The sequence below is a fragment of the Pseudomonas sp. EL_65y_Pfl2_R95 genome (genome assembly GCF_963971045.1).
In the GTDB taxonomy this organism is placed as follows: domain Bacteria; phylum Pseudomonadota; class Gammaproteobacteria; order Pseudomonadales; family Pseudomonadaceae; genus Aquipseudomonas.
Genome location: NZ_CAXAOV010000002.1, coordinates 508,429 through 618,139, shown reverse-complemented (window position 1 = coordinate 618,139; position 109,711 = coordinate 508,429). Strand labels below are relative to the sequence as shown.

Below are 109,711 nucleotides of genomic sequence, written 5' to 3'. Positions count from 1 at the left end.
CACCAGGCCAAAGAACTCCTGAGCCGCATACTCGCCTACTTCGTTTTGGGTAATTGCCGACACTGCTGCTTTGGAAACGAGATCGCCTTGATAATTACCCCAGCGCGCTGATGTGAAGCGCGCCATTCCTTCAACGCTTGAGCATGCACTCACGCTACGGGCGATTAGCGAACGGATGAATGTCCGGCCTTTGGGTACGGTTGTAGCGACTGTTGACATGTGATTCTCCAATGTGGGTTTGCTGAAGAATATTTTCCGCGCCGCCCGCACCTACTTCGAGGTAGGTGCGGGGAGGATCGGGAACTAGAAGGAAGTGATGTGGATTGCGACGTCCATCACGGCGTAATAGGGGCGCTTGTTCAGGTACCGGGAGGGTTGCAGGCCGTCCGACCCTTTCCAGTTGGCAACAGTCTTTTCTTTCACGCCAAGGAATGCAGCTAGGTCAGCGCGGCGAAGACAGTCTCCCAAGATAATCGCAACACCGTTTTCCCGGCACCATGCGCGGATGGCCTCAGCTTGAAGCTCAACCGGATCACTTGGCAGCGATTGCCCACAGGCTGGACAGCAGTTCATGGTTGCCCCCAGCGCGGATTGGTGCGGATGAGAGCCGCTACTTTCCCCGGCTCAGAGTGCAGTTGCTCATCGAGGTCATGCATGTCGATAAATCCATCGCGTAGCAATCTGCTAGGCAAGCAACCAAGTAGATTCGCTACGGCTGAAAGCCAGCCGATTTGGATACCTGTCAATTGGTCGTAACAGTCGTTGGCCGATATCTCGGCCAGCAAAATAGGACGATTGGATTTAATGTATTGGCGGATGTTATCGGTGAGTCGACTGGCGGGTGATACCACCAGTCGACCACCGGAAACTCGCGCCGAAAACCCATTGTTCGTTAGGTAATCGATTGCGGCCATTACACTTCCTCCGAGTCTGACGGGTCGAAGACCGCCACATTTTCACGAAGACCGCCAGCAAAAACAGTGGCGGTCTTCGTGGTTTCTTGGCGGTCTTCAGTACCAAACTGCCAAACCCACCCCTCCTTCATTCCGACCTTCACGGCCTCGACGCCTAGTGATTTTTTGGCGCGCTCAATAGTTCGCCAGGCATAGCCAGCACCGTTCGCGTCCGCCTTGATTTGCTTTACCGGCACTTGTCCGGCTGAAAGGATTCCAAGCAGAAAATGCTCTGCGTCCTCCTGCTCAGATGTTTCTTCCGTCCCAAATTTCTCGACGTCTGCCAAAATTTCCCGCGCACTGCCGTCGACACGCTCACCCCACAGCACGCGGGTCGTGATCAGCCCATCCGCTATGGTGTGAGCCTCAACTACATAGCCGACCCCTCCTTGGTCATCACTGATGTTGGATTTGGCCCTAGCCAGGACTCGGACGTCTGAATCTTCCTGTTTGGCAGCAACTAGGACGGTACGAGCAAGAGCGCCGAAAGCTTGGCTCCCAATTACCCGATCAGCAGGGGATGACCCTCCGCTACCTTTGCTGAAGTGGCTAATCCCAAGCACCGCGCAGCTATGGGCCTCAGCAAAGTCAACAACGGCCTGAAGTGCGCGGCGTACATCATTCGCACGATGCATATCCCCTTTGACGACGTTGACGACTGGATCAAGCAGAAGCAGTGATGCTCCCCCGATAACTTCCACGGCATCCCGCAAAAGGTCGAAATCAGTTGCTGGGTCGAATGGCTCGCGATCACCCAGCGCATTGATACGACCTTGAATGATATGAACCCGCTCCAAATTGGCACCAGCAGCCATCAAGCGAGGTATTAATGTGTCTGCTGGATCGTCTTCGGATGACCAAATCAGAGCATTAGAGGCTGTTGAGCAGTGCTCACCATCAGGCCAACGCCCTCCACTGGTTAGCGTGCCAATAAGGCTCATTGCCAAAGTGGTTTTCCCGCTCCCACCAGCGCCAGCCAAAACAGTTAATTTGCCCCGAGCAATCCAGCCCGGCCATAGCCAGTGAATTGGTACCGGCACAATCGAAGATGCTGTAGTTAGCTCAGCTCTCCAAGCTGGCTTTAAACCCTCAACCTTGGGCAAAGAGGGCGCGCTAGTCCACTCATCAGCGAATCTATCCTGGGTGCTCATTGGCTTACCCCCAATCGCTGCTTGGCAAGATCTAGGCGGGCCGTGTCTTGCTTGCTGAGTTCTAAGCCCTGTTGCTGCATTGAAATGCCAATTTGATAAACCGTGCGCTCATGCTGAATGGCTGCTTTGCTAGGCCCTGATATCGATCGATTTACACCAGGAAACAGATCGCGCAACTCTAGTCCCATAGCTGCGACTACCTGGGAGGCAGTACAGCCAGCCCAACAATGCAGAAGAACCGTTCCGTCTTCAGACTCTTTGATCGACAGACTAGGGTCTTTGTCGTCATGAGCGGGACAGCAGGCTTTGTACTTGCTATTGCCTGCCGGTTTTACCTTATCCAGAGCGGAGAGCACTTTCTCTAGGCAAGCCGATCCCGCCGGCGCATGGGCACCGTTTTTGATTTGCATGGGTTACTCCTTGCCGGTCTGGGCGGCTTGTGGCCAGTAGCCAATGCCCTGCAAGAAAGCCTTGCCGGGATTCTCAGCTTTGCGAGCCTCAATGACCCGCCGCTTGATGCGCTCGGTTACTGCATCAGTCTCAACACGGTCTGTGCTGAACAGCGCAATTGGTTCAACAGATATGTAACTTCGAGGCATCGCCTTGCGTAGCATTTCGGCGAGATCGAGCGCCAAACTAGTTGACGTTACCGCAGGGAAGCGAACCGGGAAATCGATCTTGTCGTGGTAAATGCACACGTATTGGCCGATAAAGCCGATGTCATAGCCTGGGTTTTCAAGTGACATACTCATGCGTGACCCCTCCCAAGTACTGCAAGCTTACGGAGTGCTTTAGTAAACTCAGTATTCAGTGCTGAATCGGTCACCGACCCCTCATCCAGGCTACGTTTGCGACTGACAATGGTTGCGCTAGGGAACCAAGCGGACAGCTTTTCAACAGCATCGCGCACTTCGCGCGGACTTGGGAAAGGTCCAATCTTCCCAAATGGCTCAACCGGCTTACATTCGTTATCAAGAGTGTAGTAATGCACGCGACCGCACGAATGTGCCCAGGCCCCACAAGTAGATGCGCTCATTGGACACCGCCTTGTGCTTCCAGAGCACGGGCGCGGCGCATGGCTTCGTTGTAGCGGGCCAAGCGTACAGACAGACTTGAGTTAGCGCGCAGAGCTGATAAGGCGCGGGCTTTCCATGCTTGGGCGTGTGATGCTGACGGATTGGGGGCTTGTTTCATGGGTATAGCTCCTTTTGCTGAGGAACCGCCAACATCACTTGCACATGATGGGTGGCGGCTACGTGCGGGTGTGCAAGACCGGGGCAAAAGGAACCCGGCAGGACCGAAGCCCTCCCGCACGCAGCCACCATAAAGCGAAACTGCAGGCACAAAAAAAGCGCCTACTGTCGAACGGTGGCGCTTGTGCGCCTTTTGCTTGCTCGGGCTTGCACACCCGGCCGCTGAATTTGCAGCGACATTAGAAAGATACATCCGGGTTGGTGATCGCGCAAGTTTCATGCATCACCCCGAGCGGCCAATTTAGCCTTTTGGTGTGCTGCGATTTCAGATGCTACGAAATAGCTACGCGCTGAACGGGCATCTCCCTCTTTGATTGGCTTTGGGAATGATGCATCGGCGACCATCAGTTTATACAGGCCTGAGCGCGACTTGCGGTAAAGGCTACACACCTCGCTAAAAGTGAGGTATTGCACCGGAAATGGTGTTGGGGATTTAGGGTCCTGCGGTAAAATTGTTTGCATCACCATGTACCTGTTTGCTTGCTGGTGACGCCTATTCAATACATCGATCTGTCCTAGAAATAGGAAAAATACTTGGCCAACTATTTTTCCAAGACAAAACTTTTGGTGCCGAACGTCTGTGAGAGAAACACGGCTCGCTCTAGGGCTTTCTTTACTCGTTTCCTACCTGAAAAATCGGGGTATGCATTTTCGCTCCCTGGGTAAAGAGCTGCAGCCAGCTCGTCGTAACTAGCCCCGTCTGCGAAGCCATCTAAAACCCTCAGGTAAAAAGTCCACTCGCCGCGCCGATCATTGCCCAGTGGAGGGCGATTGTTTTCCTGTTTGTTTTTTTGGGCAACAGACTCCCTGATAGCGTCAAGTTGAGGCTCTAAAGGCAAAGCCCTATTGATAACCGCAAGCGTGTCGCCTTGAAGTTGCAGTTCGGTGAGAGCCCTAAGCAGCATGTGCATCCCTCGCTCGGTGGTGTAGCCAGGGACTAGCTTCCATTTTTCTACCCAAGCGAAGTTTGGCAGCTCAAGAATGTGTGAGGGAGCGAGAAATCCCTGATAAGCATCGTCAAAACGAGGGTCATATAAGTTGCGAACACCAAAACTAGATACTTCTGAAGGTGGAGTTACACAATCTTTATGAGCTTCATAAAGTCTCTGATACTCCGGGTTGCGTCTCAGAAACTCCCAGCGCCAAGCATTGATCCCTTCCCTTGCCGGATATTGGAGCGGGTTCCGATAGTCTTTTATTGAGTACGCGCTCATGCCTTCTTGAACTCCACAACATTCCCGCGGGCCAGCGCGTCCAGGTGATCGGCATACCATTGCATCATGGTTGTGCGCTGCTCGATGTATTGGGCCTTGTTGTAGATCCCGCGAACGCCTGGTGCCTTGTGGCTAAGTTGGGCCTCAATATGGTCAGGGTGGAAGCCGCGCTCATTAAGGATCGTGCTAGCGATGTGGCGGAAACCATGGCCAGTTTGTCTCCCTTCATAACCTAAGCGGCGTAGGGCCATCAGGAACACTGTGTCGCTGCGTGGCTTGGTGCGGTCACTTCTACCGGGGAACAATAAGGCATAGGATCCAGTGAGGGGGTGCAGTTGTTCGAGTAACGCAATGGCTTGCTGGCAGAGTGGTACCAGATGCTCGCGGCCCTTCTTGCGGCCCTTTCGTTCAACCGGGATTGTCCAGAGCTTCTTGGCAAAGTCGAACTCTGACCATTGGGCTTCACGCAGTTCACTAGGGCGCACCGCTAGCAGGGTAAGCAGGCGCAGGCCCAGTTGAATGTCCGTGGCGTGTGGGTATGACTGAATTGCTCGGAGTAGGGCGGGTAACTCATCAGCGGATACGTGTGCGTAGTTCTGTGCCTTACCGGTTGATAGGAACTTGTGAACGCCCTCCAGTGGGTTGTTTACGGCGCGGCCAGTCACTCTTGCCAGGTCATAAACATCCTTGCAGTAGGCGCGCACTCGGCTCATCTGCTCGAGAATGCCTTGTTGCTCCATGCCGCGTAGCAACTCCATCCACTCCATGGACAATATGCCGGTGTACTGACGCTTACCGAAAGCGGGGAACACGTGGCGTTCAAGCGCCCCAATTACGCGCTTGGCTGTGCCGGCATCCCAATTATTAATTCGGGAGTCGTACCATTCGCGGGCAAGGTGCTCAAAGGTACTGTCTGCAGCATCAAGCTCTGCTGCTTTGCGCGCCTGTTTAGTGGCTATAGGGTTCTTGCCCTCAGCTGCATCGTTGCGCAACTCGGCGGCCTTCTGTCGGGCCAGTGCACCGCTAACATCAGGATATCCGCCAAGACCAAGCCATGACCACTTTCCGTCGGGCTTCTTGTAGCGGAATTGCCACGATTTTTGACCGTCTGGCTTAACTCGAAAGTATAGGCCCGAGCCGTCTAGCTCGCGGTATTCCTTAGGGTCTGGCTCTAAGCCAGCAAGGGCGGTATCAGAGAGGGGGCGGCGCTTGATTTCTGAACGCTTCATTTGTGTATCCCCTAGGTTCAATTATTTCCAGAGGATACACAGAGGGATACACGGTGCGCAATTGTATATGGCTGCAAGTGTAGGCATGCAGATGCAAGAAAGCCCGCACTAGGCGGGCTTCTTGGTGTGCTTCCGAGGCATGTAGGAACATGTGGAAACAGGTGTTTGGTGGCTACGCAGGGACTTGAACCCCGGACCCCAGCATTATGAATCCTGCTAGCGGCCTCTCATTGCTTCATAGCAGCCCATAAAGCATGGCTTTCGGCCCCCTTCCATGCTGGCTATCACAGACTTTTACAGAGGGAAAAGCTACATGTAGTCGCCGGAGCAGTCTTGATGTATGTTTTGAAATTTCTAGTTGGAAAAATGATGATGTGTCCAATACATCTCACTATCATATGAAGCCCTGAACGGCGTTAAGGTGTCACTACATTGCAGATGAGACGAACTTTTGTTGAATATATTTACTGTGACTTTGCGTTGTGGCGGGTTTGATGTTTAGTGAGATTGAGATTAAAGCGATGGTATTAAATCGCCTTCTAAAAGAGAATAAAATAGATTCATCTTCTTTGGTGTTTAATGAAATGAGTCTTGCTCGCAAAACTAGAAGGGTTGATCTTGGTTATATGACCGGTCGCGAAATAGTGGCCATTGAGATTAAAAGTGAAAAAGATACTTTGGCTAGGCTCCCAGGGCAGCTAGATGTTTACTCTAAGTATTTTGATAGAGTAATATTGGTTGTTGCTTCAAAGTTTGTATTCGATGTTTTAGCCGCTGTTAGGCCGGAAGTAGAAGTATGGGAGGTGTCCAGAAATAGCATATCGACTGTCCGTAGGGGACGAAAGATTTCGACTTTAAAAAAAGAGGATTACCTTGATTTAATGACTAAAAGAGAAGTGTCACTCCTTGCTCGAATGCTGGGTATCCCTATCGAAGGTGTGCCTATGTTCGATCTAAGGCAGTCTGTTTTTCAGGCGCTTCCAAAGATTTCAAAAGAAAAAGTAAAAGATGTTGTTGCAGATGGTTTTAACAAGAGGTTTGGCATGCCCTCTAGAAGGTTTTTATCGAAAGTGTTTCCTGAGAAAATTGTCTCTGATAGAGATGTTCCCCTTCTAAGCCCCTACGCAATGTTGAGAGGGTGCTAGTCCACCCACTCTTCATCTGTGTTTATATATTCATATTTTGAGTTGTAATACAGCTGTGTAAACAAATGGATGTTAATCCTTGCAGCTGTAGATTTTTGTGCTGAATAGATAGCAAACTCATTCCCTTCAGCTGTCAACTCAATTTGCTGTGTTCCCCAAAGCCTGAGTTCAGGAATCCAGTATCCTGAATCTATAATTTCCTTGGCTATTTCAATATATGCTGCTTTTCTCAGGCTTTTAGAGTTAGGTATGTTGTCACTTACCTCTCGCCTAACAAATTTCCAGTCTTTCTTTAGGGGATAGTCAATTCTTGGAGGAGGGGTGCCGCCCCCCCCATCTTGTTTACGTGCCCTTGCACTTCCTCTGTCAGAATAGATTAGAGGGTTGTAAATTTGGCTTGCTTCGAGACTGTTGAATAATAACCGCTCGTATATTGTGTGTTCTCCCACTTTTTGACCTGAAAAGCTTGATGGAAAAGATGATGCGCTTATTGATAAGGCTGCTTCAGGAAGCTCCTGTTTTGCGTGTGCTAGATACTTCTCTAGTAGGGGTCTTCTTTCATTGAAGTTTACATCAATTGCTTCAAGGTCGTAAATTATAAGAATGTTTTTTTCTTTATGTTCAAGGAGTTCTTGTATTATTATTGCGTGCTTTAAGAAATTTGATTCGTTTGGATTTATTCTAAGAACTAGCCCTCGGCCTAAGGCGGATAAGTTTTTGATTTGAAGTCTTAGTTCAATTCCATTTTCATGTCTAATACACGGGATTGACGTCTTGTTTTGTTCTATGAAACTACACCAGTTTGCATAGCCGTTTTCAGGGTTTAACAAAGATTCAATTTCTTTGTAAACTGGGATGTTTGGATATGAGCCTGTAAACATAAATGTTTTGTTAGAAGAAAGAAAAGTCTCGTCAATGTCCGCGATCCATTGTCGATCTCCAATGCAGCTTTTGATTTTCTCTATGGCACTTGACAGCTTATGCGCTGTAGTCCAGCCCCTGATTGGAAATAATGGAAGAATGTTGTCTTTCTCTTTGTCTGGAAGCTGGTCAAGTGCTGTTATCTCTCCCGCTTTAATAGCAAGAATTGGTATGTAGCTCCAGGTTAGAAAAAAATTTTGCATTTTATTTATATCCCTGTCCTGATCTTGATTGCCGCTAAAGAAACTTCTGCCATCTCTGCTGCCTTCTTTTGGCGCTCGTCAGGTTTCAGGCTGATATACTCTTGTAGTACTGCTCTAATAAGCGCAGTAGGCATAATGATATCTGCAGCTAGTCTGTTTGCTTCCCTTTCTAACTCATCTGATAGTCTAGACCGGTATAGGACGTCATCTTCAATACCTCCTTCTAGCCTATCATTGTGTAATAAGAAATGAGCTATCTCGTGAGCTATCGTAAAGCGTTGCCTTTCTCTTATATCGTGTCGATTGACTTTTATTGTTGTTATTCCGTTGGATGATCTGATTTCTCCAGAGATAGAACCTGGCATTGTTGATTTCTTAACAATTATTCCAAAGTCTTTAGCTATTGCTCCTACGGCAATTGGCAATGTGTTTTGGTGCTTTGTAATTACTGCTTTTTGGGCGTTAGTTAGCGAGTTCCACTCGTGTGAAGTTCTCAAGCTTTACCCTCTTCATCTATAAACTCGTCATCGATATTGATTCCTCTGTATGCAATAGAAGATATCGAGCTTTGTATTATTTCGTCAAAACGACCGTTCTCTATTAGGACGATTATGCTTTTCTCAGTTGCGTCCTGTAAGCCTTGCTCTGCTATTTTGTTAATTGTGTCCTGGGCGGTTTCTTGAGAGGCTTTGGTAGCTTCTTTTTTAATGTTTGTATAACCAAATATAGATAGTGTTGCTATCAATACACCAAGGACGGTAATGATTACTGTTACTGAGGCGAGAACTAATGTTGCAGTGAATCCTTGGTCAGGTGGCGGCCCTTTACTCAGTTTACTTTCTAAAGATGTTATACGCTCTTCTTGCTCTTTTATTTGTTGTTCTAGGGCTTTCGAGGTTTTGTTGTTTTCTGATAGTTTGTCGTTAAGTATTTCTTGTATCAGATGGTATGTTTCTAAGCTTGAATTTTCAGTTTTTTGAGCAGTTTCTGATTTTGGTTGTTCTGCTTTTTTAACAGACTGATTCTCTTGGCTGTTTGCGGCTAAAGTGGTGCAGATTAGTAACAGGGTTAAGGCGATTTTGTTCTTAATTTGAGTCGGCATCTATTATTCTGCTCTATATGAATTTTGACTTAAGCAATTTTTTGGTTTATCTGACCGGTGTTTTAACAGAGTAACCATGCCTAAAACTCAAGCTTTTGGTAGGTATGGTTTTTATTTTTATAAATACCTTTTACGTCTAATCTCAATCCTTACGGGCGTACCAGCGACTAACCACTTCTTTTGTAATCGCTATCCCGCGCTCGGATTGGTCAAGTTTCTGTTTGCCTCGTCATATTCAGGGCTAGTCTGCCCGCATTCGGGGGCTATCTCACCGCTTGCTAACCACAAGGCATATTGCGGGAATAGGGCTACCACTGCGTCTAGCTCTGCATCTGATAGCCGAGCTTTGCCGCTTCTGATATTTCCCCAGCGATAGCGGTCAATCCCGGTTTCTTTTTCAAACCAGACACTTGTTCGCCTACTGTCGAAAAGACTTATAAGCCGTTCTTTTATCATTCCAAAATAATCTACTTAGTAGCTTGTACTTAGTAACCAGTGATGCATAATTGCCATCAGATTAGTAAATATTACTTAGTTAAAGTTCGAATTAATTATAGGGCAAAAACATGGAACAGTCTGGAATAGTGGGGTTCAGCGTAGAGGGAAACGCCGAACGCGTCACCGATTTTCGTGATGCACCTTTCTGCTCTCAGCTTGTATTTGCTGAAATGCTCGGTATTGAAGACATCACCGCCGATGTAGTGCGTGGCTGGGTTGAGTCTCAAGCCATTCCTACGGTCAAGATCGGTCGCCGTCGCGTTATCAATCTGCACCGCATTCGCCGTGAACTTGATCGTGGCAAGTCGATCTTCTGCGCGGGTGACTATTCAGATGACTAACTATGAACAGTTACCAAAAGCAGCCTCACGCCCAGGACTGCGGCTGCTCTGTATGTTGGACACTGGCCGAAATGGCAAAGCCCGCTCTTTACCAGTCCACACCCTGCAGCGATTGCAAACCCCGTGGGTTGCCGTATCTCGTAAATGGCCGCTGGTACTGCCAGACGGCTTACAAATGCGCGAAACACACGCCCAGCAACCGACCGCCCAAGTATTGGAGCGTTATCTACGACCCGGGCAAGCCGGTGCCGTTTGTTCCTCTGTGGGGGCTAACTGATGTTCTTTTCTGAGATCGGCTTAACGATGGTTGATTTTGCAATCATCTGTACCGTCCTGTTGATCCAGTTACTGGCCTTTTGGGCGGTCACACGATGAGCCTTTATAGCCTGCTCCAACTCGTCACGACTCTATTCGCCTACACGGTGATTGGTTTTTACTTCTATCTATTGGCGCTGGGTGTATTCCGGTTCGTCCTACGCGATTACCTCGGATTGTTCCACGGTCGTGACCATTCCCTTCACTGTTCAACCCGCTTCACGCTTTCCAGGCTTAAGGCGGTCTTCAGTCGCCTCGATGGTGGGTCATGTAATTCCATCGCCAAGGTTAAAGCTTGGTTTCACCGGCTCCGACGATGTTGATTCCAAACGCAGTAACTCAACGAATTTAACGACTTAACGTAAACAGCCGCTTCGATCTGAATACCACACTCCGGAAAAACTAGAAGTTATCCGGTGCGGGAAAACTCAGCCCGAAGAAAGGCAAAACCGCGCAATCAAGCGCAATTCATAGAGGTAATACACATGGCTCGTTCAACTATGGAAGTAGCATTTCTCGGCACTCAACGTTTCGACGGTGAGAACGGCCAGAAGTACATCAAGGTTTTCTACGGTGATGAACCAGACGGCAAAACCGAGCACGGCTTGTCAATCATCGGCATGGCTGCTGATGACGATGTCGCTGATGAAATCTTTCACGCTGGCTCCAAGTTCGAACCCCTGCAGCTTGTGCGCATCACTTTCGATGTCGCTCGCGGTGGCCAGAACAAGGGCAAAAATCTAGCTCTGCACATCGAAGAAGTAGAGCGCCCAGCAAATCGCACCACACCAACCCCGTCCAACACTGGCACGGCCAAACCATCCGACCCGGCGAAAGCCAACTAATCGGAGGGCATGACCGTGCTGAAAGTCGACCGCATTTTCTGTGACCTGTGCGGCGGGGATATGGGCCAGCTCCATAACCAACCCGCTGACCAAGTCGATTGGTTGCCCAATCTGAGCGTGCCGCCTCACTTCACGGTTTGCCCTGTGTGTTTCGAATACTCGGTTCCTGTCGATCCACCAGTACAGGAGCCGCTCTGAACATGGCTAGCGAATTCATTCAAGTGTGCCGCACCTGGACAACTAACCCGGACAACTCCGTGTCCTGCTCATCGTTTGAATGGATTCAAGGCTATGTGCTGCCACCTGAGGCGGCTGATCAGCTTGATCTGCTTCTACAGGGTGGCTTCTCACCAGAACTATTCCGCATCGGCTTCCTGGGCACGCTTTCGCTGTTCGTGGCCGGTTTTGGGGTAGGGCTGGTTATTTCACAACTCCGAAAATTAAAAAGGTAAGTCCAATGAATCAACTGAAAACCAACCTGCAAAAAACCGCTTCGGCCTTCGGTCGTTCCCTCAACCCTCGCAACGCCTGCATTGGTCTGGTCGGTGCTGTTGCCGCCAATAGCGCCTTTGCAATCGATACCGCTGCCGTCGAAACCGCGATCAAGGCGGCTGAGACTGATGGGCTGACTGTTGGTCAGTCCGTCATCGCTGCCGTGGCTGCTTTGGTAGTCGTGGGTATCGTCATCGCTGTCGTTAAAAAGATCTAACGATGATCTGGTCTTTGCTACTCGGCGTCCTTGTTGCGGGCGCCTTTGTCCAAGGCATTCGCAGTGCCGAGTACCTGTGAGGACGGGGGTCGAAAGACCCCTTTTTCTATTATGAAGAATCTCTTTCTACTGCTTTCATTTTTGATCGCTGCGCTGTGCTTACATACGGCCTCTGCAGAGGAGTACTACTGGGCAACTAACGCCAATTCGGGCACCCGCTATTCAAGCGCTGCCGAAGCCTGTGACGTCAAATGGGAAACCTCCAGCGCTATTTACCCCTCGAACACCAAAGGCTCTATTGAATTTTATAATAACGGCGGTTCTGTTTACTGCCACATGTGTTCAAAGAGCGGCAGTTGTACTGGTCACTATGGGGCATTTGGGCGCTACGGTGATCGTTGCTCTGGTACATATAATCACCAGACTGGTGCCTGTGATGTTCCCAAGGAATGCCCCGAGGTCGGTACTAGCGTTGCGGCCAATGTGCAGTGCACTTACGACAAAGGAACTGGCACCTACGTAAACACTGACCGTATATCGCTCGATGGTTGCGAATACATTTCACAGCCTGGTGGTTACTTCAAGGCTTACCCGGACTACAGTGACCCAGCCAATACATTCTGTGTGGCTACCTTTGCGGCCAGTGGTGATGAGGCTGGCATAGGCTCTGAGGAAATCCCCGAAGACCAGGCTATTCCGACGCCTACTGATGATCCCGACCTGACTTGCACCAAGTACGGCCCGCACACGATCTGTCAAAGCACCAAAAATCCTTCATGCGGCACCTACGATGGCGGGGTTTACTGCAACAACGAATCGGACACTTGTGGTGTGTTCGGTGCCGGTGAGGGCACCTATCAATGCATCCCCAAGTCAGGCTCGCGCACGTGCTCATACGTCCAGGGCACTTATACCTGTGTCGATAAAACCAGTAACGAAGTCATCCCCCAGAATTCTGCCGACCACCCGAACAATGGTGGCAATGCAGACGGCAACCCGAACAACGATGAACAAGCTCCCGGCGCTGTAGTTGTTGGCGGTGGAAAGCAAGGTACTGGAGCGGGTGCAACCAATAAAAGTATTGGCGATCTAGGTGACAAGCTAGGCGACAAGCTTGATGCGATTGGTGAAGCACTTACAGGCGAAACCGAAAACACCCCCGGTGCTCCTGTTGCCCCCAATGAGCGCGGCACCTTTGATCTTGAAGAATGGGATCAAAAGATAGACGACACCAAAGCCGAACTATCAGACCTCACCAATGATTTTGGTGAGCTGTTCAAAGGTGCTACCAGCCTCAACCTCTCCGGCTCCGGTGGCCAACTCTATTGCGAATCCTATGTCGTAATGGGCAAGTCCTATGAACTGTGCCTGAGCAAGTACGCCAATGAGCTATCAGGCATCGGCCTGGTGATTCTCTTCCTCGCTGCGTTGCTCGCGGCCTACATCATCTTTGTTCGGGATTGAGGGCTAATCATGGACTTCTCATTTATCACCGATTTTTTCGCGCACATTTACGAGTTCATCCAGTACCTGTGGGACTGGATGACAACAGGCATTTACCTGTTCATCAAAGAGGTGATGGTATTTCTGACCAAGGTGATGATCTACGCCTATTTCAAAAGCATGATCTTTGCGGCTGAGATTGGCTATGAGGTCGTACAGGATATTTTCGATGATCTAGGCGTCACCCAAGAGGTGCAAAACGCTTACTCAACGATCCCAGAAAGCATGCGCAATACGCTTTCTTTCTTCCGCATACCCGAAGCGCTAACCATCATCTTTTCGGCCATACCGACCCGGTGGGCGATGAAGTTCATCCCCTTCATAGGCCGCTGATATGTCGATCAAGATTCATCACGGCCCGAACGGTAGTTACAAGACTTCTGGTGCCCTGCAGGACGATGCCATACCGGCAATCAAAGAGGGCAGAACCATCATCACTAACATCCGCGGCTTCACGCTGGATCGGGTGTATGAGGTGTTCCCTGATTGCCCGAAAACGACTGAGGTTATCAACCTCTCGATGGAATCAACCGAAGACCTTGAAAAGCTTCGCCGTTGGTTCATGTGGGCACCTAAAGGTGCGTTCCTGATCTTCGATGAAACTCAGATTTTGTTTCCGAAGTCATGGCGCGAAAGGGATTTAGAGCAATTCGATTTTCCCGGAGGTATTGAAAAAGCCAAGGAAGCCGACCGGCCTACCACTTGGCTCGATGGTTGGACGCGCCACCGGCACTGGAACTGGGACGTCATTCTAACTACGCCCAACATTCGTTACATCCGTGAAGACATACGCCTTACATGCGAAAAAGCCTATTTGCACGCCAACCTCGGGCTGATCGGTATCAAGGGCCGTTACAAGGAGGCAATGCACGATGCACAAGAAAACAAACCCCAGACTGATGGATCGTCCATTGTCGAAATCAAAAAGATTACGGCCTCTACTTTCGGGCTTTATGACTCGACTTCAACCGGTACTGTCCGTGATACCTCAGCCGGTAAAAACCTTCTTCTCTCGCCTAAGATACTGGGCCTTTTGGGTTTTATCGCCATCATTATCTATTCTATTTTCGCTGGTGGGGCCGGCGATTTGTTCTCTGGCGGCCTCGCTCACAAGGCTACTCAAACGCTTCCTGCTGCCACCCCTGAAACTGCTGGGCCGATTACTCCTGCGCCTGCTCCTGTGGGTGGCAATGATGTTCCTCCTGGTCAAGATGATCAGCCTCGTTATGTAGCCAAAGATAAACCCGGCTCGCATCCCTTCTGGAACAAAACCATCGTTGTTAAGGCGGCTATGAGCGGCTACCACAACGAAAAAGGCAAAGAGCTGGTGTTGTTCCACATGCTCGATGAAGAAGGCTTTTACTTCCCTCAAAGCTCGGTTGATCTGCGGGTGCTCGGGTATCAAATCCGGGTGATCACGCCGTGCTATGTCGAGCTTAGGCGGGAGGAATGGAGCGGTGTTGCGATGTGCCAAGGCACTGATCCACAACAACGCCTAGCGGCTCAAGAGAAGCGCGAAAACAAGAACCAACCCGAACCCAGGCTAACGGCTCAACAGCGCTTTGAGCTTAATCAGCCGCGCGTAACGATCATCGAAGACACGTCACGTGATGAAAAGCCGTACAGCAGATAGACGGAAACCGGCGCGAAGCGGAGCGGCTAGGTTCAGAGCGACGCGGCCGCGCCGGTGACGTCCCTGTAACACGTCATATAAACAGAACTGAATAACCACACTAAACCAGATAGTTGGGTAGAAAATGGCTAAGGCAAAAGACTTCAATCGGATTGATCCAGAAACAGGCTTGGAAAGCACAACAAGCCGTTTATTTGTTGATCCCGGCCAGATGGGTTTCATCGATCTGTCAGACGTTCGTCTGCTTCGATGTGGTGTCGACACTGTTCGCCAGCTTTACCAGGGCATGGTCAGACCTGAAATCATGGCGTTGTTTGAAGTACCAGGAACAATTGTCGACTTTGCTGGGCAACGCTGGCACTCGGGACGGGTAGGGCGTGACTCTGGTTATCAGTACAAGCTGCAAAACGCTGACCTTGGCCTGATTCTGTTGGTTAAGAACTTCAACAAGAAGCTGGACGTGATCGGCCCACACTTGAAAATCGAAGTCTCTCCCCATGCAATCGACAACCTGTCGCCGGAACGCCTGCAGGCACGCATGGACTACTACGCACACCAGTTGCTGAGTCATGTCGAGGTCAACCAATGCGCGGTTCACCTCGCATTAGACCTGCAGGGCTGGACGCCTCCACTTGATCTGGTCGCGCAAATGCACTGCAAGGCGCGTATGCACCGTGACATTAGCGGGATCAATGAAATTAAGTGGGCGACTAAGTCGAGCGTGTACGGTCGTGGTGAAACCTCTATGTTCGGCTCAGCGAACGGTGTGCAGCTCTGTATTTACAACAAGACCGAGCAAGCCCGAGCCACTGACAAACTCGACTATTGGGAAAGCGTGTGGAAGCGTCGTGACAGCTTTGACGATGTAGACCCAGACAACTACAACCCAGACCAGGACGTATGGCGCATCGAGCTGCGTTACCACCATTCAATCATTCAGCAATTCGCCAGCGGTTCGGTAGACCTGCAGACCGCTGCATTCATTGAAACGCGCACTTTTGCTGACTTCTCCGCGCACTTGGATGGTCTGTGGCGCTATGGGTTGGGTCAATTCAAGTTGTTAGCGCGCCCTGGTTACTTTCAGCCGATCTGGACGTTAATCCGCGAAGACGTGCGGGTTGATCTGCCAGTTGATTCCCTGCTCGATGAAACCGAGTACAAGCGCTATTACAAGACCTCGCGGGGCTTCTCCGGCAAGAACGTCGAGCTATTCCTGGGAAACTTCGTAAGCCTGCTGGCAAGGGAGCGAGTGGGCGCAGCAAAAGCATTTGATCGGTTGAAAGATTGGGAGTGCTGGCCGGTTATCCGTGACCACTATGCGGCTAAGGAAATGAGCGAGCGTGACATTTACAAGCACATCAAAGCCTTGCTTGAAGAGCGTAGCGTTAGATGGGGTAGGGCTGTATGACTGCTCGCAAAGATGGCAAAACATGGACGGCTGATTTCTATGAGAATGGCCGCTCTGGACGCCGTATACGCAAGAAGGGCTTTGCAACTAAGTCTGCAGCTCAGCGCTATGAGTCTGACTTTTTTGCGACCTACAACGAAACGGGTAGACCGCTTGATGATCGGTTATCCGACTTGGTAAACATTTGGCATTCCCTGCATGGCTGCTCGCTGAAAGATCAGAAAGCTAGGCTGTCTCGTACGCTTGCCGTTGTTGAGCGTTTGGGCAATCCGCGTGTTTCTGACTTCGATGCCTTGCGCTGGGCCAGATACCGGCAATCGCGCCTTCAAGACGTGTCGCCGCATACGGTCAACCATGAACAACGCTACCTATCGGCAGTCTTTGCTGAGCTGATCCGTTTAGGCGCTTGGACGGGCATCAATCCGTTAGCCAACATTCGTCAGATCAAAACCGATCAAACCGAGCTTTCATTCCTGACGCTCGAACAGGTTTCACAGCTGCTCAATGAGTGCACCAGGTCGAAGAACAACCATGCATATCCGGTGGCTCTGATCTGCTTGGCTACTGGTGCTCGATGGGATGAAGCTGAAAGCCTGACCCGTGCGGCGATCTTCGGAGGAAAGGCGCATTTTCATCGCACCAAAAACCGCCAGTCGCGCTCTGTACCGATACCTAAAGAGGTCGAAGCCGAAGCACTCAAGGTGGCCATGCCGGGTAACGGTCGTCTGTTTATGTCCTGCAGGGCTGCTTTTAGAAGTGCGTATGAGCGTTGCGGCTTTCAGACTCCGGGTCAGCTAACTCACATCTTGCGCCACACCTTCGCCAGCCATTACATGATGGGGGGAGGGGATATTCTCAGTTTGCAGCGCATTCTGGGGCACTCATCGATCACCATGACCATGCGTTATGCACATTTGTCGCCTGATCATTTGGAGTCTGCATTGAGGCTTTCGCCACTTAGTCAGATCGGCCATATGTCCATAAAGTCTGAAAGTGGGAGGGGCAATTAATTGTCTACGCCAAATAAATCTTGCGATACTCCGAAGACCATATGGACTTCATTAAGGCGTTTCATGGAAAGCAGAATCCCTCTTCCTACCGATAATATCTTTAAGTTTTGCGCGCTTTTCTCGATGCTGGTTTTCTTCTCTTCGTTCGCGGGCATGCTCTATAAGACCGATAAAACGAATGATCTTATATTTTCAACTCACATTGCCTTGGCTGATATCAGTGAAGATGCAACGCCCAGTGCTTCCGTCAAAGCACAAAAAGAAGTTCTAGAGAGAAGGTTGGAAATCGCAATATCCGACAAAGATTTCTTTCGATGGCTTTTCTCTGGTCTTGCCGCAGCATCTTTTTGGCTTGGGTTTTATGGGTTTACACGATGGCATAGGCATGTTCAGCCAAGGCTTGATGAGGCACAGAGTATTCAGATTGAGCTCGCCAAGCTCAGTTTGGAGAAGCTTAAATTTGAGGTTGAAAAGCTTAGGCGTGATTCTGTGGACTAGGTGTAGTCACTTTGTAGTCACTCGCGCGCACAAAAAAGGGCTTACCTTTCGGTAAACCCTTGTTTTGTTTGGTGGCTACGCAGGGACTTGAACCCCGGACCCCAGCATTATGAATGCTATGCTCTAACCAGCTGAGCTACGTAGCCGAGTGGCGCGCATTATTCTAGTCTGGGGCGTTTGTGTCAAGCATGTTTTGATAAAATTATTGCGTTTGATCAAGCGCTTACGCGCAATGCGGTGGGCGAGGGCTGCTAGGGGCGGGTTTGGCAGTTGGAGCGTAAAGTTTCTTTTTTGAATCCTGTCTAATGCGTCAACATTTGTTGGCGGGCATGACACAATGCTTCCATCGTGAATTGTCCTCTCTGGTGTTTCGGCTTGGCTGCAGTCGGGTAGCGCTTTGCTATTGCGGATTGATGCATAGCCTCTGAACCAGAATGCAGGGCGTTTTGATTGTGGAGTGTGTCTGTGCCGGTGGTTCAAGGGTTGTGCGCTCAAGCCTGCAATGCGGGAGCGTTTTAGATGCTCACGGCGGAGCGAGTAAAGATTGTGGGTTGGCTGGTGCTGATTGCCCTTGGCCTTAATTTGCGGCCGATTCTCACGTCGATCAGCCCGTTGCTCGATGATATTCGTCTAAGCACTGCCATGAGCTTTCAAGAGGCGGCGCTGCTGACGACACTGCCGGTGATCTGCATCGGCTTGGTGGCGCTCTGTGGCGCATGGGTTGAGGCGCGGTTGGGCGAGGGCAGGGGCATTGCGCTGGGCTTGTTGTGTATTTTGCTGGCCTGCCTCGCACGCGGCTTCGTTAATGACGGTACGTTGCTTTTGGCGACGGCGTTACTGGGCGGCATTGGTGTCGCGCTGATCCAGGTGCTGGTGCCGGGCATGATTAAGCGTCAGTTCGTCGGCTGGGTAGCGCTGGCGATGGGCGTGTATTCGGCATCGCTGATGGGTGGGGGCGGTTTGGCTGCATTGCTTAGCCCGCATTTGGCCCATGCGTTCGGGCATTGGCAGGGCGGGCTTTGGGTGTGGCTGTTACCGGCGCTTTTAGCCGGGTCGTTGTGGCTTAAAATGCCGTGGCATACAGCGCATCCACTGGCGCAAAAGCTCTCGTTCAAGACCTTTATGAACAATCGCCGGGCATGGCTTTTGGCGGTGTATTTCGGCTTTTGCAACTGGGGTTTTATGACCGTGGTGGCGTGGCTGCCTGCTTATTATCAGCAGTTGGGGTGGAGCCAGCAGACCAGTGGCGCCTTGTTGGCGTGGATGACGATCTTTCAAGTGACGGCGGCCTTGACCATGCCGGTGCTAGCCCACCGGATGAAGGATCGGCGGCCGTTGCTGGTTATCAGTCTATGCGCGCAAGCGGTGGGCTTTGCCGGGCTGCTGTGGGCGCCGTTGGGGGCGTCGGCGGTATGGGTCGGATTGATTGGTTATGGCTTGGGCTCCTGCTTTGTACTGTGCTTGTTGCTTAGTCTCGATCACCTGCACGAGCCTAGAGCCGCAGGGCAATTGGTGGCGTTTGTGCAGGGCTTTGGTTTCTTGATTAACGCGATTGCGCCATCATTGGGTGGTTTGCTGCGCGAGCTAAGCGGCAGTTTTCACAGCACATGGCTGGTGATGTTCATCAGTTTGCTGGTGATGCTGCTGCTGACATGGCGCTTTAGTCCCGCCAGTTATGCGCGGATTCACCGCAATGCTTCGCCAGCCTAGGTTCAGCTGGCACGGTGTCTTGGATTTTGCCCGCCAACAAAAAGCCCCCGTCTCAATAGGTGAGTGCGGGGGCTTTTTGGTTAGCGCGGGCTAAGCGCTAAAGGTGTTACACGTTAAAACGGAAGTGCATGACGTCGCCGTCTTTAACGATGTATTCCTTGCCTTCCAAACGCCATTTTCCGGCTTCTTTCGCGCCTGCTTCACCCTTGTATTGGATGAAGTCGTTGTAGGCGATGACTTCGGCGCGGATAAAGCCTTTTTCGAAGTCGGTGTGGATGGCCGCGGCCGATTGTGGGGCCGTAGCGCCGACGCGAACAGTCCAGGCGCGTACTTCCTTTACGCCAGCGGTGAAGTAGGTTTGCAGGTTAAGCAGCTCATAACCCGCGCGGATTACGCGGTTCAGGCCTGGCTCATCAAAGCCCAGTGACTCAAGGAACATGTCCTTTTCTTCGCCGTCGTCGAGTTCGGCAATTTCGGCTTCGATCTTGTTGCACACCGGCACCACGATGGCGCCTTCAGCGTCGGCGATGCCTTGCACGATGTCGAGCAGCGGGTTGTTCTCGAAACCGTCTTCAGCGACGTTTGCGATATACATAACCGGCTTGCTGGTCAGCAGGTGGAAGCCGCGAACCAATTGCTTCTCGTCATCACCCAGCTCTTTGAGCAAGGTGCGCGCTGGCTTCCCTTCGGTGAAGTGCGGAATCAGTTTTTCCAGCAGGGCTTTCTGCGCGACCGCGTCTTTGTCACCGCCTTTGGCGTTACGCGTGGTCTTCTGCAGTTGCTTCTCGCAGCTGTCGAGGTCGGCGAAGATCAACTCCAGGTCGATAATCTCGATGTCGCGCTTAGGATCGACGCTGTTCGATACGTGGATAACGTTGTCATCTTCGAAGCAACGAACCACGTGCGCAATGGCGTGAGTTTCACGGATGTTAGCCAGAAACTTGTTGCCCAGGCCTTCACCTTTGGATGCGCCCGCAACCAGGCCGGCGATATCGACGAATTCCATGGTGGTTGGAATCACACGCTCAGGCTTGACGATCTCGGCCAAGGCATCCAGGCGTGGGTCCGGCATGGGCACTATGCCCGTGTTCGGCTCGATGGTGCAGAAGGGGAAGTTCTCCGCAGCGATACCGGATTTGGTCAGGGCGTTGAACAAGGTTGACTTGCCGACGTTCGGCAGGCCGACAATGCCGCAATTAAATCCCATGGTGTTTTCCTCGCGGAGATGATTTCGAAAGTTAGGTTAGGCTTTTTGGCTGTGAAGCTTTTGCATCGCTTTGTTCCACTCGCCTGCCAGTATTTCTGGAAGCACGCCGAGCGAGAAATCGATGCTGGTATCAAGCAGTTCTTGTTCGCTGCGTGGGGCGCGTCCGAGAACATAGTTCGACACCATGCTGCTGTGACCGGGGTGGCCAATGCCAAGCCGTAAACGGTAAAAATTATTCTGATTGCCCAGCTGCGCGATTATATCGCGTAAGCCGTTATGCCCGCCGTGCCCGCCACCCTGTTTGAGTTTGGCGACGCCGGGAGGCATATCCAGTTCGTCGTGAGCCACCAGAATCGCTTCAGCAGGGATGCGAAAGAAGTTCGCCAGCGCTGCCACGGATTGACCGCTGCGATTCATAAACGTGGTGGGAATCAATAAACGAACGTCGCGACCTTGATGGCTAAATTTGCCAGTCAGGCCAAAATACTTGCGATCAACGCTGAGGTTGACGCGTTGGCTGTCTGCCAGCCGTTCAACGAAAAGGGCCCCAGCATTATGCCGAGTCTGGTCGTATTCAGGGCCTGGGTTACCAAGGCCAACGATCAGTTGTACGGCAGTCATACTGGGACCCTTTGTCGAAACAGCTCAGGCGCTAATGCACCTGAGCTGTTGATCTGCGTAGCTGGGTTTACTCAGCTTCTGGAGCGTCAGCAGCTGGAGCTTCTGGAGCTTCAGGTGCGTCAACTTCAAGATCTTCAGCTTTAGTAACACGTGGCATGTGGGCGTTTGCCACGGCCAGGTCGCTATCGTGAGCCAGAGCAACCAGTTCAACGCCTTTTGGCAGAACCAGGTCAGACAAGTGCAGAGTCTGGCCAACTTCGATCTTAGCCATGTCGACTTCGATGAACTCAGGCAGGTTACGTGGCAGAACGCTGATTTCAACTTCAGTAGCGGTGTGCGAGATCTCGCCGCCTTGCTTCTTGACAGCAACTGCTTTGTCTTCGTTGATGAAGTGCAGTGGAACCGACGTAGTCAGTTTCTGGCCGGCAACAACGCGGATGAAGTCAGCGTGCAGAACGAAACCCTTGGATGGGTGACGTTGCAGTGCTTTGATCAGTACGTTTTCTTTGGCGCCGTCTACAGACACCGACAGAATGTGGCTGAACGAAGCTTCGTTTTCCAGCAGCTTGGCGAAATCTTTAGCAACCAGGCTGATAGATACTGGAGCCTTATCGCCACCGTAGATTACGGCTGGAACTAGGCTGGCGTTACGACGCAGGCGGCGGCTCGCACCTTTCCCCAGGTCGGTACGCGCTTGTGCGTCAACGTTAAATTCACTCATTTTGTCTCTCCAAAATAACCCTTCTACCCGTTACGCTTGCGACCAGCGACGGGGCAGTTAGGTAAAAAAGCCCCGCAAAGGGCGGGGCGCATTTCGCTCAGGGCAATGGGTTCCGAATTAACGGAACATCGCGCTGATCGATTCTTCGTTGCTGATGCGGCGAACCGCTTCGGCGACAATCGGGCCAATATCGAGCTGGCGAATACGCGAGCACGATTGTGCGGCAGCAGACAGTGGGATGGTGTTAGTCACCACCAACTCGTCCAGTACCGAATTCTCAAGGTTCTCGATGGCGCGACCCGACAGTACAGCGTGGGTGGCGTAAGCGAAAACTTTGGCAGCACCGTGTTCTTTCAGGGCTTTGGCACCGTGGCACAAGGTGCCAGCGGTATCGACCATGTCGTCAACCAGAATGCACGTGCGGCCTTCCACGTCACCAATGATATGCATCACTTCGGAGTGGTTGGCTTTTTCGCGGCGCTTGTCGATGATCGCCAGATCAACACCCAGCGACTTGGCTACAGCACGCGCACGCACTACACCGCCAATGTCAGGGGAGACGATCATCAGATTTTCGAAGCGTTGATCTTCAATGTCATCCACCAATACTGGGGAGCCGTAGATGTTATCTACTGGAATATCGAAGAAGCCTTGAATCTGGTCAGCGTGCAGGTCGACAGTGAGAACACGGTCAATGCCTACAACGGTGAGCATGTCAGCCACGACCTTGGCGCTGATTGCAACGCGAGCGGAACGCGGACGGCGATCCTGGCGTGCATAGCCAAAGTAAGGGATAACAGCAGTGATTCGGGTGGCTGATGAGCGGCGGAAGGCGTCAGCCATCACAACCAGTTCCATCAGGTTATCGTTTGTTGGCGCGCACGTCGGCTGGATCAGGAATACGTCTTTACCACGAACGTTTTCGTTGATCTCAATGCTGATTTCGCCGTCGGAGAATTTACCGACAGAGGCATCGCCGAGGGGGATGTGCAGCTGGCGTACAATACGCCGCGCCAGATCGGGGTTAGCATTCCCCGTAAAGACCATCATCTTGGACACGCGCAGTACCTACCGGCTGAGGGTATACCTGGATGAGTATAGAAATTGGCAGGGGCGGCTGGATTCGAACCAACGCATGGCAGGATCAAAACCTGCTGCCTTACCGCTTGGCGACGCCCCTGTATCGTATTTCATTGCTGATGCTCATAGTTTAATCCAGACATTAAAGCCCAAGAAGGCGTTAATGGCAGGGGCGGCTGGATTCGAACCAACGCATGGCAGGATCAAAACCTGCTGCCTTACCGCTTGGCGACGCCCCTATCTGGTGTAGCTCACTACTTTGCATCTACTTCCTGTCCAATTCCTGAAGCGCCCGGTGCAACATCGAAATGTTACGACCCTGTGCAACAAAACTTGGCAAAGTGGCTGGAAGTTGGCGGGCGACTTTACCAGCATCGACCTCATTTGGGAAGCTCCCAAATATACAAGCTCCAGTACCGGTTAATCTTGCGGGAACAAATTTGTTCAACAAGATCAGAGCGTTACGTACTTCTGGATAACGCTTTTCTACAACCGGCTGGCAGTCATTTCGACCGCCCCCCTCAAGAAGGCTGCGAACTTTAATGGGCGGCGTATCGCGTGTCAACTCGGCGTCGGAGAAAATTTCTACTGTGGGTACAAGTACTTGCGGTATTGCCACGAGAAACCAAGGCTCGGGAAGCTCGACTGGGGTCAGTTTTTCACCCACTCCTTCTGCAAAGGCGGCATGCCCGCGCACGAATACCGGCACGTCTGCACCCAGCGTCAATCCTATGTTTGCCAGTGTGTCGAGGTCGCAGTTGAGTTGCCACAAATGGTTGAGCCCGAGCAGGGTGGTGGCTGCATCTGAGCTGCCGCCGCCGATACCGCCGCCCATCGGCAAATGTTTATCCAGCCAAATATCGGCGCCCAGCGAACAACCGGCATGTTTCTGCAGCATGTGTGCGGCCCGCACGATCAGGTTGCTGTCGTGAGGGACGCCGGCAATTTCAGTGTGCAAATGAATTTTGCCATCTGCGCGCGGCGCAAAGCTCAGCTCGTCGCCGTAATCGAGAAACTGAAACAGGGTTTGCAGCTCATGATAACCATCCTTGCGGCGGCCAAGGATGTGCAGCATCAAGTTGAGCTTGGCTGGGGCGGGCAGTGTCAGGCGCGCGCCACTGTTGTTGGTGACAGCAGTGGCGGGGTGTTGCCCAGGCATTATTGACCCAGCTGGCGAGGTTGCCAGTCCTTAACCACGATGGTGACTTGCAGGTCCTGACCGTGCAGCTTGATGCGCTCGGGCAGCCAGTAGCCGTTTTGCTCAACGTAGCTGAGGTATTCGACCTGCCAGCCGTCTTGGCTCAGCTTGGACAGGTGGCTTTCGGTATCCAGGGTGACGTTGCTCTTGGTATCTGGCGCGGGCAGGCCACGGATCCACCAGAGTAGGTGCGAGACCGGTAAATTCATGTGCAGCTGTTGTTGCAGCAGCTCTTCAGGTGACTCAGCTGTAAAGCGGCCTTTGTTGGCAACCTCGAGTAGCACCTCGCCCGGGCGACCCGTGAGACGCGCAGCGCCGCCACCCAGTGGGCCTGAAAGCCGAATATCGAAGTAGTCCTGGCGTTGCAGCCAGAACAGCGTCGCGCTGCCGGAATCTTTTGGTGCGCGAATGCCGATTTTACCGCTGATTTGCCAGGCATCCAGCGCGGTCAGCTGTTCTTTGTGGGCTTGCCAGGCGGCTGAGTCGCCTTGGCCTTCGATGGATTCATGGGAGATCAAACCGGCACAACCGGTCAGCATCACGAGAAGGCTGCATGCAATAAGGTGGCGCAAACGCATTAGGGTTTCTCTGCTCCTGTCAGGCGCTTGATGGTGCTGCGCAGGACATCACTGTCGGGTTGTTTTTGCAAGGCGTCAGCCCAGACTTTACGGGCTTCACTTTGATTGCCTTGGGCCCAGAGCACTTCGCCAAGGTGGGCGGCGACTTCGTGGTCGGGGAAGTCTTCAAGGGCTTTGCGCAGGAAGCGTTCGGCCTCATCAAGCTTCCCGAGGCGATAGTTCACCCAGCCTTTGCTGTCGAGAATCGCTGGGTCATTCGGGCTCAGACGGTAGGCTTTATCGACCAGTTCCTCGGCTTCTTGGTAGCGATCGGTGCGGTCGGCCAGGGTGTAGCCCAAGGCGTTTAGCGCCATGGTGTTTTCTGGGTCGCGCTCAAGGATAAAGCGCAGATCAGTTTCCAGCTGGCCCAGGTCGCCGCGGTTTTCCGCAAGCATGGCCCGGGTGTACAGCAGGTTAAGGTCGTCTGGAAATTCTTTCAGCGCCTGCTGGATCAACTGCCAGGCTTTATCTTCCTGTTTATTGCCAGCCAGTGCTTCGGCTTCGATCAGGTACAACTGAATAGCGTAATCAGGCTCTGCGCCACGGGCTCTGCTGAGCTTGGCCGAGGCTTCGCTGGCACGTTTGTCGGCGAAAAGTAGCTCGGTCTGGCGCGCTTGGGCGGGCAGGTAATCATTGCCGGGGCCGACCAGGCCGTACTCGATCAGTGCGCTGTCCGTTTCATCAAGCTCTTCATAGGCGCGAGCGAGGTTGTAGTGAGCAGCATCGACGTGGCTGCCGCGCTCGATCAGCTCCTCGAGGTAAACGATGGCTTCTTTCCATGCCTCAGACTCAAGGCAAACCAAGGCCAGCGAGAAGCGTAGATCGTCGTCTTCCGGGAACTCTTGTACCAGTGATGAAAACTCACCCTTGGCGTCTTCGATGCGGCCTTGTTCTACCAGAGTGCGGGCATAGGTTAAGCGCAAACGTTTGTCTTCCGGGTGTTTGCGGATGCCGTCTTCAAGCAGGGGCAGGGCTTCATCGCCACGCTGCAAACTGGTCAGCAGACGGGCCTGAAGCAGCAATGGTGCGGCTTCATCGGTCTTGGCTGGATGGCTTTCGAGCAACTCAAGGGCTTCTTCAGGGCGGCCGTCTTCCTGCATAAGCAGGGCTTTGCCGAAAATCAGCTGGCCGTTTTCAGGGTACTTGGTCAGCAGGCGATCAAAGCCTTGCAGCAGCCCGGCGCGCGTTTCCGAGTCGGTTTCAGCGGCAGACAGGGCGAGAAAGTCGAAATGGGTGTCGCCTTGGCGTTGCAGGACTTTTTCCATGTAGGTCATGGATTCGTCGTAACGGCCAGCGCGGGCTAGTTGCACAGCGGCTGCGCGCTGCGCCTCTATGGAGTCTGGCGCGTTTTTCGCCCAAATTAGCGAGGTGTCGAGAGCAGACTGGTCTGCGCCCAGGTATTCAGCGATACGGAAACCACGCTCCGCCACGCCAGCATCTTGAGTGGCGTTGGCCTGCTGCACGTAATTGCCCAGGGCAATGTCAAAGCGATTCCGTTGCCCGGCCATTTCAGCCGTCAGCAGTGCCAGCAACGTGTCTTTGCTGAACGAGCCGTATACCACTGGCTTCGCAGCTTGCTCAGTTGCGGTCGCATCCTCAACCGGAGGCGTACCATCGGTCGGGGCATTGAAGGTTTGGCAGCCACCCAAAAAAGCCATGGCTGTCAGTAGCGCTAAAGATCTATTCATAGAGACGAGACGGCTAACCTGCGGTCGGAGCATCATGACATAAGCCATTGGGCAAACCCATGGGGCGATTAGTTCGGGCACTCAAGCAGCCCTTATATTGCATGATGCTGGGTTAAAGCTGAGCAATGAACAACAGTGCAGTGCAAATATTTTTCTAAATACCACTAAGTCTATCGCTTTTCTGGCGTTTGCTATTTATCAGCAGAGTCCTTAAAACGCGATAAATTCTGCTTCAGTTGATGTGACAATAACCAGCGGTGGTTGTTCTCAATCGGTCGAAGTAGGACAATTGCCGGCTTATTTCATCTGTCAGCGACCATGCATGGCCTTTATTGCCCTCGGTATTAACCACAAAACTGCCTCGGTAGACGTTCGCGAGCGCGTGGCGTTCACGCCAGAGCAGTTGGTTGAGGCATTGCAGCTACTCTGCAGGGATACGGCTAGCCGCGAAGCGGCGATCCTGTCGACCTGTAATCGCAGCGAACTGTACATCGAACAAGACAGCCTCACGTCCGAGGCGGTGCTGCAGTGGTTGGCGAATTACCACAATTTGAACTTCGATGACCTGCGTGCCTGCGCCTATATACATGAAGATGATGCGGCAGTTCGTCACATGATGCGCGTGGCCTCGGGCCTCGATTCGATGGTGTTGGGCGAGCCGCAGATACTTGGGCAAATGAAGTCAGCCTTTGCCGTCGCGCGCGAGGCCGGCACCATGGGGCCGTTGCTGGGGCGCTTGTTCCAAGCCACGTTCAGCACGGCCAAACAGGTACGCACCGATACCACTATTGGTGAAAATCCGGTGTCCGTGGCGTTTGCGGCGGTGAGCCTGGCCAAACAGATATTCAGTGACCTCAATCGCAGCCAGGCGCTGTTGATTGGCGCGGGTGAAACCATTAGCTTGGTCGCCCGCCACCTGCATGATCAAGGGGTTAAGCGGATTGTCGTTGCCAATCGCACCTTGGAGCGTGCCAGCACCCTGGCCGAGCAGTTTGGCGCCCATGCGGTGTTGCTCTCGGATATTCCGCAGGAACTGGCCAAGAGCGATATCGTGATCAGTTCCACCGCCAGCCAGCTACCGATTTTGGGTAAAGGCGCAGTAGAAAGCGCGCTCAAGCAGCGCAAGCACAAACCGATTTTCATGGTTGATATCGCGGTTCCTCGGGATATTGAGCCGGAAGTCGGGGAGCTGGATGACGTTTACCTGTATACCGTCGATGACTTGCACGAGGTGATCGCGGAGAACCTTAAAAGCCGTCAAGGTGCTGCTGAAGCGGCTGAAGAGCTGGTTGCGGTTGGCGCCGACGACTTTATGCAACGCCTGCGTGAACTGGCCGCGGTTGATGTGCTTAAAGCCTACCGTCAGCAGGCCGAACGCCTGCGCGATGAAGAGCTGGCCAAGGCGCAGCGCATGCTGAGCAACGGCGCGAACGCGGATGATGTGCTGGCGCAACTGGCGCGTGGCTTGACCAATAAATTGCTGCATGCGCCTAGCGTGCAGATGAAAAAACTGTCTGCTGACGGACGCATTGATGCGCTGGCTGTGGCTCAAGAACTTTTTGCCCTCGACGAGGGCGCGTCACCCAACAAAGGCATGCAATGAAAGCTTCGCTGCTGAATAAACTTGATTTGATGCAGGACCGCTTCGAGGAATTGACGGCGTTGCTTGGCGATGCCGAAGTGATCAGTGATCAGCCGAAGTTCCGCGCCTATTCCAAGGAATACGCCGAGATTGAGCCGGTTAATGCCACGTTTAGCCAATACCGTAAGGTGCTAGCCAATCTCGAAACGGCGCAGGCGCTGTTGAAAGACAGCGACCCGGATATGCGCGAAATGGCGGAGGAAGAAGTTGCCGAGGCCAAAGAGCAGCTGATCAAGCTCGAAGGCGATCTGCAGCGCATGTTGCTGCCCAAAGACCCGAATGATGACCGCAACGTGTTTCTGGAAGTCCGTGCGGGCACCGGTGGCGATGAAGCGGCGATATTCTCGGGCGACCTGTTTCGCATGTATTCGCGTTATGCAGAGCGGCGTGGCTGGCGGGTTGAAATTCTTTCAGCCAGTGAAGGCGAGCACGGCGGCTACAAAGAAGTGATTGCCCGAATCGAAGGCGACAACGTCTACAGCAAGCTCAAGTTCGAGTCCGGTGCACACCGTGTACAACGGGTGCCTGAAACGGAATCCCAGGGCCGCGTACATACCTCGGCTTGTACGGTTGCGGTCCTGCCTGAGCCCGATGAACAAGCTGAAATCAACATCAATCCGGCCGATTTGCGCGTAGACACCTATCGCTCCTCCGGGGCCGGTGGTCAGCACGTAAACACCACGGACTCGGCCATTCGCATCACCCACATTCCGACCGGTACTGTAGTTGAGTGTCAGGAAGAGCGTTCGCAGCACAAGAACCGCGCCAAGGCGATGGCATGGTTGGGCGCCAAGTTGAAAGATCAGCAGGATGCCGCAGCCCATAAAGAGATTTCCGACACGCGTAAATTGCTGGTTGGTTCCGGTGACCGCTCCGAGCGGATTCGCACTTATAACTTTCCGCAGGGCCGGGTGACCGATCACCGTATCAACCTGACGCTGTATTCATTGGCTGAGGTTATGGCCGGCGGCGTCGACGCAGTGATTGAGCCATTGCTCGCCGAATACCAAGCAGATCAGCTCGCGGCGCTGGGTGATTGATTCACCCCGCGTACTGGCTGAGCCTGCAGGCTGCGCTTGCCACAAGCGCAGCCCTCAAGCATTAACACCAACAGCTCGGCGCGCTACTCTATACCTCCACTGCCTAAGCCGACCTTGAACCCATGCCGACGATCCAAGCGATACTCAGCAGCACAGCGCTGCCGGACTCTCCGACTGCCCGGTTAGATATTGAGTTATTGCTGGCGCATGCCTTGGGTAAGTCGCGCAGCTATTTGCATACCTGGGCCGATAAGGTCGTGAGTGATGAGCAGCTTGAGCAGTTTTTGGCGGCTATCAAACGTCGTCAAGACGGTGAGCCGGTGGCCTATATTCTTGGCCAGCAAGGCTTCTGGAGTCTTGATCTGGAAGTCGCGTCCCATACCCTGATTCCACGTCCCGATACCGAATTGCTGGTTGAAACGGCCTTGCAGTTGATCCCCGCAACGCCCGCCGATGTGCTCGACCTAGGCACCGGCACCGGGGCAATCGCGTTGGCCTTGGCGTCAGAGCGGCCAGCGTGGCAGATTACCGGGGTCGATCGGGTGCCCGAAGCGGTTGCCTTGGCGGCACGGAATGGCAGCCGATTGCAGCTGGCTAATGCCCAGTTCATCCAGAGCAACTGGTTTGCGGCGCTCAGTGGCCAGCGTTATCAGCTGATTGTCAGTAACCCGCCCTATATTGCCGCCGATGATCAACATCTGGGGCAGGGCGATGTGCGGTTTGAGCCGAGCAGCGCACTGGTTGCAGGTCAGGATGGGCTTGACGACATTCGTTTGATCGTCGAGCAAGCGCCCAATTACCTCAAGGCTCAGGGCTGGTTGCTGCTCGAACATGGCTATGATCAGGCCGCTTCGGTGTGCCAGCTGTTGAGCGAGCGTGGGTTTAATCAGGTTGAAAGTCGCCGCGATTTAGGCGGTCATCAGCGCATCAGTATTGGACGTTTTGATCATGAGTGAACACGCCGGTTTTTTTGAAGAACTCAGCGATGAAGAATTGCTGCGCTACAGCCGACAAATATTGGTGCAACAGGTGGATGTTGCCGGTCAGTTGCGCTTGAAAAATAGCCGTGTATTGATCGTCGGCGTTGGTGGGTTGGGGTCTCCGGTTGCGTTGTATCTCGCCGCAGCGGGCGTGGGTGAGCTGCATTTGGCTGACTTCGATACGGTCGATTTGAGCAATCTGCAGCGCCAGATCGCCCACGACAGCTTGAGTGTGGGGCAGGCCAAAGTCGATTCAGCCGCCGCACGGCTCAAGGCGATTAATCCGCTGATCAAGTTGCAGCTTCTGCGCAGTGCGCTGGATCAAGACACCCTGGCCAGCGCTGTGGCCGCAGTCGATCTCGTGCTCGATTGCTCAGATAACTTCGGCACCCGTGAGGCGGTTAACGCTGCCTGCGTGGCCGCTAAAACGCCTTTGGTCAGCGGTGCCGCGATTCGTCTCGAAGGGCAGCTGTCAGTATTTGACCCGCGCATTGACTCCAGTCCGTGTTATCACTGCTTATACGGTCACGGCAGCGAAGCCGAATTAACCTGCAGTGAAGCCGGCGTAGTCGGGCCACTGGTGGGTTTGGTCGGTAGCCTGCAAGCCCTTGAAGCGCTAAAGCTGCTGGCAGGCTTTGGGGAGCCGATGATTGGCCGGTTGTTATTGATCGATGCAGTGGGCTCGCGCTTTCGTGAGTTGCGGGTTAAGCGCGACCCCGCCTGCAGCGTTTGCTCGGCTGGGCCTGCTCAGTCAGTGCAGGGGTAAGCGGGCGATGAATAACAATGCGCCGGTTGGGGTATTTGATTCAGGGGTTGGCGGCCTGTCGGTCCTGGCTGAGATTCGTCAGTTGTTACCCAATGAGTCCTTGCTCTACGTTGCCGACAGCGCACATGTGCCTTATGGCGAGAAAAGCCCGGAATTTATTCGCCAGCGCTGCCGCGAAATTGCCCAGTTCCTATTGAGTAAGGGCGCCAAGGCGCTGGTGCTGGCCTGCAATACGGCGACGGTTGCTGGTGCCGCTGATTTACGCGAGCTGTATCCTCATCTGCCAATTGTCGGTATGGAACCTGCGGTTAAGCCAGCTGCTGCTACAACCCGCTCAGGTGTAGTCGGGGTGTTGGCCACGACTGGCACTCTCAAAAGTGCCAAATTTGCCGCCTTGCTCGATCGCTTTGCCGCTGATGTGCGCGTGATCACCCAGCCTTGCCCTGGTTTGGTCGAGCAGATCGAGGCGGGCGATCTCACCGGCCCTGTTACTCGCGCCTTGCTTGAGCGTTATGTCGAACCTTTATTGGCTGAAGGCTGCGACACGCTTATCTTGGGTTGTACGCATTATCCCTTTATCAAACCGTTGCTTCGCGAGTTAGTCCCCTCAAACGTAAGTCTGATTGATACGGGGGGCGCCGTTGCTAAACAATTGCAGCGGTTATTGGTTGAATGCGATTTACTTGCATGGCCATCTGATGTTAAAGAGCAATTTTGGTGCAGTGCCGACCCGCAAAAAATGCAGGCTGTGTTGCCCATGCTCGGGGTGAATGACGCCAAGGTACTGGCGTTCTAATAAAAAACAGACAGGCCTGAGCAACCTCTGAAAACCACTGCACTATTTTTCAGAGGCTCGCTGGACAGGGCTCGTTAAAAATAGGACGGGTATGAAAAAAACGATTTCTTTAGTGGTTGCAGCATTTGCTGTGTTGGGGGCATTAAGCAGTTCTGCTCAGGCGGCGGACCTTAGCTTTTCAGTTGGACAAACCAGTGATTCAACCACGACCTACCGCTTCGGCGCCCAGTTCGACTTTGACAGAAGCTGGCTGCAGAGCGATGTAGGCCGTTTGACCGGTTACTGGGAAGGCGCTTACACCTATTGGGACGGCGATGAGACTTCAAGCAATCACAGCGTCTCGTTTGCGCCCGTGTTTGTTTATGAGTTTGCCGGTGAAAACGTACGGCCTTATGTTGAAGCGGGTATTGGCGTGGCCCTGTTCGCCAACACAGAAATCGAAAGCAACCATTTGGGTACCGCCTTCCAATTCGAAGACCGCATTGGCGCGGGTCTGCGTTTTGCCGGGCAGGAGGTGGGTATTCGGGCGATTCACTACTCCAACGCCGGGATCAAGAATCCCAACGACGGGGTTGAGTCTTATGCCCTGCATTATCGCTTGAGCTTTTAAGCTCCATTCACAATAAAGTCGGTGGCTCAGGGTGAGTGAAAACGTCACGAGTGCAGGCGTTTTCATGCAGTCTGGATTGCCGGCTCGTGGTTAGCGGTAAATAGTCGCCATGCCGCGTCGCTCTTCAATGCACTCCGGCGAGCCCATCTCGAATTCCCTGCATATCAGCGGACGTTTCTCGTAGATGCTGCAGCGCATGCTGTCGCGGTCCAGGGCGGCGCACCAGCCGTCATCCAGACGCAGCATCACTTCACCGCCCCAATCGTCCGTGCTGATGAAGCGCTCTGGAACGCCGGTGTCAGTGATCAACATGACTTCCAGCTGGCAGCAGCACGCAGCGCAATTTGAGCAGGCCACAGCTTCAGCTTCCGGCGTTTGCGGCGGCAAGGGGGTCAGCGGGATCAATCTGGAGTCGGTCATGGCCGGCAGTGTACGCCAGCCAGATGGCGTTGGTGACTTAAGCCGATCGACGCACCCGCAAGCTTTGCTCATATTGGGCGCGATAGAGCTTGGCAAAGGCATGCAGCAATGGCATGACTGCGGCCCATATCACGGCCAGTATTAACAGCGTTGGCATGGTGCCGAGGGGCAACTGTACGTCGGCGATTTGCGACCCCGCGTAGTACGACAAAGGCCCGCCGACTGCACCCAGCAAGCTGGCCCGCCACCACGGCTGGGCGGTCCAGGCCAGGCAGTGATTCAGGGTGCTGCCGAGCAATATCCACATGAGCGCTAACCAGAGCGGTATCAGGGTGCGGGGTTCGGCAAACTCGAATACCCCGATATTCAGCAGAAAACTGTCGAGGGCGCTGCCCGCGCAGAACACGCTGATCAGCAATTTGCCTTCCGCGGCCCAACTGCTGGTCCAGAAAAAATGAACCGCCAGTATGCCCGCCACTATCACTAGCCAGAAGCTGTCGCCTGTGAATACGCAGATTAACCAGCCAAGCTGAAAGAGTAGGGCGTTGGCAATCAGTTTAGGCATTGAAGCGTCCAAGTAAGGGGGCGGGTTGGGCTGCTGGTTTAGTCAGAAGTAATTGTGCCGTGCCGATGGTGCGCTCGATAAAGCCCCCCTCGCAATAGCACAGATAAAACTCCCACATACGGTAGAAGTATTGGTCATAACCGAGTTGTTCGAGGTTATGCCGGGCCTGGTGCAGATTCTCGTGCCACAGGCGCAGCGTCCGCGCGTAGTGCAGGCCGAAGTCTTCCATGTGATGCAGGTTCATATCGGTCTTGTCGGTAATGATATCGAGCATCTTGGTGATTGAGGGCAATGCACCCCCGGGGAAAATGTAACGTTGAATGAAATCCACGCTGTTCTTGGCCTGCTCATAACGTTGATCACGGATGGTGATCGCTTGCAGCAGCATCAATCCCTTGGGGTTGAGTAGTTTGGCGCACTGCTGAAAGTAGTCGCTGAGGAAGCGGTGGCCGACTGCTTCGATCATTTCAATCGACACCAGTTTGTCGTAGGTGCCTTGCAGGTCGCGATAGTCTTCCAGCAGCAGGGTAATGCGGTCCTGTAAACCTAGTTCTTCAATGCGCCGCTTTGCATAGTCGAATTGCTCTTTGGACAGTGTGGTGGTGGTCACTTTACAACCGTAATTGACGGCCGCATAAATCGCCATGCTGCCCCAGCCCGTGCCAATTTCCAGCAGGTGATCCTGAGCTTGCAGGTTTAGCTTCTGGCAGATCCGTTCGAGCTTATTCAGCTGCGCCTGCTCAAGGTTGTCCTCGGCGCTGGAGAATTGCGCCGCCGAGTACATCATGGTCGGATCGAGAAATTGCTCGAACATCTCATTACCCATATCGTAGTGGGCAGCAATGTTCTTGCGCGAACCTTTGCGGGTGTTGCTGTTGAGCCAGTGCAGGCCCTGCACGAGGGGCCGACTCAAACGGGCAAAACCGGTCTCCATGGCATCGAGCGTATCCAGATTGGTGACGAATACCCGCACGACTGCGGTCAGGTCGGGCGAGCTCCAGTGGCCGAGGATATAGGCCTCACCGGCGCCGATCGAGCCATTGCTGGCAACCATGCCCCAGACTGCGCTGTCATTGACATGAATTTCCGCGTGGGTGCTGGCAAGCGGGTCACCGAACTCGAGACGTTGGCCGTCTTCAATGACAGTCAAAAAGCCATAGCGCAGCCCTTGCAGTTGGCGTAGCACCCCGCGGCGCAGCAGACCAGCTCCAAAGCCGCTGCCCATCTTGAGCGCGCTCTTGGAAGAACTAAGGCTAGGGCTTTTCATGGGATGCATCCTTCGGTTGCTGGCGGGCAATGCTGAATGAGTCAGTCGCCGGCGTATGGTTGAACAGCGGAGTTCGTTTAATCAGCAGGCGCAGTGCTTGCCAGTAAATTGCAACGACCGTTTTGCCGGTCATCCAGGGGAAACGCAGTAAGTAGCGGTGCAGGCTTTTACGATCAAGTTCGCTGCGCGTCAGGCTCAGGTTGGCGTCAAACAATTTTTCTGTGCCTTGCCAGTCGGCCATGTGAATACCCAGTCGTTCACCCGCCGGGCTGAATACCATTTGGTACTCAATGTCTCGGGGCAAAAAGGGCGAGACGTGAAAGGCTTTGTTCACCGACACCCGTTGATGGCCGCTGCCACTGGCGGGCACCACGTAGTGGTAGCGTTCGCGCCAAGGGGTGTTACTCACCTCGCAGAGGATGGCGAGTAACTTGCCTTCACGGTCGTGGCAGTAGAAAAAACTTGCAGGATTAAAGGCTATGCCCCAGCTGCGTGGTTGGGCGAGCAGGCAGATAGCGCCATCAGGCAGTTGTCCGGTGGCCTGTTGTACGCGCAGCCGCACTGCATCGATCAGACGAATCCCGGCGTGGGTGAACTGCGGAAGAAAGTCGGTTTCGCGAAATGCAAAGGCGGCAAATCTGCCGCGCCCGGCAAACCGTGACAAGCCGAGGACCTGCTCTTGTTCATCCAGGTCGAGGTAGAGAAACCCCATGGCGTAACTGAAATTGTGCTTTTTGGGGGCAAAGCGTCGGTGCTGCACCGTGCCGCTGTAGAGGGCGCTGTTCATCAGAGCGTCTCGCCGAAGTCACGGGCAACGCGCAATGCACTGACAACGCCGTCTTCATGGAAGCCATTCGCCCAGTAGGCGCCGCAGAAGTAACTGTGGTTAGCGCCCAGCAGCTCTTCATGACGGGCTTGTGCGGCAACCCCGTCGAGGCTGTATTGCGGATGGGAGTATGTGTAGCGGGCGAGTATTTTACCGGGGTCGATCTGTTCGCTCTGGTTAAGGCTGACGCAGAATGTGCAGGGACTCTTTAGGCCCTGCAAGATATTCATGTTGTAGGTCACGGCGGCCGGTTGTTCAACGGGGCCGCCCAAGCGATAGTTCCAGCTTGCCCACGCCAGTGGTCGCAGCGGCAGTAAGCGGGTGTCGGTGTGTAGCACCACGTCGTTGTCGGCGTAGCGCATTGCGCCAAGGATCTGTTGCTCTTGCATGCTCGGCTTGGCGAGCAGCTTTAGGGCCTGATCGCTGTGGCAGGCGAAGATGACTTTATCGAAGCGCTCCACACCGCTTGCGCTATGGATGCTCACACCCTCGGCATCGCGCTCCACCCGCTGTACGGGGCAGTTCAGGCGGATATGCTGTTTGAACGACTCAGTTAGCGGTTGGATATAACTGCTTGAGCCGCCTTCAATTACGCACCACTGTGGGCGGTTACTGACCGACAGCAAACCGTGATTTTTGAAAAACCGGATAAAAAACTGCAGCGGAAAGTTGAGCATATCCTGCAACGACATTGACCATATCGCTGCACCCATGGGTACGATGTATTGCTCGGTGAACCGGTCGCTGTAGCCGCCCGCCTGCAAGTAGGCACCCAAGGTTGTGGCAGGGTGGATGCGTTGGTTGTCTAGATCGTCGATGGCCTCACGATTGAACCGCAGAATATCGCGGACCATGGTCCAGAATTTAATTGAAAGTAAATTGCTGCGCTGAGCGAATAAGCTGTTTAGGGTGTTGCCGTTGTACTCGGTGCCGCTGACCGGATCGCTGACAGAGAAACTCATCTGCGTGGGTTTGAAGGCCACACCCAATTGACCGAGCAAGCGTATGAAGTTGGGGTAGGTCCAGTCATTGAAAACAATAAATCCGGTGTCAATCGAATACTGTTCACCGGCACTTTCAACGTCAACAGTGTGGGTGTGTCCACCGATCCAGTCAGCGGCTTCAAAGACGCTCACTTGATGGTTGCGGTTCAGTAGATAGGCGCTGGTTAGACCTGAAATACCACTGCCGATAATGGCAATTTTCATGTTTGATCCTTACCGCTGGGTGCGAGCCATGCGCTTGCCAATGGCAACCTGCAGAGCTTTGGGTAAATTGGCGAGTAACCGCAGGCAGGTAATGAATAACCACGGAAAAGCAATTTCATAGGGGCGTTTGTCGAGGCGCTTGGCAATGTGTTGCGCGGCGGTTTCGACGGATACCCGCATGGGCATTGGGAAGTCGTTGTTCTGGGTTAGGGGGGTATCCACAAAACCGGGGCTGACCAGGGTTACATCAATGCCTTCATGGGCCAGGTCAAGGCGTAGCGACTCCAGCAGGTAGCGCAGCGCGGCTTTTGACGCGCCATAGGCTTCAGCCCGCGGCAGCGGCAAATAGGTGACCGAACTGGCAACTGTGACCAGGTGCGGGCTTTGGCTTTTACGCAGCAACGGCAGGGCGGCTTCAATGCAGTAACTGGTGGCGAACACATTGGTTTTAATGACGCGCTCGATCAGGGCTGAATCAAACTCGGCAGCATCAAGGTATTCGCAGGTGCCTGCGTTGAGAATTGCGGTATCCAGCCAACCCCATGTCGAGCTGATGCGCGTGGCGATGTCCTTAACCTGCTGGGGATCGCTAAGATCTCCAGCAAGCACCAGCACTTGTTGTGGGTATCGTTCAGCGAGTCCCTGCAGGGGCTCTATGGAGCGGGCGCTGAGCGCAACGCGGTGACCCCTGCCGAGCAGCAGTTCGGCGAGCGCGGCGCCAATGCCACTGCTGGCACCGGTGACCCAATAACGACGTTCGTTCATCAGGCTAACCTGCCTTTGAGCCAGGCGATCACCCGGCCCATTACCGGCAAGTGCTCATAGAGCAAGCTACCTGCATCAAAGTAGTCGCGATGCTGGTAAACCTTGCTGTTCCATAGCAGGTGAGAGCAGCCATCAACCCGGATCAGGTCGCCGCCGGCGAGGCGTGGATGGCGATAGCTCATGGTCCAGCGCAGGTATCCTTCGCCGTTATTAACCGAATCAATGCCATGAAAATCGAAAGTTAAATCGCTGACGTTTGCATAAAGCTCGGCAAAGTACTGGCGAATGTTCCCCAGGCCGTGGATCTTGTGCAAAGGGTCTTGAAACACCGCATCATCGCTGTACAGCTGATTCAGTTGATCAAGGTTGTGTTTGTTCAGCGCCGCAAAGTCAGTGGCGAAGTTGCGCAGGAAATCACTCATACGAAAGCCTCCTCGACGTTTTTGGGCAAATCCCGGAACGCGTTGATGGCCCGCTCACGGCTGCTTTTCAAATCGACCATCGGGCTGGGGTAGTCAGCCACGCCAAATAGCCCGCCAAGTGCAGAGGGATCATGGATCGCTTTGTTGTCGAGCGCGTCCAGCTCAGGTAACCATTGGCGAATGAAGCGCCCATTGGGATCGAATCGTTGCGACTGGCTGACAGGGTTGAAGATGCGGAAATAGGGGGCGGCGTCGGTGCCGGTCGATGCACTCCACTGCCAGCCTCCATTGTTCGCGGCAAGGTCGCCATCGATAAGGTGACGCATAAAGAACGCTTCACCTTCGCGCCAATCAATCAGCAGGTTTTTAGTCAGAAACATCGCCACCACCATGCGCAAGCGGTTGTGCATCCAGCCGGTGCTGAGCAACTGCTTGATCGCCGCGTCGATAATTGGAATACCGGTGCAGCCTTGTTGCCAGGCGGCCAACTCCTCTGGGGCCTGACGCCACTTCAGCGCGTCGGTTTCGACCCTGAATGCACGGTGTTTCGAAACCCGCGGATAACCGACCAAAATGTGCTTGTAGAACTCACGCCAAAGCAGTTCGTTGATCCAGGTCATCGCCCCCGCATTGCCGCTGTCGAATTCACCGCGATTAAACGCCAAGGCGGCATGCAAACATTGGCGCGGTGAAATGACACCAGCCGCCAAGTAGGCAGACAACTGGCTGGTGCCGGGCTTGCTTGGGATATCACGGTGAGTTTGATAGTCGGTAATCGGCTCGTCAGCGAACTCGGCCAGGCGGCGCATGGCTTCATCCTCTCCGGCAGGCCAGAGTTGCTGAAGCGCCTCGCTCGGTGTTGCAAAGGGTTCAACCTGTTTTGGCACGCTGTCTGCCTTGATCGCTAAAGGCGTTTGCGCAGCAGGCTTGGGGATACGCTGGGGAATATTGTCATGCAGGCGCTGATAGCAAACCTTGCGAAACTGGCTGTACACCTGAAAGTAGGTGCCGGTTTTGGTCAGTACGCTGCCCGGTTGAAAAAACAGCTGGTCTAGCTGGCTGCGCAGGCTAATCCCTTGGGTTTCCAAGGTATGTGCCACTTGCTCGTCACGCCGGCTTTCGTTGACACCGTACTCTTGATTGCAATGGACTTGGCCGATGTCGAGCTGTTGGCACAGGTCGGCTATCACAGGCGCCGCTTGATCCCAGCGATCGGCACTGCGAATTAACAAGGGCACATTGAGCATGCCTAGCTCGCGGCTCAGTTCGCTGAGGTTGCGTAGCCAGAAGTCAACCTTGCACGGCGCGTCATCATGTTCTTGCCACTGGCCGGGGCTCAGCAAATAAAGAGCCACCGTCGGGCCTTCAGCCATTGCAGCGGCCAAGGCGGTGTTGTCATGCACCCTGAGGTCGGTGCGGAACCACATCAACTGCTGCATTAAACCTCCTGTAGCAGGCGTCGATCGGCCAGCACTTGCAGGGCGACGACGGGGTCTGTGGCGATTGCCAAATTGCGGTGCTGCACAAGCAGCGGCTGCAGCTCGGCTTGGTGAATAGTCACCGTTGGGCCGGTGATCAGCAGGGTGCCAGCGTACCCTTCAAGCAACATCGGCAATTGGCTGAGATTCAGCGGCTGGGTCGAATACAGCAGCACGGCGGGTGGCTGAAGTTGCTCTATTGCCATGCTCAGCTCGGCCTGCGGCACCGGCCAGTCAAACACTTCAACGGCAGACTCGGCACTGCTCGCCAACCACGCGCTAAGCCACAATCCAGGGGCCATCGGCAGGTCCGAATAGTTGACCATCAATAATGGACTGCCATGCTGCTGGCGATTGTTGTGGTAAAGACGGGCGCCGAGTTTGCTGCGCAGCCATGAATAGAAAAATACCTGCTCAAGCCGAGCGCCAAACTGGCCATGCCAGCGTTGTTCCAACTCAGCCAGTAGGGGTAATAGAAGCTGTTTGCACAGCACCTGCGGTGGATACAGCGCCAGCTCACTATTGAAAATGTCATCAAGCCGCCGCTCGGCCAGGGTGCTGATGGCCTCAAGCAACATCTGGCACTTCTGTGCCCATTGTGAGTCTGCCCATTGTTCGCCAGCCACGGCCAGCAACGGAGTCTCGCTGTCTAGCAGCTCTTTGACCTGACTGACCGCAACGCCTCGGTTGATCCAGCGCAGAATCGCCTGGATTTGGTTGATGTGCTGCTTGCTGTACAAACGGTGACCTTTAGCCGTGCGTTGCGGCACGATTAAACCGTAGCGGCGCTCCCAGGCACGCAATGTCACCGGGTTTACTCCGGTGATGCGTGCCACATCCCGGATGGGCCGGAAACCATCGGCGAGCGCGACCTGATATTCGTTGTCGTCAGGATTTTGAATAGAGGGGTTCATATGGCATTTCGCAGGCTAAGGTTTTCCGGGTGTGGCTGCAGGTAAACCTGTTGATTGATGTAGTGGTCGGGGTGCATCCGGAAGTGATGTTTGAGCAGCGTCAATGGCACCACGAGCGGCACCACACCTTGGCGGTACTGGCTGATAAGGGATTGCATTTCCTGCTTCTCTTCAGCGCTCAAGGACTGTTTGAGATAACCACTGATGTGCTGCAATACATTGCTGTGGGTGCCGCGGGTGGCGCAGCTTTTAAGTGCCGTCATTAGTTGGCTGAAGTAGTCGGCAGCCAGGGTGTGCAGGTCTTGCTGGCGAAGATTTCCCAGCAAGCGACCCAGAGTCTTGTACTGCAATGGATGGGTCGCCATGAGCAGGTATTTGTAGCGCGAGTGGTAGTCGATCAGGCGTTTGCGGGTCAGTCCTGCTTGCAGCACGTGCTGCCAGTCGGCATAGGCAAATACGCGGCTTAGAAAGTTCTCGCGCAGTACCGGATCGTTCAAACGACCCGCTTCTTCTATCGGCAGGTTTGGATGGCGCGCGATAAATTCAGCAGCGAATATGCCGGTGCCTTTGGGCTCACTTGGACGCCCGTCGGCTTGGTAGACCTTGACCCTTTGCACGCCACAGGACGGCGACTGCTGCATCAGGATGTAGCCACAAATATCAGTCAGTTGATCGGCAACTTGCTGGCCATAGGCGGCCAGACGGTCGGTGACATCATTGTCGCTGTTGACTGTGCCCACCGCCCTTGGTGCGTCAGGATTACCCACCAGGCGGATTGGCTCGCGAGGTGTACCCAGGCCTATGGCGACCTCAGGGCAAATCGAGACGAAATCAAAATAGTCACCCAAGGTCCGGCTGCACAGGCGCGATTCTTTGTGCCCGCCGTTATAGCGGACCTGTTCGCCGAGCAGGCAGGCGCTGATTGCGATCTTGGGTTTGCTTGATGTTATATCTGCCATGACCAACCTTCGATGATTTGTTGTACAAAATATAAGGTTTGTATAACTTCACTTCATCGTAAGGCATATCTTGTACAAGTCAAATATTTGTACAAGTTTTCACGGCGAGGCTAACACGTGTTATTCGCGGCTTATTTCCAGCCCATTAACCAATCTTGCTGGTTTTGCAGGGCTTGCCAGGCAATCAGTTCGATGCGCTTGGTGAGGACGGCCTGCAGTTCTATTTGCAGCACTTGGCCCGTTTCATCGCGAATTAGCTCGGTAACAATAAAGTGCTTTTCACGGCTGCGCGGTGTGGCTGCTGTCCATTTTGACAGCAGCAGTTTTTGCGGGTTGATACGGCGGGCAGTTGTCATAAGCTGGCGCTCACTGCAGGTGCTCGAGCAGCTTGCGCGCCGCTTCCTGGCCACTTAGCCAGGCGCCTTCCACCCGGCCGGACAGGCACCAGTCGCCACAGGCATACAGGCCCAGATCGGCATCAGCCAAAGCGCCAAGCTGGTGCGCAGCGGACGGCCGAGCATAGAGCCAGCGATGGGCAAGGGTGAATGAAGGCGGCGGCACGGCGCAGCCGATCAGCTCAGCGAAAGCGCCGTGCAAATGCTCGATAACCTGCTCTTTGGCCAGGTCGATATGTTGCCGGCTCCACTGGCTGGTAGCGTGCAATATCCAGGTGTCATTTGGGCTTTCGCGTCCGGGTTTGCTGGTGCAGCGAGCGAGCCAGTCCAAAGCGCTGTCTTGGACAAAGCAGCCCTCTACACGGGTGTCTAATGGGGTTGCGAATGACAGGGCGACTGCCCAGGTTGGCTCCATCGAAACGCTTGCCGCCGCCGCTGCAAGTTTTGGTGCCGCCGCCAATAACGTACTGGCCTGAGGTGCTGGTAAAGCAATCACCACATGGCTGAAGGGGCCGTGACTTTTACCTTCGGCATCTTGCAGGCTCCAAAATGCTTCGCCGCGAAAGACCTCGGTAATACGACAGCTGAAGTGCACCGGCAGTGCGCCCAGCATGGCCCGGGTTATGGCGCTCATGCGGGGCGAACCCACCCAGCGCACTTGTTCATCTGGGGAAGCGCTGAGTACCCCGTCTTGATAGTTGTAGAGGTTGGGTTGCCATTGGCTGGCCCAGCCGCGGGTATGCCATTGCTGAACAACTTCGACAAAACGCCGGTCACGGGCGGTGAAGTACTGGGCGCCCAAATCGAGGGCGCCGGCGTCGCTGCGCTTGCTGGCCATGCGGCCGCCGCTGCCACGACTTTTATCGAAAAGCTGAACACTGTGCCCGGCGCTTTGCAGGGCTTGGGCGGCGGAGAGCCCGGAGATTCCGGTGCCAATAATCGCGATGGGGATGCTGGAGTTCATGGTCTGCCTCATGTTCTAAAACGTTAGGCGCTTTTGGGGCTAAAAGCTATACAATACTCGTTTTGCGTATAAGATTTAAATGCTGTGGGTGTGACTCATCTATAGTTATCAGGTAAGCACACCCATGGGCTGAGCCGTTTTCAGGCTACGCGGTAAGCTTAGCCACTGTTAATCAAACGCCGCAGACTCTGTCCAAAAATAGACAGCGGAAATGGCGTTAAATTGCTTCATACGAGCTAACTCTGGGCTACATAAGAGCTCTGTGTCAGGTTCATGCGCGAGGAGGATGCCATGCATATTTTGCTGACTGGCGGCACCGGCTTGATAGGCCAAGGCTTATGCCATTATTGGGCGGCGCATGGGCATCAATTAAGTGTTTGGAGTCGTCAGCCTGAGCAGGTTTCGGGCCTATGCGGAGATTCGGTTCGGGGTGTGGCGACACTCGAAGCGCTTAACGATGAGTCTATTGATGCGGTGATTAATCTGGCAGGCGCCCCCATCGCCGACAAGCCATGGAGTGCGGCCCGCAAACAGTTGTTGCGCGATAGCCGGATTGCCCTGACCGATCAGTTGGTCGCATGGCTTAAGCAGCGTGAGCAAAAGCCCAGCGTGCTTATTTCGGGGTCGGCTGTTGGGTGGTATGGCGACGGTGAAGATCAAGTGCTGACGGAGGAATCGCCCCAGCAAGGCGACGATTTTGCCGCAAAACTCTGTGCCGATTGGGAAGCCGCAGCGCTGCAGGCTGAGCCATTGGGTATGCGGGTGGTGCTGGTGCGTACTGGGTTGGTGCTGGCGACTCATGGCGGCATGTTGAAGCGCTTGCTGCTGCCATTCAAGCTGGCTTTAGGCGGGCGCATTGGTAGCGGCCGACAATGGATGCCATGGGTGCATTTGAGCGATCAAATCGCCTTGATTGATTTTCTCTTGCAGCATCCGCAGGCTAGCGGACCTTATAATGCGTGCTCGCCACATCCGGTGCGCAACAATGAATTTACCTATGAACTGGGACATGCGGTTAATCGGTTTACGTTGCTGCCTGTCCCCGGTTTTTTACTGCGCGCAGGTCTTGGCGAAATGTCGACCCTGTTGTTGGGCGGCCAACGTGCGCTGCCCAAGCGTCTGACTGATGCCGGTTTTGAGTTTCGCTTCACCCATTTAGATGTCGCATTAACGGATTTATTGAACCCGACAGACTGAGCCCTGCTGATCAGGGCCTAACTAGGAATTTGCATGACCGACCACGCGTTGCTACTGGTTAATTTGGGTTCGCCAGCCTCTACAAAAGTTGCTGATGTGCGCAGCTATCTCAATCAATTTTTGATGGATCCCTATGTTATCGACCTGCCATGGCCGATTCGTCGCCTGCTGGTCTCGTTGATTCTGATCAAGCGTCCAGAGCAGTCAGCACACGCCTATGCATCCATTTGGTGGGAAGAGGGCTCGCCGCTGGTTGTGCTGAGCAAACGTCTGCAGCAGGCCATGCAATCCAAATGGACCCAAGGACCCGTGGAGTTGGCGATGCGCTACGGTGAGCCGTCGATTGAGACGCAGTTAGGCGCGTTGGCCGCTAAGGGCATTACCAAGATTACCTTGGCGCCGCTGTATCCGCAGTTTGCCGATAGCACCACCACGACTGTGATCGAAGAGGCGCGGCGAGTAATCGCCGAGAAGAAGTTGGATGTACAGTTGTCGGTTCTGCAGCCCTTTTATGATCAGCCAGAATATATTTCGGCGCTTGTCGACAGCGCCAAGCCATATTTGGATAAAGGCTTCGACCATTTGCTCTTGAGCTTCCATGGTTTGCCAGAGCGTCACCTGCACAAGCGCGACCCCAGCGGGGCGCACTGCTTAAAAGGTGCAGATTGCTGCCAGACTGCCTCGCCTGAAGTGCTCGCCACCTGTTACCGCGCGCAGTGCATGCGCAGCGCGCAGGCATTTGCCGAGGCGATGGGCTTGCAGTCGGAGCAGTGGTCGGTGTCGTTTCAGTCACGCTTGGGTCGGGCCAAGTGGATTGAGCCCTACACCGAAGCCCGGCTGGAAGAATTGGCGCAGCAAGGCGTCAAAAACCTGCTGGTCATGTGCCCGGCCTTTGTTGCCGACTGCATTGAAACGCTGGAAGAAATCGGTGACCGCGGTTTGGAGCAATTCCAGGAGGCTGGCGGTGAAACCCTGCAATTGGTGCCTTGCCTGAATGACCACCCAAGCTGGACCGAAGCCCTCAAGGTCCTGTGTGAGCGAGCGCCTGTAAATCTGTAACCGGCTGCTGCCTGAGTGAGTGCTGGGCGCTCACTCCAAAGGATGACATTCATACCATCAATAACTATTCCGGGCGATACTCACTGAGCAGCATATACGCCTAAGCTGGCAGTACTTTTAACCGTCGCGCACCTTGTGTGTGCTGTCGAGGAAACTGCCCATGCCCAATAACAACAATGGCTACCCCTCCAACATTCGCGCCTGGACAACTGTCAGCATTCTGATGGTCGCCTATGTACTGTCTTTTATCGACCGGCAGATTCTTAACCTGCTGGTTGGACCTATTCGCCGTGATCTGGCGATCTCCGACACTGAAATGAGCCTGCTGATGGGCCTGTCGTTCGCCATGTTTTATACCGTGTGCGGTATTCCACTGGGTCGCCTGGCGGACACTAAAAGCCGTCGCGGACTGATTGCTTTTGGTGTGCTGTTTTGGAGCGCTGCGACCGCAGCGTGCGGAATGGCGCGGCTTTATTGGCAGTTTTTACTGTGCAGAATTGGAGTCGGCGTCGGCGAGGCCGCGTTATCACCTGCGGCGTACTCGTTGATTGCAGATAGCTTTCCGCTGGAGCGCAGAGCAACGGCGATCAGCGTTTACTCGATGGGGGTTTATCTGGGGTCGGGCTTGGCATTCTTGCTCGGCGGCTTGGTGATCAAGTTCGCGTCTGCGCAGGGCGATGTGATGTTGCCGCTGTTGGGTGAAGTTCGCCCATGGCAGTTGATTTTTCTTGGGCTTGGTGTCGCCGGGGTGCTCTTTACCTTATTGATGCTGGCGGTTAAAGAACCGGCGCGCCGTGGCGCCGGTGCAGGTGTTGTAGTGCCCTTGTCGCAAGTGGCACGTTACATCCGTAAAAATCGGCGCACGGTGCTGTGCCACAACTTTGGCTTCGCCGGTTTAGCCTTTGCCGGCTACGGCAGCGCGGCCTGGGTGCCTACCTTCTACATTCGCACCTATGGCTGGGATGCCAGCCACGTTGGCATCGTTTACGGCAGTATTGTTGCGGTGTTTGGCTGCTTGGGGATTGTCTTTGGCGGGCGCTTGGCAGACTGGATGGCCAAGCGCGGTCGTACCGATGCAAATATGCGTGTGGGGTTGTACGCGGCGATAGCGGCGGTGCCTTTTGTGCTGGGCTTTCCGTTGATGGAGAGTGCCTTTTGGGCATCGGTATTAATGGCGCCTACAGTGTTTTGCCTGAGCATGCCTTTTGGTGTTGCCCCGGCGGCTATTCAGGAAATCATGCCTAACTCGATGCGCGGACAGGCATCGGCAATTTACCTGTTTGTTATCACGTTGCTCGGTCTGGGCATCGGCCCGACAGCGGTAGCGCTGGTGACGGATTATGTGTTTGCCGACGATAACGCTCTGCGTTATTCGCTATTGATCGTTACCTTACTGGCCATCAGCAGTTCTATCATTTTGCTGAGTAAAGGGCTCAAGCCGTACCGCGAGAGTATCGAGCGTGTACGTGCCTGGGCAGCCAGCGATACAGCAGACAAGGCGGCGGATCAAACCGTAGCCGGTACTGCACCGCTGCCTAATCGCTCATGACAAGCGGGCGCATGCAGTGGTCTGCATGCGCTCGACGCTGATCATTGAGCCAATGGTTTTTGCCAGGCAAAGCGATACAGGGTTTTAGGTATCAGCGCCTGGCACTTGCCGTTGTCTGCGTCAGTGCTTACGAGTAGCCAGTTTTCGCGCGACGTCGCACCCAACGCTGTGGCTTTTTCAAGGTCAAAGCAGCGTGGTGCATCATCGGCTGGGACCAGTGCACGGGCCTGCGGGTTTTTGCGTAACCAGGCTGCGGCCAGTTCGACTGAACTGTCGTTGGCAAAGCCAGTGTGAACAATCGGTTGACGGGCAAATAGCCAATGCCCTTCGCGCCAATTAACGATAAACAAATCACTGCCTGCGCTGAGTTCTTCAGCGCTACGCATAATGGTCTCGTGCGGGTTTGCACCGTCCTTGACCGGCTCGATAAATCCTCTGGCAAACCACGCGCCAAACCACAGCACGCAGACGCCGACAAACACCCTGCGCCGCGATGGGTGATGAGCAAACCAGCGGCGGATCAACCACGGCACTAATGGCGCGGTGGCTAACACCAGACCTGGCAAGGCCGGATATATATAGATTTTGCGTTTGCCGCTACTGAAACAGAAAAACAGCACAACCAGCGCCACCCAGCCGAGCAAAATCAAGGCGCGGCCATCATGTTTGAGTAGCTGCTTGCGCCATGCCGGTATCAACCAAGGCAAGGCCAGCACGATTGGCAGCCAATATTTGGGTATAACCTTCACGAAGAAGTACCAGAACGGTTCCTGATGCGCCCACGCATTGGTGTAACGCTGCGCGGTTTGCTTGAACAAAATCTCCTGCACATAGGCCACAGTGGCGGGGTCTTTATGAATCAGCGTGCTGATCAGCAGCGGCAGCAACCATACAGATACAGCCGCCAACGTCACCAATAGTCCGAGCAGCCATGCGCCTGCCCGGCCTGGCATTGCAACCACGCCATGCCAGCCCTTGCGTACGGCGTAGGCATATGGCAAGAGCACCAGCGCAGGAAGGAACCCGACCCCTTTACTGATTATGCCAAACCCCATTGCAGCACAGGCGAGGTAAAACCATGACCAACTTGGCCCGGTAAAAATATGCCGGCCAATACCGTAGAGACCAAGCACAGTCCACAGGCACAGAAAACCGTCAATCTGACCGACGCGCAGAATGCTGTAGGTTTGATAAGTGCCTAAGAACAGCAGGGCGGCAATCACTCCGATACGCCGGTTCCACATCCGCTTGGCCAGGTCATAAAGACAGGCTGTAGAAACCACGCCCGCGAGCAAGGCGGGTAAGAACAGGGCCAGTTTTGCCGAGCCGGTCACTTGGGTGAACAGCGCAATCGCCCACATAAAGAGCGGGGGTTTGTCAGGGTAAATTTCAGCGGCACGGTGGGGAATAAACCACGCGCCATTTTGCAACATTTCCAACGCGACACCGAGGAAGCGTTCTTCATCGACATTCATCGGCTGGCGTAAGCCAAGGCCTGCGCCAATCAGCACTAACGCCAACAGCATCAGGCCATAGCGTTCGCGGTTTTCTGTAAGTATCAATCGCACAGGTTATTCCTTGATGTCTTTGGCTGCACTTTTCGCGATGAGTTGCAGGTTGCGCAGGTAGACCACAAAGCCAAAGGACTGGCCAAGAATGAATACAGGGTCTTGGCGGTAAATCGCATACGCCAGTAACAGGGCGCTACCGACAATGCTCAGGTACCAAAACCCCACGGGGATCACGCTGCGCTTTTTGTATTCGCTGTACAGCCATTGCAATGCAAAGCGTCCGGTAAAGGCGAGCTGCCCGGCAAAGCCGACCGCCAGCCATAAGGCTTCTCGGCCCATGTCAGGCCTCGACTTCCCGGGGAGTGGTGTCGAGCCGGGTGCGTTTTATCAACCACCAGACGCCAAACAGATCGACAATTCCGACCAGCGCACGGTCGAGGTTGCCGTACTTGGATACCCCTGATTTGCGCGGCCGGTGATTCACCGGATGCACCACCATGCGTGCGTTTTGCCGACGTATCAGCGCAGGAATATAACGGTGCATATGGTCGAAGTAGGGCAGCTTGAGAAACGCTGTGCGCTCAATCAGCTTGATCCCGCAGCCCGTATCGGGTGTCGCATCTTTAAGCAGGTGTTGGCGTAAGCCATTAGCCAGGCGTGAGGCCCAGCGTTTGCTTGCGCTGTCTTGGCGAGAAACCCGGTGCCCGGCTACCAGCTTGATCGGGTCTGCGTGCTGATCCGTGTCGCGGACCAACGCCAGCATGCCCGGCAAATCGGCTGGATCATTCTGGCCATCGCCATCCAGGGTTGCCAGCCAGTGACCTCTGGCGAGGATTGCGGCGTGGTATACCGAGGTGCTTTGGCCCAGTGAGCGGTCATGCTGAAGGATGCGCAACGAGGTGTAGCCGGTTTGTTTCAAGGCGCGCAACTCAGCCAGGGTGCTGTCCGTGCTGCCGTCATCCACAACGATCACTTCAAAGGCTTCGTCGGCCAAGGCCGCGCGCACTTCATTGAGCAGGGTGGTGAGGTTGCCTGCTTCATTTTTCGCGGGAATCAAAACAGAGAGAAATACCGAGTTATGCATGGTGGTTTCCGGATGAGACAAGTGGGGCGGCCAAGGCAACCTATTCATTCCTGATAGAACCTGCGGTACCAGCCAACGAATTGGGAGACCCCGTCTGATAACGAGGTTTGCGGGCGAAAATTAATCAGCTGTGCCAGTTCATTGATGTCAGCCCATGTTCTTTCAACGTCGCCGGGCTGCATGGGCAGCATGTTTTTGCGCGCGCTCATGCCCAGGTTCTGCTCGATACATTGAATAAAGTCGAGTAATCGAACTGGTTCGCCGCGGCCAATATTCAACAGCCGATGTGGCACCTTGAGGTCATCGCTTGATGCCCTGGGCGGCAATGACAATAGGCGACTGATCCCTTCAACGATGTCGTCTATGTAGGTGAAGTCGCGGGACAAGTTGCCGTGGTTGTACACATCAATGTGTTGCTCGTTAAGAATTGCTTTAGTGAATTTGAACAGCGCCATATCCGGGCGCCCCCAAGGACCAAACACGGTAAAGAATCGCAAGCCGGTAGCGGGTATCTGGTAAAGCTGTGAGTAGCTGTGGGCTAGTAATTCATTGGCGCGTTTAGTCGCTGCATAGAGCGAAGCAGGGCGGTCCACCGTATCGCAGGTAGCAAATGGCACCTTAGGGTTGCTGCCGTATACCGAGCTGCTTGAGGCATAGATCAAATGCATCGGGATGACGTGCCGGCACGCCTCAAGCACATTAAGAAAGCCCACCAGGTTTGAGTCTGCATACGCCTGCGGGTTTTCCAGGGAGTAGCGCACGCCCGCTTGCGCCGCGAGATGAATCACGCCGTCAAAGCGTTGCTCAATGAATAATTTCATCAGCGCCGCGTGGTCAACAATATCCAGTTTGATAAAGCGGAAGTTATCCAGCCTGGTCAGCTGATCAAGCCGCGCTCGCTTGAGTTCAACGCTGTAATAGTCATTGAGGTTGTCGATACCGATTACATCGTGGCCAGCCGCGCATAGCCGCTGGGCTGTGTGCATGCCGATAAAACCTGCCGCTCCGGTGATCAATAACTTCATGGCAGGCACTTGAACGCTGACGCGTCTGCTGTTGCGCTGAAGGATCGTAGACGAATGACATGGTGCCGTGCAGTAGTAATAGCCGTGCTCGATAGAAAGAAAATCCAGCCTGACTATTTCGCAGAATTGGGTGACAAAACGATGAAGAAAAGATGAAGGTGTTTCAAGTCGCACCTGTGGCGCAAGCTGCTTGAGGCGCTAGCCTGCAGTCTAATCAAGCGTCATATATATGCTTGACCATATATATGTTCTCTAATATATTCGGTTTCCCATATATTTAGACTGCAAGCATTTATCAGGAGTACTCATGGCTGGGCCGTTTAAACCGACAGAGGTATTCAGGTGCCTTGCAGATGACACCCGTGCGCGCATTACGTTGTTGATTGCCAGCGAGGGAGAGCTTTGTGTTTGCGAGCTCACGGCTGCACTGGAGCAAAGTCAGCCGAAGATTTCCCGGCATCTTGCATTGCTGCGCACATGTGGACTACTGATGGATCGCCGACAAGGGCAGTGGGTGTATTACCGTCTGCATCCAGAACTGCCCGGTTGGGTAACGAGCATGTTGCGTGAGGTTGCCGAAAGCCACGCGCAGTGGCTGAGCGATGACGCAACCAGGCTTGGTCAAATGAAAAGTCTTACGCAAAATCAGTCGTTGTGCGACTGACTCATTTCCCTCCAATCGAGTTGCCTGAATGCTCATCGCACTTTCGATATTTGTTGTCACCATTACGCTGGTTATCTGGCAGCCAAAAGGGCTTGGCGTTGGCTGGAGCGCGGCCTTTGGTGCTGTGTTGGCCCTGCTGAGCGGCGTGGTAAGCCTCGGCGACATTCCGGTGGTGTGGCAAATAGTCTGGAACGCCACCGGGGCGTTTATCGCCATCATTATTATCAGTTTGTTGCTTGATGAAGCGGGGCTCTTTGAGTGGGCCGCCTTGCATGTGGCCAAGTGGGGTGGTGGCAGCAGTCGCAAGCTCTATGCCTTTATCATCTTGTTGGGCGCTGTAGTGTCGGCACTGTTTGCCAACGACGGCGCGGCGCTGATCCTTACGCCCATTGTTATCGCCATGCTCCTGGCGTTGCGTTTCTCAGCGGCAGCAACCCTGGCATTCGTCATGGGCGCCGGGTTTATCGCCGACACCGCCAGCCTGCCGTTGGTGGTGTCGAACCTGGTGAACATTGTTACCGCTGATTATTTTGATATCAGCTTTAGCCAATATGCCTCGGTAATGATCCCGGTCAACTTCGCCAGTATCGCTGCGACCTTGGGTATGTTGATCTGGTTTTTTCGCAAGGATCTACCCGCCCATTATGACCTGGCAGATATCAAGGAGCCTCGGGAAGCGATTCGCGATCGCGCCACCTTTATCGCGGGTTGGTGGGTGCTGGCGCTGCTGCTGATTGGCTTCTTTGTGATTGAGCCGTTGGGCGTGCCAATCAGCGCTATCGCTGCCGTTGCTGCTTTTGTGCTCTATGTGATCGCCGCGCGTGGGCATGTGATTGCCACCCACAAAGTGCTTAAAGACGCGCCGTGGCAAATCGTGTTGTTTTCGTTGGGTATGTACCTGGTGGTTTACGGTTTGCGCAACGCCGGGCTGACCGATCAACTCGCTGAGCTGCTTAACCTCTTCGCAGAACATGGGGTGTGGGGAGCAACCCTAGGCACGGGGCTGCTGACTGCCGTGCTGTCGTCGGTGATGAATAACCTGCCCACTGTGCTGATCGGTGCGCTATCAATTGATGCGGCGAATGTCAGCGGCGTGACTCAGCAGGCGATGATCTACGCCAACATCATTGGCTGTGACCTTGGGCCCAAGATCACCCCAATCGGCAGCCTTGCCACGCTGCTTTGGCTGCATGTACTGGCGCGTAAGAACATGACCATCAGTTGGGGTTATTACTTTAAAACCGGCGTTGTAATCACGCTGCCGATTCTGCTTGTTACCCTCAGCTCGCTTGCTATACGCCTGAGTTTTTGATCCCCGGAGAGCGCCATGAAAGTGTTGTTTATGTGCACCCACAACAGTTGCCGCAGCATTTTGTCTGAGGCCGTGTTTAATCACCTCGCACCGTCTGGTTTGCACGCGGTCAGTTCGGGAAGTTTTCCCAGCGGCCGGGTTAATCCACAGGCGCTTAAAACGCTGGAAGATGCGGGCATTGCGACGCTCGGTCTCAGCAGTAAAGCCTCTGATGCTTTCGCTGATACATCTGTTGATGTGGTGATTACCGTGTGTGATCGGGCTGCGGGTGAGGCGTGTCCGGTATTTTTCGGACGCGCACTGAAAGCCCATTGGGGCCTGGCTGACCCTTCTGAAGTGGTGGGCAGCCAGGTGGAGATCGAGGCGGCTTTTGCTGCGACTCTAAGCACAATCGAAACGCGCGTTAAAGCATTTATCGCCCTGAATCCGAGCACCTTGAGTGCCGAGGCATTGCAGCTGGAACTGGGTCGGATTGGTTACTTGTAGGCTGCTTAATGTTGGCCTTAGGTGGCTGGCCCAAGGAATATAGATGAAAGAGCAACTGCCGAATATCGCTGAAGAGTTGGTGAGTATTCCAACCCTTGAGCAACTGACCCCACGGGAACCCGCGTTGCACAAGCCACGTATTTTGCTGCTCTATGGCTCCACGCGTGAGCGCTCCTTTAGCCGATTGATGACTGCAGAGGCCGCACGTTTGCTTGAGCAGTTTGGCGCAGAGACCAGGATCTTTGATCCCTCAGGATTACCGCTGCCGGATGATGCGCCGGAAACCCATCCCAAGGTCGCTGAATTACGTGCATTGATGCTTTGGTCAGAAGGGCAGGTGTGGTGCTCGCCCGAGCGTCATGGTTCGATGAGTGCAGTATTTAAAGCGCAGATTGATTGGGTGCCGTTGGCGATGGGCGCCGTGCGACCGACTCAGGGCAAGACGCTGGCTGTAATGCAGGTGTGCGGCGGATCGCAGTCGTTCAATGTGGTCAACCAACTGCGCGTACTCGGCCGTTGGATGCGCATGTTCACCATTCCCAATCAGTCCTCTGTGCCCAAGGCATTCAACGAGTTTGATGATTCGGACCGGATGAAACCTTCAGCCTATTACGAGCGCTTGGTCGACGTAATGGAGGAGTTGATCAAGTTCACCCTGCTGCTGCGCGACCGACAAGACTATTTGGTTGATCGGTACTCTGAGCGCCGAGAAAGCGCTGATGAGTTGTCGAAAAGGGTTAATCAGACTTCGATCTGATCCGCTGCGGGGCAGGTGCTGAGTCGCTGGCTCAGATGACCTTCACCGCACGGCCAATAAACTGTATCGGCCCTGTAGGCTTGCCCGTGGCTGAGCCGGTAGGGCTTTCCAGGGTCAGCTCAAACAGTTGGTTGGGCGCCATTGGCGGGAGCTTGTCGAGCGAAACCGACAGGCTTTGTCCGGGTTTGACCAAACCCAGGGAGACTGGTGCTTGCCAATCGTCGCCCTTGGTCCAGAATTCCAGCGCCTTGTCGCGCGGCACCTCGGCCACCCCCAGTGGTATCAACTGGATGTCCTGCTGATTACTGGCCTGAACCACCCAGCCCGGCGCTTTATCTTGTGGGGCAACCAACACCACCAGGTAGGCGGTTTCATTGAGCACCGCGCCGCGCAGCATCAACACGGCTGCAAGCACCAGCGTTGCGGCGATACCTGCGCCAGCAAGGCCGCGCCACAGCGGCAGTAGATTCCACCATGAGTTGGCGAGCGGTGTTGGTGATTGTTGCTGGCTTGAGTTGATGCTGCGTTGTACGCGCCGCCATAGAATAGGTGAGGGCGTTTCTGGATCAGCTTGATCGGTCAGGTCGAGTAAACGCCGTTCCCAAGCATCAACTGCCGCGCGTAATTCAGGCTCATGAGCCATGCGTTTGCGCACCTGTTCGCGCTGTTGCGCAGACAAGGTGCCCAGCACGTACTCGCTGGCCAGTTCATCGGGGGTATCGTTTTCGGTTTGCTTGCTCATCCCATGCACTCCCGCAGAGCCACAAGGCTGCGCTTGATCCAGGCTTTGACCGTGCCCAGTGGTGTGCCCATCTTCTGTGAGATTTCTGCATGTGAGTAGCCGTCGACGTAGGCATGCAGGATGCAGTTACGGCGTGCCGGCTCCAGTTGTTCGAGGCAGGTATAAATCCGCCCTGAGCGTGCGCGAAACTCGAATGTATCGGCAATGCCAGGTAATGCCTGGTCCGTCAGTGATTCATCGTTTAGCTCACTGACGAGGGCATCGTTGGCATTGTCGCGGACAAAATTCAGTGCCAAATGGCGGGTCACGCTGAAGATCCAGCCACGGGCGGAACCTCTTGATGAATCGTAGCTTTTGGCCCGTGCCCAAATTTTGATAAATGCGTCATGCACGATATCTTCAGCCAGCGCGTTATCGCGGACGATGCGCAGGGCAACGCCCAATAAACGAGCACTTTCCTGGTCGTACAGACGGCGCAATGCTTGCTGGTCGCCTCGGGCGCAGCCAGACAAACAGGCTTCGTAATCAAAAGTCGGTTCAGGCAAGGACAATAGGTTTAAACGCCAGTAATGAGTAAATACCCCAGCCTTAGCGGCTGGGGTTTGATCTGATCAGATTAGACGAATCTATTCGCTGCGTAATCTGAGCACATCTATTACCGGAGTTCTTACTTGGCCGTCCAGAAAATATAGTCTGCTTGATATTTCACGATCTCTTTGCTGCCTTTGGTTTCGGCTGTACAGGCTTTGCTTGGCGCAACACCGCCCTTGATAGCAACACGCTGGACGTAGCTGACACCCTGCATCGCGCCTTTGCCATCCGCTGGGTTGGCTTTGACCAATTGGTAAGGAATATTGCCATCGCCGGCTGGCGCTACTGCCACTTGGGTGCCGGTGATTTTCGAGCCGTCTTTGGCCTGCCATGTTGCCGGTGGGCCAAAGTACTCGCCAACCTGTTTGCCACTGCGATCATTCAACGCGGCTTTGGGCCCAACAAACACCCATTCGGTTTGGCCAGCGGCCCCTTCTTTGGCGCGGCATTCATATGTGATTTCGCCAACGCCTACTGTTTCCATCGCCACTTTGTTGCCGTCTGGAACCTTGACGCTGTCAGGCAAATCCATCTGTGCATAAGCGGCCGGTACAGTCGCCATCAAACAGGCGGCTGCGAGGGTAGTACTGGCAAGGCTGAAAAGTTTTTTAGCGTTCATGCAAGTCTCTCCATAAGTGCAAAAGGAGCAGCATTTATTGGGCTGCTACTGGTACTACCCGAGAGAAAGAGAATTGGATGCAGTGTTTGTGAAATATTTTTTTGGTTGCAGAAGGGCGAGTCGAAGTCGACTGGGTAACCGCTGCAATAGGCGCTCTGTGGCTTTGACTATGCCAAATATAGGGATGCTAATCGCCTAGGGCAAAGCCAGGTTCGATGACGCACCTGGCCACCTTGTACAGGCGATTGATCATGTATAAAGCGCTTGAGCAGTTTCAGGCAGACCTGCTCGCATCGATCGGACAGGTGAAAGCGGGGAAGGCGCCGCGTGTAACACTTGTCGAAGGATCACCGTTGGCAAAGCGTGGAAGAAGGTGAGACTTAATCGTGGTCTGTCCCCATTAGAGCCTTGGAACATTTTTGCATATGCAGTGGATTCCGCCGCCGCCTGCGGCGATGGGATCGATATTTATTTGCTCGATTACGCGTCCGGGATAGAGCGTTGTCAGCAGGTTCTTGCTGTAAGTGTCTGCCGCTGAGTCGCCAAAGTGCGGGGCGATTACTGCACCATTGATTGGCAGGTAATTGATGTAGCCCGGGGCGAAGTCCGGGTTGTCGCGGGTGTACCTGTTGCGCCGCAATTGTCTCGGTGGCGCCATGGTATGCACCTGTAGCGCGCGTCCGTCGGCATCTGTGGCTGACTTGAGTATTTCAAGGTGCTTGCGGGTTACCGCATAGTCGTAGGATTCGGGGTCGTTATCCAGGTTGGCGATCACTACGCCCGGCTTGACGAACCGCGCATAGAAGTCGACGTGCGCATCAGTGATGTCATGGTCCTTGATGCCGGGCAGCCATATGATTTTACGCAGGCCTAAATTGGCTTTGAGTTCGGCTTCAATCTGCCGCTTGCTTAGCCCCGGATTGCGGTTGTCGTTTACCCAGCAACTCTCAGTCATGATCGCCGTACCCTGGCCATCGACCTCAATTCCGCCACCCTCGCCAACCAGCGCACTGCGAAGGTATTCAGCGTCCAGCTCATAGCTCAGTGTGTCGGCCACCAAGGTGTCCTTTTCAGCCGTCTGCTTGGCGCCCCAGCCGTTAAAGTTGAAGTCGACGAGCCCGAGTTCGCCTTTGCCGTTGACGACAAAGCAGCCGCCGTAGTCCCTTACCCAGATATCGTCCAAAGGCATCGCCAGAAAATCTATGTTGCGGGTGCCACATTTTCGCTTGGCTATCGACAGTTGGGTCGGCCGGCACAGCACAGTCACCGGCTGATACTTGGCTATGGTTTTAGCCAACAACGCAATCGTATCGTTGACTGCATTGGCCCAATCTTCCCAGATCAAAGGTGACGCCGCGAAGGCCAGTATTATTCGCGCTTGCGGCCCGTGCTCATCAGGCATTCGCCAGCCTGACCCGGCAGCAGACGCATATGTAATGTTAAAACCAAGGCCGAGCGGGGCGACTGCGCCTACGCAACTGGCCGCAGCTAACTGTTTGATGAAGTAGCGACGTGAAAGCATGATTAATCCTTAGTTTTTGACCGGTGAGACGCGATATATACGCCCAGGTGCTGCAAGGTGGTTCATCACATCAATCACGAGCAGTTTTGAAGGTGGTCCAGGCCCGCATGCGTGCACGCATGTCTCGTTGCGGTATGTCTTCGCCTGGGAACAGCCGCGCATAGACGGCGTCATCAACATAGATATCCGGGTTGTTGCGCAGGTCCGCAGCAACCAACGGACGCGCAGTGGCGCTAGATGTGGGGTAGCCGGTGAAATTACTGATCGCTGCCATGTTTGCCGGACGCATGACGAAGTTGATAAACGCGTAGGCATACTCGGGGTGTCGGGCATCCACCGGAATGGCCATGGTGTCCATCCATATCGAGGTGCCTTCAAACGGGATACGGTATTGGAAATCCACAGGTTTTCCAGCTTGATCAGCCGCGCGTTGTGCCTGAATCACATCGCCGCTGTAACCAAGGGATAGGCATATATCGCCATTGACCAACTGAGTAACCGGCTGAGACTGAAACTTGCGGATATAGGGTTTGATGCTCTTCAACAGTGCCAACGCCGCATCCAGATCCTGTGCCTTGCCACTGCGTGGGTCCCTGCCCAAATAGTGCAGCGCTATTGCCATGACTTCGTCTGGCGAATCGATCATTGAGATACCGCAGTCAGCGAACTTGGCTGCAATTTCTGGTTTAAATAACAGGTCGAGGCTGTTGACCGGTGCATTGGGCATGCGCTGGTTGATCGCGGCAGCGTTATAGGTGATGCCGATGCTGCCCCAGGTATAGGGCACAGTGGCATAACGTGAGTGCGGGTACTGAGCTTGCAGGCGCTGGAGGCCGGGTTCAATTTCACTCAGGTGTTCGAGCTTTTCGGGCGCAAGTTTTTGTAGCGCCCCTGCACGCATCAGCCGCTCAGCCACCGTATCTCCGGGAAAAATCAGATCGTAGCCACTGTGGCCGGACATCATCTTCGCCTCAAGGGTCTCGCTGCCATCCATGACATCGTAAATCACCCGGATACCGGTCTCTTTGGTGAAGTTGGCGATGGTATCCTCAGCGAAATAGTCGGCCCAGTTATAGAGCCGAAGCACGTTGTCTTCTGCCTGAGCCTGAGTTTGAATACCCGCCAGCAACAGGCTTAAGGTGCCCGCCAGAAGTTTGATTTTGATCTTCATTGCATGCACCTCAGCTGTTCCAGTGGCAGTGGGTTTGTTGGCCATCTAGGCTCAATAACGGCGCGTACATTTCTGGTCGGCGATCACGGTAGATCCCCCATGTCAGCCGCTCCTCACGCATCGCTGCCAGGTCTAGCTCGCAGACCAGCACAGTGCTGCTTTCACGATCAGCTTCGGCAAGCAACTTGCCTTTGTGGTCGGTGATAAACGATGAACCGTAAAAATTCATGTGCAGATTTGCGTCGCTTGTCGCCACTTCACGGCCCACACGATTAGCCGCAACCACTGGAATGATGTTGGCCGCAGCATGTCCACGCTGGGTGAGTTGCCAGTGATCGCGCGAGTCGAGAGATGCACAGCCGGGCTCGGAACCGATAGCCGTAGGGAACAGCAACACTTCGGCGCCCTGCAGCGCTAGGCAGCGTGCGGTTTCCGGAAACCACTGATCCCAGCATATGGCCACGCCGAGGCGGCCATAGGCGGTGTCCCAAACCCGGAAACCTGTGTCTCCGGGAGAAAAATATTCCTTCTCTTGATAGCCAATCGCGTTAGGAATATGAGTCTTGCGGTACACCCCACGCAATTGCCCATCAGCATCCGCCAAGGCGAGCGAATTGAAGTAGGCATTACCGGCTTTTTCGAACCACGAAATCGGCAGCACTACGCCCAGTTCACCGGCTAGGGCAGCAAACCGCTTGAGGATTGTGCTCTGGCTGTATTCCTCAGCGAGATCCAGATGCTTATGGTGCTGTTCAATGCAGAAGTAGGGTGTGGCGAACAGCTCTTGCAGCAGGATCACTTGTGCGCCTTGGCTGGCTGTCTTGCGCACCAAGGACTCGGCTTGATCAAGGTTGTCGTTTAGATCCCAGCTGCAGGCAAACTGGCTGGTGGCAATTTTCAGTGTGCTCATGGCTTCAGCCCTTTTAGCGGCCAGGCTGGCTGCTGTTGGGTAATGCAATGAACACCGCCGCCGCCATGGGCCAAATGATTGATGCGCACCGGTACAACTTCGCGGCCGGGGAACGCCACAGCCAATGTCTGCGCGGCTTCATCGTCTGCGCCAATGCCATAGGCGGGCATGATGATGGCGCCATTGGCGATGTAGAAATTGGTATAGGAGGCGCAGAATACTTCGGCATCGGTATCAACCGCGTCACTGGCTTCAAACAGCTCGAGCATTTCAAACTTGCGGCCACGGGCGTCCGTTGCAAGTTCCAGTGCACGGCGATTCTCGCGCACCACTTCGGCGTACACCGACGATGAATCACGTGTGGCATCTACCATCAGCGCGCCGGGGCGGGCAAAGGCGCAGATGCCGTCAACATGTCCATCGGTCATGTCGCCGGTCACATACTGCGGATCACCTGGCAGCCAGATGGTCTTCTGCACACCAAGCAGTCGAGCGAATATCTGTTCAATCTCTGCCTTGCTGATCCCCGGGTTTCGGTTCGGGTTGAGTAACACTGATTCTGTGGTGATCAGTGTGCCCTCGCCATCGACATGGATGGCGCCCCCTTCATTGGCCAGTGAAGTGCAAAATCCCTCTAGGCCTAGGCTGTTGAGAATCCGCCTGGCCAACCCCTCATCCAGGTCATGCTCAGACTTTGCGCCCCAGGCGTTAAAGCGCCAACTGACTCCAGCCGTACCCAGCTGAGGATGGCAAACAAAGCTTGGGCCGGAATCACGGCACCAACTGTCATTTACTGCCAGTTCGATCAATTCAACGTTCGCTCCACACAGCTCACGAGCACGCGAGACCGCAAAGGGGTCGACCACCAGCTTAACGGGCTCAAAACGGGCGATTGCATTAACCACGCGAGCGAAGTCGACCTGCACCTCAGCCAAGGTCACGCCCCAGCCAGACTCCCACAACGCTTGGTTATGTGGCCAGACCATCCAGGTAGCCGCGTGTGGCGACCATTCCGCTGGCATCATCCAGCCATTCTTTGCTTCGTTTAAAACCTGCATACAAGTGCCTTTCAGTTAAGTATTTGTTATCACTGAAATTCGTGCGCTCGGTGATTACTTGTATGCTAGGCCCGTAAAATTGCTATAACAAACGAATGATTTTGTACGCTTATGATTAGCAGGGCTTATCAATCATGCTTAAACACTGGCCTCCATTAAATGCCTTGCGCGGGTTTGAAGCCGCTGCACGCTTAGGCAGCTTCCATAAGGCGGCTGAGGAATTGCACCTCACCCAATCGGCTATCAGCCAGCAGATTCGTAGCCTTGAAACCTACTTGGAACAGCCGTTATTTTTCAGAAACGGGCGCAGTGTCGCGCTCACTGACGCTGGTTTCGATCTTCTCAGCACCACCCAGTCGCTGTTGCAGCAACTGGCTGTAGGCATTCGCCGATTGGAGCAATACCGCAAGCCCAATCAACTGGTGGTTAACACCACGCCGGCATTTGCTCGTCATTGGCTGGTGCCACGTTTAGCTGAGTTCAATCGTCAGTACCCGCAGGTCGATCTATGGCTGTTAACCACCGATGAAACACCGGACATGGCCACGCAGACGATTGATATCGCCATACGTGACGATCTCAGTGCTCAGGCCGAATGCAGCTTTCGCGTGTTGCTTGAGGATTGCCTGTATCCCGCGTGCCACCCTCAGTTGTTGCAGGTAAGAGCAGAGGAACGCATCACGCTGCATGGCGAGCGAGAGATGGATTGGAGCCACTGGCAGGTGCAAGGCGGTGCCGACGTGGGTCAAAAAAGTCAGGGGCTGAATTTTTCTGATGCGGGCTTGTTGTTGGATGCCGCCACGCAAGGTTTGGGCATCGCGCTGGTCAGCCAATTGCTGGCCAGCCGGGCGCAGCGTACTGGGTTAGTGGTGGCGTTGACCGAGCAACGGGTACGTGGCTCTAACTGGAGCTGGTTAGTGCATCGCGACAGCGAGGACGACGCGCTGACCCGCACCTTCTGCGACTGGCTTAGTGCGGCTTTGCAACACCCCGAGGCCTAAATCGATTGGCTGAAAGCATTCAGTGCCAGCCCGGGCTATTGGTTCATTCGAGGGGCGGTTGCAGATATTTTTTAGCCTAAAGTCCCAGCCCCAGCGGTTTGGTGTAGACACACTGCGTCAGGGCGATCGCCCTTTAGACGCAGTGAGAAAGATTCAATCGTGGTCTGTCCCCGATTAGCTGCTTTAAGGCGTGAAGCTAAGATCTTGAAGTTTTTTTGCTGCCGTCCCGAATTGCCCGAGCTGATATACGGCGGCGCCCGCTGGATAGAAGGTGAACGGCTCGAAGGGTTCAGCCAGCAGTTTATCCAGGTAAGTGCGGGGCGCCAGGCCTGTTGTGACATGTGGGCTGAAATGTTCGCCGCTGCTGTTGGGTACAAATGTCGCAACGTACTTGATCAATTGAGGGTCAATAACTGGATCATCAACGCTTGTAACAAATGCGTCTGAGTCGCCACTAGGCACCGTATAAGGTGCTACAGCATCTATCAGTTCAGCTTGCAGCCTCAGTAATTCCGGAGTTGTTTTTGCTACGATCCCGGAAAGGCCCAAATCTTTACTTGGGATGTAATAGTATTTGAACGCTTCCAACTTAATCCCGGCTACGTCGCTACCGGAAAATACCTTGTTCGCGGCGGAGTAAACCTGTTCTAGATCAGACGTGCGCACGAAGCGCTGGAGCATGGTGACATGCGGGCGGTGTGCATCATCCAGGGCGAAGCCCTTCGGAAAGACCTTTAGATGTTCCGCATTTACCCGTTCAGCATGCTTGAGCATGGTGGTGTCAGGTTCAAGCAGAATGTCGATAGCGGTTACAGACGAAGGCGACTCTTGCGCCGCACAGGTAAGAGAATTTAAGGCCAGGGTACTGATGAACGCTACGGCCATTAACTTTCTGTTTAGCATCGGTATCACCCTTTTCTCATCGAAGTCATTCGTGTAGTCGCAAGTCCAGATGGATCAGGTGCTGAGTATAGCCAGAGATTAGGTACAGATTGTTGAGTGCGTGGATGCTCTAAAAATCGCTCAGCCCATCTACAACGGGGTTTCTGCCATTAGGTTCCTTCACTCAGCCGCCGGTGTCTGGCGCTGTTTTGCATAAATAAACTGCCGCCTTTGGCCTTCGCCTCCTGTCAGAGCGTTTACAATGTGTGCTTGATTATTCCGGGCCATACTTATGGCTGCCCCGAACAAGGAACTCGCCTCCATGGCCTCTCCAGACAAGCAGCAAAAACGGGCCCAGCGGGCCAAAGCCAAGGCCAAGCAGAACCGTTCGGGCAAGGCCAAAGTCAATGTTGTACATCCGGTGTTGGCCAATCCGCTGATCGACGAGCCCTTTGATGATGTTGAAATCGACCTGAGCACCTTCGACTTCAAAGACATCGAAGAGAATGGCTTCGACCCGGCGCATTTTGACGACTTGTTCCAGGCGATGAAGTTTGGCGAGGGCATCAGCCTGCTCGCAATGTGCCTGGTGTTCTTGCAATACCCGGTGTTGGAACTCGTTATCGCCGAAGAAGAGCAAGAACCGGCCACCGATTTTATGATGGGCCTGTTGATCACCTATCGCGGGATCTTCCACGACGAAGACGAAGACACGGCCGTGGAGTGGATCGGCGGCGAGGTCTTCCAGAGTGCCTACAACGAAGCGTCGCAGATCTTGCAGAAGAAAAACGCTCGCCGCGTACTCAGCGGCCACGCCTAACGAGGGCAGGGTGTTGGGCGAGACCATGCACATGATGGCTGCTGGCGCTACAATGGCGCCAGCCCCGATTGATCTGATCGGGCACGCCCGGAGCTAGTTTTTCGATGTTCACCCTTGTTCACCTGGAAGCATCGCCGCCAGAGTCCCTGAATACGCAGGTTCTGCAATTGGTGGTGGACTACTTCAGCGACATCAGCCCGGTGCCGTTAACGCCTAGCAATCCGCTCTATCAACTTTACCAGTACGTGATTGGCTACGAGGTGCACATGTACCTGCAAGCCATGGACAGCGCTCTGGACAGTAGCGCGCGATTGATCCTGGCCGTGGATGATGAAGACCCAGCGCGGGTACTGGGGTTTGCTCTCTATCTGCCCAGCCAAGATGATGCTGAGGCCTGCACGCTAGCCTACATGGCTGTGCAGGTCAGTCACCGCCGAAAGGGTATCGCCAAGGCGATGCTGCAAGAGATGAGCGCCCGTCGCCCCCACATTGAGTTGGCGTGTATGGCGAGCAAGGTGCCTATGTTCGAGGCCGTGGGGTTTCAGGTAGTGGCCGCGCAGGGACCGCACCTGGTACTGAGCACCCGAGATTATCGCTCAGGCGGCATGGTGGCGGTGCAGGACCTGACCCCGATCTTCAAATCCAAGGAAGTGCAGCAAATTCACGCCTACTTGGTGAAGCAGTACGGCAAGAAAGCCATGAGCGATGCCGAAAGCAAACGCGACCGCCTGCTCGACCAGATGGCCTATCAGGCTCAGGCATTGTTTAAAGAGCGTTTCCCCACCATTCACTAGTGATCGCTCAGGCGCTTCAGGAGCGGATGTGGTGGCTAAGTCGCCGCCTTGTCAGGCGATGCCTATCAAGGCGGCGGCAGCAGCGGGTGTTCAATGACTGAGGCAGGTTTGCCTCTACTGCTGCGCGGTTTTTAGCTTGATCACATCACCGGAAATCTTGGTGGTGTAGCCGCTCAGAATCCAGGCCCAGAACCACTTCTCCTGCACTTGGGTGTTGATCATCGCATCGCCGCCTTTGGCTTTGATGGCTGCATTCTGGGCGCGCACAAAGCGGGTGTTCTGGCGGATAGGGATGACGCCTAACAACATCAGGCCAGTGGCGCTTGCCTCGCTGTGACCCAGAACCGTGTATTGGCTGCTGTCATAATGCTGAGACTTCATAGGGGTGCCGTTACAGCCCGCCAGAATCAGACCAAAAACTGCGAACGCAACGACTTTGCAGATGTACTTCACTGAATAGCTCCATGAGTAAATCCCGGGATCCAATTCTCGGGGGGCGCCACTCTACCCACACCTCTGTCAGATTGAAATTGACCATGGCGTAATATGTGACATGCCACGGTTTTGAGGCTGAACACTGGTTTTTTTGCGCGGGTATGTATTGCCACCCAGCAAAGCCCGTTAGCGCCCAGTCCGCCACTCTCTGCTTAACGCGGTGCACTGAACGCTTTGCTGTAGTAACCCGAAGAGTCGAAACAGCAGACTCTTTTCTTGCCAGAGGCAAGCATGTCGCATGCGTCGTTAATCCGCTTGGTGCGCGTCTTCGCCTGCTTGGCCGATGTAATCCAGTGAATCCAGTCAAGTCGGGCGATGGTGGTCGTATCTTGCCAAGTGGCAAGTGCAGCGGGTGAGGTATGCAAGGCCTCAAAAATGTCGGAAGGGACTTCGGGCTCAGGCTCGTGCTCCATCGCGTTAACTTCGAAACACGCCACATTGCCAATACTTGCCCCTGCAGTTTTTAGCAGTTGCTCATCAATGCTTAGCCAGTGGCTTTTTTGGCCATCGGGTTCAAGTAACGCGGTGAAAGAGTGGCCGTTTATGGTCCCTTCAATCGATACCCTGCCGCGCCTCGGCATAGTGTCGCTTGCCGCTTTGGGCAAGACTACGAAAGCCCATGAGGTGTCGTCGCCTGGGGCTTCAGGACTTCGTAATTGTGCTTCGAACTGACAGCTTGCGCCTTTTTGTGCCATTTGCAGGGCCACCGTAAAACATGCGTAATAGCGGGTTGATCTGGATTAAGCTGGTTTCACCTTCTGGAGGCGGCGCAGGCAATCTGACCTTTTATCTCAAGAACTATAGGTCCTAAGTTGGCATTCAGCTGGCTCACTATCGTGCTCTGCTCCCGATTTACCTTATGATTGCTGACAGCCGTGCGATTACTCACTGAACGATTAATTCGCATCACGGATGGCGCTGCTAGCAGCTGCAACAATGGAGTCGTTGCGCACAAATATATTAATAAGAATAGGAGCGCATGATGGGGCAGGCACACAATGAGTTTGAGTTCTGGTGGGGGACCTCGGGGGAATGGGTCGAACCGCCCAATGTGCGCAGGAACGGCAGCAGCGGTGTCCAGCAGGTCGTCCAAGATGGCAAGACGCTATTTGTGAAGCGTCAGACTGGTCATCTGTTTCGCAGCCTTCGTTATCCCACCGGCCGACCCACCGCGCTGCGTGAAGGTATTGCACTGTCCAGACTTGTGGAGCTGGGCGTGAATGCGCCAAAACCCGTATTTTATGGTACGCGAAAAGTCGCCGGCATTTGGCAAGGCGTGTTGGTCACTGAAGATCTGGGCGGCTTCATCGATCTGGACACCTGGTATGCCCAAGGTGGCGCCAGCACGCTGACGACCGAACAACATCAGCAGCTCTTCAAGCGTTTGGCGCAAACACTGGCGCGAATGCACTCCGGCAAATGGCAACATGGTTGCATGCGCTCCAAGCACATATTTATCAAGGCATCGATCACCGAAACAGGCTTCGATTTTGAACTGGCGCTGCTTGATCTGGAAAAGTCCCGCAGCCGAGTTACAGCGATGGGGGCTGCACGTCACGATATTCCTCAGCTCAGAAGGCATTCGTCCTGGGATGAGCTGCAATGGACGTATTTCCTTTCATGCTACGAGCAGGAAATCGGCCGGGCGGTGTGAACTGAGGCAGACCCCTCGGAGCGGCCAGAGCTTAGCTGTCGCACGCCTCACGCGGGAGCCCATTCGCAAAGTCGGTCATCGGCGCGTCCACTCGCGCACTTTTTGTGGGCGGTATGAGAATCAGGGCGAAGGGAGCCATGCTGTCCCTCGCCCCATGTTTACGCAGGTGACGAGTTTTACCTGCCCAATTCTTGCAGCCATGAATATAACGTTTCCGGCTCTCTAATCGTCATTCAGCGCAACTCTGCTCAGGAGGAATCTGTCTGAACTTTCGAAACCGCTCGGACCTCACATCTTCAAGGCGTCGGATGAATCATTAGCCGCATGCTTCCTTTATTACCTTGATAAGAGGACTAAGTGATCGCCATGAGTAATCTACTAACAGGCAAGAAAGTAGTGTTCATCACCTCAAATACTGGGATCGAGCGGGATGAATTGGTTAAACCGTTGGAAGCACTCAAGGCGCAGGGTGCTTTGGTCACCCATGCTTCAAGTGACGGCGGTACCACCCAGACATTTGTTCATGACACTGAGAAAGATCGCACTGTCGAGTCTGATGTTTCACTGGCCGGGCTCAACGCTTCGGATTTTGATGCGCTTGTGATTCCAGGCGGTACGGTCAATGCCGATACGCTGCGACTGGATGAAAACGCCCAGCGCCTGGCAAAGGAATTCGCCGGTGCGGGCAAAATAATCGCTGCGATTTGCCATGGGCCATGGCTGCTAATCAACGCTGGAGTTGTCACTGGCAAGACTCTTACTTCCTACTCTAGCGTCAAGCTCGATCTGGAAAATGCCGGTGCTGCCGGTTGGGTAGATGTTGAAGTCAAACAATGCCAAGCCAATGGATGGACGTTGATTACTTCGCGTAACCCCAAGGACATCCCAGCGTTCATCGATACTATCGTTGCGGCGCTTCAGAAGGCGTAAGACGCTGAGCCAAAGACTCCAGCCGACGGGTCACTGGATCAGTGACTGGGGTCTCCAAAAAGGTCTGGGTTTTTGGCTTCTTGCCGATAGTGACGGTATGGATTCGACTGCCACTATGTATGGTCAGACCCCAGTCTGCTCCGACATTTACAAGGCATCACCGACCTCAATCCCGAGTTCTCTTCGCAAACTGATGCCCTGCGCGTCTGGCCCATATATCTTTGAGGCGAGGCGGGGCTTCTGACCGACTAGCATTCCCATTGTTCCAAGGCGGGTGCTTGAAGCTAATAAGGGTGTTTATGGCTGATCATCCATATTTGAAGAGGCAATGGTGGATCAGCATTAGCAATGGTCAGGTAATTTAAGGATTGGCACCAACTAAGAGCAGATGAAGCACTAAGCACAGAGTCCAAGACTTTTAGGTTACATCACGGTTTACTGAGGCAGGGAGCATCTACATGAGAGGCTCCCTGTTGGCTACAGTAACGCCATTTTTTTGAATACTTTTTTGGTGATGGTCATGCGCTTCGCAGCATCTTTGCTCGTCTTAATGTCAATATTCATCGCATAAAAATATACATTTTTGCCGCGCTCCAAATATCCAACCAACCAACCAGTCTGCGGGGCACCTTTTTCACCCAGCCCTGCCCAACCTGATTTACCACTAAGCCGGTAGTTGGGTGTGTCTTCAAGAACAACCATCTCTTTGACCATACGGGTCGATGTCTCTGATACGCCCAACTTGTCCTCATAAAACCTTTGAAGAAAGTTGACTTGCTCTTTGGCCGAAATTCTAAGACCACCGGTTAGCCAGAACTGATCGATCCCACCTGAGATGTTTCGATTACCGTAAGAAAATTGATCCACATATGCCTGCATGCGTTTCTGGCCAATTCTTCGAGCTATCTCTTGGTAGTACCACACCACAGAGTTTTGCAAAGCTGTGTGCAGTGTGTTTTTTTTCGCCCAGCTATCCGGCCACCAGGCTTGGCGAGGGTTTTTTACGCTATCCCAATCCAGTTCGAATTTTGGACCGCTTGCAACGCTGGTTTCCAATGCAATCAAGCTATTTGGAATCTTGAACGTCGATGCTGGTAAGTATTGGGTATTAGCTCGTTTTTCGTCGTGGTAAAGCCACCTATTTTGCTGAGGGTCGAAAAGCACAAAAGTACCTTTGACGTCGCCAGCTGCAAACAGTTGGTCTAGGTCTGAGTTTTGCACGGCCACTTCTTTTGTTTGAGCCTGCGTAGCACATGCCGCCACGAGCATTAAGCCAGCAAGCATAGTATTTGCAAGTTGGAGAAGTTTCATCTTTATGCCTATTTGTTTGATTGATGGGTGCATTAGAGCTCTCCGCAAGGTGGAAAATAGTTGAATAGGTGCGAAACAGTAAAACGTCTTGTTGTAACATTCGTAACACTAAGACCTAGACTTCGTTTTCAGGGTTATTCATGACTAGCTCTTCAATAAATATCGAACTTGCGCCGATGTTGCGCGTTAATGATGTGTCTGTCCGGTATCAGTCGCTTTGGTTGCTGGTCGCTGTCTACCATGCTCAGAAGTGTGGTAAGGCCGTCCTGCCTGTATACAAGTTGCGCGCACGTTTTCCGGGTAAGTCGAACTGGAGAATGCTGATATCTAGGGCGTTCGCAGACTTTGAGAGGTGGGATGTTAAAGTTGGATGGGGTGACGATATTTCATGCAGTTTCAGTCTGCTTAATCGTCGGCAGCGTAGTCGCGGTCCTTTTTGGATCGATGCCGTAACACTATCCAGAATATCCATTCGAGGTGATGGCACTGAACTAAGTATCGCTGCAATAGCACTCTTTTTAGGGCTTCCTGCTATCGACGTAGTCGCCAAAAAAAATGTAGATCGGATCGTGAACGAGGTGAATTATTGGGGGCACCTGACTCAAGCGCTCCGAGTGACGCTTGATGGTTTCGGAGGGCAATTCGATAACCAATTGAGCGATCACTTTCGCTTAGCTCGTGATTCAGCGCAGAACGATTTTCAGAGAGGTCTAGCTGTATTAAAGGAAAGTCTTGCATGGCGCAGGTTGGGTGATATGCACCGCAGTCAATCTACACTCAACTGCTTGGAAGAACTTTTAGAACAGCCTGATGACGACTGTGAGATGCCAACGCTTAGTGCGATGGCTCATATCGCACGAGGCTGGAACCTCTACCGCCGTGGCGATTTATCTGCGACTAACGCAGAGCTCGAAAGACTAAGGCTTGACGCCAACCTTCAACTGGTTACGCGATATAACCCTAGGGTGCGTTTCGAGTATCTGAATTTGTTCGCGTTGGTGGGCAAGGCACGAGCCCTCAGTGAGGAGGGTCTGTCTATGCAAGAGCGTCTGATCGCAGCAAGCGAGACCATTGCGGCTCTCTCTGGTGCACTAAACGCGGCTTACGAAGCTGACTCGATCGAGGCGGCGCAGGACGTGGCGGCAAATATCGGATTCACAAAGTGGATGTTTTGGAAAAATGATTTAGTAGACAAGAAACATGCAAAAAACGCGCATACAGTTCAGTTGCAGGCTGCACGCTGGATCGGTTTGTCAGAGTGGATATGTGACCGTTTTGGAGTAGGCGGAGGCTCCGCTTGGAATCTGATTTTTTTGCTTCGCATTGCGCGGGGTAATTGCATTTGCGCCGGAGGACAAGATTTAAATGCGTTTCGTGGCATGACGCCGGTGCCCTTGGGGAGCATCCTGGGTGCTGTTCGGCCTTTTCATGCAGCTTTTTCGAAAGCCAAAGGCTTTACTGGCTGGTCTAACGCCGCCGTTTTTGCAATCGAAGAAAGTGACGCTTCCCGCATTCAATACCCAGCCTTACAGCTTGCGAATCTGTTGCTTGAAACTGCGTGGTACTCAATTCACGAATACGGTTTATGCAGACAAGCCTATGATGCGATTGAGCGACTGGAAGGGATAATGATGGAGCTGCGTCCCACGGAAAGACGCTTCTTTCGCGAAAGCATCAAGGACTTGCCCAGTGAGTTTCGCAAGTGATTGATGCATAAAATGGGACCGATTTATTTACGGCGCGCATCGTCAGCTCTTGGCCGGTTCTCTGCCGATCATGGCCAGAAAGTTTAGGGGTCAAATCCGATGCAATCGGTGACCATAGAACTGCACATGACAAGTCACCACGAATGCAAGCTGCTGGTCAACTGGAGTGCAATTTCGCCGTTAGCCCGGTTAATGCACAGGCGCCGCGCCAGACGGGTAGAATCAGCCAGTTAATGCAATGTGCGGATGGGCTTAGTGGAATTTCAACACGGTTTTATTTTGTCGCGACATTGGCGTGATACGCCAGGCGGCAGCGTGGTGGAGTTTTGGCTGGCAACCGATCAGGGCCCGCGCCAGTTGCGCTTGCCGCTGCAAACCTCGGTTGCGTTTATTCCGGCAGAGCAGCGCCAGCAAGTTGAAGCCCTGCTCGCCAACGAGGCGGGCTACCATTTACGCACGCTGGGTCTGCGCGACTTTCAGCAACGCCCGGTGCTTGGCTTGTACTGCCAGCAATATCGTCAAATCATGCAGTTGGACAAACTGCTGCGTAAATCCGGCGTGGATGTTTACGAGGCCGACATTCGCCCGCCCGAGCGTTACCTTATGGAGCGATTCATCACCGCAGGGGTGAGTTTTGTAGGCACTGTCAATGCAGACGGCATCGTGACGGACGCGCAACTCAAGCCGGCCCCGGATTATCGCCCTGCCTTGCGGCTGGTTTCGCTGGATATCGAAACCACCGAACATGGCGAGCTTTATTCGATAGCACTTGAAGGGTGCGGCCAGCGCGATGTGTACATGCTCGGCCCGGCGAATGGCGATGCGACCCCGCTCGACTTCAACCTGCAGTACTGCGCCTCAAGAGTCGAACTGCTGCAGCAGCTCAACCAGTGGTTTGCCGCCCACGATCCCGACGCAATTATTGGCTGGAACGTGGTGCAGTTTGACCTGCGCATTCTCCACCAGCACGCACGCAGTCTGGCCGTGCCCCTGCTGCTTGGGCGTGGCAACAGCGAAATGCTCTGGCGCGAACATGGCCGCCGCAACCACTACTTCGCAGAAGCGGCGGGCCGGCTGATTATCGACGGCATCGAAGGCTTGCGTTCAGCCACCTGGAGCTTTCCTTCCTTCAGCCTGGAAAACGTCGCACAGACCCTGCTTGGCGAGGGCAAGTCGATCAGCACGCCGTACCAGCGCATGGATGAAATCAATCGGATGTTCGCCGAAGACAAGCCGGCGCTGGCGCAGTACAACCTCAAGGACTGCGAACTGGTAACCCGCATCTTCGCCAAGACCGAACTCTTGCGCTTTCTGCTCGAGCGCGCCAGTGTCACCGGCCTGCCTGCGGATCGCAGCGGCGGTTCGGTGGCCGCCTTTACACACCTGTACATGCCGCTGATGCACCGCAAGGGATATGTCGCACCCAATCAGGGCGAGCGACCGCCCGAAGCCAGCCCCGGCGGTTTTGTGATGGACTCGCAGCCGGGCTTGTATGACTCAGTGCTGGTGCTCGATTTCAAGAGCCTGTACCCCTCCATCATCCGCACCTTCCTGATCGACCCGATCGGCTTGATCGAAGGCCTGCAGCAGCCGGATGACGCACATTCGATCGCCGGTTTCAGAGGCGCACGCTTCTCGCGCGAAACCCATTGCCTGCCGTCGATAGTGGCGCGGGTTGCCGATGGCCGCGAGACAGCCAAACGTGAGCACAACGCGCCCCTGTCGCAAGCGCTGAAAATCATCATGAATGCGTTTTACGGGGTGCTGGGTTCCAGTGGCTGTCGCTTCTTCGATCCGCGCCTAGCCTCCTCCATTACCCTGCGCGGCCACGAGATCATGCGCCGGACCCGCGAGCTTATCGAGTTACAGGGTTACACGGTGATCTACGGCGACACCGACTCGACATTTGTGTGGCTCAAGCGCCCGCACAGCGAGGCCGATGCAACTCGTATCGGCCGCGAACTGGTAGCCACTGTCAATCAATGGTGGAAGACGCATTTGCAACAGCACTACAGCCTTGAGAGTGCGCTGGAATTACAGTTCGAGAGCCATTATTGCCGCTTCCTGATGCCGACAATCCGCGGCGCGGAGGAAGGCAGCAAGAAGCGTTATGCCGGCAAGGTGCGGCGCAGCGACGGCACCTCGGAAATGGTCTACAAAGGCCTCGAGACCGTGCGCAGTGACTGGTCGCCACTGGCTCAGCAGTTTCAGCGCGAGCTGTATCAACTGATCTTCGACCAGAAACCGTATCAGGCCTATGTTCGTGACTACGTGCAACGCACGCTGGCGGGTGAACTGGATGACCTGCTGGTCTACCGCAAGCGCCTGCGCCGACCGCTCAATGATTACCAGCGCAATGTACCGCCACATGTACGCGCTGCCCGCACAGCGGACGAATACAACGCCGAGTTGGGCAGGCCGATGCAATACCAGAATGGCGGCTGGATCAGCTACGTCATCAGCAAGAACGGCCCCGAGCCACTGGAAATTCGCCGCGCATCAATCGACTACGACCACTACCTGACTCGCCAGCTGCAACCGGTTGCGGACGCCATTCTGCCGTTTGTTGGTGACGACTTCAGCACCTTGGTTGGCGGCCAGCTGGGCTTGTTTTAAGGACCGCCCTCGTCCGCAGCCTTTATTTGGATATTACAAGGAATTGACCAAGAGGCATCGTAGCCTTGGCAGGCAGAAATCGGCCAAAAGCAGCCTGTCGTGTTCGTCCGCCTTCCACCTTGGCATCTTCCCTTCGCATTGGCGCCAAAAGCGCTGCCAGGCAGCGCAGTTTTGCTGTCTGTATCTCAATGACCGGCGACTACTTGACTCGACTGCCTCTCACCTTTTGCAAAGCCATGGACTCGCGCTCGCGATGCAATGACCAGACTGAGCAGTAACAGCGCCAATAAGACCCAGGGAAAAGAACTCACCCCCGATTGACCGAGCAAAACACCACCCAGAAGCCCCCCGCCCGCGATAGCGCCGTTCCAGACAACGACGTTCATCGAAAGCGCAACGTCAGCGCCGTCACCTGCTGAGTCGGCGAGCGCAGTTTGTAAAAGCGTGGCGGCACCACCAAAGGTCAGCCCCCAAATAAACACCCCGACGTAAATAGCTAAGGCAGAGCCTGAAAACAAACCGAAGAAAGCTGAAACCGCTGCGAAGGTTGCGAGGCTAGCCAATACGGTGTTTCGCAGATTTCGGTCAACCAGTCGTCCCGCTACCCAGATGCCCACTAACGCGGCAATACCGAACGCCAGCAATACCAAATCCACATCTTTCGCCAACCCGGCCTTGGAGACAAAGGGCGCGACGTAGGTATAAAGAATGTTGTGAGCCAGCATCCAGGTGAAGACGACTGCTAGCACTGAGCGTACACCAGGCGTGAAGAACACCTGACTCAACGCCATGCGCTGTGAGGAGGACTGGCCAGGGTAGTCAGGCACTTTGATCAGCACAAAGGCGATCAGCAGCAGGGTCAGCACGGACATCAACCCAAACGCCATGCGCCAGCCAATGAAGCCGCCCACCCAGGTTCCCAGCGGCACCCCTAGCGACAATGCGATGGGGGTTCCCACCATCGCTACCGCCATGGCGCGGCCCTGCAAGTGAGGCACAACCATGCGTCGCGCATACCCTCCGATAAGGCTCCAAGCCAGCCCCGCAGAGACGCCTGCGAAAAACCTCGCCACTAGGGTTAGCCAGTAATCGGACGACAACGCCGTGATGGAATTGAACAGCAAAAATCCGAGAATCGTGAGCAGCAAAACGGTTCGGCGGCGCCAGCTTTGCATGGCAATGGTCAGCGGAATGGCTGCCAGCAATGAGCCCAGCGCATAAACGGTGACCATCTGCCCAGCGAATGATGGTGATACCCCCAGGCCACTGCCAATCTCGGGCAGCAAACCCGCCGGTAACGTCTCAGTCACGATGCAGATGAACCCCGTCATCGCCAGTGCCAGTAATGCCCCAAGGGGAAGCTTTTCACTCTGTTTTTCATCTGCCGTCATGCGACTCTCTCGACTAATATACTGATCGGTACAAATATAAGAAACATCTATCAGGTAGTCAACGACTTATGTATCGATTAGTATCTAAGTCACTTTTGAGGAGATCCAACATGGCCCAAATGGGACGTCCGCGCACGTTTGACCGTGACGCGGCAATCACTCAGGCACTGCATTTATTTTGGCAGCACGGCTATGATGCGACGTCGCTCAGCCTGCTCAAAGCCAACATCGGTGGCGGCATCACCGCGCCTAGTTTCTACGCCGCATTTGGATCGAAGCAGGCGTTGTTCGGTGAAGTAATGGAGCACTATCTCACCACCCACGGGCGGGTCACAGAAAGCCTGTTTGATACGACCCTTGCGCCCAGAGAGGCGATTGAGCTCACCCTTCGCCGGTCAGCAAAAATGCAGTGCGAGGCCGGTCACCCCAAAGGCTGTCTGGTATCGCTAGGCCTCATGAGCGCTTGCTCAGAAGAGAGCACGGTCATCTCCGCCCCCCTCACACGGGCAAGGAGCTTGAACCGCGCGGCTATGGTGGCCTGTATCGAACGCGCCATTGCTGCTGGGGATTTATCCGAGACGGCAATACCCGAGGCAATCGCGACCGTTTTCGACAGTTTTCTTTTGGGCTTGTCCACATTGGCACGCGATGGTTTACCACATGCCAAGCTGGATGCAGCGGTGACTCAGATCATGGGGGTCTGGGATAGCCAGCGGATTGTTTCCGAAGGTGCAGAGTGACCGTTTTTGGCCGGTTAACGACGGCCTGACTCTGGCCGTCGCTATGCATGATCAGACTTCAGTCTGCTCCGCCATCTCCAAGGCGTCGTCGACCTCAATCTCGAGGTATCGAACGGTGCTTTCAAGCTTCGTATGGCCGAGCAAGAGCTGAACAGCCCTCAAATTCTTCGTCCTGCGGTAAATCAGCGATACCTTCGTACGTCTCATTGTGTGAGTGCCATATACAACAGGATCAAGGCCAATGGCTTTCACCCATGCTTTGACGATTCTCGCGTATTGCCGGGTGGAAAGATGGTCTGAGGTATGCAGCCGACTCGAAAACAGGTAGTCCTCGCTGTGAAGATGAGCCTGAATTATCCAGGCTTCTAAAGCCATCCGCGTTTGCTCTGTAATCTCAAACTGCACTGGCCGCTTAGTTTTCTGCTGCATCACAATGGCTCGCGATGACACGTGCTCTCCATGGGCAACGTCTCGCAAGCGGAGCTTGGTTTAGTCGCAGGCTCGTAGCTTGCTGTCGATGGCCAGATCGAAAAGAGCCAGATCCCGAGTTCTCTCAGCGATCTGAAGTCGTACCCGAATGGCCCAAATATCTTTCAGTCGGAGCGGTGCTTTCTGCCCGACAAGTTTTCCTTTGTTCCATGGTTGATGATTGTAAGTAGTTACGGTGTTCATGGTTTGTCCTCCACATGAGGGAGGACAAGGATGGCTTGTCTGTGTAGCAGTCGCTAACCGGCAAAAGCAACCAGTTGCATCCGTCTAAAAATTAGGGGCGCTTCAAACGGGCAACCGTGGTGATCGCCTCGCGAGGAGATAGGGCATTGATCGCCGTGGCCCCAAGGGCAAGCAAGGCTCCCACCGTTGCGAGGCCGGCCCAGCCGGCTCGGTGTACACCGTAGTTGCCTAATGCTGCGCCGCCAGCCCCGCCCAAGAAGTAGGCCGCCATGAATACTGTGTTGAGCCGGCTACGGGCTTCGGGGCGCAGGTTAAATAGGCGTGTCTGGTTGGCCACCAGGGCGGCGCGATTTCCAAAATCGAGGAGTATCATGCCGACCATCAGCCAACCTAGGCTTTGTCCGCCTGCGGCGACAAACGCGAAACTCACTGCAACTGCAATCGTACTAGCAAGGACCATGGTGCTCGCGCCTAGTCGATCCGCCACTCCCCCGATACGAGGCGACGCGACGATGCCAAGCAGCGCAATCAGGCCGAACATGCCGATGGTGGCGGAGTCGAACCTGTAGGGCGGTTGTACAAGCAGCGCGGCCAGCGTGGCCCACAGCGCGCTGTAAGCGGCGAAGATCAGAAAGCCAATCATTGCGGAGCAGCGAAGCACGCGTTCCTTACGTACCAGAAGGCCCAGGGAGCGTAACAGCGTGCCGTAGCTGATCGGGCTTCGACTCGTGAGTGTGGGGAACCGCCTGGCAACGATTACCAGCAGCACTAGATCCATGAGCGAAGCCAGTATGAAGACAGCCCGCCAATCCGAGTGCGCACCGAGCCAGCCGCCAATGGTGCGCGACAGTAGCAGACCAGCAGAGAGACCACTCAGTAGAGTACCCACGACTCTGCCGCGCTCAGCCGGTGTTGCCAACCCCGAAAGCGCAGGAATGATGATCTGCGCGGTGATCGCCGTTACGCCAACTACGAAACTGCTGGCGCATAGCAGTGTGAAGTTCGGTGCGGCAGCGCAGGCAATCAGCGCGACGGCATTCGCGGCGATGGACAATAAAGCTAGCTGGCGAGGCTGCCGGCAGTCGGCCAGCGGCACGACGAGCAGCAGGCCAGCCGCATAGCCTAGCTGCGTCAATGTGGCGATCAGGCCCGCTTGAGTTGGTGCAAGGCCAAACGATGCGGCCATTTGCGGCAACAGTGGCTGCTGGTAATAGATGGTCGATACAGCAAGCGCACAGCAAACCGCCATCACGGCGACCAGTCGTGTGGATAGTCCCACCGGGACAGGCAATGACTCGGACATGGAACGACTCTCAGTGCTGCAGGGCCAACTGGAGCGCGAGCGTGTCGAGGATGCTGTGCGCAAACGTCGGGCCGTTAAGTTCGTGCGCGGCATGCATCATTTGCGTGCTGAACGCCGCTGTTGCATCGCGCACCAGGGTCACGTGATAGCCGAGCTCCATGGCGAAGCGTGCCGTCGATTCAATGCAGGTGTTTGCCAGCAGTCCCACAATGATCACATGCGTGATGCCTTGCTGCTTGAGTTGGAAGTCGAGATCAGTATTTGCGAACCCGCTTTGGCCCCAGTGCTCCTGGATGATGATGTCGCCCTCCTGCGGTACGAGGTCGGGATGCCACTCGCCACCCCAGGTACCCTTGGCAAAGGTATGACGTTGCTGGATCAGGCATTGGGTCGGATTAGGGTGATCCCAGTTGTCGTAATCTCCAGGCTGCCAGCGACGATGTGGCACGTAAAACACTTGAATACCGAACTCACGGGCGGTTCCGACAGCCGTACGTAGGTTGTTGAGCAGATGGTTATCGTCTGCAACTTTTTTCAACATGGGGAAGAGCTTGCCGCCATCGGATAGGAAGTCGTTGTATGGGTCGACTAGTAATAGGCCGGTTCGCTCGGGCGAATACACAGGAGTGATCATGTTGATATTCCAGTTGAAAGGGGTTGGATAGGGCCGCTGCACTTTACGGATCAGCCAATTACTGGTGATGCTCGGTTGTCTTCAAATGCGCTTTTGACGAGGAGTCTGATGTTTTGTCAAAAGCATTTCTGTAGGCGAACAAGCCAGGTGTCCCACCCGTCATGATGTAGAGGAGGTTGGTGCCTGGCGGGTAGAGGCCGAGTTCAATGTCGAACAGCAGGCCTGCGAACGCTTTGCCGCCATAAACAGGGTCAACCAGCAGCCCTTCAGTTCGAGCAAGGCCTCTCACTGCGCTGAGCATTTCCTCGGTTGGAACGCCATAGCCATCCCCCAGATGTTGGCCGTCGATTAACACCGCGCCTTCATCCAGGATGGAAGCCGGCGACAGCAGGGCGAGCGTTTCGCGCGTTTTGGCGGTGGTGATTTCCAGCGCGCTGGAGTGCTCGGACAACACGGTGTAACTCTTGATCACTCTGGGATCTAGCCCCATCGCCTGGTACCCAGCAATAAGCCCCGCTTGACTGCCACCGCTGCCGTTGGGTAGCACTACCTGAGCGAATTGGAGACCCATAGTTATCGATTGCCTCTGAATTTCCGCCGCAGCATTTGCGTATCCCAAGCAGCCCACCGGACTAGAGCCGGCTAGCGGCGTCAAATAAGGGCGCCGCCCTTGTTTCGTCAGGGTAACGGCCAGTTCGTCGGCATAGGCGATCGGGTCAATGCCATGGGGTAAGAAATGGATATTCGCGCCGAGAATTTCATCGAGCAACACGTTGCCGTTCATCATGAAATCGTCATCGCTGCGCGCCCCCGATGGGGTTAAGATCAACTCACAACGCATCCCTGCTCGAGCTGCAGCGGCAGCAGATAGCCGTGCATGATTGGACTGACGTCCGCCAAAGCTGATGAGTGTGTCGCAGCTCTTGGTCAAGGCATCGCCGATCAGGAACTCAAGCTTGCGCAGCTTATTCCCGCCACCTCCGACGCCCAGAAGATCGTCCCGTTTCACGTAGAGGCGAACACCCTTCAGGTTGGAGGACAACCTGTGAAGCCCCTGAATCGGCGTATCGCCCTCGAGTAGGGGGAATCGTTCGAATGCCGTGAGGCGGCTACTCAAGGGGGCTTCCACAGTAATGGGGTGCATACCGATCTCCAGTAAATAGCCACAATGTTGGCGCTGAATGGCAGGCAATGCTATTCGGGCAAGCCTGGGCAATAAACCCATAGGCGGTTATTACACTTGATACACAGTGTTATTAATCGCCCGCAGTTAGTGCTTAGCCTCTGTAAGGACCTGTCGATACACACCTGCGCAAGAGCGCCTTATTTAATGGCGTATTTTCAGGTCATCTCCCATTCGCGTTTTTTTTCCATCAGGAACTCAATGAACGCTCTTAGCCGCAGCGGTACATGGCGACCGTGGGGATATAGCAAAGAGAAGGGCCGAGAGCGTCCAGCGAAGGGCTTGAGCACTTCGACCAGAGTGCCTTGCTCCAGCTCAGATTCGATTATAAAGCGATAGGTCTGGAACAAACCTGCGCCATGTTTGGCCAGTGTCACGCCTCCGAGGACGTCGTCGGAGCAAACGTAGCTGCCATTCGCGAGAATTTCTTGATCCTTGCCGTCCTCACTGAATAGCCAAGTTATGCGGCGTCCGCTGCTGGGCAATTCATACTGGATGCAATCGTGTTGCTCCAGCTCGACAAGGGTCATCGGTGCCCCTTCACGCGCGAGGTAATCTGGGGTAGCCACTACCACCAACGCAGCATCCTCTAGGAGCCGGGCAATCATGCTCGAGTCCGGCTGGGCACGAACGCGAATCGCCATGTCGTAACCTTCACCCACGAAGTCGATATTCCGATTGCTCAGGTGGATATCCACGTGGACCTTGGGATGACGGCGACGAAACTCGGGTAACAACGGCAGGATTCGATGATGGCCGTAGGTTGTGGGGATACTGATCCGCAGGGTTCCGGATGCCTCCTGCTGCTTGCCTGTGATTTCCCGCTCGGCCTCAATCAGCTGCGTCAAGGCCTGGCGAGATTGTTCGTAGTAGCTTCGCCCACCTTCTGTCAGGCGGATGCTGCGCGTCGTGCGGACAAACAGTCGTGCACCGAGTCGCTCTTCCAGTCGGCCGACTGAACGGCTGACAGCGGCCGGCGTAACTCCGGCGGCCAGAGCTGCCGCAGTGAAGCTGCCGGTTTCTGCCGCGAGGCAGAACAACTCGATACTTCCGAGTAGAACATCGTCGAATTGACGTCGCATGATTAATTACACCATGTATCTGCTGAAGTGTTCCAAGCTGTATTTATCAACTTCTCCCGCAAAAATATAGTGGATCCCAATAGCGCGCTCCACATGATTCAGCGCTTGCCCCCACTTTAGACATTGCAGGAGATACACCATGAGCACTAAAAGAACGGTTGTAATTACTGGCGCCTCCAGCGGTATTGGCTTTGGTTTGGTTCAGGCTTTCCTGGACAGTGGTTTCAATGTTGTGGGTAATGCCCGTTCCGAGGCGCGCCTGACCGAGGCTAAAGCCGAATTGGGCAACCCTGAAAGCTTCATCGGCGTAGTCGGTGATATTGCAAAACCGGAAACCGCAACGCGGATCTTCCAAAGCGCAATCGAACGCTTCGGAAAAGTTGATGTGCTGGTGAACAACGCCGGATTCTTCCTGCCAAAACCTTTCATTGACTATACCCCAGAAGATCTCGAAAACCTGCTGGATACCAACCTCAAAGGCGTGGTTTATGCCTCGCAAGTGGCTGCCGCGCACATGATTGAGCGCAAGCAGGGCCACATTATCAACATCACCGCTGCCGTCGCCCTCCAAGCCAATATTGCCGTTCCCGCAGCCTTGCCGGTGCTGATCAAGGGTGGCTTGAATCAGATGACCCGAGCCCTCGCCCTAGAGTTGTCGCCGCATAACGTCAAGGTCAATTCGGTTGCGCCCGGCATCATTGAAACTCCGATGCATGACCCAGCTATACATGACTTTCTTAGCGGTTTAGCGCCGACCGGCCGCATCGGACAAGTAAGTGATATCGCTGACGCTGTCCTGTACCTGGCTAATGCGGACTTCACAACCGGCGTCGTGCTGCCAGTTGATGGCGGCATGAGCAGCGGGAAGTGGTAAGGATTTGCCCGCTCAAAGGGCGTGCTTATACGCCCTCGTTCCCTCTAAGCAGGAGCTGAAATTTCGATGAAACTGATATTTGTTGCCGACCCGATGTGTTCTTGGTGTTACGGCTTTGCCAAAGAGTTGTCGCAACTCACCCAAGCATACCCGGAACTGCCGATTGAGATCGTGGTGGGCGGTGTTCGCGCCGGCGAGACTGCCATTTTGGATGATGCTGGCAAACGGTTCCGCCTGGAGCACTGGGAGCGGGTCGAAAAACTTAGTGGCCTGCCTTTCAATCGCGATGCCTTTAAGGCCAGGGAAACCTTCGTATATAACACCGAGCCGATCTGCCGCGCAGTCGTAACCGTGCGCAGGTTGGCACCTGAGGCGAATCTGCTGAATGTTTTCCGCGCCCTTCAAAACGCTTTCTATAGAGATGGCCGCAATACCATCGAGGGTGAGGTACTAGCCAACGTTGCCAGCGACGCCCTGGCCGCAGAAGGCATTCACTTGGACGAGGGCCGCTTCCTCGCGGGCTGGCAGGACGAAACAACTGTTAAGGAGACTGCAGCCGACTTCATCAAGGCCCGGCGCTGGGGGATCTACAGTTTCCCGGCCTTACTCCTGGACGTCGGCAGCAACGTGCACGTCTTATCTCCGGGGTATGCCTCTGCAGCCGATCTGCAGCGCAATCTTGAGCAAGTATTGGCTCACGCATCCACCGACGCAGTGGTGCAGGCATTAGATCGTTTAAGGAGCTAGTCATGAAAGCCGCCGTTATTCACCGCTTTGGAGGCCCCAAGAAGATCGCTCTGATTGATTTACCGACGCTATTGCTTGGCGCCGGTCAAGTACTGATCAAGGGGCTGGCGGCGTTGGTGAGCCAGAATGCTCACAAGACTCGCCAAGGGCGGGACCAGTGATCGCCAAGTTCCCCCATCTACTTGGTGCGGTCGCGATCGGTGAAGTCGTAGAGCGGGGGGCCGGGATCCGACGGTTCACGCTGCTGCCGCACAGAGTGCCGCCGTCGATCCTAAACGACATAGTTGCCACGGCGGACCTTTCGGCTGGGACCTACGCTCAATATGTAGCGGCCAGCGAGTCGGATTCTCAGGCCGATATCAGTGGTTTGCCGCCTGAACAAGGGGTGGAGCTGCTCCTGGCTCTGCTTAGCGCAGTTCAAGCCGTCGACGTGGCGGGGCAGGTCAAGTCAGGTGAGCGGGTACTGGTGACGGCAGGAAATTCGGCTACCGGCAATATGGCCATTCAAGTCGCTCGCGCTCTCGGCGCCAAAGTCGCAGGACAGTGCCAAGTCCTGCATCCGCCAAGACAGTCCGCACTGCGGGTGAAGAACGCGTCATCCAGATCGATGACGATCTACTCGACGCGATCAACAAATGGACCAAAGGCAAAGGAGCCGATGTGTGATCGATCTGGTCGGTGACCTTACTTTCGGCCGCACGCTCATGGCACTTAAACCCGGAGGGACTCTGGTCAGCGTCGGCAACCTTGCCGGCGGTAAGGCCTTTTTGAGAATTGCCGACCTCGGCTTCGGGCAGAGACAAATTTGCAGTATCAGAGTCAGCGAAGTTGATTTATTGAAACCTTGGCTGGAGCGGGTACGCAACGGAGAGATTCATCCGGTTGTGGACACGGTTCTGCCAGTAAGCGAGGCCGCCATAGCCCACCAATTGGTGGCTGATAACCGGCACCAGGGAAGCGTCGTACTCCTTCCCTGGTGCTATTGATACCCCTCTATCCATACAGCAGGAGAACACCATGCCCTTCGTTAGCGTTCGAATCACCCGAGATGGCGTAACCCGTGAACAGAAAGCCCAGGTGATCAAGGAAATTACCGACACCCTGGAGCGAGTGCTGAACAAACGTCCGGACCTCACCCATATCGTAATCGAAGAAGTCGATACTGATAACTGGGGTTATGCCGGGATGACCACCACCGAGTACCGAAGCAAAACGCCGCAAAGTTGACCTGTCGCGGGTCGGCCTGGCAGTTCCGGCCGACCCTATTACCTGACATCGAGACCTACCATGAACTCCGAAACTGCCGTGATCTATCACGGTGGCGACCCGAGTGCCCCAAATATTATTCTGTCGCAGCGGTGCTTTATGCCCGACAAGTTTTCCCTTGTTCCATGGTTAATGTCTGTACGTAGTTATGGTGTTCATGGTTTGTCCTCCACATGAGGGAGGACAAGGATGGCTTGTCTGCGTAGCAGTCGCTATCCGGCCAAAAGCAGTCATTCGATGTGTATAAAATGCAAGGCGATTCACTCAAGCGAGATAGCTCATAGAAACTTCTATATCGGAATAAAAAATGCCGCCCATCCAGGCGGCATTTTCATTTCTTCAATCGCTTATCAGTTACTGCTACCGCGAATGTTCTGCATTTTTTGCATGGCACCATCAATCGCTTTCTTCATGCTGAGCGTGTCAGCACCTTGGCTTGGTGGATAGTCGGAAAGACTCTTGAGGTGGGCAGCTAAGAATGGCACTGCAGCGGTCGGTGCCCAAAGTTTCTGGGCGACGAACTTACGTCCTGCGTAACCGTACTCTTCGGAGTCCGGCGTGACTTTCTCCATAGGGTCCATCAGCAGGTTCACGATGTAGGGCACGCTTGGGTATGACTTTTCGTCGAACCAATTACCTTTATGTTTAACCCCAATATGCATCTTCCAACCGTCGACGCGAACGGCCATCAAATCTGTTTCGTCGTAATAGAACAGCTCACGACGTGCAGATTTTTCAGTTTTACCGCTCCAATAATCTAGGTTGTTATAGCCGTCCAAGTGCACCTTATAGTTGGTGCTCCCCATTTTGTAGCCTTTCAACAAGTCTTCTTTCAGGTTCGGTAAACCAGCGGCAGCGGCCAATGTGACGTACAAGTCCTCGTGGCTTTGGATACCGTTACCCTCGCGCCCGGCAGGAATATGCCCTGGCCACTTGATCAAGGCAGGTACCCGTAAGCCACCTTCCCACGTGGTGCCTTTTTCGCCTCGGAATGGCGAGTATCCACCATCCGGATAGAACATGAACTCATTACCGTTATCGGTACTGTAAACAACGATAGTGTTGTCTTCGATACCAAGGTCTTTGATTTTTTGCAAAATCATGCCCACCTGGTCGTCATGTTCGAGCATTCTGGCGCGCACCAAGTCTTCCTCGGCACGTCCTTCGTCCACTGCTCTTTGGATATATTCCTTTTTCGGGTGAGACCAAATGTGAATTGCAGTGGAGTTGAACCATAAGAAGAAAGGCTTATCTCCTTTGCCGACCTTATCCATGTACTTGAGTGTTTCATCAGTCACTTCTTGGTCGATGGTTTCCATCCGCTTGCGGGTGAGGGGACCGGTATCTTCGATTTTCTGTTTGCCTACACGGCCAAATTTAGGATCTTCAGTTGGGTCATCCTCAGTCGTAGCCCAAGCATGAAGTACACCGCGAGGTCCGAACTTTTTCAGATACTCAGGGTTCTTTTGACCTGGGTAGTCGAGTTGCTCCGGCTCTTCCTCGGCATTGAGGTGATAGAGGTTGCCAAACCACTCGTCAAAACCATGTACGGTCGGTAAAAATTCATTGCGATCACCTAGGTGGTTTTTACCGAACTGGGCGGTTGCGTAGCCTTGGGACTTCATCACTTCGGCCAGCGTAGGGTCGCTTGCTTGAATGCCCCGCTCTGATCCTGGGATGCCAATGGTTGTCATGCCGGTGCGCACTGGCATTTGGCCGGTGATAAACGCAGCACGGCCAGCGGTGCAACTAGGCTGGCCGTAGTGGTCGGTAAAAAGCATCCCGGTTTTGGCAATCGAATCGATGTTAGGTGTGCGCCCCATCATCCCATGGGTGTATGCACCTACGTTCCACATCCCGATGTCATCACCCCAAATGACCACAATATTCGGCTTTTTCTGGCCTTGATCGGCGGCAGGGGGATCAGCCGCCATTGTAGGCGACATGAAGCCCAACCATGCAGAGCTGAGTAGCAATAGGGACCGAGAGATTCTGCCCAGTCGCGGCTTTAATTTATCCATTAATCATGCTCCTTCACGAACACCGTCAGTTTTTAAAACAGTTACAAAAAAACCAGCAAGGAAAGCGAACAGCTTACCAACCAATTTAGTACTTATTTCAGATGAAACCTCCTTTGCACCGGCAAATAGTTCATTTATTAAAGGGATAGATGCTTTTCCACTCGCTTGCCATATCAACAACTGTCCAGTTGTTTTTCAGCGCTTCATCTAGGGCCTTATTTAGTTGTCCTATTTTGCTGTCGCGGTCATAGGCCCATTCACGATTAGCATCAGTGTGATGTACTAAACCAGCGAAGCGCTTCCCGTTGCCTGCCATCGTCCATTGGAGCATTTGCAGGTCACCGTCTGAGTTACCAAACGCCAGAATGGGGCGGCGACCTATTACAGACTGAATGCTTACCGGTTTGCCGGGTCCATCGTCATTTAGCGCAAGCTTTGGCTCACGCAGAATTGAGTACTGCCCATCCTGATCCTGAAACTGGGTCACAAAGGTTGTCCCTATCACCTGCTCGGGTGGTATACCGTAAACTTCTTCGGCGAAGGCCCGCATAAACTCCACTTCACCCCCAGAAACTATGTAGGTTTTAAAGCCGTTAGCGCGGAGGTAATCAAGCAACTCCAACATCGGCTGAAATACCATTTCGGTGAAGGGTTTATCGCTTTTGGGATGTTTGGCAGTTGCTAACCAGCGCTCTGCACTCTCTCTAAACTCATCAGTGGTTACGCCTGTATGAGTCGCGCCAATAATCTTCATTAGGCCATCCATACCGCTGGCAGCTAGTGTCTTTTGGTCGTTCTCAAGCACCGCTTTGAAGGGTTGCTCCGCTTTCCACTGCGGATGCTCCGGAGCTAAGCGCTTGACTTCACTAAAAGCGAACAATACTTGAAAGTAAATAGGCTGCTCGCTCCACAGGGTACCGTCGTTGTCGAAGACTGCGATGCGCTCAGCAACTGGCACATAGTCCTTGCTGCCTTCTTCTGTAATGGCCTGAACGAACCGCTCAATAGCTTGGCGCGAGGGGCCATCGCTCCAAGAAGGCAACGTGTCAGCTGCCTGCGACAGATACGGCACCAAGAACAGCAAACATAAGAAATGACGGAGCTGATACGATGTTTTTTTATGATGCATTTTTTGAGTGCCTTGATGTTAGTCAGACCGGTTAGCAGGCTCCGCTATATCGTTCATATAGCCCAGATCAGGTTAGCCCGTGCAGCGTTGAGTGCAAATTTAGAGGGCTACCAGGTTAAAAATCTCTAGGGATTGTATTGGCGCAATGAATCGCCCCTGCTTTTGTAGACACATTGACTGACTGCTTTTGGCCGACAGCTGACTGCCAAACGTAACTGTTTTCGGCCCCAAATCGATCTGGGTAGCAGATGCTTAAGCATGCGTTGCAAGATAGCCTTATGACTTGCCCTTAAGCCCGAGCAATACTGCGTCGCAAGCCGCGCTCCAAGGTGCGTCAGCATTCTGGCTCTGAAGTACATCGAGTCCCTTTGCTGTGAATGTACCCGGGGAGGCGATGGTTTGTCCTATCGCTTCAAGGCTAAAACCTGGTTTCTGACGGGCGCTGGCGAGGCAATCTTGCATGTTGCTCAGCACGAGTTGCCTTGCCTGTTCTGCTGGCATGCCGTTGTCGGTGAACCACTGCTGAAGACCTTCAAGCCAGAAATAAAACCAGCCATTCATGCAGGCAGCGACAGTGGCCAGCTCAAACGCATTTTCGTCCTCCAGCAATATCGAGGTTCCCAGTGGGGAAAGCAGTTGCTGAGCGCGAATATTGGGCGGGTAGGTGACCACGGTGGTGCTGTTTATCTCCGCCGCATAGGAGAGCATCGCTCGCACCAGCGTTGTGTTGGGAAAGTGCTGGGCGAGGGTATTAACATTCATGCCTGCTACGAGGGAGACCAGTGTTTTATCTGGCCCTATCGTGACTTTTTGGACGAGTTGCGCAACGTCGTCGGGGCGGATACCTAGTATCACAAGGGCTGAGTGATCCACCACCGCTTGGTTGTCCGGCATCACTTCACAATCAAAGTGGTCGCGCAAGGCGATAGCGCGGTGGTGATTGCGAGGAGAAAGTTTAATCGCGCCGCAGTAGCCAGCGTGCCGCAGACCTCGAACGACCTTCTCTGTAAGTTCTCCTACGCCCAAAATGCCCAAGCTATCCATGCGTTCCCCGTCAGTCTGATATGTTCAGCGTCCAGTTGAACATATCAGACTGGGCGCTGAGTAGAGCACTCCGCACGACGTGAGTAGGCCGCCTAATCGGTGACCAGACGTCAGATAAATGGGCCACGTTTGGATTCAAACTTAGCCCTACAGGCGTTGTCTCTATAAGACGCTCATCGAGCCCTGTTTGATTTACCAGGCGCTTCATGTGTTGGCTCTAGCCTTTACGGCTCTGGAGCATGATAGACAGCGGGTTTTAGGAGATGAACTGATGAAAGCTTTTTACGCATTGCTGCTCGGCACCAGCTTGCTGGCGCTAAACGGTTGCTTTGGTAGCGACGACAGCAACACCACTAAAGACAATACCGAAGGCAACAAGTCTTCTATCCAGATGCAAACCCATGATGATAAAGATGATGCCGAGGAGTAGCAGGGGCTACTGATGCCGCAAGGCTTCAAATCCCGGAAACGAAAAAGCCCCGCATTAACGGGGCTTTAGCTTGAACAATTCTGGAGCGGGCGGCGGGAATCGAACCCGCGTGATCAGCTTGGGAAGCTGGAGTAATACCATTATACGACGCCCGCATTTGCGGGTGACTTTGTACCAGATGTTCGCAAGGAATTGAAGCGGCACTCATCGTTATTTCTGTAGTTTGTGGTTGGGCAACCTCTGAAAAAACAATCCAGGTGTTTTTTCAGAGGTTGCCTGAGGTGTTGTTTACATGGCTCAGACTGCAATGGCATGCAAGGTTTCTGCAGGTTGTGGGTGGTAGCGGTTGCTGCGCTGCTCGCTGTGCTGCAAGAAGCTCAGGAGCACGGCCTTGCTTTGCTGGCAGGCGCTTTTGTGTTCCATGTCGAGGAAGTGCCCGGCATCTTCGATGGTCGCGAACTGGCAATCTTCAAGATAGTCAGCGAACACCCGCACGTCCTGCCCGGTGGTGTACTCATCTTTCTCACCGTTGACGAACAGCAGCGGCACATCAATGCGCGCCAGGTATTCCATCTGGCAATGAGCTTCCATGCGCACGACTTGGTTGATGTGCGCGTGCATCTGCAGGTACTCATGTTCGTCGAGTCGGCTGATGTGGCGATAGTTGTAGCGCTTGAACAGCGAAGGCAAATGCTTGCCTATGGTGTCGTTTACCAAGTGGCTGATGCTGTCGCGATCTACCGCCTTGAGGTAAATCAGGCCCTTTTCCAGGTAATCGAGCATTGGCTCATTCAGCAGTGGCGAGAAGGAGCTGATGATTGCCTTTTCGATCCGCTCAGGGCGCCTGGCCAGTGCCAGCATGGCGGCCACGCCACCCCAGGAAAACGACATCAGGTAATTGGCTTCAAAGTGTTCGATGAGCTCCAGCAATACGCTGGCCTCATCTTCTTTGCTTATCGGCTGATGGTTGCTGTTATGCGCCTTTGATTGCCCGGCATAGGGCTGATCGTAGAGCACCACATTGAACTGTGGTTGCAGGTACTTAATCGTTTGCGCGAATGAGGAGGTAGTCGCCAGTGAGCCGTTGACCAGAATGATGGTCTTGCGGGCCATTGGGTTGGCATAGAACTCCGTGTGAACCTTTAACGTCCTGTGAACATCGACGACAGCTGTAAGTGGCTTCATGTCGTTTCCTCTTGGCGCAATCCAAATCATGGCGTACGCAATTGCGTAAACCGAGCTAGAGCAGGACAGTAGGTAAACGCCTGGACGTGACAAAGCGATGTCAGGCGTGAATTTTTATTGGATTATTTTTTTCAATCGGTAAGGGCTGAAATAGAGCAGCCGCCCCGCAGCGTGGGATGCTGAGGAGGGTGTCTTGTAACCAGGCAGGAACCCAATTTGCGCAGAGCGCAAGAAACCAAGAGAACGCTTAGATGGTGATTGTGACTGGTCAGTCACGTTTCACCTTGTGATTCGATTTAAGCAGTCGCTTTCAGTACTGACAAGCATTTATTTCAGCGATTGAGTGCCGTTTATCGGTGACTGCCGGATGGCTGCTCGTGGTGGTGTATGCGTGGCCGACTAAACGCTGGCGATTTCGTCTGGTGTGAGCGTGCGATATTCACCGGGTGCCAGTTGCGGGTCGAGCATTATATTGCCTACGCGCTCACGGTGCAGGCCAATGACTTTGTTCTGAAAGTGGCCAAACATGCGCTTTACCTGATGGTATCGGCCTTCATAAAGCGACAGACGAGCATTGTATGGGGCAACAATTTCAAGCATGGCAGGCAGGGTGGTGAGGTCTTCAAACTCGAAGTACATACCCGCTGCAAAGGTATCGACGTAGTGCGCTTCAATCGGCTGTTCGGTCGAGACCCAATACACCTTGGCTTGCTTGCTGACGGGTTGAGTCACTCGGCGCGACCATTGGCCGTCATTGGTGATAAGCAATAGGCCGCTGGTGTTGAGGTCGAGGCGTCCAGCCAGATGCAGCTCTGCCTTATCCGGCTCATTGAGCAGGTCGATGACGGTTTTATGCGCCGGGTGCTCGGTCGCGCTGACCACGCCCATTGGTTTGTTGAGCATAAAGTAGCGCGCCGGTTTACCGGCTTGAATGGCGTGGCCATCCAACTCAACCCGGTTGAACACCGTGACATCGAAGCGGGGGTCGCGGCAGCACTGTCCGTCAATCAGTACCTGGCCACTGGCGATTAGCTGGCGTACAGCCTGACGGTTAAACTGCGGCAGGTTGCTGAGGATTCGGTCGAGCCGCATCGCCTTACTCGTGGTCCTTGGTGCTTGCCGGTTGCTTGGCGTTGTCGATGGCGCCCGTTGCGCAATTTGGGCAAATACACCGCAGATCAACACCGGGCGGGATTTTTTCCAATATTTCAGGGGCAATCTTTTTGGCAAAGCACCAACAGTTTGCCACTGGCGCGGCCACACCTGCTTGCGCGCATTGGTTGAGCTGGCCGCACAGAGGACAAATGCTCGCTGAGTTATTCATGGCAGAGAAGGGCTAGTGTGTGCAAGATTGCAGCAGTATAAAGCCCTTCCCCAACCATCGCGCATAATCATTCGTTAGCCGAAGCAAAGCTGACCCAGCGGATCACAGGCGGTTTCACGCCTTGCTTTGCATATACCCGCGCCAGCCACCCAGTTCAGTAATATTCTTCGCGCCTTCGATGCCTTGCGGCTCGCAGATAAAACCAACTTCCCAACTGCCGTCCGCCAGCTGCACTTTGCCTAAGCCAAGCGGTGCGGGAATACCACAGAGGAATGAGCCCAGTTCGCTGCTGGGAAGCTCCCAGACCTCCACTTCGATGGCTGCTCCGCCTTCACTGACCCGAACCATGCCCGGGCGAAACGGTGGCCCCCCTGCGAGCGCGTAGAGTTGGTAATCCGCTGAGCTGTGCGTCGCTTTAAGCAGCTTGGCGCCGCGTTTGAGCAGCTGCCAGTTGAGCGGGAAACCTTGCAAGTGTGCGCCACAAACCACCACGCGAGCCAAGTCATTGCCTGCCGGGTGAGTGGGCAGGCTGCACTCATGCTTGCGCTCACCACACAGCGGCAACTTGTGCTGGTGCTGCAGGGCGTTGGCGATGCTGAGCAGGTATTGGTCAGTGAATGCGCGGCCGAACACCGTCACACCCCAAGGTAAACCGTTGCGCATAAAACCGGCTGGCACGGCGACCGCTGCGTAGTCGAGCATGTTCATAAAATTGGTGTAGTAACCGAGGTCTGAGTTGCGGGCGACAGGCTCGTCATGCAGTTCAGCCAAGGTGACGGGCCGCGGATACGCGGGCGTGAGGATGCAATCAACGCTGTCCATGATTGGCTGGCAAATCGCCTTGAGCGCTTGCAGGCGATATTGCGAGCGGAAGGCCTCGACTGCGGTGGTGCCCGGTGCTTTGGCCAGTACCGCGTGGATCACCGGCAATACCGCATCGGCTTGGGCTTCGATCAATTCCCCGGCGACGCTGTAACGCTCTGCCACCCAAGGGCCTTCATACAGCAGGCGCGCGGCTTCGAGAAACGGCGATAGGTCGATTTCGACCGGCTCACCGCCCAGCGCTTTGAGTTGCTCGATAGTGGCAGCGAACAGTGCAGGGCTTTCGCTACAGCCTAAAAACTCCAGCTGCTTGGGTACGCCAAAACGAAATGCGCGCGGTGCGCCGAAGGCAGTGGCCGCATTCCACATCGGGTTGCTGCGGCTGTATTCATCACGCGGGTCCAGGACGGCGGTAAGGGCCAGTAACTGGCTGGCTTCGGCTGCTGTGGCGGTGAAAAAGGTCACGCAATCGAGGGTGCGACAGGCGGGTACAACACCGGCGGTAGAGATCAAGCCTTTGCTGGCTTTGAGGCCGATCAGGTTGTTGAGCGCGGCCGGAACGCGCCCGGAGCCTGCGGTATCGGTGCCCAAGGCAAAACTTGCCAGCCCCAGAGCTACTGCCAGCGATGAACCGGCGCTGGAGCCGCCAGACGGATAATCCGGGTGCACGCTGTTGCGGCATTCACCGTAGGGAGATCGCGTGCCGTTGAGGCCCGTGGCAAATTGGTCGAGGTTGGCCTTGCCCATGGGCACAGCCCCCAAGGCAATTAACTGCTCAACGATTGTGGCGCTGTGTTCCGGCGTGTATGCGAATGCAGGGCAGGCTGCGGTGGTTGCAATACCGGCCAGATCGATATTGTCCTTGATCGCGAACGGCACGCCATACAGCGGTAGTTCATCCGGTGAACGGGCATCCAGCGCGGCCAGATAAGGTTCTTGCTCCGCATCGGTTAACAGGTGGATAAACAAATTGAATTCGGGGTTAAGCGCCGCCGCTTGTTCACGCAGCGCACCGATGACTTGACGCGGCGTCAGGGTGTGGTTCTTGTAGGCACTGTTTAGCGCGCTGAGGCGTAGGTCAAATTGATGGTTCATAAGTCAGTGTTCCCATGCTGGGTCAGCTCGCCAGTCGCCTGTATCAACAGGGATTAACTGGCGAACTGAGTGCAAATAAATAAGTGATTATTGTTCGAGCACCGCAACCCGCTGGCCTGCTCGAATCGCAGAGCCGGGTTGCACGCTGATGCTTTTGATCACGCCGTCGTGGGGTGCCAGTAATGGGATTTCCATCTTCATCGACTCCAGAATCACCAGCACATCACCGGCGCTGACGCGGCTGCCTTCACTGACCTGTACCTGCCAGAGATTGCCGGCGATATGGCTTTCAATGGCATGCTGACCGGCACTCAGGGGCGCATCTTCCGGCAGTTCGACTGGCCCTTCTTCGCTTTCGAAGTGCGCTTGGCCGCTGTCGATCCAGCGTTGGCGTTCGGCGGCGAAGGCGCCCCGTTGCTGGCTGCGAAATGCAGCAATTTCATCGGCTTCGTCGGTTAAAAAATGCTGATAGTCAGCCAGTGACAATTCGTTGTGTTCGATTCGCAAATCAAAGCGACCGAGCGGGAAGTCGCGGCGGATTTGCAGCAAATCTTCGGCGCTGACCGGGTAGAAACGAATCTGGTCAAAGAACCGGAGCAGCCACGGCTTACCGTCAAATGCAGCGACTTCGCGGTAGCGATTCCACATCTGCAATGTACGCCCCACAAACTGGTAACCGCCGGGACCTTCCATGCCGTACACGCACATATAGGCGCCGCCAATTCCCACGGAGTTCTCTGCGGTCCAGGTGCGCGCCGGGTTGTATTTGGTGGTGACCAAACGATGGCGCGGGTCCAGTGGGGTGGCAACCGGAGCCCCGAGGTACACATCGCCAAGGCCCATTACCAGATAGCTGGCCTCGAACACCGTGCGGTACACCTCGTCCAGGTTTTCGAGGTCGTTGATACGGCGGATAAACTCCAGATTGCTCGGGCACCAAGGCGCGTCTTTTCGCACCGTGGTCATGTATTTTTCGATTGCCAGTTGGCATGCCGGATCGTCCCAAGACAGCGGCAAATGCACAATGCGCGACGGCACCGTTAGGTTTTGGCTGGCGCAAACAGCGTCCCACTCGCCCGCAACAATGGTCAACAAAGCCTCGAGGCTCAGCGTCTCTGGCTGGTAGTGGACTTGTAGCGAGCGAATGCCCGGTGTCAGGTCGATAACACCGTCCAGTGCCTTGCTCTCCAGTGCCTGCATCAATGCGTGGGCTCTGAAGCGCAGGACCAGGTCCAGCTCAGGTGCACCGATTTCCAGCAGCAGATGGGTGTCGCCGGAAAGCCGGGCAACCAGGCGGGTGTCGTCCTGACCCAGATCGAGCACGATCGGTGAGATCAAGTCGCTATGTAGAGCAGGGATTTCTGCATTGCTCAAGGAGGTGGCATAGGTTTGCGCTGCAAGTGCATCGAGCTCGCTAAGGCGTGACTGCGCCAGTGCCCGCGCGGTGTTGATATCGACCGCGGTGAAGCGGACTTTATCACCGGCTTTAAGCTGACCGAGTTGCCACAGGTCGGCTTCGATGATGGTCACCGGGCAAACAAAACCGCCAAGGCTCGGGCCGTCTGGGCCGAGAATTACCGGCATGTCACCGGTAAAATCGACCGCGCCAATGGCGTAAGGGTTGTCGTGAATATTCGAGGGGTGCAAGCCGGCTTCGCCGCCGCTTTCACGCACCCACTGCGGTTTCGGGCCGATCAACCGTACGCCGGTGCGGCTGGAGTTGAAATGGACCTCCCAGGCCGTGCTGAAAAAGATCTTGATGTACTCTTCGCTGAAGTATTCAGGCGCGCCGTGGGGGCCGTAAATTACCCGCATCTCGCGCACGGCCGGCAGCTCGCTACACAGCGCAGCGGGCAAGCTTTCGCCGCTACTTGCCTGGGTCAGCTTGGCCAGATGCAAGACATCACCCGCGCGCAATGCGCGGCCACCATGACCGCCAAACTGACCGAGGGTGAAGGTGCTTTTGCTGCCCAGGTAATCCGGCACTTGCAGGCCGCCGCGCAGGCACAGGTAGCTGCGTGCCCCGGCGCCACTGATGCTGCCAATACTGAGCAGGCTGCCTGTATTGATTTTTATGGCCGTGTTCAGCGGCTGGTCGATGCCATCGAGCTGCAAGGCAATGGCGGCACCGGTCACGGCTATAACTGCGTCGGTATTGAAGCGCAGCGTCGGCCCGCTCATGGTTATTTCCAGCGCCGCGGCACCTTGCGGATTACCCAGCAGGCGATTGCCTAGACGCAGGGCTCGATCATCCATTGGCCCGGAGGGTGGAACACCAACGGCCCAGTAGCCGAGGCGACCGGGGTAGTCCTGTACGCTGGTTTGCGTGCCCGCGCTGAGGACTTCGATGGTTTCGGCTTGGTAGTGCAATCCTTCGAGGCAACGGGTCCATGGATTGCCCTCTGCGAAGGGTGCGTAACTGAGGATTTGGCGTAAATAGTCGCGGTTGTTTTCCACCCCGTACAGAGTGGTTTCAGCCAAGGCATGGGCTAGCGCTGCGCGCGCCGCTTCGCGGTTGTCTGCCCAGCAAATCACCTTGGCGATCATCGGGTCGAAGTACGCAGGTATCTCACAACCGGCTTCAACCCAAGTGTCGATGCGCAACGCTTTGCCATCGGCTTCGGGGAAGTGGACACTGGTCAATAATCCCGGGCTTGGTTGAAAGTCACGACCCGGATCTTCGGCATAAACCCGTGCCTGCATTGCATGGCCGCTGGGGTTTAGCTGCGCTTGAAGTTGGCTTAGTGGCGCCAGTTCGCCAGCGGCCAGTTCAATCATCCAGCTGACCAGATCAACGCCCCAAACCTGCTCAGTCACGCCATGTTCTACTTGCAGGCGGGTGTTCACCTCCAAAAAGTAAAAGCGCTCGGCGTGGCTGTCGTAGACGAACTCAACAGTGCCCGCGCTGCGGTAGTTGATGGCCTTCGCCAGTTTGATGGCGGCTGCGCAAAGTTCTTCGTCCATACCGGTTGGCAGGTTTGGCGCCGGGGTTTCTTCGATGACTTTCTGGTTACGCCGCTGCACTGAGCAATCGCGCACGCCAAGCGCGAGCACTTCGCCTTGGCCGTCGCCAAAGATTTGCACCTCAAGGTGACGGGCATGTTCGATGTACTTTTCGATAAATACACCGGAATCGCTGAAGTTGTTTTGGCCGAGGCGTTTTACCGTCTCAAAAGCCTCATTCAGCTCGTTGGCATCGCGGCACACACGCATGCCGATGCCGCCGCCACCGGCGGTGCTTTTCAGCATCACCGGGTAGCCGACGCTTGCACCTGCGCTTAACGCTGCGTCGAGGTTTTCCAGCAACTCGGTGCCTTCAAGCATGGGCACGCCTTGCGCTTTAGCCAGTGCGCGGGCGGTGTGTTTGAGGCCAAAGATCCGCAGGTGCTCAGGGGTTGGCCCGACAAACGCAATACCGGCAGCTTCACAGGCTTCGGCGAATGCGGCGTTTTCTGAGAGGAAGCCATAGCCCGGATGAATCGCCTTAGCGCCGGTTTCGCGCGCTGTGGCGAGAATTTTTTGCACCTGTAAATAGGTGTCGGCGGCCGGGCCGTCACCGAGACTAAAGGCCTCATCGGCCTGTTGAATATGCAGGCTGGCAGCGTCGGCTTCGGCATACACGGCAACGCCTTGCACACCGAGCGTGCGCAAGGTGCGCAAGATGCGGCAAGCAATGGCGCCGCGGTTAGCGATCAGCAGTTTATTGAACATGTTTTACGTCCCTCGAAAGGGCAGCGGGCCGTCCCGCTGTGGCTGAGCTGCGCCACGGTCGTCCGCGGCTGAATGTCTGGTGTAGGTCTGTATGATGCTTTAGTCAGGCTTGGCCGGGGCGGGCTTGTCCGGCTGGTGCAAGCATTGTCCCGAACGGCTCTGGCAAAGATTAAATAGCCACTGGCGCAAGCGTGCGTTGATCAGTCCCATATCAATACCTCAGCGGGTGTCGGGTTGTAGGCGTTGCACGGGTTGTTGAGCTGCGGGCAGTTGGAGATCAATACGATGATGTCCATCTCGGCGCGCAACTCGACGTATTTCCCGGCAGCAGAGATGCCGTCTTCGAAGGTCAGGCCGCCTTGCGGGGTGACCGGCACATTCATAAAGAAGTTGATGTTGGCGCTGATGTCGGCTTTGTTCAGGCGTCCGTCGTGCAGACTGGCGCGCAGGAAGTTATCGCGGCAACTGTGCATATAGCGTTTGTCGAGGGCGTAGCGCACGGTGTTGCTTTCCTGTGCACAGGCACCCCCGAGGGTGTCGTGACGGCCGCAGGTGTCAGCGGTGATGGTCAGCATCGGCTGGCCAAGATTGGAATAGAGCACGGTGCCTGTGGTGAGGTAGACGCGGTTTTGTTTACGCAACGTGCGCTGCACGTCATAGCGCTCACGCGGATTACGCGCGCTGTAAAACAAGGTGTCGACCGCTTGGTTACCTTCAAGGTCGAGCAGGCGCAGGGTTTGCCCGGCTTTAACCTCGGTCATAAACGGCTCGCCTGCCCCAATGTGGGCGCGGAAGATGGCGGCCTCGCTGTGTTTTTCGCTTTGAATCAATTGCTCAGACATGGGCCGCTCCTCAGATGTAAAGACGTTCGGTGTTGTGGAAGGCGCGCGTATTTTCTTCACGCGAGGAGCGGCACAGCACGCTGATGCCGTCGCTTTCGACCTTGTGCCAGCTCAGTTGCAGCGGCTTGGGGGCGTAGCTCGGGTTAGGGTCCATCGGATGCTGCAACGCGGTGAGCACCACCAAGGTATCCATCGGTGCGTAGAGTTCGATGTAGTCACCGGCGTGCGAGTTGTCCGCTTCGAAATGGAAGCAGCCATCGCTGTCGACACTGACCTTGCTGAACAGGTTGAGGCACATCAGCAGGTCTTGCAGGTTGAGATTCCACTTGCCCATCTCGACCAACAGGTTGTCGACGCCATTGCGATAGAAGCCGTTGCGCAGTGCTTGATAGCTGCCTTCACCGTATTTTTCCGCGACTTCTTCAGCGTTGAGCACACCGCCAAAGCTGTCATGCCAGCCGCAGGTGTCGGCGGTAATGGCCGCGAGTACCCGGCCCATGTCCGAGTACAGGCAATGGCCGCTGGTGAGTTTGGCGGTGTGCTGACCCTTGAGTGAATCGGGCAGGCTCAGGCGCTCGCTTTTCTCATTGGCATTGAGCAGCATCAGGCTGGCATTGGCGTTGCCTTCAAGGTCGGTGATGCGCAGTAGTTGCCCGCGCTTGAGAACAAAGGAGGTGTGGCCGCCACCGGGGATGAATTCTTCATAGAGTGTCGGCCGAAAGGTTAATGAGGCAGTCATCGGAAGCTCCTTAAACAGCGGGTTGCAGGCTGGCAGCAACGTGCGCGGGCAGCTCATCGAATGCGGCGCGGTTGGCGCGGCGCTCGTGGTTAAGTGGGATGTCATAGGTAATGCGCGCGCCAAAGGCATTCGGCGCATGGGGGTCGATGCGGGTCTTGTCGAACACCAGCAGGCGGGTGCCCAGACTGAAGCCTTCAGAGAGGTCGTGGGTGACCATAAATACGGTCAGCTTGATTTCGTTCCACAGCTCCAGCAGCAGGCCGTGCATGTCTTTGCGAATACCCGGGTCGAGTGCACCGAAGGGTTCGTCAAGCAGCAATATGCGCGGCTTCATGATCAAGGCTTGAGCAATTGCCAGGCGTTGCTGCATGCCGCCCGAAAGCTGGCTGGGGTACTTGTCGAGGGCATGGCCCAGCCCCACCTTGGTCAGCAACATGGCTGCTTGCTCGCGCGCTTCACGCTTGGCGGTGCCGAATAATCGGCCCAGCACAGGTGATTTGGGCAACTCCAAGCCAATCGCTACGTTGTCCAGTACGCTGAGGTGCGGAAACACCGAATAGCGCTGGAACACCACACCACGACTGGCATCGGGTTCACCTGCCAGCGGTTGGCCAGCGAGCAGGATTTGACCTTTGCTCGGGCGTTCTTGACCCAGCAGCAAGCGCAGGAAGGTCGATTTGCCGCAGCCGGACGCGCCGACCAAGGTGCAAAATTCACCTTCGTTTATCGACAGGTTCAGGCGTTCCAGCACCACTTGATCGGCGTATTGCTGCCAGACGTTATTGACTTCAATAAAGCTGCTTTGATTTGACCGGGTCATGCCTTGGCCCCTTCGTACCACGGGAACACCAGGCGTGCGGTTTGCCGCAGCCCCAGGTCCATCAGCCAGGCGAGTAGGGTGATCCACACCACGTACGGCACGATCACATCCATGGCCAGATACCGGCGTACCAGGAAGATGCGGTAGCCAAGCCCATCAGTGCTGGCGATGGCTTCGGCGGCAATCAAAAACAGCCAGGCCGAGCCGAGCACCAGACGCAGGGCAATCAGTAAGCGCGGCAGCAAGTGCGGCAACACCACTCGCAGCATTAGCGTCCAGGTATTGGCACCCAGGGTTTGCGCCTTGATCAGCAACTCGGATGGGATTTCCCGGGCACGTTGTTCAAGGTCGCGGGCCAGCACTGGTGTGATACCGATAACAATAAGCATCACCTTGGACAACTCGCCCAAGCCAAAAACGATAAACAGGATCGGCAATATCGCCAGCGGTGGCACCATCGACAGCACCGTGAGCAGGGGCGATAGTGGCGCGCTGAATAGTGGCAACGTACCGGCCGCGATGCCTAGACACAGGCCGACAACTGCTGCGATACCGAGACCCATGCCCAGGCGTTTCAAGCTAGAGAGAGTGTCTTGCCAGAACAGGTAGTTGCCGCTGCGTTTATCTTCGGTAAAGGCCAGGCGATCAACCGCAGCAACCATTTGCGTGGCGCTGGGCAGCAATTTGTCATTTGGGTTTTCAGCCAGGCGATTGGCAGAGCCGATAAAATAGGCGAACAGCAGCAGTGCAAAGGGCAGTAGCACCAGCATCAATCGACCGGATCTATCAGGGTGACGGTTGATTAAGCGCATTAAGTCGTCCCGCATAAAGTGAGGCGTCTGCGGCTCACTAAGAGCCGCAGGTGTGATTGGCCTAAAGGCTCTTGTCGGCTGCCATTTGCATGTAGCTTGGGTCGAAGCGCAGTTTGATATTGCTCTTGTCGCCGGTGCTAACGCCCTTGGCGAAGCTCATGCCGACCGCTTCTGCAGTTTGTGCACCTTCACCCAGCAAACCGTGGTTGAACGAGAATTCGGCGACTTTACTCATGGTTGCAGGCAGTTTCGGGCTGTTGGCGAATGCCACGGCATCGCTGGCGTTGTAAAACATCTTGGTGGCGGCGAGCTGCGACTCGTAACCTGCCAAATCAGTGCCTGAGGCTTTAGCCATGCTTTCCCGCGCAGCCTTGCCTTCGGCGGTGTCGGCACTCATGGTCGCCATCACTTCATACCAAGCGCCGGTCAGGGCTTTGCCGAAGTTGGGGTTGTCTTTGAGGGTTTCGCTGTTAACCACCATCAAATCGATGATCTCGCCCGGGATCTTGCTCGAGTCAAAGACTTTGGTGACATTTGGGGTGGCTTCAATCTCAGCCAGCAACGGGTTCCAGGTGGTGACGGCTTTGACGTCATCGGTCTGGAAGGCCGCCACCATATCGGCGTCTGAGGTATTGACCACCTTGAGGTCTTTCTCGCTGAGGTTGGCGCGCTCTAGGCCACGGGCCAGCAAATAGTGCGAGACCGACAATTCAACCAAATTGACTGGCATGCCTTTAAGGTCGGCGAGGGTTTTATTCTTGCCCTTGAGCACCACACCATCGTTGCCGTTGGAGAAATCGCCGATAATCAGCGCCGTTGAGTCAACGCCGCCAGCCGCAGGAATGGTCAGCGCATCCATGTTGGTCATGGTGCAACCGTCAAACTGGCCTGCGGTGTATTGATTGATGGATTCGACGTAGTCGTTGATCTGCACCACATCAATATTGATGTCGTATTTTTTCGCCCATTTGTCGACGATGCCCTGAGCCTTGGCGTATTCCCAAGGCATCCAGCCAGCGTAAATGGTCCAGCACACACTGAAGTTGTCTTTCTGGGCAGCAGGGGCGTTGATGCTGATCGCGGCGGCTAAGGCAGCCGCCAGTAGGGAGAACAGACGGGTTGTACGCATGTGGAACCTCCAGTTCGAAATTGGGCAGGCAGGAGTTCGCGGCGGATCCTCAAATGAGGCGCGTTCTCCCGGGCTTTTATCCCGCCGTGTAACCTCACTGGAGGTCGCCAACTCTCGGACCAGCCACTCATCGAAATTGTCGGTGAGCCGGAACCCTAGTCAGCTATTTGCAAATTGTCAGCCGCGTCCCCGATGCCTTAAACAGCAGCGAGGTGTCCTGCTTCAACTTAGCTAAAGCGAACATCGTGCCAGTTGATTCGAAGCCTCTAGAACGGGATTTATCGGCGTGGTGGATGGGGCTCGAAAAGCCTATTGCATCGCATTGGTGCGTGGATTGATTGGCGTGCTGCGATGCAGGGCGATTTGGCGGGCTGGCAGGGGTGGTAATTGCGACTGCTTGTTACAGGCGTGGCACTTACATTCGAACCGGGGTGTCTTAGTTCAAAGCGTACTGCGCATGCTTTCAGTTTCTGATTTTTCTTAATTGTTGCGCAGTGAGTGAGGCAGCTATGTCGATTAAATCGGTTTGTGCGTTATTGCTGGGCCTGTCGGTGGGCGGCTGCGCCGTGTATGACGACAGCTACGGCTATGGCGGTAACGGTGGCTATTATCAGGGCAGCCCGTATTCGGGTGGCTATTACCGGGCGCAGCCTGCTCCGGTGTATGTTGAGCGCCGTTATGCCGCGCCACGGGTTTATGTGCAGCCGCGCTACTACCAGCAGCGTATTTATGCGCCAGCGCCAAGGTATTACAGCTCGCCGCGCTATCGGGGTGACCGTCAATTGCATCAGGGGCGCGATCAGCGCGACCACCATTATCAGGTTCAGGGCAACAAACATCAGAGCCATCAGCAAGGCTCGCGGCAACAGCACCGTTCTTACTCGGCGGACCGTCGGCAGGCTGACCACCGCTCCGGGCAGCGGCGTCAGCAGTCATCTGTTCAGGCGCACCGCAATGATGGCCGCCAGCAGCATCGCCAGCGCTTGCAGCGCTAAGTCCATCACTCGTGGCATAGCAAAACGCCCCGGTAGATAGCGGGGCGTTTCGGTTGGCCGGCAAGCTCAGCTGTGCAGGTTAATCGATAGGATCGTTGTCACTCATCAGCACCAAGGTACGGGCGACAGCAACGGCAATAAACATCACACCGGCGAAGGCTTCGGCACCCGCTAACAGGCGTGCTGCCGGTGCAAGTGCGTGGATATCACCGTAGCCAACTGTGGTTAGCGTGACCAGGCTGTAGTAGACGAAATCATCCAGCTGTAACTGCCCATGTTGAGTCCAGAAAGCATTGGGCACGAAGCCGTTAATCACGTGGTATGCAGCTGCGAAGGCCAGTGCCAGTTGCAAATACAGTGCGAGTAGACCGTAGAGAAGCTCTTGGGTTACGGGCCGTTCGTGAATGACTCGGTTAAAAAGGGCGTAGACAACCAGTAGGTAGAAGGCGATCAGGCCAAAGCCATCACTGAGCGGGCCGGGGATGATCATAAATTGTTCTAGAAATAGTATGCCCAGGTTCGCGACGCCCAAGGTCAGCGCAATTCTGAGCAACACACCTTTGTGGCGCAGAGTGTTCACAGCGGACAGCACTAACAGTGAAAAGGCAATCCATTGCAAGGCGAGGGCCGGAGCAGGCCAACCACTGACGCAAGTGAGCAATATGCTGCTGAAAAACAACAAGCGAAAGCGGTAGCGCAATAAGAAGGCGTTGATCACGAGCACATCCCTGAGGCAAATAGTCAGCTTGAATGGGCTGAGTTGTCGCACAGTATATAAGGATATGAGCTGACGGGTTCTGTAGCCAAATCACACAACCCGTTTAGCCGCGCCTACTCGATAAACAGCTGCTGGATGATCGAGAAATCTTGCTTGCCTTTGCCCTGTTTGAGCAGCATGCGGTAGAGCTGCAAGGCCAGTGCGCCCATCGGCGCGCTGTTGCCAAAGTGCTGCGCGGTTTCCTGGGCAAGGCCGAGGTCCTTGGCCATCAGTTCAGCCATAAATCCGCCGCTGTAGCCTTTGCTGGCTGGAGCAGTTTCCATGACCCCAGGCCACGGATTGTATTTTTCCAGGGTCCAATTACCGCCGGAGCTTTGGCGCATGATTTCGGCCAGTGTTGCAGGGTCCAGCCCATTGGCAACACCCATGGCCATCGCTTCTGCAGTGGCAATCATTTGCACGGCAAGCACTTGGTTGTTGCACACCTTGGCCACTTGGCCAGCGCCATCGGGGCCGGCATGAAAGATGTTTTTACCCATTAACTCGAAGATCGGTCTGGCGTGCGCAACATAGGCTGGGTCGCCGCCGATCATAAAGGTCAGGGTGCCTGCCGCCGCTCCTGCCGTACCGCCTGAAACCGGAGCGTCGAGCATGTGGATACCGCGCTCTTTGGCGGCTCGGTGCACGCTGCGCGCAGACTCAGGGGCGATGGTTGAGCACTCCAGCACCAAGGTTCCGGCCTGCAAACTGGCAAGCAATCCAGACTCGCCCAGATACAAGCCTTCAACGTGACGGCTTGCGGGCAGCATGCTGATGACTATTTCTGCACCGATAACAGCGTCATGGGCGCTTTGCGCAGCGGTGGCGCCCTCGCGGGCGAGCTCTGCTACCGAGTCTGCGACCAGGTCGAATACGCGTAAGAGGTGGCCTGCGCGAAGTAAATTGCGGGCCATCGGCAGCCCCATGTTGCCAAGACCGATAAAAGCGATAGTTGTCATTGTTGTTGTCCTATCTGTGAAAGGCTCAGTTAGAGGTCAGCCAGCGGGTGCTCGCCTTGCCAGACGGGCTCAAAGTGGGCTGCGATAATTTCCTCGGTGATGCTGGCTACATCTGGCCAATGCCATTTCGGTGTTTGATCTTTGTCGATCAGACGCGCGCGTACGCCCTCGGCAAACTCCGGGTGGCGGCAGCAATTGAGGCTCATGGCGTATTCCATGCGAAATACTTGGGCCAATGACAGGTGTTTGGCCCGGACAATTTGCTCCCAGACCAAATGCGCCGTCACGGGGCAGCCGTTAGCCAGTGTTTTAGCGGCGCGGGCGATGAGTTTGTCATCATCGCTCTGCAACTCAACTAATGCGTTGTAGGCATCTACCAGATCGGCATGGTCGAGTAGCTGATCAATCCGCGTGCGACGCGGCAGCCACTGCGCCTCAGGCAATTCTCCCAGTGCATGCTGCTCAAGTGCTTTGAGCAAACTGTGCAACTGCGTTTCAGGTTGGACTTGCCAATTGAGCTGAACCAAGCCCTCGAGCAGTTCATCCTGCTGGCTGTCGAGCATAAACCGATCAGCCAGATCAAGGTCCAGCGCGTCACGGGCATTCATGCTGCTTGCTGTCAAACCAAGGAATACGCCGAGTGCGCCCGGCATTCTTGCGAGAAACCAGCTACCGCCAACATCTGGATACAAGCCAATATTGATTTCAGGCATGCCCAAGCGACTTGATGGCGTGACGATGCGGGTGCTCGCACCTTGCATTAGCCCCATTCCACCGCCCAGGACATGGCCGTGGGCCCAGCAGATAAAAGGTTTGGGGAAGGTGTGTATTCGGTAATCAAGGCGGTATTCATCAGCGAAAAAACGTCGCGCCAATGGCGGCACTTCGTTGGGGTGGGCACGGCACTCTTCCACCAGTTGCACCACATCGCCACCGGCGCAGAAGGCTTTTGGGCCGTTGCCGCGCAGCAATACACAGGCAATTTGTGGGTCGTCCGCCCATGCGGCAAGCTTTGCATCAAGCGCTTCTATCATCGGCAGCGTCAGCGCGTTGAGGCTTTTTTCAGCATCGAGCGTGGCGACGCCAATGCTGACGCCGTGCAGGCTGGGAATTTCTTCAAATATAAGATTCATCAGCTTTCCATTCTGGGCTTAGCGATTACGCCATTGCGGATCACGCTTTTCGAGAAATGCATTAACCCCTTCGCGGGTGTCATCGGCATCGAACAGGTCGACAAAGCGTTCACGCTCTTCCGGCAACCAGGTATTGGGATTGCGTTCGCGTGCGCCTTGCAGCAAGGGTTTGATGGTGCGCACCGCCACTGGACTTTGCCGCGCCACCTTGGCCGCCAAGAGCAGGGCATGGTTGCGCGCCTCACCGGTTTCAACCACTTGTTCAACCAGGCCGATGCGCAAGGCGGTGCTGGCATCGACGCGCTCACCACAGAGAATCATGCGCTTGGCCCAGCCTTCGCCAATCAGCCAGGGCAGTGCCTGAGTGCCGCCCGCACAAGGCAGCAAACCAACAGTGGCTTCTGGCAGCGCCATAAAGGCCTGTTCTTCAGCAATCCGAATGTCGCAGGCGAGGGCGCACTCAAGGCCGCCGCCCATGGCAAACCCATTGATGGCCGCAATCGAGACGCCGCGAAAGTCGCGCAGGGCTTCAAATGCCTGGCCAAACAAGCGCGCCATTTCCCGAGCCCGTGCTTTATCTCCATCGGCAAACAGCTTGAGGTCGGCACCCGCAGAGAAAAACTTGCCGCCCTGTCCGGTAATCACCAAGGCATAAATGTCGTCATCGCGATTAAGGTGTTCGACCAGTTGCTTAAGACCGATCAAGGACTCGCGGTCCCAGGTGTTGGCGGGGGGATGGTTGATGGTTATCAACGCGGTGTGCGCGTGTTTTTCGACCGTGAGTTTATGGGTCAGGTCAAATGCGCTGGGGTTGTAGGGTTCCACTGCTGTCGTCATAAAAACTCCGGATTTTTCATTTCACAGTAGGCGATCAAGCATGCCATCTTGCTGCAAAAGTCGGCGGGCAATAATGACCCGCATGATTTCATTGGTGCCTTCGAGTATTTGATGCACACGGCTGTCACGCACCCAGCGTTCCAGCGGATAGTCGTTTAGGTAACCATAGCCGCCGTGAATTTGCAGCGCCTCATTGCAGAGGGTGAAGCAATGGTCAGTGGCGAAGCGTTTGGCCATCGCGCAGTACAGGCTGGCCTCACTGTGCTGGCTATCCAGCTTGTAGGCGGCCATGCGCACCATCTGACGGCTGGCTGTAAGGTCGGTGAGCATGTCGGCCAACTTGAATTGCACGGATTGAAAGTCGCTCAACTGTTGGCCAAATTGTTTGCGCTCTTCGACATAGCGCAGCGACTGCTCGAGCGCTGCTTGCGCTGCGCCTAATGAGCAGCTTGCGATATTGATGCGGCCACCATCGAGGCCTTTCATGGCGTAAACAAAGCCTTGGCCCTCTGGACCGATGCGATTGCCTGCCGGTATACGCACGTTGGCGAAGGTGATGGTGCGGGTCGGTTGTGCGCACCAGCCCATTTTCAGTTCATTACGCCCGTAAGTAATGCCGTCGGTGTTGGCCGGGATTAAAAAGCATGAAATGCCTTTGGCGCCTTCGTCACCGGTGCGGGCCATGACGATAAGGACTTCGGTTGATCCGGCGCCGGAGATAAAGCACTTGCTGCCATTGAGCACGTACTCATCGCCCTCGCGCTTCGCACGGGTGCGTAAATTGGCGGCGTCAGAGCCAGCATCGGGCTCGGTCAAGCAATAGGAGGCCAGCAGTTCACCGCTGATCAAACCCGGCAGCCACCGGTCTTTCAAGGCAGGGTCAGCAAAAGAGGCGAGCATCCAGGTCGCCATGTTGTGGATACTGATAAATGCGGTGGTGGCGACGCAACCTGCGGCCAGCTGCTCAAATATAAGTGCGGATGACAGGCGCGACAGGCCGAGGCCGCCATTGTCTTCATCTATGTACAGGCCAAGAAAGCCTTGCTCCGCGGCTTTGCGGATAATATCGACTGGAAAGTGATGGTCGCGGTCCCAGTCTGCCGCCATTGGCGCCAGCTCTTTGCGCGCAAAAGCTTGGGCGCTGGCGATCAGCAAATGCTGTTCCTGACTTAAGTCAAAGTCCATGGCTCGTCCTTTTCGCAACAGTGACACAGGCATTGAAACGGGGTGAGTCACCTGCCATTTCAGGGACTCACTCGTTGCGAGTTACTTGAGTTGAATGGTCATGTTGTGGCTGGCCACTGAGTCTTCATCAAACCAGCGACTGGTGACGGTTTTGGTTTCAGTGAAAAAGCGCACGCCTTGTTTACCATAGGCGTGCAGGTCGCCGTAGAACGAACCTTTCCAGCCGGTAAACGAGAAGAACGGCAGAGGCACAGGCACGGGGACGTTGATTCCGACCTGACCCACTTCAACGGCATGCTGATAGCGCCGCGCGGCACCGCCGGAGCGGGTGAAGATCGAGGTGCCGTTGCCGTACGGACTGGCGTTGACCAGTTCAATGGCTTGCTCCAGCGTATCGACCTGCATGCACACCAACACCGGGCCAAAGATTTCTTCGCGGTACAGCGCCATCTTCTGGGTCACGCCGCTAAACAGCGTCGGGCCAACCCAATTGCCATTCGGGTAGCCTTCAACCTGACACTGCGAGCCGTCGAGCAAGCATTCTGCGCCCTCGGCTTTGCCTTCGGCGATGAGGCGCAGCACCCGCTGTTTGGCTTGCTGGTTGATCAATGGCCCGTAAGCAGCAGCGTTGTCATTCCAATAACCTGGCTTAAGTTCGGCCATCTGGTCGCGTAGTTGTTCGATCCATTGACTCGATTCGCCGACAAATACCGCCACGCTGATCGCCATGCACCGCTGACCGGCGGCGCCGCAACTGGCGCCAAGCAAGTTGCTCAAGACCTGATCTTTATTGGCGTCGGGCATGATCACCATGTGGTTTTTTGCCCCGGCGAAGGCTTGCACCCGTTTAAGGTGGGCGGTGCCGGTGCGGTAAACGTGCTGGCCAACCGGGACTGAGCCGACAAAGGAGATTGCACGCACATCCGGGTGAGTCAGCAGGCTGTCGACCACTTCGCGGGCGCCATGCAGCACTTGCAGCACGCCTTTGGGGGCGCCGGCTTCAATAAACAGTTCAGCAAGACGGTTGGGTGTCAGTGGGTCTTGTTCAGAAGGCTTGAGAATAAAAGTGTTACCAGCGGCAATGGCCAGCGGGAACATCCACAGTGGAATCATGGCTGGAAAGTTAAACGGCGTAATCCCTACGCATACGCCGAGCGGCTGAATCCAGCTGGCGGTATCGATATCGCGGGCCACATTCTCGGCGGTCTCGCCCATCATCAGGCTGGCGATATTGGCGGCTTGCTCAACCACCTCGATGCCGCGCCAGACATCGCCTTTGGCATCGGCAAGGGTTTTGCCGGTTTCTTGTGCAAGAATTTCGGCAAGTTCGTCGTGGTGTTCCTTGAGCAGATGCTGATAACGCAGCATGACCCGTGCGCGCTCTGGCACCGGCACTTCGCGCCATGTGAGGAATGCAGCCTTGGCGCTGGCTATCGCTGTTTCGATCTCTTCAGCAGTGGCTTTGGGCGCGAGCGCAAGCACCTCTTGGGTGGCCGGGTCGGTGACTTCGATAAATTCACTGCTGCGACTTTGCTGCCATTCGCCTTCGATCAACTGGGGAATTGTCCTGGACATCTTGCCTCCGCTGAAGACCTCAACGGCGCCCGCGATATGGGCGCAGCGCTTTAGGGTCTGATTGTTATTTTCATACTGTTATAGCGCTTGTACTGGGGCTTGTGGATTGACGATCTTGTGACGCGAATGGACTATCTTGGTTTTGTAGACTGATATAACGTCGATCTACGCCAAGGTTAGCGATGGGCAATAGTCGATGAGCAGTCAAGTTGAAACCTCCAGCTGGCCCTTGCCAGCCAATGGCTTGCGTTTTATTACACCGCCGCGCCTGCGCCGGGTTATGGCACGTAATTCACTGACTCAAGGTTGTTACCCATTGGCTCTGGGTTTTTACCCGAATGCATCGAGCCACCGCATGCAACGCTCGGCACCTGACGACTATTTGCTGATCTACTGCCGTTCAGGGCAGGGCTGGCTTGAGACAGCTGATGGACGATTGGATGTTGCTGGCGGTGATTTATTGCTTCTGCCCAAAGACCAGGAACATGCCTATGGTGCTGACAGCCTTAAGCCGTGGACAATCTATTGGATTCACTTTGATGGTGAGCTGGTGGGCGAGTTTTTACGCCCGCTTGGCAAAGGCCCGCTGTGGCGAATTGGCGTACAGCCGCGGTTGCTGGCCGAGCTGGATGCACTGCTCAACCTGCGTAAGGAGGGGTTGAGCCTGCGCCACTTCATCTATGCGGCGCATCAGCTGCAGGCGTTGTTAGCGTCGTTGGCGGTACTGCCTGCGCGGGTTAAATTGAAGTCTGGCCGGGTGTTGGATATTGATGCCGTGCAAGCGGTGATGCGCGCGCACCTGCATGACAGCCTCAATCTCGATGAACTGGCTGCGCAGTTCAAATTATCGCGCTTTCATTTTGCCAAGACTTACCGTGCCTTGACCGGACAGGCGCCGATTCAGGATTTTATTCAACTTAAAATGGCCCACGCCTGTCGCCTGCTCGATGAAGGCGAACAAAGCATTCGCCAAGTCGCCGAGCAGCTTGGTTATGAGGATGTGTATTACTTCTCGCGGCTGTTTCGCAAAGTCGTCGGTATGGCGCCCAGCCATTACCGCGCGCTGCATCAAGGCTGATTGACGCCTCGCGCTGTTGACGCTCAGGGTGGTCGACGCTCGTTTCGGCCACCATTTGCGCGGGCACATACGATTATTAATTGACCCAGGGTGGCCAAGCTTCGCGTTGACGCACCCTACGAAATGCCATCGACTAAACCCGGGCGATGGTCGCAAGGCCGGTGGCAACCATTTTCTGTTTGCCGTCACGCACGGCGAATACATCCGCACGGGTCACCACTTGGCGTTTGCCGGCTTTGATTACATCACTGCGGCAAATCAATTTCTCGCCGAGCGCCGGTGCGAGCATATTGACCTTGTATTCACTGGTGACCACATCGCCGACCAGCGAGGCCGCTGCCCATGCGCAAGCGCTGTCGATCATAAAACCGATCACCGCGCCGTGGACGAAACCATGGTGCTGCGTCAACTCCTTGCGTGGCACCACTTCCATCTCAATCGCCCCGGCGCTGAAGTGCGTCAGGCTAAAGCCAATCATCTGGGCGAAGGGTGAGTGCTGCAAGGCCTGCTCAAGCTGTTCACGGCTGAAGTGGGGCTCGATTGCAACGGAATCTGGATCTATGTCGAGAGAAGTGTTCATGTCCGTATCCTTGGCGGTAGAGTTTCAGTCTTGGCCGATTCCTCGCTGCTCACAAGCTGTATCCAAGCCTGTGATGCAGGCTCATTAGTGCTTGCCTTGACTTGCCAAGGCGGGTTCTCTAGCGTGCGCCCTTATATTGTTTAGTGTTTGTGTTGGGCATGAAGGTAGATATGACCGCAGGTGACCGCGTCAAACTTGAAGCAGGCTGGAAAGCGGCGTTGAGTAATGAATTTGAACAGCCCTACATGAAGCAGTTGGGTGAGTTCTTGCGTATAGAGAAAGCCGCAGGGAAAGAGGTCTATCCGCCGGGGCCGATGATTTTCAATGCCTTTAATTCGACGCCGCTGGCGCAGGTCAAGGTCGTGATAATCGGCCAGGATCCTTACCACGGACCGGGTCAGGCACATGGCATGTGTTTCTCGGTGCAGCCGGGCATTGCCACGCCGCCGTCCTTGCTCAATATCTACAAAGAGCTTAAGCGCGATCTTAATATTGATATCGCGGGGCACGGCTATTTGCAGTCATGGGCGGAGCAGGGCGTGCTGCTGCTGAACACCTCGCTGACCGTAGAGCGAGCAAACGCAGGCTCCCACGCCAAGAAAGGTTGGCATTTGTTTACTGATAAGGTGATTGAAACTGTCAGCAGGCAACAGCAGCATGTGGTGTTTATGCTTTGGGGCGCCCATGCGCAAAGCAAGGAAAAGCTGATTGATAGCACCAAACACTTGGTCTTGCGTTCGGTGCACCCATCGCCTTTGTCGGCCTATCGAGGCTTTATTGGCAATGGTCACTTCAGCCGTGCGAATAAATTTCTCCAGCAGCATGAGTTGCCGACGATCAACTGGAAGCTGCCAGCAGAGGTTCAACCACTCAGCTGAGTGGGTTGATACACCGCTTGGTAACTCAGGGCGCGGCAGGAATGCACACCTGTTGCCTGAGTTGATCCTGAAACTTACTCAAGCGCTTGCTGATCGCTGTGTGCTGCTCCTCGCTGGCTTGACTGATCAAGTCGCTCAATAGTGTGGCGAGCGCCGCTTGGGCCCTGGAATACCCTTGCTTGTAGTCAGCGGTATAGAATTCTTCGCGTGATTCCAGCAAGGGTCGCAGCCGCGCGGCGAATGCGTCGGTACGGCGCGTCTTTAACGCGCTGTGTAGCGCGTTCTGCCAGGCGGCACGGTTGTCCAGCCAAATGCGGTTTTGTGGGCCAAGGCTGGCGGACCAGGCATCGATTCGTCTTTCCTGTTGTGGGCTTAACGTGCCGAACCAAGGCTCAAGGCGCTCTTGCATGCGCGCGCTGCGTTCACTGATCTGGGTAGCCAGCGGCGGTTCGATAAATTCTTGTTGGTCCTGCTCATTTTGCT

General features: G+C 54.8%; 117 protein-coding genes, 4 tRNA genes, 2 pseudogenes and 1 riboswitch (2 of these 124 running past the window's edge). Of the genes and pseudogenes, 44 read left to right on the top strand and 79 right to left on the bottom strand.

Annotated features, from left to right (window positions below; translation table 11 throughout):
* The 9 genes from AACY09_RS10815 to AACY09_RS10775 all read right to left on the bottom strand — a co-directional run.
* Positions 1-219 carry the 5' end (the start) of a phage major capsid protein gene (locus AACY09_RS10815; RefSeq protein ID WP_339487843.1) on the bottom strand. 804 nt of this gene lie to the left of the window's left edge, so the window shows 219 of its 1,023 coding nt (coding positions 1-219); its start codon is at positions 217-219; the stop codon falls past the left edge of the window.
* A gap of 84 nt (positions 220-303) precedes the next feature.
* Positions 304-573: a hypothetical protein gene (locus tag AACY09_RS10810; RefSeq protein WP_339487842.1), complete on the bottom strand. Its 270-nt coding sequence runs from the start codon at positions 571-573 to the stop codon at positions 304-306.
* Complete coding sequence (locus AACY09_RS10805) at positions 570-914, bottom strand: hypothetical protein (RefSeq protein WP_339487841.1); 345 nt, start codon at positions 912-914, stop codon at positions 570-572. The genes AACY09_RS10810 and AACY09_RS10805 overlap by 4 nt, the downstream gene beginning before the upstream one ends.
* Positions 914-2,104: an AAA family ATPase gene (locus tag AACY09_RS10800; RefSeq protein ID WP_339487839.1), complete on the bottom strand. Its 1,191-nt coding sequence runs from the start codon at positions 2,102-2,104 to the stop codon at positions 914-916. The genes AACY09_RS10805 and AACY09_RS10800 overlap by 1 nt, the downstream gene beginning before the upstream one ends.
* Positions 2,101-2,514 (bottom strand): virulence-associated protein E, encoded by a 414-nt coding sequence (locus AACY09_RS10795; RefSeq protein WP_339487838.1) that lies wholly within the window; start codon positions 2,512-2,514, stop codon positions 2,101-2,103. Before AACY09_RS10795 ends, AACY09_RS10800 begins: the two co-directional genes overlap by 4 nt.
* A gap of 3 nt (positions 2,515-2,517) precedes the next feature.
* Entirely contained in the window at positions 2,518-2,856 is a 339-nt protein-coding gene (locus AACY09_RS10790) for a hypothetical protein (protein WP_339487836.1), read from the bottom strand.
* 280 nt (positions 2,857-3,136) lie between these two features.
* The gene (locus tag AACY09_RS10785; protein WP_339487834.1) at positions 3,137-3,298 is read right to left on the bottom strand and encodes a hypothetical protein; all 162 of its coding nucleotides are present in this window, start codon (positions 3,296-3,298) and stop codon (positions 3,137-3,139) included.
* A 601-nt stretch (positions 3,299-3,899) separates the two neighbouring features.
* Entirely contained in the window at positions 3,900-4,571 is a 672-nt protein-coding gene (locus tag AACY09_RS10780; protein WP_339487832.1) for a hypothetical protein, read from the bottom strand.
* On the bottom strand, positions 4,568-5,800 hold the full coding sequence (locus tag AACY09_RS10775) for a tyrosine-type recombinase/integrase (protein WP_339487831.1): 1,233 nt from the start codon (positions 5,798-5,800) through the stop codon (positions 4,568-4,570). The genes AACY09_RS10780 and AACY09_RS10775 overlap by 4 nt, the downstream gene beginning before the upstream one ends.
* A 494-nt stretch (positions 5,801-6,294) precedes the next feature.
* Between AACY09_RS10775 and AACY09_RS10770 the strand changes: the two genes are divergently transcribed.
* Positions 6,295-6,945 carry a sce7726 family protein gene (locus AACY09_RS10770; RefSeq protein ID WP_339487830.1) on the top strand — a complete coding sequence of 217 codons (651 nt, stop codon included), beginning with the start codon at positions 6,295-6,297 and terminating at the stop codon, positions 6,943-6,945.
* On the opposite strand, the gene AACY09_RS10765 is transcribed toward AACY09_RS10770, so the two are convergent.
* The 4 genes from AACY09_RS10765 to AACY09_RS22035 form a co-directional block, all read right to left on the bottom strand.
* Positions 6,942-8,069 (bottom strand): beta family protein, encoded by a 1,128-nt coding sequence (locus AACY09_RS10765; RefSeq protein WP_339487829.1) that lies wholly within the window; start codon positions 8,067-8,069, stop codon positions 6,942-6,944. The two genes, AACY09_RS10770 and AACY09_RS10765, sit on opposite strands and share 4 nt — an antisense overlap.
* Before the next feature lie 5 nt (positions 8,070-8,074).
* Positions 8,075-8,566 carry an ImmA/IrrE family metallo-endopeptidase gene (locus AACY09_RS10760; protein WP_339487828.1) on the bottom strand — a complete coding sequence of 164 codons (492 nt, stop codon included), beginning with the start codon at positions 8,564-8,566 and terminating at the stop codon, positions 8,075-8,077.
* A complete protein-coding gene (locus AACY09_RS10755) occupies positions 8,563-9,171 on the bottom strand; it encodes a hypothetical protein (protein WP_339487827.1) in 609 nt (202 codons plus the stop codon). The genes AACY09_RS10760 and AACY09_RS10755 overlap by 4 nt, the downstream gene beginning before the upstream one ends.
* A 189-nt stretch (positions 9,172-9,360) precedes the next feature.
* The gene (locus AACY09_RS22035; protein WP_445323808.1) at positions 9,361-9,627 is read right to left on the bottom strand and encodes a DNA-binding protein; all 267 of its coding nucleotides are present in this window, start codon (positions 9,625-9,627) and stop codon (positions 9,361-9,363) included.
* Between the two features lie 110 nt (positions 9,628-9,737).
* On the opposite strand from AACY09_RS22035, the gene AACY09_RS10750 reads away from it, so the two are divergent.
* The 11 genes from AACY09_RS10750 (at position 9,738) to AACY09_RS10695 (ending at position 17,931) form a co-directional block, all read left to right on the top strand.
* Positions 9,738-10,010 carry a DNA-binding protein gene (locus AACY09_RS10750; RefSeq protein WP_339487826.1) on the top strand — a complete coding sequence of 91 codons (273 nt, stop codon included), beginning with the start codon at positions 9,738-9,740 and terminating at the stop codon, positions 10,008-10,010.
* 2 nt (positions 10,011-10,012) lie between these two features.
* Positions 10,013-10,300 carry a lysogeny maintenance protein PflM gene (gene pflM / locus AACY09_RS10745; RefSeq protein WP_339487825.1) on the top strand — a complete coding sequence of 96 codons (288 nt, stop codon included), beginning with the start codon at positions 10,013-10,015 and terminating at the stop codon, positions 10,298-10,300.
* A 510-nt stretch (positions 10,301-10,810) separates the two neighbouring features.
* The gene (locus tag AACY09_RS10740; RefSeq protein ID WP_339487824.1) at positions 10,811-11,170 is read left to right on the top strand and encodes a hypothetical protein; all 360 of its coding nucleotides are present in this window, start codon (positions 10,811-10,813) and stop codon (positions 11,168-11,170) included.
* A 200-nt stretch (positions 11,171-11,370) separates the two neighbouring features.
* Entirely contained in the window at positions 11,371-11,622 is a 252-nt protein-coding gene (locus AACY09_RS10730; RefSeq protein ID WP_339487823.1) for a hypothetical protein, read from the top strand.
* A gap of 5 nt (positions 11,623-11,627) precedes the next feature.
* The gene (locus AACY09_RS10725; protein WP_339487822.1) at positions 11,628-11,879 is read left to right on the top strand and encodes a major capsid protein; all 252 of its coding nucleotides are present in this window, start codon (positions 11,628-11,630) and stop codon (positions 11,877-11,879) included.
* Positions 11,880-11,990: 111 nt separating this feature from the next.
* Positions 11,991-13,343 carry a hypothetical protein gene (locus tag AACY09_RS10720; RefSeq protein WP_339487820.1) on the top strand — a complete coding sequence of 451 codons (1,353 nt, stop codon included), beginning with the start codon at positions 11,991-11,993 and terminating at the stop codon, positions 13,341-13,343.
* Between the two features lie 9 nt (positions 13,344-13,352).
* On the top strand, positions 13,353-13,715 hold the full coding sequence (locus tag AACY09_RS10715; RefSeq protein ID WP_339487819.1) for a DUF2523 family protein: 363 nt from the start codon (positions 13,353-13,355) through the stop codon (positions 13,713-13,715).
* Position 13,716: 1 nt separating this feature from the next.
* Positions 13,717-15,015: a zonular occludens toxin domain-containing protein gene (locus AACY09_RS10710; RefSeq protein WP_339487818.1), complete on the top strand. Its 1,299-nt coding sequence runs from the start codon at positions 13,717-13,719 to the stop codon at positions 15,013-15,015.
* A gap of 124 nt (positions 15,016-15,139) precedes the next feature.
* The gene (locus AACY09_RS10705) at positions 15,140-16,423 is read left to right on the top strand and encodes a hypothetical protein (protein ID WP_339487817.1); all 1,284 of its coding nucleotides are present in this window, start codon (positions 15,140-15,142) and stop codon (positions 16,421-16,423) included.
* Complete coding sequence (locus AACY09_RS10700) at positions 16,420-17,433, top strand: phage integrase (protein ID WP_339487816.1); 1,014 nt, start codon at positions 16,420-16,422, stop codon at positions 17,431-17,433. Before AACY09_RS10705 ends, AACY09_RS10700 begins: the two co-directional genes overlap by 4 nt.
* A 63-nt stretch (positions 17,434-17,496) precedes the next feature.
* Positions 17,497-17,931, top strand: coding sequence for a hypothetical protein (locus AACY09_RS10695; protein WP_339487815.1), 435 nt, complete (start codon positions 17,497-17,499; stop codon positions 17,929-17,931).
* Between the two features lie 69 nt (positions 17,932-18,000).
* Here AACY09_RS10695 and AACY09_RS10690 read toward each other — a convergent pair.
* Positions 18,001-18,077 (bottom strand) — tRNA-Met (locus tag AACY09_RS10690).
* A gap of 373 nt (positions 18,078-18,450) precedes the next feature.
* On the opposite strand from AACY09_RS10690, the gene AACY09_RS10685 reads away from it, so the two are divergent.
* Positions 18,451-19,641 (top strand): cyanate transporter, encoded by a 1,191-nt coding sequence (locus AACY09_RS10685; protein WP_339487814.1) that lies wholly within the window; start codon positions 18,451-18,453, stop codon positions 19,639-19,641.
* Positions 19,642-19,747: 106 nt separating this feature from the next.
* Here the strand turns inward: AACY09_RS10685 and ychF are convergent, their stop codons facing one another.
* The 9 genes from ychF to AACY09_RS10640 all read right to left on the bottom strand — a co-directional run bounded on the left by ychF (position 19,748) and on the right by AACY09_RS10640 (position 26,773).
* Positions 19,748-20,848 carry a redox-regulated ATPase YchF gene (gene ychF / locus AACY09_RS10680; RefSeq protein WP_339487812.1) on the bottom strand — a complete coding sequence of 367 codons (1,101 nt, stop codon included), beginning with the start codon at positions 20,846-20,848 and terminating at the stop codon, positions 19,748-19,750.
* A gap of 36 nt (positions 20,849-20,884) precedes the next feature.
* Positions 20,885-21,469 carry an aminoacyl-tRNA hydrolase gene (gene pth / locus AACY09_RS10675; protein WP_339487811.1) on the bottom strand — a complete coding sequence of 195 codons (585 nt, stop codon included), beginning with the start codon at positions 21,467-21,469 and terminating at the stop codon, positions 20,885-20,887.
* A 67-nt stretch (positions 21,470-21,536) separates the two neighbouring features.
* Complete coding sequence (locus AACY09_RS10670) at positions 21,537-22,190, bottom strand: 50S ribosomal protein L25/general stress protein Ctc (RefSeq protein WP_339487810.1); 654 nt, start codon at positions 22,188-22,190, stop codon at positions 21,537-21,539.
* A gap of 117 nt (positions 22,191-22,307) precedes the next feature.
* Positions 22,308-23,249 (bottom strand): ribose-phosphate pyrophosphokinase, encoded by a 942-nt coding sequence (locus AACY09_RS10665; protein ID WP_087515887.1) that lies wholly within the window; start codon positions 23,247-23,249, stop codon positions 22,308-22,310.
* A gap of 46 nt (positions 23,250-23,295) precedes the next feature.
* Positions 23,296-23,370, bottom strand: a tRNA-Gln gene (locus tag AACY09_RS10660).
* Between the two features lie 64 nt (positions 23,371-23,434).
* Positions 23,435-23,509: transfer RNA gene (locus AACY09_RS10655), tRNA-Gln, on the bottom strand.
* A 26-nt stretch (positions 23,510-23,535) separates the two neighbouring features.
* Complete coding sequence (gene ispE, locus AACY09_RS10650; protein WP_339487809.1) at positions 23,536-24,429, bottom strand: 4-(cytidine 5'-diphospho)-2-C-methyl-D-erythritol kinase; 894 nt, start codon at positions 24,427-24,429, stop codon at positions 23,536-23,538.
* A complete protein-coding gene (gene lolB, locus AACY09_RS10645) occupies positions 24,429-25,046 on the bottom strand; it encodes a lipoprotein insertase outer membrane protein LolB (protein ID WP_339487807.1) in 618 nt (205 codons plus the stop codon). Before lolB ends, ispE begins: the two co-directional genes overlap by 1 nt.
* On the bottom strand, positions 25,046-26,773 hold the full coding sequence (locus AACY09_RS10640) for a tetratricopeptide repeat protein (RefSeq protein ID WP_339487805.1): 1,728 nt from the start codon (positions 26,771-26,773) through the stop codon (positions 25,046-25,048). The genes lolB and AACY09_RS10640 overlap by 1 nt, the downstream gene beginning before the upstream one ends.
* Before the next feature lie 322 nt (positions 26,774-27,095).
* Between AACY09_RS10640 and hemA the strand changes: the two genes are divergently transcribed.
* From hemA to AACY09_RS10610, 6 genes are all read left to right on the top strand, one after another.
* Positions 27,096-28,376, top strand: a complete 1,281-nt coding sequence (hemA, locus tag AACY09_RS10635; RefSeq protein ID WP_339487804.1) for a glutamyl-tRNA reductase — start codon at positions 27,096-27,098, stop codon at positions 28,374-28,376.
* Complete coding sequence (gene prfA / locus AACY09_RS10630; protein ID WP_339487803.1) at positions 28,373-29,455, top strand: peptide chain release factor 1; 1,083 nt, start codon at positions 28,373-28,375, stop codon at positions 29,453-29,455. Before hemA ends, prfA begins: the two co-directional genes overlap by 4 nt.
* A 122-nt stretch (positions 29,456-29,577) precedes the next feature.
* The gene (gene prmC, locus AACY09_RS10625) at positions 29,578-30,411 is read left to right on the top strand and encodes a peptide chain release factor N(5)-glutamine methyltransferase (protein ID WP_339487802.1); all 834 of its coding nucleotides are present in this window, start codon (positions 29,578-29,580) and stop codon (positions 30,409-30,411) included.
* Positions 30,404-31,201, top strand: a complete 798-nt coding sequence (locus tag AACY09_RS10620) for a molybdopterin-synthase adenylyltransferase MoeB (protein ID WP_339487801.1) — start codon at positions 30,404-30,406, stop codon at positions 31,199-31,201. Before prmC ends, AACY09_RS10620 begins: the two co-directional genes overlap by 8 nt.
* A gap of 7 nt (positions 31,202-31,208) precedes the next feature.
* Positions 31,209-31,997, top strand: a complete 789-nt coding sequence (gene murI, locus AACY09_RS10615; protein ID WP_339487799.1) for a glutamate racemase — start codon at positions 31,209-31,211, stop codon at positions 31,995-31,997.
* A gap of 91 nt (positions 31,998-32,088) precedes the next feature.
* Positions 32,089-32,607: an acyloxyacyl hydrolase gene (locus tag AACY09_RS10610; protein ID WP_339487796.1), complete on the top strand. Its 519-nt coding sequence runs from the start codon at positions 32,089-32,091 to the stop codon at positions 32,605-32,607.
* Positions 32,608-32,697: 90 nt separating this feature from the next.
* On the opposite strand, the gene AACY09_RS10605 is transcribed toward AACY09_RS10610, so the two are convergent.
* The 12 genes from AACY09_RS10605 to AACY09_RS10550 form a co-directional block, all read right to left on the bottom strand.
* On the bottom strand, positions 32,698-33,027 hold the full coding sequence (locus AACY09_RS10605; RefSeq protein WP_339487794.1) for a YkgJ family cysteine cluster protein: 330 nt from the start codon (positions 33,025-33,027) through the stop codon (positions 32,698-32,700).
* Positions 33,028-33,064: 37 nt separating this feature from the next.
* Entirely contained in the window at positions 33,065-33,592 is a 528-nt protein-coding gene (locus AACY09_RS10600; RefSeq protein ID WP_339487792.1) for a DUF2878 domain-containing protein, read from the bottom strand.
* A complete protein-coding gene (locus AACY09_RS10595; protein ID WP_339487790.1) occupies positions 33,585-34,859 on the bottom strand; it encodes a cyclopropane-fatty-acyl-phospholipid synthase family protein in 1,275 nt (424 codons plus the stop codon). Before AACY09_RS10595 ends, AACY09_RS10600 begins: the two co-directional genes overlap by 8 nt.
* Positions 34,846-35,646 (bottom strand): DUF1365 domain-containing protein, encoded by an 801-nt coding sequence (locus AACY09_RS10590; protein ID WP_339487789.1) that lies wholly within the window; start codon positions 35,644-35,646, stop codon positions 34,846-34,848. Before AACY09_RS10590 ends, AACY09_RS10595 begins: the two co-directional genes overlap by 14 nt.
* On the bottom strand, positions 35,646-36,893 hold the full coding sequence (locus tag AACY09_RS10585) for an NAD(P)/FAD-dependent oxidoreductase (RefSeq protein ID WP_339487788.1): 1,248 nt from the start codon (positions 36,891-36,893) through the stop codon (positions 35,646-35,648). The genes AACY09_RS10590 and AACY09_RS10585 overlap by 1 nt, the downstream gene beginning before the upstream one ends.
* A gap of 9 nt (positions 36,894-36,902) precedes the next feature.
* Positions 36,903-37,658: an SDR family NAD(P)-dependent oxidoreductase gene (locus tag AACY09_RS10580; RefSeq protein ID WP_339487786.1), complete on the bottom strand. Its 756-nt coding sequence runs from the start codon at positions 37,656-37,658 to the stop codon at positions 36,903-36,905.
* Positions 37,658-38,080 carry a nuclear transport factor 2 family protein gene (locus AACY09_RS10575; protein WP_339487784.1) on the bottom strand — a complete coding sequence of 141 codons (423 nt, stop codon included), beginning with the start codon at positions 38,078-38,080 and terminating at the stop codon, positions 37,658-37,660. The genes AACY09_RS10580 and AACY09_RS10575 overlap by 1 nt, the downstream gene beginning before the upstream one ends.
* Positions 38,077-39,519 carry a deoxyribodipyrimidine photo-lyase gene (gene phrB, locus AACY09_RS10570; protein WP_339487783.1) on the bottom strand — a complete coding sequence of 481 codons (1,443 nt, stop codon included), beginning with the start codon at positions 39,517-39,519 and terminating at the stop codon, positions 38,077-38,079. Before phrB ends, AACY09_RS10575 begins: the two co-directional genes overlap by 4 nt.
* Positions 39,519-40,472: a MerR family transcriptional regulator gene (locus tag AACY09_RS10565; RefSeq protein ID WP_339487781.1), complete on the bottom strand. Its 954-nt coding sequence runs from the start codon at positions 40,470-40,472 to the stop codon at positions 39,519-39,521. Before AACY09_RS10565 ends, phrB begins: the two co-directional genes overlap by 1 nt.
* A complete protein-coding gene (locus AACY09_RS10560) occupies positions 40,469-41,431 on the bottom strand; it encodes a YbgA family protein (RefSeq protein WP_339487779.1) in 963 nt (320 codons plus the stop codon). The genes AACY09_RS10565 and AACY09_RS10560 overlap by 4 nt, the downstream gene beginning before the upstream one ends.
* Positions 41,432-41,562: 131 nt before the next feature.
* Positions 41,563-41,787, bottom strand: a complete 225-nt coding sequence (locus AACY09_RS10555) for a TIGR02450 family Trp-rich protein (protein ID WP_339487778.1) — start codon at positions 41,785-41,787, stop codon at positions 41,563-41,565.
* A 10-nt stretch (positions 41,788-41,797) separates the two neighbouring features.
* Entirely contained in the window at positions 41,798-42,790 is a 993-nt protein-coding gene (locus tag AACY09_RS10550) for an NAD(P)/FAD-dependent oxidoreductase (RefSeq protein WP_339487777.1), read from the bottom strand.
* 291 nt (positions 42,791-43,081) lie between these two features.
* Here AACY09_RS10550 and AACY09_RS10545 point away from each other — a divergent pair, with 291 nt between their 5' ends.
* From AACY09_RS10545 to AACY09_RS10535, 3 genes are all read left to right on the top strand, one after another.
* A complete protein-coding gene (locus tag AACY09_RS10545) occupies positions 43,082-43,987 on the top strand; it encodes a TIGR01777 family oxidoreductase (RefSeq protein ID WP_339487776.1) in 906 nt (301 codons plus the stop codon).
* 33 nt (positions 43,988-44,020) lie between these two features.
* The gene (hemH, locus tag AACY09_RS10540) at positions 44,021-45,046 is read left to right on the top strand and encodes a ferrochelatase (protein WP_339487775.1); all 1,026 of its coding nucleotides are present in this window, start codon (positions 44,021-44,023) and stop codon (positions 45,044-45,046) included.
* A 160-nt stretch (positions 45,047-45,206) separates the two neighbouring features.
* Entirely contained in the window at positions 45,207-46,595 is a 1,389-nt protein-coding gene (locus tag AACY09_RS10535; protein WP_339487774.1) for a spinster family MFS transporter, read from the top strand.
* Between the two features lie 41 nt (positions 46,596-46,636).
* Here the strand turns inward: AACY09_RS10535 and AACY09_RS10530 are convergent, their stop codons facing one another.
* Genes AACY09_RS10530 through AACY09_RS10515 form a run of 4 tightly spaced genes read right to left on the bottom strand, consistent with a single transcriptional unit; the run spans position 46,637 to position 50,215 of the window.
* On the bottom strand, positions 46,637-48,121 hold the full coding sequence (locus AACY09_RS10530) for an ArnT family glycosyltransferase (RefSeq protein WP_339487890.1): 1,485 nt from the start codon (positions 48,119-48,121) through the stop codon (positions 46,637-46,639).
* 45 nt (positions 48,122-48,166) lie between these two features.
* Positions 48,167-48,445, bottom strand: a complete 279-nt coding sequence (locus AACY09_RS10525) for a lipid-A-disaccharide synthase N-terminal domain-containing protein (RefSeq protein WP_339487773.1) — start codon at positions 48,443-48,445, stop codon at positions 48,167-48,169.
* Between the two features lies 1 nt (position 48,446).
* The gene (locus AACY09_RS10520; RefSeq protein ID WP_339487772.1) at positions 48,447-49,190 is read right to left on the bottom strand and encodes a glycosyltransferase family 2 protein; all 744 of its coding nucleotides are present in this window, start codon (positions 49,188-49,190) and stop codon (positions 48,447-48,449) included.
* A gap of 44 nt (positions 49,191-49,234) precedes the next feature.
* Positions 49,235-50,215 (bottom strand): NAD-dependent epimerase, encoded by a 981-nt coding sequence (locus AACY09_RS10515; RefSeq protein ID WP_339487770.1) that lies wholly within the window; start codon positions 50,213-50,215, stop codon positions 49,235-49,237.
* 307 nt (positions 50,216-50,522) lie between these two features.
* Between AACY09_RS10515 and AACY09_RS10510 the strand changes: the two genes are divergently transcribed.
* Genes AACY09_RS10510 through arsH form a run of 4 tightly spaced genes read left to right on the top strand, consistent with a single transcriptional unit; the run spans position 50,523 to position 53,434 of the window.
* The gene (locus AACY09_RS10510; protein WP_339487768.1) at positions 50,523-50,879 is read left to right on the top strand and encodes a metalloregulator ArsR/SmtB family transcription factor; all 357 of its coding nucleotides are present in this window, start codon (positions 50,523-50,525) and stop codon (positions 50,877-50,879) included.
* A 28-nt stretch (positions 50,880-50,907) separates the two neighbouring features.
* Positions 50,908-52,191, top strand: coding sequence for an arsenic transporter (locus AACY09_RS10505; protein ID WP_339487767.1), 1,284 nt, complete (start codon positions 50,908-50,910; stop codon positions 52,189-52,191).
* 15 nt (positions 52,192-52,206) lie between these two features.
* Entirely contained in the window at positions 52,207-52,677 is a 471-nt protein-coding gene (locus tag AACY09_RS10500; RefSeq protein WP_339487766.1) for an arsenate reductase ArsC, read from the top strand.
* A 43-nt stretch (positions 52,678-52,720) separates the two neighbouring features.
* The gene (gene arsH, locus AACY09_RS10495; protein WP_339487764.1) at positions 52,721-53,434 is read left to right on the top strand and encodes an arsenical resistance protein ArsH; all 714 of its coding nucleotides are present in this window, start codon (positions 52,721-52,723) and stop codon (positions 53,432-53,434) included.
* Positions 53,435-53,465: 31 nt separating this feature from the next.
* Here arsH and AACY09_RS10490 read toward each other — a convergent pair whose 3' ends face one another.
* The 7 genes from AACY09_RS10490 to AACY09_RS10460 all read right to left on the bottom strand — a co-directional run bounded on the left by AACY09_RS10490 (position 53,466) and on the right by AACY09_RS10460 (position 60,047).
* A complete protein-coding gene (locus AACY09_RS10490) occupies positions 53,466-54,176 on the bottom strand; it encodes an anti-sigma factor (protein ID WP_339487763.1) in 711 nt (236 codons plus the stop codon).
* Entirely contained in the window at positions 54,173-54,721 is a 549-nt protein-coding gene (locus AACY09_RS10485) for a sigma-70 family RNA polymerase sigma factor (protein ID WP_339487889.1), read from the bottom strand. Before AACY09_RS10485 ends, AACY09_RS10490 begins: the two co-directional genes overlap by 4 nt.
* A gap of 122 nt (positions 54,722-54,843) precedes the next feature.
* Positions 54,844-55,386, bottom strand: a complete 543-nt coding sequence (locus tag AACY09_RS10480; RefSeq protein ID WP_339487762.1) for a DUF3455 domain-containing protein — start codon at positions 55,384-55,386, stop codon at positions 54,844-54,846.
* 400 nt (positions 55,387-55,786) lie between these two features.
* Entirely contained in the window at positions 55,787-56,908 is a 1,122-nt protein-coding gene (locus AACY09_RS10475) for an agmatine deiminase family protein (protein WP_339487760.1), read from the bottom strand.
* Positions 56,909-56,978: 70 nt separating this feature from the next.
* On the bottom strand, positions 56,979-58,079 hold the full coding sequence (locus AACY09_RS10470; protein ID WP_339487758.1) for an extracellular solute-binding protein: 1,101 nt from the start codon (positions 58,077-58,079) through the stop codon (positions 56,979-56,981).
* 10 nt (positions 58,080-58,089) lie between these two features.
* Complete coding sequence (aguB, locus tag AACY09_RS10465; protein ID WP_339487756.1) at positions 58,090-58,989, bottom strand: N-carbamoylputrescine amidase; 900 nt, start codon at positions 58,987-58,989, stop codon at positions 58,090-58,092.
* Positions 58,986-60,047 carry an agmatine deiminase family protein gene (locus AACY09_RS10460; protein WP_339487754.1) on the bottom strand — a complete coding sequence of 354 codons (1,062 nt, stop codon included), beginning with the start codon at positions 60,045-60,047 and terminating at the stop codon, positions 58,986-58,988. The genes aguB and AACY09_RS10460 overlap by 4 nt, the downstream gene beginning before the upstream one ends.
* 134 nt (positions 60,048-60,181) lie before the next feature.
* Between AACY09_RS10460 and AACY09_RS10455 the strand changes: the two genes are divergently transcribed.
* Positions 60,182-61,048 carry a LysR substrate-binding domain-containing protein gene (locus AACY09_RS10455; protein WP_339487752.1) on the top strand — a complete coding sequence of 289 codons (867 nt, stop codon included), beginning with the start codon at positions 60,182-60,184 and terminating at the stop codon, positions 61,046-61,048.
* 183 nt (positions 61,049-61,231) lie between these two features.
* Here AACY09_RS10455 and AACY09_RS10450 read toward each other — a convergent pair whose 3' ends face one another.
* Positions 61,232-61,951 (bottom strand): hypothetical protein, encoded by a 720-nt coding sequence (locus AACY09_RS10450; RefSeq protein WP_339487750.1) that lies wholly within the window; start codon positions 61,949-61,951, stop codon positions 61,232-61,234.
* 301 nt (positions 61,952-62,252) lie between these two features.
* Here AACY09_RS10450 and AACY09_RS10445 point away from each other — a divergent pair, with 301 nt between their 5' ends.
* Both AACY09_RS10445 and AACY09_RS10440 read left to right on the top strand, forming a co-directional pair.
* Entirely contained in the window at positions 62,253-62,750 is a 498-nt protein-coding gene (locus AACY09_RS10445; protein ID WP_339487748.1) for a hypothetical protein, read from the top strand.
* Positions 62,751-62,854: 104 nt separating this feature from the next.
* A complete protein-coding gene (locus AACY09_RS10440) occupies positions 62,855-63,544 on the top strand; it encodes a GNAT family N-acetyltransferase (RefSeq protein WP_339487747.1) in 690 nt (229 codons plus the stop codon).
* A 114-nt stretch (positions 63,545-63,658) separates the two neighbouring features.
* Here AACY09_RS10440 and AACY09_RS10435 read toward each other — a convergent pair whose 3' ends face one another.
* Both AACY09_RS10435 and AACY09_RS10430 read right to left on the bottom strand, forming a co-directional pair.
* The gene (locus AACY09_RS10435; protein WP_339487745.1) at positions 63,659-63,997 is read right to left on the bottom strand and encodes a hypothetical protein; all 339 of its coding nucleotides are present in this window, start codon (positions 63,995-63,997) and stop codon (positions 63,659-63,661) included.
* A gap of 194 nt (positions 63,998-64,191) precedes the next feature.
* On the bottom strand, positions 64,192-64,734 hold the full coding sequence (locus AACY09_RS10430; protein WP_339487744.1) for a YdeI/OmpD-associated family protein: 543 nt from the start codon (positions 64,732-64,734) through the stop codon (positions 64,192-64,194).
* Positions 64,735-65,021: 287 nt separating this feature from the next.
* Between AACY09_RS10430 and AACY09_RS10425 the strand changes: the two genes are divergently transcribed.
* A complete protein-coding gene (locus AACY09_RS10425) occupies positions 65,022-65,693 on the top strand; it encodes a lipopolysaccharide kinase InaA family protein (RefSeq protein ID WP_339487743.1) in 672 nt (223 codons plus the stop codon).
* 366 nt (positions 65,694-66,059) lie between these two features.
* Complete coding sequence (locus AACY09_RS10420; RefSeq protein ID WP_339487742.1) at positions 66,060-66,623, top strand: type 1 glutamine amidotransferase domain-containing protein; 564 nt, start codon at positions 66,060-66,062, stop codon at positions 66,621-66,623.
* Positions 66,624-67,100: 477 nt separating this feature from the next.
* Here the strand turns inward: AACY09_RS10420 and blaOXA are convergent, their stop codons facing one another.
* Entirely contained in the window at positions 67,101-67,967 is an 867-nt protein-coding gene (gene blaOXA, locus AACY09_RS10415; RefSeq protein WP_339487741.1) for a class D beta-lactamase, read from the bottom strand.
* Between the two features lie 107 nt (positions 67,968-68,074).
* Between blaOXA and AACY09_RS10410 the strand changes: the two genes are divergently transcribed.
* Both AACY09_RS10410 and AACY09_RS10405 read left to right on the top strand, forming a co-directional pair.
* Positions 68,075-69,640, top strand: a complete 1,566-nt coding sequence (locus tag AACY09_RS10410) for a hypothetical protein (RefSeq protein ID WP_339487740.1) — start codon at positions 68,075-68,077, stop codon at positions 69,638-69,640.
* A gap of 255 nt (positions 69,641-69,895) precedes the next feature.
* Positions 69,896-72,256 (top strand): DNA polymerase II, encoded by a 2,361-nt coding sequence (locus tag AACY09_RS10405; protein ID WP_339487739.1) that lies wholly within the window; start codon positions 69,896-69,898, stop codon positions 72,254-72,256.
* A 185-nt stretch (positions 72,257-72,441) separates the two neighbouring features.
* Here AACY09_RS10405 and AACY09_RS10400 read toward each other — a convergent pair whose 3' ends face one another.
* Positions 72,442-73,647: an MFS transporter gene (locus AACY09_RS10400; RefSeq protein ID WP_339487737.1), complete on the bottom strand. Its 1,206-nt coding sequence runs from the start codon at positions 73,645-73,647 to the stop codon at positions 72,442-72,444.
* 110 nt (positions 73,648-73,757) lie between these two features.
* Here AACY09_RS10400 and AACY09_RS10395 point away from each other — a divergent pair, with 110 nt between their 5' ends.
* Positions 73,758-74,387: a TetR/AcrR family transcriptional regulator gene (locus AACY09_RS10395; protein ID WP_339487735.1), complete on the top strand. Its 630-nt coding sequence runs from the start codon at positions 73,758-73,760 to the stop codon at positions 74,385-74,387.
* 51 nt (positions 74,388-74,438) lie between these two features.
* On the opposite strand, the pseudogene AACY09_RS10390 reads toward AACY09_RS10395, so the two are convergent.
* From AACY09_RS10390 to AACY09_RS10370, 5 genes and pseudogenes are all read right to left on the bottom strand, one after another.
* Positions 74,439-75,059: pseudogene (locus AACY09_RS10390) on the bottom strand (tyrosine-type recombinase/integrase).
* 91 nt (positions 75,060-75,150) lie between these two features.
* Positions 75,151-76,362 carry an MFS transporter gene (locus tag AACY09_RS10385; protein ID WP_339487733.1) on the bottom strand — a complete coding sequence of 404 codons (1,212 nt, stop codon included), beginning with the start codon at positions 76,360-76,362 and terminating at the stop codon, positions 75,151-75,153.
* A 10-nt stretch (positions 76,363-76,372) separates the two neighbouring features.
* The gene (locus AACY09_RS10380; RefSeq protein ID WP_339487731.1) at positions 76,373-76,996 is read right to left on the bottom strand and encodes an isochorismatase family cysteine hydrolase; all 624 of its coding nucleotides are present in this window, start codon (positions 76,994-76,996) and stop codon (positions 76,373-76,375) included.
* Between the two features lie 58 nt (positions 76,997-77,054).
* Complete coding sequence (locus AACY09_RS10375; protein ID WP_339487729.1) at positions 77,055-78,140, bottom strand: D-cysteine desulfhydrase family protein; 1,086 nt, start codon at positions 78,138-78,140, stop codon at positions 77,055-77,057.
* A gap of 197 nt (positions 78,141-78,337) precedes the next feature.
* Positions 78,338-79,261 carry a LysR family transcriptional regulator gene (locus AACY09_RS10370; protein WP_339487727.1) on the bottom strand — a complete coding sequence of 308 codons (924 nt, stop codon included), beginning with the start codon at positions 79,259-79,261 and terminating at the stop codon, positions 78,338-78,340.
* A 139-nt stretch (positions 79,262-79,400) separates the two neighbouring features.
* Here AACY09_RS10370 and AACY09_RS10365 point away from each other — a divergent pair, with 139 nt between their 5' ends.
* The 6 genes from AACY09_RS10365 to AACY09_RS10340 all read left to right on the top strand — a co-directional run bounded on the left by AACY09_RS10365 (position 79,401) and on the right by AACY09_RS10340 (position 82,109).
* On the top strand, positions 79,401-80,135 hold the full coding sequence (locus tag AACY09_RS10365; protein ID WP_339487725.1) for an SDR family NAD(P)-dependent oxidoreductase: 735 nt from the start codon (positions 79,401-79,403) through the stop codon (positions 80,133-80,135).
* 66 nt (positions 80,136-80,201) lie between these two features.
* Positions 80,202-80,882 carry a DsbA family protein gene (locus AACY09_RS10360; RefSeq protein ID WP_339487722.1) on the top strand — a complete coding sequence of 227 codons (681 nt, stop codon included), beginning with the start codon at positions 80,202-80,204 and terminating at the stop codon, positions 80,880-80,882.
* A 2-nt stretch (positions 80,883-80,884) separates the two neighbouring features.
* Positions 80,885-81,043 (top strand): hypothetical protein, encoded by a 159-nt coding sequence (locus AACY09_RS10355; RefSeq protein ID WP_339487720.1) that lies wholly within the window; start codon positions 80,885-80,887, stop codon positions 81,041-81,043.
* Positions 81,044-81,425: 382 nt separating this feature from the next.
* On the top strand, positions 81,426-81,548 hold the full coding sequence (locus AACY09_RS10350) for a hypothetical protein (protein WP_339487716.1): 123 nt from the start codon (positions 81,426-81,428) through the stop codon (positions 81,546-81,548).
* On the top strand, positions 81,545-81,868 hold the full coding sequence (locus AACY09_RS10345; RefSeq protein WP_339487714.1) for a zinc-binding dehydrogenase: 324 nt from the start codon (positions 81,545-81,547) through the stop codon (positions 81,866-81,868). Before AACY09_RS10350 ends, AACY09_RS10345 begins: the two co-directional genes overlap by 4 nt.
* Positions 81,869-81,899: 31 nt before the next feature.
* Positions 81,900-82,109 (top strand): tautomerase family protein, encoded by a 210-nt coding sequence (locus tag AACY09_RS10340; RefSeq protein ID WP_339487713.1) that lies wholly within the window; start codon positions 81,900-81,902, stop codon positions 82,107-82,109.
* Positions 82,110-82,205: 96 nt separating this feature from the next.
* On the opposite strand, the pseudogene AACY09_RS10335 reads toward AACY09_RS10340, so the two are convergent.
* The 4 genes and pseudogenes from AACY09_RS10335 to AACY09_RS10320 all read right to left on the bottom strand — a co-directional run.
* Positions 82,206-82,307, bottom strand: a pseudogene (locus tag AACY09_RS10335) (integrase); the annotation flags it as partial.
* A 191-nt stretch (positions 82,308-82,498) separates the two neighbouring features.
* Positions 82,499-84,169: an arylsulfatase gene (locus AACY09_RS10330; RefSeq protein WP_339487711.1), complete on the bottom strand. Its 1,671-nt coding sequence runs from the start codon at positions 84,167-84,169 to the stop codon at positions 82,499-82,501.
* Positions 84,170-84,299: 130 nt separating this feature from the next.
* Positions 84,300-85,298, bottom strand: coding sequence for an HAD family hydrolase (locus AACY09_RS10325; RefSeq protein WP_339487708.1), 999 nt, complete (start codon positions 85,296-85,298; stop codon positions 84,300-84,302).
* A gap of 276 nt (positions 85,299-85,574) precedes the next feature.
* Positions 85,575-86,342, bottom strand: coding sequence for a pyrroline-5-carboxylate reductase family protein (locus tag AACY09_RS10320; RefSeq protein WP_339487705.1), 768 nt, complete (start codon positions 86,340-86,342; stop codon positions 85,575-85,577).
* Positions 86,343-86,613: 271 nt separating this feature from the next.
* Here AACY09_RS10320 and AACY09_RS10315 point away from each other — a divergent pair, with 271 nt between their 5' ends.
* The gene (locus AACY09_RS10315; RefSeq protein WP_339487703.1) at positions 86,614-86,772 is read left to right on the top strand and encodes a hypothetical protein; all 159 of its coding nucleotides are present in this window, start codon (positions 86,614-86,616) and stop codon (positions 86,770-86,772) included.
* 81 nt (positions 86,773-86,853) lie between these two features.
* On the opposite strand, the gene AACY09_RS10310 is transcribed toward AACY09_RS10315, so the two are convergent.
* From AACY09_RS10310 to AACY09_RS10260, 11 genes are all read right to left on the bottom strand, one after another.
* A tRNA-Gly gene (locus AACY09_RS10310) sits at positions 86,854-86,927 on the bottom strand.
* 142 nt (positions 86,928-87,069) lie between these two features.
* Positions 87,070-87,957: an alpha/beta fold hydrolase gene (locus tag AACY09_RS10305; protein WP_339487701.1), complete on the bottom strand. Its 888-nt coding sequence runs from the start codon at positions 87,955-87,957 to the stop codon at positions 87,070-87,072.
* A 399-nt stretch (positions 87,958-88,356) separates the two neighbouring features.
* Positions 88,357-89,049 carry a 16S rRNA pseudouridine(516) synthase gene (locus AACY09_RS10300; RefSeq protein ID WP_339487699.1) on the bottom strand — a complete coding sequence of 231 codons (693 nt, stop codon included), beginning with the start codon at positions 89,047-89,049 and terminating at the stop codon, positions 88,357-88,359.
* Between the two features lie 4 nt (positions 89,050-89,053).
* Positions 89,054-89,281, bottom strand: coding sequence for a cysteine-rich CWC family protein (locus tag AACY09_RS10295; protein ID WP_339487697.1), 228 nt, complete (start codon positions 89,279-89,281; stop codon positions 89,054-89,056).
* A 114-nt stretch (positions 89,282-89,395) separates the two neighbouring features.
* Positions 89,396-91,198, bottom strand: coding sequence for an allophanate hydrolase (gene atzF / locus AACY09_RS10290; protein ID WP_339487695.1), 1,803 nt, complete (start codon positions 91,196-91,198; stop codon positions 89,396-89,398).
* 87 nt (positions 91,199-91,285) lie between these two features.
* Entirely contained in the window at positions 91,286-94,909 is a 3,624-nt protein-coding gene (gene uca, locus AACY09_RS10285) for an urea carboxylase (protein WP_339487692.1), read from the bottom strand.
* A gap of 200 nt (positions 94,910-95,109) precedes the next feature.
* Positions 95,110-95,751, bottom strand: a complete 642-nt coding sequence (locus tag AACY09_RS10280; protein WP_339487690.1) for an urea amidolyase associated protein UAAP2 — start codon at positions 95,749-95,751, stop codon at positions 95,110-95,112.
* Between the two features lie 10 nt (positions 95,752-95,761).
* Positions 95,762-96,490, bottom strand: coding sequence for an urea amidolyase associated protein UAAP1 (locus AACY09_RS10275; protein ID WP_339487688.1), 729 nt, complete (start codon positions 96,488-96,490; stop codon positions 95,762-95,764).
* Between the two features lie 10 nt (positions 96,491-96,500).
* Positions 96,501-97,310 (bottom strand): ABC transporter ATP-binding protein, encoded by an 810-nt coding sequence (locus AACY09_RS10270; protein ID WP_339487686.1) that lies wholly within the window; start codon positions 97,308-97,310, stop codon positions 96,501-96,503.
* Positions 97,307-98,122 (bottom strand): ABC transporter permease, encoded by an 816-nt coding sequence (locus AACY09_RS10265; protein WP_339487685.1) that lies wholly within the window; start codon positions 98,120-98,122, stop codon positions 97,307-97,309. The genes AACY09_RS10270 and AACY09_RS10265 overlap by 4 nt, the downstream gene beginning before the upstream one ends.
* A gap of 61 nt (positions 98,123-98,183) precedes the next feature.
* Entirely contained in the window at positions 98,184-99,251 is a 1,068-nt protein-coding gene (locus tag AACY09_RS10260; RefSeq protein WP_339487682.1) for a putative urea ABC transporter substrate-binding protein, read from the bottom strand.
* 63 nt (positions 99,252-99,314) lie between these two features.
* Positions 99,315-99,421: riboswitch (guanidine-I (ykkC/yxkD leader) on the bottom strand.
* A 339-nt stretch (positions 99,422-99,760) separates the two neighbouring features.
* On the opposite strand from AACY09_RS10260, the gene AACY09_RS10255 reads away from it, so the two are divergent.
* The gene (locus tag AACY09_RS10255; protein ID WP_339487680.1) at positions 99,761-100,246 is read left to right on the top strand and encodes a hypothetical protein; all 486 of its coding nucleotides are present in this window, start codon (positions 99,761-99,763) and stop codon (positions 100,244-100,246) included.
* A gap of 79 nt (positions 100,247-100,325) precedes the next feature.
* On the opposite strand, the gene AACY09_RS10250 is transcribed toward AACY09_RS10255, so the two are convergent.
* From AACY09_RS10250 to AACY09_RS10225, 6 genes are all read right to left on the bottom strand, one after another.
* Positions 100,326-100,964, bottom strand: coding sequence for an ion channel (locus AACY09_RS10250; protein ID WP_339487678.1), 639 nt, complete (start codon positions 100,962-100,964; stop codon positions 100,326-100,328).
* 113 nt (positions 100,965-101,077) lie between these two features.
* Positions 101,078-101,962 (bottom strand): 3-hydroxyisobutyrate dehydrogenase, encoded by an 885-nt coding sequence (gene mmsB / locus AACY09_RS10245; RefSeq protein WP_339487676.1) that lies wholly within the window; start codon positions 101,960-101,962, stop codon positions 101,078-101,080.
* Between the two features lie 29 nt (positions 101,963-101,991).
* Complete coding sequence (locus tag AACY09_RS10240; RefSeq protein WP_339487674.1) at positions 101,992-103,095, bottom strand: enoyl-CoA hydratase/isomerase family protein; 1,104 nt, start codon at positions 103,093-103,095, stop codon at positions 101,992-101,994.
* Between the two features lie 18 nt (positions 103,096-103,113).
* On the bottom strand, positions 103,114-103,932 hold the full coding sequence (locus tag AACY09_RS10235) for an enoyl-CoA hydratase (protein WP_339487672.1): 819 nt from the start codon (positions 103,930-103,932) through the stop codon (positions 103,114-103,116).
* Positions 103,933-103,953: 21 nt separating this feature from the next.
* Positions 103,954-105,117: an isobutyryl-CoA dehydrogenase gene (locus tag AACY09_RS10230; protein WP_339487670.1), complete on the bottom strand. Its 1,164-nt coding sequence runs from the start codon at positions 105,115-105,117 to the stop codon at positions 103,954-103,956.
* A gap of 81 nt (positions 105,118-105,198) precedes the next feature.
* Entirely contained in the window at positions 105,199-106,692 is a 1,494-nt protein-coding gene (locus AACY09_RS10225) for a CoA-acylating methylmalonate-semialdehyde dehydrogenase (protein ID WP_339487667.1), read from the bottom strand.
* Between the two features lie 196 nt (positions 106,693-106,888).
* Between AACY09_RS10225 and AACY09_RS10220 the strand changes: the two genes are divergently transcribed.
* The gene (locus AACY09_RS10220; RefSeq protein WP_339487665.1) at positions 106,889-107,770 is read left to right on the top strand and encodes an AraC family transcriptional regulator; all 882 of its coding nucleotides are present in this window, start codon (positions 106,889-106,891) and stop codon (positions 107,768-107,770) included.
* Between the two features lie 133 nt (positions 107,771-107,903).
* On the opposite strand, the gene AACY09_RS10215 is transcribed toward AACY09_RS10220, so the two are convergent.
* Positions 107,904-108,350 carry a PaaI family thioesterase gene (locus tag AACY09_RS10215; protein WP_339487662.1) on the bottom strand — a complete coding sequence of 149 codons (447 nt, stop codon included), beginning with the start codon at positions 108,348-108,350 and terminating at the stop codon, positions 107,904-107,906.
* 170 nt (positions 108,351-108,520) lie between these two features.
* On the opposite strand from AACY09_RS10215, the gene ung reads away from it, so the two are divergent.
* The gene (gene ung, locus AACY09_RS10210; RefSeq protein ID WP_339487660.1) at positions 108,521-109,228 is read left to right on the top strand and encodes a uracil-DNA glycosylase; all 708 of its coding nucleotides are present in this window, start codon (positions 108,521-108,523) and stop codon (positions 109,226-109,228) included.
* 25 nt (positions 109,229-109,253) lie between these two features.
* On the opposite strand, the gene AACY09_RS10205 is transcribed toward ung, so the two are convergent.
* A protein-coding gene (locus AACY09_RS10205) for a DUF6279 family lipoprotein (RefSeq protein ID WP_339487659.1) crosses the window boundary here: on the bottom strand, positions 109,254-109,711 show its 3' portion. 415 nt of this gene lie beyond the right edge of the window; only the last 458 of its 873 coding nucleotides appear in the window; its start codon lies beyond the right edge, outside the window; the stop codon is at positions 109,254-109,256.

Bases quoted from the DNA above. Each gene is read 5' to 3' on its own strand.
- AACY09_RS10225 (WP_339487667.1), bottom strand. From the start codon at position 106,692: ATGTCCAGGACAATTCCCCAGTTGATCGAAGGCGAATGGCAGCAAAGT.
- AACY09_RS10595 (WP_339487790.1), bottom strand. From the start codon at position 34,859: ATGAAAAGCCCTAGCCTTAGTTCTTCCAAGAGCGCGCTCAAGATGGGC.
- AACY09_RS10565 (WP_339487781.1), bottom strand. From the start codon at position 40,472: ATGAACCCCTCTATTCAAAATCCTGACGACAACGAATATCAGGTCGCG.
- AACY09_RS10425 (WP_339487743.1), top strand. From the start codon at position 65,022: ATGGGGCAGGCACACAATGAGTTTGAGTTCTGGTGGGGGACCTCGGGG.
- prfA (WP_339487803.1), top strand. From the start codon at position 28,373: ATGAAAGCTTCGCTGCTGAATAAACTTGATTTGATGCAGGACCGCTTC.
- AACY09_RS10710 (WP_339487818.1), top strand. From the start codon at position 13,717: ATGTCGATCAAGATTCATCACGGCCCGAACGGTAGTTACAAGACTTCT.
- AACY09_RS10480 (WP_339487762.1), bottom strand. From the start codon at position 55,386: ATGAACGCTAAAAAACTTTTCAGCCTTGCCAGTACTACCCTCGCAGCC.
- AACY09_RS10445 (WP_339487748.1), top strand. From the start codon at position 62,253: ATGGCCTCTCCAGACAAGCAGCAAAAACGGGCCCAGCGGGCCAAAGCC.
- AACY09_RS10585 (WP_339487788.1), bottom strand. From the start codon at position 36,893: ATGAAAATTGCCATTATCGGCAGTGGTATTTCAGGTCTAACCAGCGCC.
- AACY09_RS10695 (WP_339487815.1), top strand. From the start codon at position 17,497: ATGGAAAGCAGAATCCCTCTTCCTACCGATAATATCTTTAAGTTTTGC.
- AACY09_RS10560 (WP_339487779.1), bottom strand. From the start codon at position 41,431: ATGGCAGATATAACATCAAGCAAACCCAAGATCGCAATCAGCGCCTGC.
- AACY09_RS10575 (WP_339487784.1), bottom strand. From the start codon at position 38,080: ATGAGTGATTTCCTGCGCAACTTCGCCACTGACTTTGCGGCGCTGAAC.
- AACY09_RS10505 (WP_339487767.1), top strand. From the start codon at position 50,908: ATGCTCATCGCACTTTCGATATTTGTTGTCACCATTACGCTGGTTATC.
- AACY09_RS10770 (WP_339487830.1), top strand. From the start codon at position 6,295: ATGTTTAGTGAGATTGAGATTAAAGCGATGGTATTAAATCGCCTTCTA.
- AACY09_RS10780 (WP_339487832.1), bottom strand. From the start codon at position 4,571: ATGAGCGCGTACTCAATAAAAGACTATCGGAACCCGCTCCAATATCCG.
- AACY09_RS10410 (WP_339487740.1), top strand. From the start codon at position 68,075: ATGACTAGCTCTTCAATAAATATCGAACTTGCGCCGATGTTGCGCGTT.
- AACY09_RS10240 (WP_339487674.1), bottom strand. From the start codon at position 103,095: ATGAATCTTATATTTGAAGAAATTCCCAGCCTGCACGGCGTCAGCATT.
- AACY09_RS10235 (WP_339487672.1), bottom strand. From the start codon at position 103,932: ATGACGACAGCAGTGGAACCCTACAACCCCAGCGCATTTGACCTGACC.
- AACY09_RS10805 (WP_339487841.1), bottom strand. From the start codon at position 914: ATGGCCGCAATCGATTACCTAACGAACAATGGGTTTTCGGCGCGAGTT.
- AACY09_RS10370 (WP_339487727.1), bottom strand. From the start codon at position 79,261: ATGCGACGTCAATTCGACGATGTTCTACTCGGAAGTATCGAGTTGTTC.
- AACY09_RS10455 (WP_339487752.1), top strand. From the start codon at position 60,182: ATGCTTAAACACTGGCCTCCATTAAATGCCTTGCGCGGGTTTGAAGCC.
- AACY09_RS10720 (WP_339487820.1), top strand. From the start codon at position 11,991: ATGAAGAATCTCTTTCTACTGCTTTCATTTTTGATCGCTGCGCTGTGC.
- lolB (WP_339487807.1), bottom strand. From the start codon at position 25,046: ATGCGTTTGCGCCACCTTATTGCATGCAGCCTTCTCGTGATGCTGACC.
- AACY09_RS10795 (WP_339487838.1), bottom strand. From the start codon at position 2,514: ATGCAAATCAAAAACGGTGCCCATGCGCCGGCGGGATCGGCTTGCCTA.
- AACY09_RS10295 (WP_339487697.1), bottom strand. From the start codon at position 89,281: ATGAATAACTCAGCGAGCATTTGTCCTCTGTGCGGCCAGCTCAACCAA.
- AACY09_RS10790 (WP_339487836.1), bottom strand. From the start codon at position 2,856: ATGAGTATGTCACTTGAAAACCCAGGCTATGACATCGGCTTTATCGGC.
- AACY09_RS10230 (WP_339487670.1), bottom strand. From the start codon at position 105,117: ATGGACTTTGACTTAAGTCAGGAACAGCATTTGCTGATCGCCAGCGCC.
- AACY09_RS10475 (WP_339487760.1), bottom strand. From the start codon at position 56,908: ATGCTTTCACGTCGCTACTTCATCAAACAGTTAGCTGCGGCCAGTTGC.
- atzF (WP_339487695.1), bottom strand. From the start codon at position 91,198: ATGAACCATCAATTTGACCTACGCCTCAGCGCGCTAAACAGTGCCTAC.
- AACY09_RS10510 (WP_339487768.1), top strand. From the start codon at position 50,523: ATGGCTGGGCCGTTTAAACCGACAGAGGTATTCAGGTGCCTTGCAGAT.
- uca (WP_339487692.1), bottom strand. From the start codon at position 94,909: ATGTTCAATAAACTGCTGATCGCTAACCGCGGCGCCATTGCTTGCCGC.
- AACY09_RS10380 (WP_339487731.1), bottom strand. From the start codon at position 76,996: ATGATCACTCCTGTGTATTCGCCCGAGCGAACCGGCCTATTACTAGTC.
- blaOXA (WP_339487741.1), bottom strand. From the start codon at position 67,967: ATGCACCCATCAATCAAACAAATAGGCATAAAGATGAAACTTCTCCAA.
- ychF (WP_339487812.1), bottom strand. From the start codon at position 20,848: ATGGGATTTAATTGCGGCATTGTCGGCCTGCCGAACGTCGGCAAGTCA.
- murI (WP_339487799.1), top strand. From the start codon at position 31,209: ATGAATAACAATGCGCCGGTTGGGGTATTTGATTCAGGGGTTGGCGGC.
- AACY09_RS10530 (WP_339487890.1), bottom strand. From the start codon at position 48,121: ATGCTGTTGGCGTTAGTGCTGATTGGCGCAGGCCTTGGCTTACGCCAG.
- AACY09_RS10460 (WP_339487754.1), bottom strand. From the start codon at position 60,047: ATGCAGGTTTTAAACGAAGCAAAGAATGGCTGGATGATGCCAGCGGAA.
- AACY09_RS10420 (WP_339487742.1), top strand. From the start codon at position 66,060: ATGAGTAATCTACTAACAGGCAAGAAAGTAGTGTTCATCACCTCAAAT.
- AACY09_RS10750 (WP_339487826.1), top strand. From the start codon at position 9,738: ATGGAACAGTCTGGAATAGTGGGGTTCAGCGTAGAGGGAAACGCCGAA.
- AACY09_RS10515 (WP_339487770.1), bottom strand. From the start codon at position 50,215: ATGAAGTTATTGATCACCGGAGCGGCAGGTTTTATCGGCATGCACACA.
- AACY09_RS10220 (WP_339487665.1), top strand. From the start codon at position 106,889: ATGAGCAGTCAAGTTGAAACCTCCAGCTGGCCCTTGCCAGCCAATGGC.
- AACY09_RS10715 (WP_339487819.1), top strand. From the start codon at position 13,353: ATGGACTTCTCATTTATCACCGATTTTTTCGCGCACATTTACGAGTTC.
- AACY09_RS22035 (WP_445323808.1), bottom strand. From the start codon at position 9,627: ATGATAAAAGAACGGCTTATAAGTCTTTTCGACAGTAGGCGAACAAGT.
- AACY09_RS10550 (WP_339487777.1), bottom strand. From the start codon at position 42,790: ATGAACTCCAGCATCCCCATCGCGATTATTGGCACCGGAATCTCCGGG.
- mmsB (WP_339487676.1), bottom strand. From the start codon at position 101,962: ATGACAACTATCGCTTTTATCGGTCTTGGCAACATGGGGCTGCCGATG.
- AACY09_RS10275 (WP_339487688.1), bottom strand. From the start codon at position 96,490: ATGACTGCCTCATTAACCTTTCGGCCGACACTCTATGAAGAATTCATC.
- AACY09_RS10765 (WP_339487829.1), bottom strand. From the start codon at position 8,069: ATGCAAAATTTTTTTCTAACCTGGAGCTACATACCAATTCTTGCTATT.
- pth (WP_339487811.1), bottom strand. From the start codon at position 21,469: ATGACTGCCGTACAACTGATCGTTGGCCTTGGTAACCCAGGCCCTGAA.
- prmC (WP_339487802.1), top strand. From the start codon at position 29,578: ATGCCGACGATCCAAGCGATACTCAGCAGCACAGCGCTGCCGGACTCT.
- AACY09_RS10685 (WP_339487814.1), top strand. From the start codon at position 18,451: ATGCTCACGGCGGAGCGAGTAAAGATTGTGGGTTGGCTGGTGCTGATT.
- AACY09_RS10395 (WP_339487735.1), top strand. From the start codon at position 73,758: ATGGCCCAAATGGGACGTCCGCGCACGTTTGACCGTGACGCGGCAATC.
- AACY09_RS10385 (WP_339487733.1), bottom strand. From the start codon at position 76,362: ATGTCCGAGTCATTGCCTGTCCCGGTGGGACTATCCACACGACTGGTC.
- AACY09_RS10610 (WP_339487796.1), top strand. From the start codon at position 32,089: ATGAAAAAAACGATTTCTTTAGTGGTTGCAGCATTTGCTGTGTTGGGG.
- AACY09_RS10360 (WP_339487722.1), top strand. From the start codon at position 80,202: ATGAAACTGATATTTGTTGCCGACCCGATGTGTTCTTGGTGTTACGGC.
- AACY09_RS10555 (WP_339487778.1), bottom strand. From the start codon at position 41,787: ATGACAACTGCCCGCCGTATCAACCCGCAAAAACTGCTGCTGTCAAAA.
- phrB (WP_339487783.1), bottom strand. From the start codon at position 39,519: ATGCAGCAGTTGATGTGGTTCCGCACCGACCTCAGGGTGCATGACAAC.
- AACY09_RS10590 (WP_339487789.1), bottom strand. From the start codon at position 35,646: ATGAACAGCGCCCTCTACAGCGGCACGGTGCAGCACCGACGCTTTGCC.
- AACY09_RS10520 (WP_339487772.1), bottom strand. From the start codon at position 49,190: ATGCATAACTCGGTATTTCTCTCTGTTTTGATTCCCGCGAAAAATGAA.
- AACY09_RS10330 (WP_339487711.1), bottom strand. From the start codon at position 84,169: ATGGATAAATTAAAGCCGCGACTGGGCAGAATCTCTCGGTCCCTATTG.
- AACY09_RS10270 (WP_339487686.1), bottom strand. From the start codon at position 97,310: ATGACCCGGTCAAATCAAAGCAGCTTTATTGAAGTCAATAACGTCTGG.
- AACY09_RS10725 (WP_339487822.1), top strand. From the start codon at position 11,628: ATGAATCAACTGAAAACCAACCTGCAAAAAACCGCTTCGGCCTTCGGT.
- AACY09_RS10605 (WP_339487794.1), bottom strand. From the start codon at position 33,027: ATGACCGACTCCAGATTGATCCCGCTGACCCCCTTGCCGCCGCAAACG.
- AACY09_RS10355 (WP_339487720.1), top strand. From the start codon at position 80,885: ATGAAAGCCGCCGTTATTCACCGCTTTGGAGGCCCCAAGAAGATCGCT.
- AACY09_RS10670 (WP_339487810.1), bottom strand. From the start codon at position 22,190: ATGAGTGAATTTAACGTTGACGCACAAGCGCGTACCGACCTGGGGAAA.
- AACY09_RS10755 (WP_339487827.1), bottom strand. From the start codon at position 9,171: ATGCCGACTCAAATTAAGAACAAAATCGCCTTAACCCTGTTACTAATC.
- AACY09_RS10260 (WP_339487682.1), bottom strand. From the start codon at position 99,251: ATGCGTACAACCCGTCTGTTCTCCCTACTGGCGGCTGCCTTAGCCGCC.
- AACY09_RS10215 (WP_339487662.1), bottom strand. From the start codon at position 108,350: ATGAACACTTCTCTCGACATAGATCCAGATTCCGTTGCAATCGAGCCC.
- AACY09_RS10400 (WP_339487737.1), bottom strand. From the start codon at position 73,647: ATGACGGCAGATGAAAAACAGAGTGAAAAGCTTCCCCTTGGGGCATTA.
- AACY09_RS10705 (WP_339487817.1), top strand. From the start codon at position 15,140: ATGGCTAAGGCAAAAGACTTCAATCGGATTGATCCAGAAACAGGCTTG.
- AACY09_RS10265 (WP_339487685.1), bottom strand. From the start codon at position 98,122: ATGCGCTTAATCAACCGTCACCCTGATAGATCCGGTCGATTGATGCTG.
- hemH (WP_339487775.1), top strand. From the start codon at position 44,021: ATGACCGACCACGCGTTGCTACTGGTTAATTTGGGTTCGCCAGCCTCT.
- AACY09_RS10545 (WP_339487776.1), top strand. From the start codon at position 43,082: ATGCATATTTTGCTGACTGGCGGCACCGGCTTGATAGGCCAAGGCTTA.
- AACY09_RS10450 (WP_339487750.1), bottom strand. From the start codon at position 61,951: ATGCTAAACAGAAAGTTAATGGCCGTAGCGTTCATCAGTACCCTGGCC.
- AACY09_RS10775 (WP_339487831.1), bottom strand. From the start codon at position 5,800: ATGAAGCGTTCAGAAATCAAGCGCCGCCCCCTCTCTGATACCGCCCTT.
- AACY09_RS10300 (WP_339487699.1), bottom strand. From the start codon at position 89,049: ATGCGGCTCGACCGAATCCTCAGCAACCTGCCGCAGTTTAACCGTCAG.
- ung (WP_339487660.1), top strand. From the start codon at position 108,521: ATGACCGCAGGTGACCGCGTCAAACTTGAAGCAGGCTGGAAAGCGGCG.
- AACY09_RS10280 (WP_339487690.1), bottom strand. From the start codon at position 95,751: ATGTCTGAGCAATTGATTCAAAGCGAAAAACACAGCGAGGCCGCCATC.
- AACY09_RS10440 (WP_339487747.1), top strand. From the start codon at position 62,855: ATGTTCACCCTTGTTCACCTGGAAGCATCGCCGCCAGAGTCCCTGAAT.
- AACY09_RS10600 (WP_339487792.1), bottom strand. From the start codon at position 33,592: ATGCCTAAACTGATTGCCAACGCCCTACTCTTTCAGCTTGGCTGGTTA.
- arsH (WP_339487764.1), top strand. From the start codon at position 52,721: ATGAAAGAGCAACTGCCGAATATCGCTGAAGAGTTGGTGAGTATTCCA.
- AACY09_RS10740 (WP_339487824.1), top strand. From the start codon at position 10,811: ATGGCTCGTTCAACTATGGAAGTAGCATTTCTCGGCACTCAACGTTTC.
- AACY09_RS10305 (WP_339487701.1), bottom strand. From the start codon at position 87,957: ATGAAGCCACTTACAGCTGTCGTCGATGTTCACAGGACGTTAAAGGTT.
- AACY09_RS10640 (WP_339487805.1), bottom strand. From the start codon at position 26,773: ATGAATAGATCTTTAGCGCTACTGACAGCCATGGCTTTTTTGGGTGGC.
- pflM (WP_339487825.1), top strand. From the start codon at position 10,013: ATGAACAGTTACCAAAAGCAGCCTCACGCCCAGGACTGCGGCTGCTCT.
- AACY09_RS10340 (WP_339487713.1), top strand. From the start codon at position 81,900: ATGCCCTTCGTTAGCGTTCGAATCACCCGAGATGGCGTAACCCGTGAA.
- AACY09_RS10580 (WP_339487786.1), bottom strand. From the start codon at position 37,658: ATGAACGAACGTCGTTATTGGGTCACCGGTGCCAGCAGTGGCATTGGC.
- AACY09_RS10785 (WP_339487834.1), bottom strand. From the start codon at position 3,298: ATGAAACAAGCCCCCAATCCGTCAGCATCACACGCCCAAGCATGGAAA.
- hemA (WP_339487804.1), top strand. From the start codon at position 27,096: ATGGCCTTTATTGCCCTCGGTATTAACCACAAAACTGCCTCGGTAGAC.
- AACY09_RS10375 (WP_339487729.1), bottom strand. From the start codon at position 78,140: ATGCACCCCATTACTGTGGAAGCCCCCTTGAGTAGCCGCCTCACGGCA.
- AACY09_RS10620 (WP_339487801.1), top strand. From the start codon at position 30,404: ATGAGTGAACACGCCGGTTTTTTTGAAGAACTCAGCGATGAAGAATTG.
- AACY09_RS10255 (WP_339487680.1), top strand. From the start codon at position 99,761: ATGTCGATTAAATCGGTTTGTGCGTTATTGCTGGGCCTGTCGGTGGGC.
- ispE (WP_339487809.1), bottom strand. From the start codon at position 24,429: ATGCCTGGGCAACACCCCGCCACTGCTGTCACCAACAACAGTGGCGCG.
- AACY09_RS10535 (WP_339487774.1), top strand. From the start codon at position 45,207: ATGCCCAATAACAACAATGGCTACCCCTCCAACATTCGCGCCTGGACA.
- AACY09_RS10320 (WP_339487705.1), bottom strand. From the start codon at position 86,342: ATGGATAGCTTGGGCATTTTGGGCGTAGGAGAACTTACAGAGAAGGTC.
- AACY09_RS10325 (WP_339487708.1), bottom strand. From the start codon at position 85,298: ATGCATCATAAAAAAACATCGTATCAGCTCCGTCATTTCTTATGTTTG.
- AACY09_RS10470 (WP_339487758.1), bottom strand. From the start codon at position 58,079: ATGAAGATCAAAATCAAACTTCTGGCGGGCACCTTAAGCCTGTTGCTG.
- aguB (WP_339487756.1), bottom strand. From the start codon at position 58,989: ATGAGCACACTGAAAATTGCCACCAGCCAGTTTGCCTGCAGCTGGGAT.
- AACY09_RS10430 (WP_339487744.1), bottom strand. From the start codon at position 64,734: ATGGCACAAAAAGGCGCAAGCTGTCAGTTCGAAGCACAATTACGAAGT.
- AACY09_RS10810 (WP_339487842.1), bottom strand. From the start codon at position 573: ATGAACTGCTGTCCAGCCTGTGGGCAATCGCTGCCAAGTGATCCGGTT.
- AACY09_RS10490 (WP_339487763.1), bottom strand. From the start codon at position 54,176: ATGAGCAAGCAAACCGAAAACGATACCCCCGATGAACTGGCCAGCGAG.
- AACY09_RS10730 (WP_339487823.1), top strand. From the start codon at position 11,371: ATGGCTAGCGAATTCATTCAAGTGTGCCGCACCTGGACAACTAACCCG.
- AACY09_RS10500 (WP_339487766.1), top strand. From the start codon at position 52,207: ATGAAAGTGTTGTTTATGTGCACCCACAACAGTTGCCGCAGCATTTTG.
- AACY09_RS10365 (WP_339487725.1), top strand. From the start codon at position 79,401: ATGAGCACTAAAAGAACGGTTGTAATTACTGGCGCCTCCAGCGGTATT.
- AACY09_RS10800 (WP_339487839.1), bottom strand. From the start codon at position 2,104: ATGAGCACCCAGGATAGATTCGCTGATGAGTGGACTAGCGCGCCCTCT.
- AACY09_RS10315 (WP_339487703.1), top strand. From the start codon at position 86,614: ATGAAAGCTTTTTACGCATTGCTGCTCGGCACCAGCTTGCTGGCGCTA.
- AACY09_RS10525 (WP_339487773.1), bottom strand. From the start codon at position 48,445: ATGGGCCGAGAAGCCTTATGGCTGGCGGTCGGCTTTGCCGGGCAGCTC.
- AACY09_RS10700 (WP_339487816.1), top strand. From the start codon at position 16,420: ATGACTGCTCGCAAAGATGGCAAAACATGGACGGCTGATTTCTATGAG.